The organism is Streptococcus sp. HMSC034E12 (genome assembly GCF_001835915.1).
In the GTDB taxonomy this organism is placed as follows: domain Bacteria; phylum Bacillota; class Bacilli; order Lactobacillales; family Streptococcaceae; genus Streptococcus; species Streptococcus vaginalis.
In genome coordinates, this window is sequence record NZ_KV826438.1 from 57,672 (window position 1) to 152,127 (window position 94,456).

Annotated in this window: 86 protein-coding genes, 2 tRNA genes, 1 other RNA gene and 1 pseudogene (1 of these 90 running past the window's edge); 15 read left to right on the forward strand and 75 right to left on the reverse strand. The window is 39.3% G+C overall.

Features of this window, described 5'->3' with window-relative positions:
* Window positions 1-816, reverse strand: the 5' portion of a protein-coding gene (locus HMPREF2574_RS04170) for a DUF438 domain-containing protein (RefSeq protein ID WP_070811428.1). Its footprint begins 549 nt before the window's first position; the window shows 816 of its 1,365 coding nt (coding positions 1-816); the start codon lies at window positions 814-816; the stop codon falls past the left edge of the window.
* On the reverse strand, window positions 816-1,049 hold the full coding sequence (locus HMPREF2574_RS04175; RefSeq protein ID WP_003025778.1) for a DUF1858 domain-containing protein: 234 nt from the start codon (window positions 1,047-1,049) through the stop codon (window positions 816-818). The genes HMPREF2574_RS04170 and HMPREF2574_RS04175 overlap by 1 nt, the downstream gene beginning before the upstream one ends.
* A gap of 312 nt (window positions 1,050-1,361) precedes the next feature.
* Between HMPREF2574_RS04175 and HMPREF2574_RS04180 the strand changes: the two genes are divergently transcribed.
* Window positions 1,362-2,294, forward strand: coding sequence for a nitronate monooxygenase (locus tag HMPREF2574_RS04180; protein ID WP_070241556.1), 933 nt, complete (start codon window positions 1,362-1,364; stop codon window positions 2,292-2,294).
* Window positions 2,295-2,584: 290 nt separating this feature from the next.
* Here HMPREF2574_RS04180 and HMPREF2574_RS04185 read toward each other — a convergent pair.
* Together HMPREF2574_RS04185 and rlmD are read right to left on the reverse strand one after the other, a co-directional pair.
* Window positions 2,585-3,015 (reverse strand): annotated as a pseudogene (locus HMPREF2574_RS04185) (cytidine deaminase).
* Window position 3,016: 1 nt separating this feature from the next.
* Window positions 3,017-4,375 (reverse strand): 23S rRNA (uracil(1939)-C(5))-methyltransferase RlmD, encoded by a 1,359-nt coding sequence (gene rlmD / locus HMPREF2574_RS04190; RefSeq protein ID WP_070811430.1) that lies wholly within the window; start codon window positions 4,373-4,375, stop codon window positions 3,017-3,019.
* 56 nt (window positions 4,376-4,431) lie between these two features.
* On the opposite strand from rlmD, the gene HMPREF2574_RS04195 reads away from it, so the two are divergent.
* The 4 genes from HMPREF2574_RS04195 to HMPREF2574_RS04210 all read left to right on the forward strand — a co-directional run bounded on the left by HMPREF2574_RS04195 (window position 4,432) and on the right by HMPREF2574_RS04210 (window position 7,105).
* Window positions 4,432-5,208, forward strand: a complete 777-nt coding sequence (locus HMPREF2574_RS04195; protein WP_070583976.1) for an aminoglycoside 3'-phosphotransferase — start codon at window positions 4,432-4,434, stop codon at window positions 5,206-5,208.
* Between the two features lie 63 nt (window positions 5,209-5,271).
* Window positions 5,272-6,057: a recombination regulator RecX gene (recX, locus tag HMPREF2574_RS04200; RefSeq protein ID WP_042754014.1), complete on the forward strand. Its 786-nt coding sequence runs from the start codon at window positions 5,272-5,274 to the stop codon at window positions 6,055-6,057.
* A gap of 77 nt (window positions 6,058-6,134) precedes the next feature.
* A complete protein-coding gene (locus tag HMPREF2574_RS04205) occupies window positions 6,135-6,668 on the forward strand; it encodes a nucleoside tri-diphosphate phosphatase (RefSeq protein ID WP_024052101.1) in 534 nt (177 codons plus the stop codon).
* Window positions 6,669-6,787: 119 nt separating this feature from the next.
* A complete protein-coding gene (locus HMPREF2574_RS04210) occupies window positions 6,788-7,105 on the forward strand; it encodes a DUF960 domain-containing protein (protein WP_070812215.1) in 318 nt (105 codons plus the stop codon).
* A gap of 132 nt (window positions 7,106-7,237) precedes the next feature.
* On the opposite strand, the gene HMPREF2574_RS04215 is transcribed toward HMPREF2574_RS04210, so the two are convergent.
* The 13 genes from HMPREF2574_RS04215 to HMPREF2574_RS04275 form a co-directional block, all read right to left on the reverse strand.
* The gene (locus HMPREF2574_RS04215; RefSeq protein ID WP_024052103.1) at window positions 7,238-7,609 is read right to left on the reverse strand and encodes a S1 RNA-binding domain-containing protein; all 372 of its coding nucleotides are present in this window, start codon (window positions 7,607-7,609) and stop codon (window positions 7,238-7,240) included.
* Window position 7,610: 1 nt separating this feature from the next.
* Window positions 7,611-9,011: a bifunctional Cof-type HAD-IIB family hydrolase/peptidylprolyl isomerase gene (locus HMPREF2574_RS04220; protein WP_070812216.1), complete on the reverse strand. Its 1,401-nt coding sequence runs from the start codon at window positions 9,009-9,011 to the stop codon at window positions 7,611-7,613.
* A 39-nt stretch (window positions 9,012-9,050) separates the two neighbouring features.
* Window positions 9,051-9,683 carry a response regulator transcription factor gene (locus HMPREF2574_RS04225; protein ID WP_024052105.1) on the reverse strand — a complete coding sequence of 211 codons (633 nt, stop codon included), beginning with the start codon at window positions 9,681-9,683 and terminating at the stop codon, window positions 9,051-9,053.
* A 1-nt stretch (window position 9,684) separates the two neighbouring features.
* Window positions 9,685-10,680 carry an envelope stress sensor histidine kinase LiaS gene (locus HMPREF2574_RS04230; protein ID WP_024052106.1) on the reverse strand — a complete coding sequence of 332 codons (996 nt, stop codon included), beginning with the start codon at window positions 10,678-10,680 and terminating at the stop codon, window positions 9,685-9,687.
* The gene (gene liaF / locus HMPREF2574_RS04235; RefSeq protein WP_024052107.1) at window positions 10,677-11,375 is read right to left on the reverse strand and encodes a cell wall-active antibiotics response protein LiaF; all 699 of its coding nucleotides are present in this window, start codon (window positions 11,373-11,375) and stop codon (window positions 10,677-10,679) included. Before liaF ends, HMPREF2574_RS04230 begins: the two co-directional genes overlap by 4 nt.
* A 260-nt stretch (window positions 11,376-11,635) precedes the next feature.
* Entirely contained in the window at window positions 11,636-13,510 is a 1,875-nt protein-coding gene (gene pknB / locus HMPREF2574_RS04240) for a Stk1 family PASTA domain-containing Ser/Thr kinase (RefSeq protein ID WP_070812217.1), read from the reverse strand.
* On the reverse strand, window positions 13,507-14,247 hold the full coding sequence (locus tag HMPREF2574_RS04245) for a Stp1/IreP family PP2C-type Ser/Thr phosphatase (RefSeq protein ID WP_022526377.1): 741 nt from the start codon (window positions 14,245-14,247) through the stop codon (window positions 13,507-13,509). The genes pknB and HMPREF2574_RS04245 overlap by 4 nt, the downstream gene beginning before the upstream one ends.
* An 18-nt stretch (window positions 14,248-14,265) precedes the next feature.
* The gene (gene rsmB, locus HMPREF2574_RS04250) at window positions 14,266-15,579 is read right to left on the reverse strand and encodes a 16S rRNA (cytosine(967)-C(5))-methyltransferase RsmB (protein WP_070583972.1); all 1,314 of its coding nucleotides are present in this window, start codon (window positions 15,577-15,579) and stop codon (window positions 14,266-14,268) included.
* Entirely contained in the window at window positions 15,569-16,504 is a 936-nt protein-coding gene (fmt, locus tag HMPREF2574_RS04255) for a methionyl-tRNA formyltransferase (RefSeq protein WP_024052110.1), read from the reverse strand. The genes rsmB and fmt overlap by 11 nt, the downstream gene beginning before the upstream one ends.
* 73 nt (window positions 16,505-16,577) lie before the next feature.
* Complete coding sequence (locus tag HMPREF2574_RS04260) at window positions 16,578-18,959, reverse strand: primosomal protein N' (RefSeq protein WP_042754016.1); 2,382 nt, start codon at window positions 18,957-18,959, stop codon at window positions 16,578-16,580.
* 58 nt (window positions 18,960-19,017) lie between these two features.
* Window positions 19,018-19,332, reverse strand: coding sequence for a DNA-directed RNA polymerase subunit omega (rpoZ, locus tag HMPREF2574_RS04265; RefSeq protein WP_003031464.1), 315 nt, complete (start codon window positions 19,330-19,332; stop codon window positions 19,018-19,020).
* A gap of 25 nt (window positions 19,333-19,357) precedes the next feature.
* Window positions 19,358-19,984, reverse strand: a complete 627-nt coding sequence (gmk, locus tag HMPREF2574_RS04270) for a guanylate kinase (RefSeq protein ID WP_003043430.1) — start codon at window positions 19,982-19,984, stop codon at window positions 19,358-19,360.
* 161 nt (window positions 19,985-20,145) lie between these two features.
* Window positions 20,146-21,753 carry a ribonuclease Y gene (locus HMPREF2574_RS04275; RefSeq protein ID WP_024052112.1) on the reverse strand — a complete coding sequence of 536 codons (1,608 nt, stop codon included), beginning with the start codon at window positions 21,751-21,753 and terminating at the stop codon, window positions 20,146-20,148.
* Between the two features lie 216 nt (window positions 21,754-21,969).
* On the opposite strand from HMPREF2574_RS04275, the gene HMPREF2574_RS04280 reads away from it, so the two are divergent.
* On the forward strand, window positions 21,970-22,452 hold the full coding sequence (locus tag HMPREF2574_RS04280) for an S-ribosylhomocysteine lyase (RefSeq protein ID WP_024052113.1): 483 nt from the start codon (window positions 21,970-21,972) through the stop codon (window positions 22,450-22,452).
* 46 nt (window positions 22,453-22,498) lie between these two features.
* Here the strand turns inward: HMPREF2574_RS04280 and ahpF are convergent, their stop codons facing one another.
* From ahpF to HMPREF2574_RS04315, 7 genes are all read right to left on the reverse strand, one after another.
* A complete protein-coding gene (gene ahpF, locus HMPREF2574_RS04285; protein WP_070241549.1) occupies window positions 22,499-24,031 on the reverse strand; it encodes an alkyl hydroperoxide reductase subunit F in 1,533 nt (510 codons plus the stop codon).
* A gap of 10 nt (window positions 24,032-24,041) precedes the next feature.
* Window positions 24,042-24,608: an alkyl hydroperoxide reductase subunit C gene (gene ahpC / locus HMPREF2574_RS04290; protein ID WP_024052115.1), complete on the reverse strand. Its 567-nt coding sequence runs from the start codon at window positions 24,606-24,608 to the stop codon at window positions 24,042-24,044.
* 102 nt (window positions 24,609-24,710) lie between these two features.
* Window positions 24,711-26,207: a cell division site-positioning protein MapZ family protein gene (locus HMPREF2574_RS04295; RefSeq protein WP_024052116.1), complete on the reverse strand. Its 1,497-nt coding sequence runs from the start codon at window positions 26,205-26,207 to the stop codon at window positions 24,711-24,713.
* 12 nt (window positions 26,208-26,219) lie between these two features.
* Window positions 26,220-27,374, reverse strand: coding sequence for a THUMP domain-containing class I SAM-dependent RNA methyltransferase (locus HMPREF2574_RS04300; RefSeq protein WP_042754017.1), 1,155 nt, complete (start codon window positions 27,372-27,374; stop codon window positions 26,220-26,222).
* A 55-nt stretch (window positions 27,375-27,429) separates the two neighbouring features.
* An RNA gene (gene rnpB / locus HMPREF2574_RS04305) (RNase P RNA component class B) lies at window positions 27,430-27,796 on the reverse strand.
* Window positions 27,797-27,809: 13 nt separating this feature from the next.
* Entirely contained in the window at window positions 27,810-28,151 is a 342-nt protein-coding gene (gene gpsB / locus HMPREF2574_RS04310; RefSeq protein WP_024052119.1) for a cell division regulator GpsB, read from the reverse strand.
* A gap of 69 nt (window positions 28,152-28,220) precedes the next feature.
* On the reverse strand, window positions 28,221-28,748 hold the full coding sequence (locus HMPREF2574_RS04315; RefSeq protein ID WP_070241548.1) for an SLOG family protein: 528 nt from the start codon (window positions 28,746-28,748) through the stop codon (window positions 28,221-28,223).
* Window positions 28,749-28,817: 69 nt separating this feature from the next.
* On the opposite strand from HMPREF2574_RS04315, the gene recU reads away from it, so the two are divergent.
* A complete protein-coding gene (recU, locus tag HMPREF2574_RS04320; protein WP_024052121.1) occupies window positions 28,818-29,420 on the forward strand; it encodes a Holliday junction resolvase RecU in 603 nt (200 codons plus the stop codon).
* Window positions 29,413-31,581, forward strand: a complete 2,169-nt coding sequence (gene pbp1a, locus HMPREF2574_RS04325; protein ID WP_070812218.1) for a penicillin-binding protein PBP1A — start codon at window positions 29,413-29,415, stop codon at window positions 31,579-31,581. The genes recU and pbp1a overlap by 8 nt, the downstream gene beginning before the upstream one ends.
* A 309-nt stretch (window positions 31,582-31,890) precedes the next feature.
* On the opposite strand, the gene pepC is transcribed toward pbp1a, so the two are convergent.
* The 9 genes from pepC to HMPREF2574_RS04370 form a co-directional block, all read right to left on the reverse strand.
* Window positions 31,891-33,228, reverse strand: a complete 1,338-nt coding sequence (gene pepC / locus HMPREF2574_RS04330; protein WP_024052123.1) for an aminopeptidase C — start codon at window positions 33,226-33,228, stop codon at window positions 31,891-31,893.
* Between the two features lie 147 nt (window positions 33,229-33,375).
* Window positions 33,376-34,200: an ammonia-dependent NAD(+) synthetase gene (gene nadE / locus HMPREF2574_RS04335; RefSeq protein WP_024052124.1), complete on the reverse strand. Its 825-nt coding sequence runs from the start codon at window positions 34,198-34,200 to the stop codon at window positions 33,376-33,378.
* Complete coding sequence (locus HMPREF2574_RS04340) at window positions 34,197-35,657, reverse strand: nicotinate phosphoribosyltransferase (RefSeq protein ID WP_024052125.1); 1,461 nt, start codon at window positions 35,655-35,657, stop codon at window positions 34,197-34,199. The genes nadE and HMPREF2574_RS04340 overlap by 4 nt, the downstream gene beginning before the upstream one ends.
* A gap of 215 nt (window positions 35,658-35,872) precedes the next feature.
* Window positions 35,873-37,249, reverse strand: a complete 1,377-nt coding sequence (locus tag HMPREF2574_RS04345) for an amino acid permease (RefSeq protein WP_024052126.1) — start codon at window positions 37,247-37,249, stop codon at window positions 35,873-35,875.
* 397 nt (window positions 37,250-37,646) lie between these two features.
* Complete coding sequence (gene trxB / locus HMPREF2574_RS04350) at window positions 37,647-38,558, reverse strand: thioredoxin-disulfide reductase (RefSeq protein WP_003025866.1); 912 nt, start codon at window positions 38,556-38,558, stop codon at window positions 37,647-37,649.
* Window positions 38,559-38,620: 62 nt separating this feature from the next.
* Entirely contained in the window at window positions 38,621-38,845 is a 225-nt protein-coding gene (locus tag HMPREF2574_RS04355; protein ID WP_024052128.1) for a DUF4059 family protein, read from the reverse strand.
* Between the two features lie 108 nt (window positions 38,846-38,953).
* Window positions 38,954-39,697, reverse strand: a complete 744-nt coding sequence (locus tag HMPREF2574_RS04360) for an amino acid ABC transporter ATP-binding protein (protein WP_024052129.1) — start codon at window positions 39,695-39,697, stop codon at window positions 38,954-38,956.
* Window positions 39,697-40,506, reverse strand: coding sequence for an amino acid ABC transporter permease (locus HMPREF2574_RS04365; RefSeq protein WP_070812219.1), 810 nt, complete (start codon window positions 40,504-40,506; stop codon window positions 39,697-39,699). The genes HMPREF2574_RS04360 and HMPREF2574_RS04365 overlap by 1 nt, the downstream gene beginning before the upstream one ends.
* Before the next feature lie 159 nt (window positions 40,507-40,665).
* Entirely contained in the window at window positions 40,666-42,009 is a 1,344-nt protein-coding gene (locus tag HMPREF2574_RS04370) for a DEAD/DEAH box helicase (protein ID WP_070241546.1), read from the reverse strand.
* 157 nt (window positions 42,010-42,166) lie between these two features.
* Here HMPREF2574_RS04370 and pbp3 point away from each other — a divergent pair, with 157 nt between their 5' ends.
* Window positions 42,167-43,408 (forward strand): D-alanyl-D-alanine carboxypeptidase PBP3, encoded by a 1,242-nt coding sequence (pbp3, locus tag HMPREF2574_RS04375; RefSeq protein WP_024052132.1) that lies wholly within the window; start codon window positions 42,167-42,169, stop codon window positions 43,406-43,408.
* A 456-nt stretch (window positions 43,409-43,864) separates the two neighbouring features.
* Here pbp3 and sufU read toward each other — a convergent pair whose 3' ends face one another.
* The 8 genes from sufU to HMPREF2574_RS04415 all read right to left on the reverse strand — a co-directional run bounded on the left by sufU (window position 43,865) and on the right by HMPREF2574_RS04415 (window position 52,552).
* The gene (gene sufU, locus HMPREF2574_RS04380; protein WP_024052133.1) at window positions 43,865-44,320 is read right to left on the reverse strand and encodes a Fe-S cluster assembly sulfur transfer protein SufU; all 456 of its coding nucleotides are present in this window, start codon (window positions 44,318-44,320) and stop codon (window positions 43,865-43,867) included.
* Window positions 44,307-45,539, reverse strand: coding sequence for a cysteine desulfurase (locus tag HMPREF2574_RS04385; protein WP_024052134.1), 1,233 nt, complete (start codon window positions 45,537-45,539; stop codon window positions 44,307-44,309). Before HMPREF2574_RS04385 ends, sufU begins: the two co-directional genes overlap by 14 nt.
* A gap of 15 nt (window positions 45,540-45,554) precedes the next feature.
* Window positions 45,555-46,817: a Fe-S cluster assembly protein SufD gene (sufD, locus tag HMPREF2574_RS04390; RefSeq protein WP_070812220.1), complete on the reverse strand. Its 1,263-nt coding sequence runs from the start codon at window positions 46,815-46,817 to the stop codon at window positions 45,555-45,557.
* Between the two features lie 39 nt (window positions 46,818-46,856).
* The gene (sufC, locus tag HMPREF2574_RS04395; protein WP_003025885.1) at window positions 46,857-47,627 is read right to left on the reverse strand and encodes a Fe-S cluster assembly ATPase SufC; all 771 of its coding nucleotides are present in this window, start codon (window positions 47,625-47,627) and stop codon (window positions 46,857-46,859) included.
* A 90-nt stretch (window positions 47,628-47,717) separates the two neighbouring features.
* Window positions 47,718-48,884 carry a glycosyltransferase family 4 protein gene (locus HMPREF2574_RS04400; RefSeq protein ID WP_070241544.1) on the reverse strand — a complete coding sequence of 389 codons (1,167 nt, stop codon included), beginning with the start codon at window positions 48,882-48,884 and terminating at the stop codon, window positions 47,718-47,720.
* Window positions 48,875-49,630 carry an adaptor protein MecA gene (gene mecA / locus HMPREF2574_RS04405; protein ID WP_024052137.1) on the reverse strand — a complete coding sequence of 252 codons (756 nt, stop codon included), beginning with the start codon at window positions 49,628-49,630 and terminating at the stop codon, window positions 48,875-48,877. The genes HMPREF2574_RS04400 and mecA overlap by 10 nt, the downstream gene beginning before the upstream one ends.
* A 123-nt stretch (window positions 49,631-49,753) precedes the next feature.
* A complete protein-coding gene (locus tag HMPREF2574_RS04410; protein ID WP_024052138.1) occupies window positions 49,754-50,596 on the reverse strand; it encodes an undecaprenyl-diphosphate phosphatase in 843 nt (280 codons plus the stop codon).
* Window positions 50,597-50,662: 66 nt separating this feature from the next.
* Window positions 50,663-52,552 (reverse strand): DUF2207 domain-containing protein, encoded by a 1,890-nt coding sequence (locus HMPREF2574_RS04415; protein WP_024052139.1) that lies wholly within the window; start codon window positions 52,550-52,552, stop codon window positions 50,663-50,665.
* A gap of 125 nt (window positions 52,553-52,677) precedes the next feature.
* Here HMPREF2574_RS04415 and HMPREF2574_RS04420 point away from each other — a divergent pair, with 125 nt between their 5' ends.
* A complete protein-coding gene (locus HMPREF2574_RS04420; RefSeq protein ID WP_024052140.1) occupies window positions 52,678-54,243 on the forward strand; it encodes an ABC transporter substrate-binding protein/permease in 1,566 nt (521 codons plus the stop codon).
* Window positions 54,240-54,980, forward strand: coding sequence for an amino acid ABC transporter ATP-binding protein (locus tag HMPREF2574_RS04425; protein WP_024052141.1), 741 nt, complete (start codon window positions 54,240-54,242; stop codon window positions 54,978-54,980). The genes HMPREF2574_RS04420 and HMPREF2574_RS04425 overlap by 4 nt, the downstream gene beginning before the upstream one ends.
* 466 nt (window positions 54,981-55,446) lie before the next feature.
* Here the strand turns inward: HMPREF2574_RS04425 and HMPREF2574_RS04430 are convergent, their stop codons facing one another.
* From HMPREF2574_RS04430 to rsmH, 19 genes are all read right to left on the reverse strand, one after another.
* Entirely contained in the window at window positions 55,447-55,662 is a 216-nt protein-coding gene (locus tag HMPREF2574_RS04430) for a capsule biosynthesis transcriptional regulator (protein WP_003025899.1), read from the reverse strand.
* 109 nt (window positions 55,663-55,771) lie between these two features.
* Entirely contained in the window at window positions 55,772-56,659 is an 888-nt protein-coding gene (locus tag HMPREF2574_RS04435; protein ID WP_024052142.1) for an SPFH domain-containing protein, read from the reverse strand.
* Between the two features lie 117 nt (window positions 56,660-56,776).
* Window positions 56,777-57,376, reverse strand: a complete 600-nt coding sequence (locus HMPREF2574_RS04440; protein WP_024052143.1) for a response regulator transcription factor — start codon at window positions 57,374-57,376, stop codon at window positions 56,777-56,779.
* A complete protein-coding gene (locus HMPREF2574_RS04445; protein ID WP_024052144.1) occupies window positions 57,373-58,470 on the reverse strand; it encodes a sensor histidine kinase in 1,098 nt (365 codons plus the stop codon). The genes HMPREF2574_RS04440 and HMPREF2574_RS04445 overlap by 4 nt, the downstream gene beginning before the upstream one ends.
* Before the next feature lie 4 nt (window positions 58,471-58,474).
* A complete protein-coding gene (locus HMPREF2574_RS04450) occupies window positions 58,475-59,206 on the reverse strand; it encodes an ABC transporter permease (protein ID WP_024052145.1) in 732 nt (243 codons plus the stop codon).
* A gap of 13 nt (window positions 59,207-59,219) precedes the next feature.
* Window positions 59,220-60,095: an ABC transporter ATP-binding protein gene (locus tag HMPREF2574_RS04455; protein ID WP_024052146.1), complete on the reverse strand. Its 876-nt coding sequence runs from the start codon at window positions 60,093-60,095 to the stop codon at window positions 59,220-59,222.
* Between the two features lie 284 nt (window positions 60,096-60,379).
* Window positions 60,380-62,047 (reverse strand): DAK2 domain-containing protein, encoded by a 1,668-nt coding sequence (locus HMPREF2574_RS04460; protein WP_024052147.1) that lies wholly within the window; start codon window positions 62,045-62,047, stop codon window positions 60,380-60,382.
* A gap of 2 nt (window positions 62,048-62,049) precedes the next feature.
* Window positions 62,050-62,415 (reverse strand): Asp23/Gls24 family envelope stress response protein, encoded by a 366-nt coding sequence (locus tag HMPREF2574_RS04465; RefSeq protein WP_003025907.1) that lies wholly within the window; start codon window positions 62,413-62,415, stop codon window positions 62,050-62,052.
* A gap of 175 nt (window positions 62,416-62,590) precedes the next feature.
* Complete coding sequence (rpmB, locus tag HMPREF2574_RS04470) at window positions 62,591-62,779, reverse strand: 50S ribosomal protein L28 (RefSeq protein WP_003025909.1); 189 nt, start codon at window positions 62,777-62,779, stop codon at window positions 62,591-62,593.
* Window positions 62,780-62,913: 134 nt separating this feature from the next.
* Window positions 62,914-63,576: a LiaF transmembrane domain-containing protein gene (locus tag HMPREF2574_RS04475; RefSeq protein ID WP_024052148.1), complete on the reverse strand. Its 663-nt coding sequence runs from the start codon at window positions 63,574-63,576 to the stop codon at window positions 62,914-62,916.
* 5 nt (window positions 63,577-63,581) lie between these two features.
* Window positions 63,582-64,028 carry a LytTR family DNA-binding domain-containing protein gene (locus HMPREF2574_RS04480; RefSeq protein WP_003031093.1) on the reverse strand — a complete coding sequence of 149 codons (447 nt, stop codon included), beginning with the start codon at window positions 64,026-64,028 and terminating at the stop codon, window positions 63,582-63,584.
* A gap of 216 nt (window positions 64,029-64,244) precedes the next feature.
* A tRNA-Thr gene (locus tag HMPREF2574_RS04485) sits at window positions 64,245-64,317 on the reverse strand.
* 153 nt (window positions 64,318-64,470) lie between these two features.
* On the reverse strand, window positions 64,471-65,352 hold the full coding sequence (locus tag HMPREF2574_RS04490; RefSeq protein WP_003025917.1) for a class II fructose-bisphosphate aldolase: 882 nt from the start codon (window positions 65,350-65,352) through the stop codon (window positions 64,471-64,473).
* A gap of 184 nt (window positions 65,353-65,536) precedes the next feature.
* Window positions 65,537-65,622: transfer RNA gene (locus tag HMPREF2574_RS04495), tRNA-Leu, on the reverse strand.
* A 200-nt stretch (window positions 65,623-65,822) separates the two neighbouring features.
* A complete protein-coding gene (locus tag HMPREF2574_RS04500; protein ID WP_070812221.1) occupies window positions 65,823-67,781 on the reverse strand; it encodes a peptide ABC transporter substrate-binding protein in 1,959 nt (652 codons plus the stop codon).
* A gap of 525 nt (window positions 67,782-68,306) precedes the next feature.
* Window positions 68,307-69,290 (reverse strand): phospho-N-acetylmuramoyl-pentapeptide-transferase, encoded by a 984-nt coding sequence (gene mraY, locus HMPREF2574_RS04505; RefSeq protein ID WP_024052152.1) that lies wholly within the window; start codon window positions 69,288-69,290, stop codon window positions 68,307-68,309.
* A gap of 1 nt (window position 69,291) precedes the next feature.
* Window positions 69,292-71,547, reverse strand: coding sequence for a penicillin-binding protein PBP2X (gene pbp2X, locus HMPREF2574_RS04510; protein WP_024052153.1), 2,256 nt, complete (start codon window positions 71,545-71,547; stop codon window positions 69,292-69,294).
* 3 nt (window positions 71,548-71,550) lie between these two features.
* On the reverse strand, window positions 71,551-71,871 hold the full coding sequence (gene ftsL, locus HMPREF2574_RS04515; protein WP_024052154.1) for a cell division protein FtsL: 321 nt from the start codon (window positions 71,869-71,871) through the stop codon (window positions 71,551-71,553).
* A gap of 8 nt (window positions 71,872-71,879) precedes the next feature.
* Entirely contained in the window at window positions 71,880-72,830 is a 951-nt protein-coding gene (gene rsmH / locus HMPREF2574_RS04520) for a 16S rRNA (cytosine(1402)-N(4))-methyltransferase RsmH (RefSeq protein ID WP_024052155.1), read from the reverse strand.
* Window positions 72,831-72,979: 149 nt separating this feature from the next.
* Between rsmH and HMPREF2574_RS04525 the strand changes: the two genes are divergently transcribed.
* The 3 genes from HMPREF2574_RS04525 (at window position 72,980) to HMPREF2574_RS04535 (ending at window position 75,469) form a co-directional block, all read left to right on the forward strand.
* Complete coding sequence (locus tag HMPREF2574_RS04525; protein ID WP_024051757.1) at window positions 72,980-73,168, forward strand: helix-turn-helix transcriptional regulator; 189 nt, start codon at window positions 72,980-72,982, stop codon at window positions 73,166-73,168.
* 268 nt (window positions 73,169-73,436) lie between these two features.
* Window positions 73,437-74,792 carry a TrkH family potassium uptake protein gene (locus HMPREF2574_RS04530; RefSeq protein ID WP_024052157.1) on the forward strand — a complete coding sequence of 452 codons (1,356 nt, stop codon included), beginning with the start codon at window positions 73,437-73,439 and terminating at the stop codon, window positions 74,790-74,792.
* A gap of 11 nt (window positions 74,793-74,803) precedes the next feature.
* Complete coding sequence (locus tag HMPREF2574_RS04535) at window positions 74,804-75,469, forward strand: potassium channel family protein (protein ID WP_003025935.1); 666 nt, start codon at window positions 74,804-74,806, stop codon at window positions 75,467-75,469.
* Between the two features lie 49 nt (window positions 75,470-75,518).
* Here the strand turns inward: HMPREF2574_RS04535 and HMPREF2574_RS04540 are convergent, their stop codons facing one another.
* From HMPREF2574_RS04540 to nagA, 7 genes are all read right to left on the reverse strand, one after another.
* Window positions 75,519-75,776: a DUF896 family protein gene (locus tag HMPREF2574_RS04540; protein ID WP_003025937.1), complete on the reverse strand. Its 258-nt coding sequence runs from the start codon at window positions 75,774-75,776 to the stop codon at window positions 75,519-75,521.
* A 14-nt stretch (window positions 75,777-75,790) separates the two neighbouring features.
* Window positions 75,791-77,830 carry a glycine--tRNA ligase subunit beta gene (glyS, locus tag HMPREF2574_RS04545; RefSeq protein WP_024052158.1) on the reverse strand — a complete coding sequence of 680 codons (2,040 nt, stop codon included), beginning with the start codon at window positions 77,828-77,830 and terminating at the stop codon, window positions 75,791-75,793.
* Window positions 77,831-77,832: 2 nt separating this feature from the next.
* A complete protein-coding gene (gene glyQ, locus HMPREF2574_RS04550; protein ID WP_024052159.1) occupies window positions 77,833-78,747 on the reverse strand; it encodes a glycine--tRNA ligase subunit alpha in 915 nt (304 codons plus the stop codon).
* A gap of 904 nt (window positions 78,748-79,651) precedes the next feature.
* Window positions 79,652-80,044 carry a hypothetical protein gene (locus HMPREF2574_RS04555; RefSeq protein WP_024052160.1) on the reverse strand — a complete coding sequence of 131 codons (393 nt, stop codon included), beginning with the start codon at window positions 80,042-80,044 and terminating at the stop codon, window positions 79,652-79,654.
* Window positions 80,045-80,223: 179 nt separating this feature from the next.
* A complete protein-coding gene (locus tag HMPREF2574_RS04560; protein ID WP_070812222.1) occupies window positions 80,224-80,976 on the reverse strand; it encodes a DUF6261 family protein in 753 nt (250 codons plus the stop codon).
* A 547-nt stretch (window positions 80,977-81,523) separates the two neighbouring features.
* A complete protein-coding gene (locus HMPREF2574_RS04565) occupies window positions 81,524-82,369 on the reverse strand; it encodes an aldo/keto reductase (RefSeq protein WP_070812223.1) in 846 nt (281 codons plus the stop codon).
* A gap of 314 nt (window positions 82,370-82,683) precedes the next feature.
* On the reverse strand, window positions 82,684-83,838 hold the full coding sequence (gene nagA / locus HMPREF2574_RS04570; RefSeq protein ID WP_024052163.1) for an N-acetylglucosamine-6-phosphate deacetylase: 1,155 nt from the start codon (window positions 83,836-83,838) through the stop codon (window positions 82,684-82,686).
* A gap of 582 nt (window positions 83,839-84,420) precedes the next feature.
* Here nagA and HMPREF2574_RS04575 point away from each other — a divergent pair.
* A complete protein-coding gene (locus HMPREF2574_RS04575) occupies window positions 84,421-85,050 on the forward strand; it encodes a hypothetical protein (protein ID WP_257374192.1) in 630 nt (209 codons plus the stop codon).
* 635 nt (window positions 85,051-85,685) lie between these two features.
* On the opposite strand, the gene HMPREF2574_RS04580 is transcribed toward HMPREF2574_RS04575, so the two are convergent.
* The 8 genes from HMPREF2574_RS04580 to HMPREF2574_RS04615 form a co-directional block, all read right to left on the reverse strand.
* A complete protein-coding gene (locus HMPREF2574_RS04580; protein ID WP_070241541.1) occupies window positions 85,686-87,317 on the reverse strand; it encodes a Na/Pi cotransporter family protein in 1,632 nt (543 codons plus the stop codon).
* A gap of 158 nt (window positions 87,318-87,475) precedes the next feature.
* On the reverse strand, window positions 87,476-87,826 hold the full coding sequence (rbfA, locus tag HMPREF2574_RS04585) for a 30S ribosome-binding factor RbfA (protein WP_024052166.1): 351 nt from the start codon (window positions 87,824-87,826) through the stop codon (window positions 87,476-87,478).
* Window positions 87,827-87,906: 80 nt separating this feature from the next.
* Window positions 87,907-90,744: a translation initiation factor IF-2 gene (gene infB, locus HMPREF2574_RS04590; protein ID WP_070241540.1), complete on the reverse strand. Its 2,838-nt coding sequence runs from the start codon at window positions 90,742-90,744 to the stop codon at window positions 87,907-87,909.
* A 16-nt stretch (window positions 90,745-90,760) separates the two neighbouring features.
* The gene (locus tag HMPREF2574_RS04595) at window positions 90,761-91,060 is read right to left on the reverse strand and encodes a YlxQ-related RNA-binding protein (RefSeq protein ID WP_024052168.1); all 300 of its coding nucleotides are present in this window, start codon (window positions 91,058-91,060) and stop codon (window positions 90,761-90,763) included.
* Window positions 91,053-91,349: an RNase P modulator RnpM gene (rnpM, locus tag HMPREF2574_RS04600; RefSeq protein WP_003025961.1), complete on the reverse strand. Its 297-nt coding sequence runs from the start codon at window positions 91,347-91,349 to the stop codon at window positions 91,053-91,055. Before rnpM ends, HMPREF2574_RS04595 begins: the two co-directional genes overlap by 8 nt.
* Before the next feature lie 12 nt (window positions 91,350-91,361).
* Window positions 91,362-92,555 (reverse strand): transcription termination factor NusA, encoded by a 1,194-nt coding sequence (gene nusA / locus HMPREF2574_RS04605; RefSeq protein WP_042754019.1) that lies wholly within the window; start codon window positions 92,553-92,555, stop codon window positions 91,362-91,364.
* Between the two features lie 48 nt (window positions 92,556-92,603).
* Window positions 92,604-93,092: a ribosome maturation factor RimP gene (rimP, locus tag HMPREF2574_RS04610; protein WP_024052170.1), complete on the reverse strand. Its 489-nt coding sequence runs from the start codon at window positions 93,090-93,092 to the stop codon at window positions 92,604-92,606.
* 250 nt (window positions 93,093-93,342) lie between these two features.
* Window positions 93,343-94,032 (reverse strand): VIT1/CCC1 transporter family protein, encoded by a 690-nt coding sequence (locus HMPREF2574_RS04615; protein ID WP_042754037.1) that lies wholly within the window; start codon window positions 94,030-94,032, stop codon window positions 93,343-93,345.
* Window positions 94,033-94,456 lie beyond the last annotated feature (424 nt).

Consider the following 94,456-nt stretch of genomic DNA (forward strand, 5'->3'; position numbering starts at 1 on the left):
GCTTCCAGTCTTCTCAGCAGTCTCTTTTTCTGCCTCCGTGAATGATTGACGATCTGGTACCCATTTCTCAGTCGGCTTGATAATGGCATAACCATAGGCACCACTTTCTTCTGCAATTTTCAACCAATCGTCCTGTGTGAAAGATTCCAGCAAAATCATAAGCAAGATGGACTCTTCCTTGAAAATCATCGCTTCAAACTCAGCTGCAAAATTTTCAAATGTTGCTCGAACTTGCTCGATACCTAGATTGGACAAATCTTCAGCAGCAGTCTTTGCTTCCTGAAAAAGCTCTCGAATCTGGTCGTCCACACCCCACATAACCTTGGGTGGTGAGTCATGACCGTATTTCTCCATAATCGGAAACATCAGCTCTTCCTTGCGCTGATAATGAATGTCAAATTGACCGACCAAGACCAGCTGGCGCATCAGTCCCCTTTCCAACTCTGTCTTCATTTCTGCATCATCTGTTTGAGCATAAGTATCAAGGAGACGCCGAACCCGCAAAAGAGCTGCTCTCAGAGCCAGATTTTCCTGCTTAAAAATTTGAACTGGATGTCCTGGATGATCTGTGTCAGCCACTTCTACATTTTTCACTGCTCCCTTAAAAAGATTCGCATGAACATTGCAAAGCGACATAACATCCTCAAAGGTTACACCCGTATCCGAGTTCATCAGTTCGTGCTCCATAAGACTGATCTCAATAGCCGAAACACCTGTAAAATGCTTGTTAAACTGCTCTTGAACCTCTTCTGCTGTTGCACCATGATGCAAATCCAGCAAAATGGATTTCAAAATCTCAATTCGTTCATCTGCCATCAGTCTAGCCCCACCACTTCATAGCCATTTGCTTCCAATGTCATGACAATTTTATCCATAGGGGTTCCTTCTAGCTTCGATCCTTGCTTTAACGACACCTTGCGACCAACCGTATTGCGCATGATTGGATTGGCAAGCGGTTTAAAACCAAGTTCCACCAAAATCTCCAACACTTCTGGGTGTTTGTCAACTACTTCTGCCACAGGAATGGATACATCAATGATATTGTCCATACTTCACCTCATGAACATTTTTCTATTATTATAACACAAAAAGTAGTTGCTTTCTAAGCAAAACCAAAACGCTCTTTATCTTTGCCTCATTCCATTTTTCTGAATCAATCATCATCTATAACTATTTTTAATATAGTATAAGTATTTGTTATAATAAAACGACTCTTTGTTTTTCACAAGTAAAACAATTGATAAATTCTCTTTTCAAAGCAAAATATTTCACAAACAAAAGAAAATTTATTAAATCACAATTTTGAAAACGTTTTTATAATCGTGATATACTAATTTCAAAAACAGGATGAAGGAGATAGTATGTCTATTACAACTTTACTAAACATCAAATATCCAATTTTTCAAGGTGCTATGGCGCAAATTTCTCACTATCAGTTGGCTGTTGCTGTTTCAGAAGCGGGTGGCTTGGGGATTATTGCTTCAGGTGGTATGACTGGCGACCAATTGCGCGAAGAAATTCGTGAATTGCGTAAACTCACAGACAAACCATTCGCTGTTAATGTGGTGCTGATGCTGAAAAATGTCGAAGAGCTTGTGAATGTTATCATCGAAGAAAAAGTTCCTATTGTGACAACTGGTGCTGGCACCCCTAAATTTATTCTGCCTGCTCTCAAAGAAGCAGGTATCAAGGTTATTCCGGTCATTGCCAGCGTGAAACATGCTAAAAAAATGCAAGAATTAGGTGTTGACGCTGTTATCGCTGAAGGATCTGAAGCGGGTGGTCATATCGGTAGCACCAATACCATGGCTTTGCTGCCACAAATTACTGATGCAGTTGATATTCCCGTGATTGGTGCAGGAGGTATTGCAGACGGTCGCGGGCTTGCTGCTGCTTTCGTTTTAGGCGCACAAGGAGTTCAACTCGGTACGGTATTTCTCGCATCAGAAGAATGCCCAATCGCTGAAAGTTATAAAGAAGCCGTTCTCAAGGCAAATGATACAGATACAGCTGTCACAGGCAGGAGGGCGGGTGCCCCCGTTCGTTGTATTCGAAACGAAATGACAGACCATTATATAGAACTTGAAAATAAAGGTACCAGCCGTGAGGAACTGGAAGAGATTACTATTGGAGCTCTCTCAAAAGCTGTATATGACGGAGACACAAAAAACGGCTCCATGATGTGCGGTCAAATTGCTGGTATGATAAAAGAAATCCGACCATGCAAAGAAATCATTGAAACAATCGTCTCAGATGCACAAAAAGCATTGAAAAACACAGAGATTTCCTTGTAAAATCGAAAAAACTTGTAGAAAATGATCTCTACAAGTTTTTCTATTGCTGAAGTAGTTGAAAATATTTGCGTTTCATTTTACTGCTCAACTTCTGTCGCCTATTTGTCATCTGCCTTAAACTAGGCTCACTCATGAACAAGTCATTCTATCCCATTTACCAAACGCTATAAAATATCAATAGCATTGCTACAGTATACCTTCTTTGCAATTTTTACATCCTGATTCTTTGAACTTTCGTTGTTAGAAAGTGCCTCGTATATTATTCTAACATACAGTAAAAGTGTTTCATATCATTTCCCGTCATTTTCAGTACGTTCTTGTCCCCACCAGTAAGGCATGAGTTCTCCCAAAGTAATCGTTTCTCGTTTTTCAAAATCTAGCATAAACTCTGGATGACGATTCTCAGGATTCAACTCCATTAAAAATTCTCTACACACCCCACAAGGCATACCAGAACCTCCTCCATAAGGTGGTTTATCACGAAAAGCCAATACTCGTTTCATTTTTGTCTGTCCAGAACACTGATACATATTAAAAGCTGCTGCCCTTTCAGCGCAGAGATGAAAAACACCACAGGTTCCTTCAAAGCAAAAGCCGGTATAAATCTTTCCATCCTCTGCTTCAATAGCTGCTACAACATGATTAGCGTACACAAAGGGCGATACCTCATGCGGATCATAGAGCTTCTTGGCTTCTTCATACATTTTTCCCAAATATCCATTCTAATCCTCTTTCTTTACCAATTTCACTACAGCCTCGGTCCTGGCTGTGTGTGGAAACATATCCACAGATTGAATATAATGAACATCGTAGACCTTGCTCAATTGTATCAAATCTCTAGCTAGAGTAGAGACATTACAGGAGACATAAACCATTTTCTTTGGTGCATAACGAACAATCGTTCCAAGCAGCTTTTCATCTAAGCCAGTCCGTGGCGGATCCACAATCAAGGCATCTGCTCGGTAACCTTCCTTGTACCAACGAGGAATAATGCTTTCAGCCGTCCCAGCCTCATAATAAGCATTGTCAAAGCCCATCTTCTTGGCATTTCGCTTAGCATCCTCAATAGCTTCTGGTATAACATCCATGCCACGAAGAGACTTCACTTTTTTAGCAAAAGCAAAGCCAATCGTTCCCACACCACAATAAGCATCAATCAGACAATCCTCTGAATCGACATCCAGAGCCTTAACAGCTTCACTGTAAAGCACCTCTGTTTGCTCTGGATTAAGCTGGTAAAAAGCCCTAGGCGATAAGGAAAACTCGTAATCCAAAACACCTTCCTGAATGGTTTCTTTCCCCCAGATAATCTCCGTCCTATCTCCATAGATTTCACTTGATTTTGTCGTATGGTAATTGACCGCCACTGTTTCCAACTCTGGAAATTCTGCTGACAAATCACGAATGACTGGAGAAAAGTCCAACTTCTTTCCCGTGACAAAAATCATCTGTACCTGACCTGTTTTCCGAGCCCTGCGAATCATAACCGTCCGAATGCCGGCATTTTTTCGCTCATCATAGATAGGAAGATTGTACTTTCCCAAAAGGAGAGCCACTTTATTGATGATTTTCTGCGTTACCTTATCCTGAACCAAACAGTTTTTCAAAGAAATCAGATAATGAGAATTCTGCGCATAAAGACCCGCTTTTACATCTCCCTTAAATTTCCGTGTTTGAAACTGCAACTTCGCTCGATAATATTGAGGTTCTTGCATACCAATCGTTGGACGAATCTCATAGTTTTCATAACCTTGAGGCGCAAATTTTTTCAAAGCCTGCCGCAACAGATCCGTCTTAAACTCCAGTTGCTTATCATAATGCAAGTGCATAATCTGGCAGCCCCCGCATTTTTCATAAATCTCACAAGGAGGCTCTACTCGATACTTGGAGCGTTTGTTAATCGTCAACAGTTTCGCTTCAACAAAATTACGCTTAACCGTCGTGATTTGACAAAAAATATCCTCACCTTTTAAAGCACCTGGTACAAAGACCAATGTCTTTTTATAAAATCCAATCCCTTCCCCGTTGATTCCCATTTTTTTGATTTTCAAGGGGATTTTTTGTTTTACTTTCAGATTCATAAGCCTATTATACCATGCCAACACGATAATGTTGAGAATATGGTACAATAATCAGTATGAAAAAAGAAAAAGTAACTCTCACAATTTCTCAATTCCCAGAAGAATTACGAATATATACAGAGAAAGCCACTTTGTATGACAGTTCTTCCCACTCAGGCGCAACCGTGCTTTATCTAGACACAAGCTACTATCTTAAAATAGACCAAAAAGGAAAGCTAGCACGAGAGGCACAATGTGCTAAATGGTTTGACAAACAAGGGCTCGGTGTTCCTGTATTGACATACATCAGCCAAGACAGGGACTACTTGCTCACTAAAGAAGCATCCGGCATATCAGGATTGGAAGTGCTAGACCAACCAGAAGTCCTCTGCCAAACCATGGCAACAGCGCTAAGACAGCTCCATAACCTCCAACCAGTCCACTTTCCCACAAACTCACTTCTAAAGAACTATATTCAGCTAGCGGAAGAGAATTATCAAAAAGGGCTTTTCTATGAAAAAGCTCTCCTGCCACAATTTCAGATTCGCAGTAGAAAAGGAGCCTATCAGCTTATCCAAGAACAGGGACATCTTCTTACAAGAGATGCATTTATTCACGGTGACGCTTGTTTGCCCAACTTTATCTTAAAAGACGCTAAGACGTTCTCCTGTTTCATTGATGTTGGGCTATCTGGCTTTAGCGATCGCCACATTGACCTTTACTGGGCTATCTGGTCACTGAATTATAATCTAGGCAATCCAAAATATGGCGACCTATTTTTGGACTACTATGGTCGAGAAAATATCAACTCCGAGAAATTACGACTTATCGCAGCTTTTGAAGCATTTGGCTAATAGTCACACTTACTATCCCATTCATTAGCTCCAAATTTCACACAAGTTATCGAAAGAATGATTATGAAAATCACTAAAATTGAAAAGAAAAAGCGTCTCTATCTTTTAGAATTGGACGAAACTGACAAAATTTACATCACTGAAGATACTATCGTTCACTTTATGTTATCAAAAGGCATGAACATTAGTGAGCAAGAATTAAAAGAAATTCAGAACTACGCACAGTTTTCTTACGGAAAAAATCTAGCTTTATATTATCTTTCTTTCAAGCAAAGAACTGTCAAAGAAGTGCGGGATTATTTGACAAAACACGAGATTTCCTTAGATACTATCGAGAAAGTCCTAACGATTCTCATAAAAGATAATTGGATAGATGACAGACAATATGCTTATTCCTTTATTCATTCCAATCTTCTATCTGGTGATAAAGGTGCTTTTGTCCTCAAGCAAAAATTGGCTCAAAAAGGTATCACAGCTCCTATTATTGATGAAGAATTATGCAAATTTGATTTTACAGAAGTAAGCCAAAAAGTCGCTGCAAAACTACTCCGCAACTATCAAAGCAAACTACCAAGTAAGGCCCTGCAGGATAAAATTCTTCAATCTATGTTGAGCAAAGGCTTTTCCTATACCGAAGCTAAGGCAGCTTATCAAACCTTAGACATCAAAGAAGATGAGGAAATTCAGCAGAAATTACTGTACAAAGAATTAGACAAGCAATACCGCAAATATTCTAAAAAATATGACGAATATGAGTTAAAACAACGCCTCACCCAAGCACTCGCACGCAAAGGCTATGATTTCTCCGACATTGCAAGCGCTCTCAAAGAATATCTACAAAAAATGTAAGGTTTATTTATGTTTTTTCATGAAAATATGTTACAATAAAAGCGATAACCTGATAAATTGTAGAAAGTTGGTAGATGATGAAGCTTCCAAAAGAAGGCGACTTTATTACAATTCAAAGTTATAAGCATAATGGAAGTCTGCACCGCACTTGGCGCGACACCATGGTACTAAAAACAACAGAAAACGCCATTATTGGTGTCAACGACCATACCTTGGTCACAGAAAGTGACGGGCGGCGTTGGGTGACACGCGAGCCAGCTATTGTCTATTTTCATAAAAAATATTGGTTTAACATTATCGCTATGATTCGCGAAAATGGGATTTCCTACTATTGCAATCTAGCCAGTCCCTATTATCTTGATGCAGAAGCATTAAAATACATAGATTATGATTTAGATGTCAAAGTCTTCACCAATGGTGAAAAGCGATTGCTGGATGTAGATGAATACGAGCGCCACAAGCGGCAAATGAACTACTCCACTGATTTAGATTACATTCTCAAGGAGAATGTGAAAATCTTAGTAGACTGGATTAATAATGAGCGTGGACCTTTTTCACAAGCCTATGTCAATATTTGGTACAAACGTTATGTAGAACTAAAGAATCGCTAAAGTTGCCAAGGGACCTCTGGTCCTTTTTGATTTTCAAAGAACAATTTCTTGCAATTCAAGCTTATTTTATGTATCATATAGAAAATACTTTGATGAATTAGCACAGAAAGGAAGAAACAATGGCTTTTACAAATACACGTGGACGTTATGCCAGCTTTGGCGTTGTAACAAGTTTGCCAGATGACATTATTGATTCTTTCTGGTACATCATTGATAATTTTTTAAAAGGTGTGTTTGCATTAGATGAGCTTCTTCGATTTGAACTCATCAACCGTCAAGGAAAATTAACATTTCGATTTTCCGAAACAAGTATGTCAACTACTGTCTCTTTTGATTTTAATGACGCTTTCGATCCATTTTTTCCGAGAGAAATCTTTGTAACGGACAACAAGGGAAAAGAAACCATTATGCTGCCAGATGAATATGCTTTAATGTGATAGTGACCTGAACAAAGAATACAGAATTGATATCCACCTGAAAATGTATGAGAATAAATACCCCCCTCAATAAGGTACTCACAACAATCTCTTATCGAGGGGGTCTTTTATGTGAAAATATCACAATTCTTGTCATTTGGTTTCTTCTTTTGATTGATTCAGAAAATCCATTGCTTCCTTTGTCCAAGTCGACAAACTTTTGGCGAGCGGTGCAAAACCAATCTTGTAACGGTCATTTGAAAAGCGATGGCGTTTAGGCAAATGATGCTTCTCTTCTTCCAGAGTTCTCATTGACAAACTAGCCTTACCCGAAAATTCATCATAGTCCATCACCTGCACCAATACTTGATCGTCGACATGCAGAATTTCATGGATATTTTCGATATATCCTGTCCGAATTTCTGAGATATGAATCAATCCCATGTCACCCGTTTCTAGTTCCACAAAAGCACCATAAGGCTGAATACCAGTAATTTGGCCTTTTAGTTTTTCACCAATTTTCATCTCAATCCTCAACTTTAATGGTTTCAATCACGACATCCTCAAGCGGTTTATCCATTGCACCAGTTTCAACTGCCGCAATCTTATCTAACACTTGATAAGAAGCTTCATCTAGCAATTGACCAAATACAGTATGCCTACGATCCAAATGCGGCGTTCCACCTTTGCTTGCATAAATTTCAGCAATCGGTGCTGGCCAACCACCCCGTTCCAATTCCTTTTGTGCATAAGGAATCTTGCTATTTTGCACGATGAAAAATTGACTGCCATTTGTATTTGGACCAGCATTAGCCATTGAAAGTGCTCCACGGATATTATACAATTCTGGTGAAAATTCATCTTCAAACTTTTCACCATAAATGGATTCGCCACCCATACCCGTACCAGTTGGATCTCCACCTTGAATCATGAAATCCTTGATAATGCGGTGGAAAATCACGCCATCATAGTAGCCATCCTTTGACAAAGCGATAAAATTCGCTACTGTCTTCGGCGCTTGCTCTGGAAATAGTTGAATTTTCAAATCTCCGTGGTTGGTTTTAATAGTCGCTTTCGGACCTTTCGCTAATTCAATCGTTGTTTGTGGAAAATGCAATTCTTTTTCTACCATTCCTAACTCCTCTAAGGCATAAAAAATGCCGTCTTCTTCTACTGTTTTTGTCACAAAGTCAGCCTTTGCTTTGATCTTTTCATGGGAAATGCCCATAGCAACGCTGATACCTGCATAATCAAATAATTCTAAATCATTAAGCTCGTCTCCGAAAACCATGACATTTTCAGGTTTCAATCCTAGATGCTCCACAACTGTCGCAACTCCAGATGCTTTTGAACCATTTGTTAGAACTACATCTGATGAATGTGGATGCCAGCGAACCAATCGTAGCTGTTCTTCTAACTCTTTAGGCAATTGCAAGCTATCTCCAATATCTTCAAATGTCCACATTTGATAAACGTTGTGATCTTGATAAAAATCTGGCTGAATAGGTAAATTAGGATAAACAATATCAATGGCTTCGTCAATAAGCGGTGTTCGCGTCGAAAGCGCTGCCTCATGACTACCAACGAGGCCAAAGTCAATCCCAACTTCCTTCGTCCAAGCGATATAAGTTTCTACTAAATTTCGATCAATCGGGGTTTGCGCAATAACCTTTCCTGCTTTATCTTCAATATAGGACCCATTCAAGGTGACAAAAAAATCAGGCTGCAACGCTTTCAACTCCGGCACCACACCAAAAATTCCTCTCCCTGAAGCAATTCCCGTCAAAATTCCTTTTTCTTTTAATTGTTTAAAAACCGTTTTGATCGATTCTGGAATGTAGCCAGTTGCTTTTACTCGCAAGGTATCATCAATATCAAAAAAGACGATTTTGATCTTCTTGGATTTGTATTTTAATTTTGCGTCCATAATCTCCCTCTAGCAATTATTCTGTTTTCTATTATACCACTAAATGTCATCTTGTGGGACAAGGTGATGTTGGAAAGCATAAACAACAGCTTGTGTACGATCGCTCACTTCTAGCTTTGATAAGATATTGGACACATGTGTTTTCACTGTCTTTAAAGAAATAAATAATTCATCTGCTATGCGTTGATTTTCATAACCTTTTGCCAGTAGTCCTAAAATATCTCGCTCACGCGCAGTCAAATCTTCGTGCAATTCAATATGATTTCGATGATATTCTACTTTTTGGCTGACTTCTGTTTCAATAGCAAGTTCACCCTTGGCTACTTTTCGGACCGCTCGTAAAATATCATCCGCGCTAGAAGTTTTGAGCATATATCCTTTAGCACCCGCATCTAAAACCGGATAAATTTTTTCATTATCCAAATAAGAAGTCAAAATGAGAATTTTAGCTTCAGGCCATTCTTTTAAAATAGCAAGTGTCGCTTCAATCCCACTCATTTCAGGCATGACAATGTCCATCATAATCACATCTGGACGCAACTCCAAAGCTCTTTCAACTCCTTCGCGACCATTTGAAGCTTCTGCCACTACATCCACATCGTCTTGTAAATCCAAATAACCTTTTAAGCCAAGTCTTACCATTTCATGGTCATCTACTAATAAAATCTGCATCCTAAGCTCCTTTCAATAACGGCACACGAATGTCAATTGCCACTCCCTGCTTCGGAGCGGTTAAAATTTGCATTGTTCCTGCCATATCATTTACTCTTTCTTCCATATTTTTCAAACCATAGCTCAATTCATCAGGCGAGGTATGCTCAAAGCCAATTCCATCATCTGTCATTTTCAACTGCAATTCATTCCGAGTTTGATACAAATAAACATCTAAATGATTCGCATTTGCATGACGGAGCGTGTTACTGATAATTTCCTGAGCAATTCTAAAAATATGCTCCTCAATCTGTTTCGGTAATTTTTGCACATCATGGTGAAAACTTACCTCAATATCGCTTTTATCTGATAGCTCTTTCAAAATGAGGTTCAGCCCTTCAACCAAGCTTTTCCCTTCCAACTCTGTCGGCCTCAAATGTAAAAGCAAGATACGCAAATCCCTCTGAGCAGTATTTAAAATTCCTGATACACCCGTCAATTGTTTTGATAATGCATCTGTATCTAAATTCTCCACTTGACCTGTCACACCTGACAAAATCATATTGGCAGCAAAAAGTTCTTGACTGACCGTATCATGTAAGTCACGCGCCATTCTCTTGCGTTCTTTCTCAATAATCGTCTCCTCATTTTGCAGGGCGCGGTTCTCTGACTTTTGCAGATTTTCTGTCAAATGAGTTAATTTCTCTGAAATCTGCCGAAAAGAGACATCAATTTCAGGCTGATGAATCTCTTGCAATTCTCGACCTTCTAAAACATTTTTTAGGTTTGTTTGAATGGTAGACAAAGTGACCATTTGAATCACTTTAACACCTAAAATCATCAACATCGTCAGAGATAAAGTCAGCACAATTACAAAGAAACTAAATTTTTCTAGCCACTCTACATTACTAAAAATCAGTTGCCAGTCAAAATTAAATAGACTAAAAATATAATGAATAATGAGTCCTAAAATGAGTAGGGAATAAAAGCTAATCAAAAGGTAGTAGACTTTTTTCATTTGCGAACCACCTCAACATTCCCTACAAACGTTGACAGGACAATTTTGACGCTTTTATGTGATCGCTTGAAGTCCGGTGTCGTTAGGCTGATACTTTCATTTCGCAATTCATAAACAGGTTGATCTAAAAACTGCAATTCACCATATAGATTATTCACTTTCAGGCTAACTGCCACATCAACTGGCACGATGATTTTTGTATTTCCAAAAAATTTTCGCAAAATAATCACATTATCATGGTTTGTGATAATGACTTGTTCCAAATGAATCGTATCTTTACCCATAAGACGGAAAAGATTGATGTCATCAAATCGACAGGTATCTGATGAGCCAAAATGATGAAGATTTCCCAACCATTGATTTTTTTCACGTTTTTGTTCTACTGCATCATCAAAGATGAGATTCGTCACTCCATTTTCTTTATAAATGTAAGGATAAGCCACAATCATGCCATAAATGACCGCAAAGAGCAAGGCAGCAATGACATAAGGATTGAGCATAATAATGAAAAAAAGCAATATAGTAGAAGTTACTAGCAGAAAATTTCCTCTTTGTTTACCAAAATAATAATAGAGTAGCAACAAGAAAAGCACCAAAAAAAGAATAACACGTGAAAAGTGACCAGACAAAATCGTCACTAATGCAAATGTTAATAGAATAGATTCAACAAAGATAAAAAATTGGATCTTTCTCATAGCCTCGATACCTTTCTGCTTCTATTGTATCAAAAACTTTTAAAAATTCCTCCGGCTAAGGTATGAAAAGAAGGGAGTGAACTGGAAGAAAATATTTTAAAGTTCTAGTTTGTAGTCCTAGAAGCTAACATTTTTAATTACAATATACTGGATAAACTTGATTGAGCAGAAGCAATGCTTATCAATGATGTAAAACGAGTGTAAAAAAAGAGGGAGGGGAAATCGGTTTAACAAAACTACGATTTTATCCTCTCTCTTTTTTAATTACTTGCACTAGCACTTGTGTCTGGTGTTTTTGAGCTGCTCCCATCATTACCACTAGCTGACGAACTGCTAGAGGATGGGCTAGTTTTATCTGAGCTGCTATCAGATTGTGAACTACTTTCAGATGTTGAAGAATCTTCGGTTTTTGGCTCATATACATATAAGACAATGCGATCACTCTTCAAATTCAAAGACTGACCAGCTTCTGGGGTTTGTCTGATAATCGTATTTGCCTGTGTACCCGTTGGAGCTGTTGTAATCGAACGTTTTTCAATATTCGCACCTTGAATACCAATCACTTTCGTCAAATTATTATAAGCAAATTCATAGGTTGAACTGATATAGCTTGGCATCGTGACACTTGAAACGGACTTCGCTACTTTTAACGTAATACGGGTCTTTGAAGTCAAATCATAAGTGCTGCCTGCTGCTGGTGTTTGATCAACAACTGTTCCTGCCGCATACTCACTACTCTCAACTTCTTCTGTTTTAATTAAACCTTTTGAAACCTTGTATTTTTGTACCAGATTGTTGATGGCATCTGCTCTTTTCTGACCTTTATAATCTTCCATAATAAAAGTTTTAGTCCCTTTTGAGACAATCAGATCCACCGTACTGCCCTCACGACGTTGCGTTCCCGCTTCTGGATTGGTGCGAATGACTGAATCTTTTTTAACAGAATCACTGTATTCGTCTTTTTCCTTGCCAACTTTCAAACCTGCAGTTTCGATTGCAGAACGTGCTTGGGCAATAGTTTTTCCAGTAACATCTGGAATTTTTACATTTGATGGACTCAAATAGACCAAAGCCACCAGAGCTGCGATAACTAAAACCACTGCTGATAACAAAACTTTATAGCGTGTTCTTAAACGGCGCTTCTTTTTTGCTTTTGGCTTAGGCGTAGGTTTACTACTGACTGCTTCTTTTGTGGGAGCAGGTGTTGGCTTCGTCGCAGAAGTCAAAGTATTTTGTGACACTTTCGGCAGTGTCTTTGTGTCTGCCTTAGCCGTGTCATCAAAAACTAGTTTTTTCTCATTTCGACGGTCAGCAGATAAACAGCTTGATAAATCCACATACATTTCTGCAACTGACTGATAACGATCCGTCAATTTTTTTGCCGTTGCCTTGATGACTACATTTTCCAATGCCTGTGGAACGTTTGGATTTTCAGCAATAATGGACGGTAGAGGCTTTTGGAAATGCTGTAGGGCAATCGTAACAGCACTATCTCCATCATAAGGGATATGTCCTGTCAGCATTTCATAGAAAATAATCCCCATGGCATAAATATCACTCTGAACGGTCGCTTTTGAACCACGCGCCTGTTCTGGTGACAAATAATGTACAGACCCCAACATAGAGTTGGTTTGCGTTAAACTCGTTTCTGCAAAAGCTACCGCAATTCCAAAGTCAGTGACTTTTGCATCGCCATCTGGAGTTAAAAGGACATTTTGAGGTTTCAAATCACGGTGAACAATCCCATGCGTGTGCGCCAAACGCATCGCTAAAAGGATTTGTCCCATGATTCGAACCGCTTCTTCATTAGACAAAGGAGCATGCTCTTTGATATAGCGTTTTAAGTCAAGTCCAGCCACATATTCCATTGCTAAATACTGCTGGCCTTCTTCTTCTCCAATGTCGGTAATCCGGACAATATGAGGATGATCCAAGTCTGCCATGGCGCGTGCTTCTCTTTGAAAACGTGCTACAGCAATCGGATCTGTCTGGTAATTGGTTCTTAGAACCTTAACTGCGACTTCTTCCCCGTCTAAAATCAAGTCTTTCGCCAAGTAGACATCTGCCATACCTCCTCGGCCAATTTGTTTGATGATTCTATATCGTCCGGCAAATATCTTGCCGACTTGAATCATTCTGCGTCCTCCTTATGATAATGAACCAGGGCAACTGTAATATTGTCCAGACCGCCTGCATTATTTGCAAAGCGAATCAAGGTTTCCGCTTTTTCTGAAAGAGCAATATCGCTTGTCATAATATCATAAATTTCACTTTCTGAAATCATATTGGACAAACCATCGCTATTCAAAATAATGTAATCATCATCTTCTAAGCTAATCATGCCAACATCAGGCTGCACTTCGCCTCTTTGACCGATTGATTGCGTGATGATGTTGCGTTGTGGGTGACGTTCTGCTTCCTCAGGTGTAATTTGTCCTGCTTTGAGCAATTCATTCACCAAAGAATGGTCGTTTGTCAACTGCTTATAACTATCACCACGCACCAAACCAATACGAGAATCTCCTACATGAGCATAAATTGCTTGATTGCCAATAATTGCTAAGGCTTCAAGCGTCGTTCCCATGCCTTTATATTCTTCATCTTGACCAAATTGATGAACTTTTTGATTTTCTGTTTCGAGATGTTCTGCGAACCACTCACGAACGCCGTTAATGGAATCAATTTGAGTATCCACCCAAGCGGCACCGAGGTCTGTTACTGCCATTTCACTAGCAATATTACCGGCACGGTGACCTCCCATACCATCTGCTAAAAGAACCATTGTCATACCGGCACGATTAACAAATTGATTGGCATAATCTTGATTATTTGTACGCTTCTGACCAACATCTGTTAATAATGAAATTTCCATACTGTCAGTTTCCTCCTATTAGGATATTCGTTTGAATTGACTGATGAAAAATCCGTCACTTCCATACAATTCTGGCGTAATTAAAATACAGCCATCTTTTAGAATATCCTGTCTATTATGTTCTAGTTTTACCTGTTTAAAATTTGGATGAGCTGCCAAAAACTGCTCAACAACTTGAAAATTTTCTTGCGAAACAATCGTACAGGTACTGTAAGTTATTATACCACCTTTTCGCAAGCTTTGACAAACACTATCCAGTATCTCAAGCTGAATTTTTTGCAACGAGGCAAAATCTGCATTTTCTTTATTGTATTTAATATCTGGTTTCCGTCGGATTAGACCAATTCCTGAACACGGCGCATCTACTAAAATTTTATCAAAGGCGTCTGCTCCAAAAGTTTCAAAAACCTTTCTCGCATCTAGCTTTTTCGTAATCACTTTATCTGCCACACCTAAGCGCTGTGCATTTTCTTTTATCAGAGCCAACTTATGCTCATAGAGATCTAATGCCGTGACCTGTCCTGTCGTTAAGTAAGAAGCAATGTGCATGGTTTTACCACCGGGTGCACTGCATGCGTCTAACACTTTTTCATCGCCGCGCAATTCAAGAGTTGGCGCAACCAATTGGCTAGATTCGTCTTGAATAGTAGTAGCACCTTCCTCAAACAAGGCATGCCCTGCAAAATGACCGTGGCTTTTCACCAACGCACTCGGAGCTAATAGCGAATCTTCTGCCTGCAACAGTTGTTTTAATTCTTCTTTACGGCTTAGGTCCACTACTCGAACGCTGGCTTTATTTCGAAGAAATAAACTCTCAAAAATGGCTAGAGCTCGTTTTTCACCGTACTCTTCAATCAGCACTTTAACCAGCCAAACTGGCAGAGAATACTGAATAGAATAGCGTTTGTTTTTACGTTTAATACTGCCTATATCTGCCACACCGTTCCGCAATAGTCTTCGCAGCACTGCATTGACGAACTTTTCGCTTCCCTTTTTTCGTGCCTTTGCCAGCTCCACCGCTTCATTGACGACCGCATGCGCTGGAATTTTATCAAGATACTGTATTTGATACAAACTCATCAACAAAAGAATATAAAGCCAGGAATCCAACTTATCTCGATTTTCAATAACATGAGACAAATACCATTCTAAAGTGATTTTACGTGCAACCGTTCCATAGACGATTTCTGTTACAAGCCCTTTATCAACAGAACTTAAAGGCGCCTCTAGCAAAGCCTGATTAAGAGCGATATTAGAATAAGCTCCCTCTGAGAAAACCTCTTCTAAAACAGCAAGAGCCGTTTGCCGCGCTGTTTTTATTTTATTGACCAAAGAAATCACCTACTGATAATTGCCGCCCCAGACCATTCAGAAAATCAATGATAGTCATTTTGGACTTTCCAGCTGGCTGTACTGTTTGAAGAGAAAGTGCACCTTCACCAGTTGCCACAATCAATTCTTTTTTTCCGATAACAAGGATTTCTCCAGCTTGTCCTAAGCCCTCTACTGGAGTAGCTTCGTAAATTTTAAAACGTTCTCCATTTAAAAGCGTATGTGCCACTGGCCAAGGATTCATTCCTCGAATTTGGTTAAAAATTTGGTGATTTGTCTTAGTCCAGTCAATTCTCTCCTTTTCTGGTAAAATATTTGGTGAAAAGGTAACTTGATTTTTGTCTTGCGGAACTGGTTTTAAATCTCCAGCTAGATAACTAGGCAAGCTCTCAAGTAGCAAATCGCGTCCGACCAACGCTAACTTTTCAAACATCGTCCCAACATTGTCTGTTTCCTCAATAGGAATCGCTCGACGCGCAATCATATCACCCGCATCCATCTCTTTGACCATTTCCATAATAGTCACACCGGCTTCTTTGTCACCATTGATAATGGCGTAGTGAATGGGAGCTCCTCCGCGATATTTTGGTAACAACGAAGCATGCACATTGACGGCAAAATTGACCGAATCTAGCAATTTGCTTGGTAAAAATTGACCGAAAGCTGCTGTGACGATACCATCAGCGTTTAAATTCAGCAAACTATCTAATTCAGCACTTTTAGACAATTTCTCTGGCTGATAGATTGGTAAGCCATAGTCTAAAGCCAGTTCTTTAACAGGCGTCATGCGGATTTCTTTTTTACGTCCTACTGCGCGATCTGGCTGTGTAACTACTGCCAAAATCTCGTACTGTTTGCTTTCCAGCAATCCTTTAAGCACCGTTGCAGAAAAATCTGGCGTTCCCATAAAAATAATGTTTGTCATGGTTTCCTCATATTCTTTTTTACTATTATATCAGAAGAAGTCGTGTATTTCTTTAAAAAAGGCTAAAATAAGGCTATATAAAACTTTGTGGTTCATGGTCTATGCTTAAACGTAAGTCCTTATTGACCTTTTCTTGAGTCCAATCCAAAATCTGATTCAACACATCTTGCAAATGCTCTTCAAAACGGTATTTAATAATCAATTGATAGTGATATAGGTTGTGAGTGCGGGCAATCGGCTTAGGAGTTGGTCCTAATATCTGAACTTTGTCTGACAAGCCAGAACGTATCATATTTAAAACTTCGTATGACTTTTTAACAACCTCTGCTTCCATTTTATGAGACAAGGTAAGTCCCACCGTAAAATAATAAGGTGGATAGGCCAACTGCTTTCTAATACTCATTTCATAAGCATAAAAGCCCTCATAATCCTGATTTTTCGCAAAAGTAATCGCATAATGCTTCGGATTGTAACTTTGAATAATCACATGACCTTCCTTTTCAGCTCGTCCTGCACGCCCAGCAACCTGAGTTAAGAGTTGAAAGGTGCGCTCAGATGAACGAAAATCTGGCAAATTCAAAGCCGTATCCGCATTGAGCACTCCCACGAGAGTAACATTTGGAAAATCCAGACCCTTTGCAATCATCTGGGTTCCCAGCAAAATATCTGCCTGTCCGTCTCCAAACTCTTTGAGAATTTGTTCATGACTGCCCTTTTTCCGAGTAGTATCAATATCCATTCTCAAAATACGAGCCTGCGGAAAGGCTTCTGCTAATTCATCATAGGCTTTTTGCGTCCCAGTCCCATAGTAACGAATGCTCCTGCTGGAGCAATTCGAGCAACTGTGGGGAATCCCTTTTGAGAAACCACAATAGTGACAATTCATACTTTTCGTATCCATATGCAAGGTCAAGGAAATATCGCAGTTTGGACAGGTGTCAACCGTTCCGCATTCACGACACATGACAAAACTAGAATAGCCACGTCGGTTTAACATCAAGACAACCTGTTCTTTCTTATCTAGTCGATCTTGGATTGCCTCTAACAGAACAGGCGTGAAATTACTAGCTTCATTCTGTCCAATATAATCACGAAAATCCACAATTTCCACTTCAGGAATCTGAGCCTGCGGATTTGCTCGCTTGGTCAATTGCAAAAAGTGATACACACCTTTGCCAGCCCGCGCTCTGCTTTCTAAACTCGGCGTCGCCGACCCCAACACCAGAACGGCTTGATTGTACTTTGCACGTAGTAAAGCGACATCTCGCGCATGATAGCGTGGGTTGGAGTCTTGCTTGTAACTCGCTTCATGTTCCTCATCAATGATAATTGCACCAATATTTTTTAACGGAGCAAAAATAGCAGAACGAGCACCAACAACCACTTGTGCTGCTCCTCGCTCAACTTTGCGCCATTCATCATACCTTTCTCCATTTGAAAGACCTGAGTGAAGAATGGCTACTTTCTTTCCAAAACGCGAAATGAAGCGGTTTGTAACTTGTGGTGTCAAGGAAATTTCAGGCACTAACATAATGGCTGTCTTGCCACGGCTGAGCGCCTCTTGAATGACCTGCAAATAAACCTCCGTCTTACCGCTACCTGTCACTCCTTCTAGTAGAAATGGCTTGCCGTCATGCCCGATCTGCTGCGTGATAGCTTGAACCGCAGCTTCCTGCTCTTCATTTAGCACCAAGGCAGAAGTCGCTGAAATATTTTCAAAATAAGCCTCAGAACGACTCACCTCTTTTTCAACGATTTGCAAAGCTGCTTGCTCTATAAAATAGTGAATAATTTCCCGTGAAAATGTTTCTTTCAAATCTGCTAAACGGTGCATTCCAGTCTGAACTTGCAAAATGTCTCGCAAGGCTTGCTTTTTTGTCGCCCGATTAGGAATGACCAATTGAGCTAAAATCTCGTGATTAACCTGATACCATTTTTCTGTTTTGATATGTTTTTGGTCTATCGCTTGGTATTCTACCTGAATCGCCCCTTGCCGTGTCAAACGCATCACCTTAGCCTGCAATTCTTTATCAAGCGATGAGAAATGTTGCTGATCTGCATTGCCAAAAATGAGCAGTCGATCTTCTTCATTCAAAGAGGGTTGAGCATGAAGAATTTTATCATAGCTGGAGTTCAGAAACCCCGGCAACATAGCTTTTAAAATTGAAATTTTGTAAGAAAAGACAGATTTTCTCAATTCTTCTGCCAGCCACAGCTGCTCCTCATTTAAAACTGGTGTAAAGTCTAACACTTCCACGATTTCCTTCAATTCTGTTGTCGTTTCTTCTGCTAGCTCTACGACAATCCCTTGAATCAAGCGATTGGCTTTCCCAAAAGGCACATGCACACGCATGCCAATTTCTAACATAGTCGAAAATTCTTTCGGCACCGCATAACTATAAGGTTTATCTGTCTGCATTAGAGGAACATCCACAATGACTTTTGCAATCTGCACTTTCTCACCACCTCTCATTTATCAGTAAAAGAAAAAATAAGATTGAGCTGACCCAACCTTAAATTTTTTCACCCTCTTCTTTTTCCTTCGCAATTTGTTCTTTGATTTTACGCTCTTCTTCTTCTCTGCGCAAGCGTTCTTCCTCAGCACGTCGACGAACTGCTTCTCGCTTGCCTTCAGGATCTGGGTGAATCCCGACATTGCCAGATTCGATTTCTTCTAAAGCACGAAGTGTTGATTTGACAGACTTAAACTCTTGAGTCGGAGCTGCTCCTTCTTCCAATTCATGAGCACGTTTTGCTTCAAGAATCACCAAGGAGTATTTTGAAGGCACCTTATCAAGCAAGGTGTCAATTGAAGGTTTTAACATCATAATTCTTTACCTAATTTCTAAATTCTTATCTTACTGAAAGTTGTTCTGACAGCATATCTTGATAGTGACCGATGACACGTTCCACTCGAAAATGCTCTGCTTCAATAACGCGCTTGACACGTTCCGCTGCTAACGGAACTTCATCATTGACAATGGCATAATCATATTCGCGCATGAGAGCAATTTCTTCTCTTGCTTTGGCAATGCGTTTGGCGATTACTTCGGCACTATCTGTTCCACGTCCCACTAAGCGATCTTGTAATTCTGCCAAATCAGGTGGCGTCAAAAAGATAAAGACAGCATCCGGCACTTTTTTCTTCACCTGAAGCGCCCCTTGAACTTCAATCTCAAGGAAAACATCAATCCCTTTATCCAAAGTTTCATTCACATAGGTCAAAGGAGTTCCATAGTAGTTGCCAACATACTCTGCATACTCTAACATCTGACCTTGCCGAATCAACTCCTCAAACTCTTCGCGCGTACGGAAAAAATAGTCAACTCCGTCCACTTCACCAGGACGTTGAGCACGAGTTGTCATGGACACAGAGTATTGAAACTGATTATCCGAGCTTTCAAAAATCTCACGTCGAACCGTTCCCTTCCCCACACCTGAGGGACCAGAAAAAACGATTAACAAGCCACGATCCGCCATCATCTCTCCTTCATTGTCTTTCTATCTAGTGTAACAAAAAAGCAGTATTTTTTCAACTGCTTTTTCGCATAGATATGTGCTTGTTTTTGAAAATCAATATAGGCATCATTTGCTTACAGGGAGCTGCACATCATAGATGAGTAGCTCATGTTAAGCAAGGTCTATTTTGCATAATCTACAGCACGCATTTCCCGAATGACCGTTACTTTGATATTTCCTGGATATTCGAGGTTGTTTTCAATCTTTTCACGCACATCATGAGCCAAGATAGTAATCTTATCGTCTTTGATTTGACCAGGATTGACCATAATCCGAATCTCACGACCTGCTTGTAAGGCAAAACTATTTTTCACACCTTCAAAACTATTGGCAATTTCTTCCAAATCTTGCAGGCGCTTGATATAGCTTTCAAGGGATTCGCTACGAGCACCTGGACGAGCCGCACTAAGTGCATCAGCTGCTGCAACAATAACTGCAATCACACTTTCAGGTTCTACATCACCGTGGTGACTAGCAATTGTATTGACCACAATTGGATGTTCCTTATACTTACGAGCCAATTCTGTTCCAATTTCCACATGGCTACCTTCCACTTCACGGTCAATAGCCTTTCCAATATCGTGAAGGAAGCCTGCACGGCGAGCTAAGTTAGCATTTTCACCGAGTTCACTTGCAATGACACCAGACAACTTAGCAACTTCAACAGAATGACGCAATACATTTTGCCCATATGACGTACGGAATTGCAAGCGTCCCATAATCTTCATCAAATCCGGATGTAAGTTTGGTGCACCGATTTCATAAGCCGCTGCTTCACCATATTCACGAATCTTATGGTCAATTTCCAGACGATTCTTCTCTACTAATTCTTCAATGCGAGCTGGGTGGATACGACCGTCTTTCAACAGGGCTTCCATTGTCATGCGTGCAATTTCACGTCGAATAGGATCAAAACCAGATAAAGTCACCACTTCTGGTGTGTCATCAATAATGACATCAATACCCGTTAAACTTTCAAAGGTTCGAATATTCCGACCTTCACGTCCAATAATGCGACCCTTCATCGTATCATCCGGCAGATGAACTGTTGAATTGGTTTGCTCCGCAACATAGTCACCTGCAATCCGTTGCATGGCTTGGACTAAAATATCCTTTGCCATTTTATCAGAACGTTCTTTGACTTCTTGCTCTGCTTCACGAATATGCATCGCAATTTCCTTTGATAACTTATCCTCAGTCTGAGTGAGAATGATGTCTCTGGCTTCAGTTTGTGAAAGTGAAGCAACACGCTCTAATTCTGCTTCTTTGTGCTGCTCCAACTCTGTCAGTTTGTTTTCACGCGCCTCAAGGTTTTTGTTTCTATCAGAAATACTTTGTTCTTTCTGCTCGAGTGTTTTTTCTTTGTTGGTTAAATTGTCATCTTTACGATCAAGACTTGTCGCACGTTCTGTCAAACGACTTTCCAATTGCTTCAATTCTTGACGATCAGATTTAAATTCTGCCTCAACTTCTTCTCGATATTTTCTGGCTTCTTCTTTTGCCTCTAACAGTGCTTCTTTTTTAAGGGATTTACTTTCGCGCTTCACTTCTTTTAATAACAAATCCGCTTCGCGCTCAGCTTGTCCACGTAAATTAGTTGCTTCTTGTTCAGCATTTAAAAGAGTAAGTTCCGCAGCTTCTTTCGCAGATTTCATGCGAACTGTGATACTTACATATCCAATGACTAAACCAATGATGACGGCAAAAACACCTGCAAAAATTATTTCCATGTTTTTACCTCAAATTATTGATATTGAATTGTAAAATTCTTAATTATTTTATCATAAAAATCAATTTTTCACAAACTAAATTCTTATAAATACGTGACTGTTTTCACATTCTTTTTTGTGATTCCTTTTTCCTGACAGGCTTTGTGAAGCAGAAAATTTTTTCTTTGCTAGAGCAAAATATGGTATAATTTATTAAAAGTAAAAGGAGTTCTATTTATGGTCAAAGAAGTCATTGTTGAAAGTTTTGAGTTAGATCATACGATTGTCAGAGCCCCCTACGTACGCTTGATTGGCGAAGAGGTGGGACCTAAAGGGGACATCATTTCCAACTTTGATGTTCGTCTGGTACAGCCTAATGAAGATGCCATTCCGACCGCTGGGCTTCATACGATTGAACATCTGCTAGCTAAGCTCATTCGTACTCACATTGATGGTATGATTGATTGTTCACCTTTTGGTTGTCGGACAGGATTTCACATGATTATGTGGGGGCAACATAGCTCAACTGAAATTGCTAAAGTCATTAAATCTTCTTTAGAAGAAATTGCAAAAACCACTACGTGGGAAGATGTCCCTGGTACAACTATCGAATCTTGTGGTAATTACAAAGATCACAGTCTCTTTTCTGCTAAAGAATGGTGCAAGCTGATCTTAGAAAAAGGCATTTCCGATGATGCCTTCGAGCGTCATCTTGTATGAAGTAAAAAAACGGGCAGGAACTTCAAGTTTCCTACTCGTTTTCTTTTTATTGACGAATCAAATAATCAAATGCTCCCAGAGCTGCTGTCGCTCCTGAACCCATTGAAATAATGATTTGTTTATAAGCGCTATCTGTGCAATCACCTGCCGCAAAAATTCCCGGAACATTTGTTGCACCATGTTTGTCAACAATAATTTCACCGCGTTCATTAAGAGCAACTGAGCTATCTTTGAGCCAGTCTGTATTTGGCAAAAGACCAATTTGAACAAAGACACCGCTGAGTTCAATTTTATGTTCTTCATTATTCGCACGATTGAGATAAGTAATGGCTTCAACTTGATCGGAACCATGAATTTCTTTTGTAGCCACATTGGTTAGAACCGTCACGTTTTCAAGTTGATGCACACGGTCTTGCAACACTTGATCAGCTTTCAAAGTTGGTAGAAATTCTAGTACATAAACATGATCTGCCAGACCAGCTAAGTCAATTGCTGCTTCAATTCCAGAATTGCCTCCACCGATAACAGCCACTTTTTTACCTGTGAAAATAGGACCGTCACAATGTGGACAATTGGTTACACCTTTCGTCCGAAATTCTTCTTCACCAGGAACATTAACATTTCGCCAGCGAGCACCAACAGAAAGAACTGCTGTTTTCGCTTTCAGAACAGCTCCATTTTCAAGCTCCACTTCAATCAAATCCTTTTTCTCGATGTTTTTCACACGTTGATTCTTCATGATATCAATTGGATATTTCTTGGCATGTTCTTCTACCTGCGCCATCAGCTTAGGTCCTTCTGTATAAGGCGTACCAATCATATTTTCGATACCGACAGTCTCCATAACTTGTCCACCGAAAGTTTCAACGACCATACCTGTACGAATTCCCTTACGAGCAGCATAAATAGCTGCGCTGCTTCCTGCAGGTCCGCCCCCAACAACCAACACATCAAATGGTTCTTTTTTGTCAAATTCTTCACTTGAAGCAGGTCCAGAAATCTTGTCGAGCAGTTGCTCAATGGTCATACGACCATTTGCAAATTCTTCACCATTTAGAAAAACCGTTGGGACAGCCATGATCTTTTTGTCTTCAACTTCTTGTCTAAACATGCCCCCTTCAACCATTGTGTGGCTGATAGTTGGATTCAGCACAGCCATTGTATTCAGTGCTTGAACAACGTCTGGACAATTATGACAGGTTAAGCTGACATAAGTTTCAAAATGAAGCAGCTGCTTAATAGCTTGAATTCGTTTTATAACAGCATCTTCTACTTTTGGTGCGCGACCAGAGACTTGCAGCAAAGCCAGCACAAAAGATGTAAATTCATGCCCTAAGGGAAGTCCTGCAAACTGCACACGCCCTGCTTGCCCCACTTGTGTAACGGTAAAACTTGGCTTGCGGTTAGTCTCTATATTTTCCAGTGATAAACGTGGAGACATTGCTACAATTTCCTCTAGAAAAGCCCGCACCTGCTCAGAACGCTCATCTTGACCTAAAGAAGCTTGAAATACAACATCAGATTCTAAAAGTTCCAAGTATTGCTTCAGTTGTGCTTTAATTGTTTCATCTAAAGCCATATAAGCCTCCTTAAATTTTACCAACTAAATCAAGACTTGGAGTAAGTGTTTCAATTCCTTCTTTCCATTTAGCTGGGCAAACTTCACCTGGATGGCTCCGTACATATTGTGCAGCATGGATTTTGTCAATCAAGACAGACGCATCGCGCCCAACACCGTCTGCATTGATTTCAAGTGCTTGTACAACTCCATCTGGGTCAATGATAAAAGTACCACGTTGAGACAATCCACTTTCATCTAACACATCAAAACCAAGTGAAATGGTATGAGATGGATCGCCAATCATGATATATTCAAGTTTTCCGATGGCATCTGAATGATCATGCCAAGCTTTATGTGTAAAATGCGTATCTGTTGAAACAGAATAAACTTCCACACCTAGTTCTTTAAGATCTGCATACTGCTCTTGCAAATCCTCCAATTCAGTCGGACAAACAAATGAAAAATCAGCAGGATAGAAGCAAACGACGCTCCAATGACCTTTTAAATTTTCACTAGAAACTGTGATAAATTTCCCGTTTCCAGCGTGATAAGCATCTGCTGTAAACTCGACAATTTCCTTACCAATAAGTGACATAAGATTACCTCCAAAATTAGTTTTATAATAAAATAAAAATCTTATAAGCCCATTATAGCCTATAAGATTTTTAGTGTCTAATATCTTGCTTGAAAACGTTTCCTAATAATCCAAAGCATCTGCGTAACCCGCGCCGTTTCCTACAAAATAACCCGTTTTACAGTTAATACTAAAGAGGTAGGTTCCATCTGTTCTAAATAAATTGTAATAACCATTTCCGTTGATAATATTCACACGTTCAAGAATATAATTATCTCCTGTGAAATAGCCACGTTCCCGTGAGGTTGCTAAAATTTTTTCTAACACACCAGGATTGAAATTCCAAGCTGGATTATTACTGTCGTTAATTTTAGTTTGGTCGTATGGTACTCGACTTAAATGACGCTGTAAATTCGTGCCTGACGCTGTTGCTGCTGGAGCAGTTGTTTGCGCTGGTACAGAAGCTGGTTGTTCTGCTACAGGTGCTTGAGCGGAGCTTTGTGACGGTGCAGCGGCAGCCTCAGATTGAGGAGCAGAGGTTTGTTGACTCTTTCCTAAGCTAATCGCAGATTTCAACACCTTATCCAAGTCCGTATTTCCAGTTGTGACATCTGTAAATTTGGCATCAGCCTTAACCTTTGCTTTAGTATCCAAAACACCATCTGTAATAGCTGCTGAAGTGAATTGCGCATTCACATTTTGAACAGCCTCAACTTGTTTGACCAAGCTATCGTATTTTGCTTTGGCAACATTGTACTCGTTGGTGTTTTTTAATTTTTCCAATGCTGCTTTTAGTTTGTTTAAGTTTCCGAAACTGCTGTTTTTCAAAGCCAATTTATTGGCATCTGTAAAGAATGAATCATAAAGGCTGTTGAAAGCTTTCAAATTCTTATTTTCAGAGCTAGAAGCGGTAGAAGATTTATTTGTTTGGCTCGTTGAAGTTGTGGTTGTTTTCGCTTGCTTTTTGTTCAAAGACAGATAAGCTGTTCCGCCGATTAAAGCCAGTAAAATAACACTCGCTGCAGAATAGAGGACTTTCTTATTTTTATAAAATGGAACTTTCTCCGTTTCCATTTCTTCATCTAACGCTGTAAAAGTCGGATAGCTTTCCGTTGACTCAGTTGAACTCACAGGAATATCATCCATTTCAGGCTGAATTGGTTCCATTATTTTTGTCTCAGCCTCTAACTCCTCTGGAGTTTGTGTACTGTTTTCTTCCGAATTTTCTTGCGGTTCTGCTTCTCTGGCTGCAAGTGCAGCTACTGTTTCATCAAAGGCAGACTCCTCAGACGCTACCTCTGCAGATTCTAGGGGGGCTTCCTCTTGAACCTCATCGTGCATCTCCTGGATAAATTCTGCCAAGTCTAACTGGCTCAGTTGTTCTTTATCTTCTGCTTCAGACATTTCTTCTGCAGATTGAGCCGAAAATTTTCCTGCTTCAATTTCTTGACGATGCTGTTTAATGTATTTATCCAGCACATTGTCCTCTTCCGTCACCCCTGCTTCAAGTTCTTCGCTTTTTCTAGCAGCTTGACCAACTGTCATTTCTTTAGCTGTTTCAAAATCAAGAATTGATTCTTTTTCTTCTTGTTCTGGCAAATGTTTTTCGTCTTTACTCACGGCAAATCCTTTCTAATCTATCTGACGTTTGACTCTCTGACCAAAATATTGATACAAATCAACTTTTAAAGTTCCATTATAGAGTTTGCGTTTTTTATCGGCTTGGCTGCCAAATTTTGTTTCAAATGCTTCATCACTCGTCAAGATAAACTTGCTCCACGTCTTTAGTGGTGCAAAAGTCTGTCCCATTTCTTGATAAAGCTTGGTCACAGCATCATCATTCAACAATCGCTCGCCATAAGGCGGATTGGAAACGATGACACCATTTATCTTGTCGGTGTGCAAATCTTGCAAACGCATTTGCTTAAAAACAATCTGCTCAGAAACACCTGCTTCTTCGGCATTTCGTTTGGCAATCTCCACCATACGTGCATCAATATCAGTCCCTAAAATATCAAGCTGAATGTCTTGCTTAATCTGTCCTAAAGCTCTAGCACGAACACGCCCAACCAAGTCTGAGTCAACCCAATTCCATTCTTCAAACGCAAAATGGCGATGAAGTCCCGGCGCCATATTCATGCCAATCATAGCTGCTTCAATACAGAAAGTTCCTGAACCACAGGTCGGATCAACCAAGGGTTTATCTGGATACCAATTGGATAAGAGCAGAATCGCAGCCGCCATATTTTCTTTAATTGGAGCGCCACCCTTATCGGCCCGATAACCACGTTTGAAGAGGCTGAATCCTGTTGTGTCAATCATCACCGTCACTATATCTTTCAGAATAGTAACCTCTATTCTAAACTCAGCTCCATTTTCCATTAGGGGAACACCCTCTGGTCGAGCATAGTGCTTTTGCAACTTTTTGACTACTGCTTTTTTAGAAATAGCTTGCACACTTGGTTCATTGTGGAGTTTTGATTTGACACATTTTGCCTTAGCAATTGGAAATTTTGCTCCAAGTGGCAAATAGTTTTCCCAATCCAAAGCAAAAATCCCCTGAAATAATTCCTCAAAGGTTTTAGCCGAAAAACTGCCAACAACAATCTTAATGCGGTCTGCTGCACGCAACCAGAGATTAGTTTCAATAATGGTTTCAACAGTTCCGTCAAAACGCACACGCCCATTTTCCACTTGACATTCTAAGCCAAGATTTCTGATTTCACGACCAACCACAGCCTCTAAACCAGCCGCAGCAGTCGCAATCAACTTAAATTTCGTTTTCATTCGTCCTCTCAAAATAAAAGCTAGCATAATACGCTAGCTAAACCTATATGCAACTTTCTATAAGCCATGTTTTGTTCCAGAAATAACTAGGTATCATTTCCTTCGATAATCATCTGTCTACTGTTTCCAGTCAGAATGCTGCGTTCGTTTCCACGCATTCCGTGCCCCGACCAAAGTTTGGGTTGCTAGCTTGAGGGGTTTACCGCGTTCCACTTCTTGTGTTTCCACAAAAACTACGTCACTGTGGCACTTTCAGACCTATTTTGACTTATCAAAGACTTAGCCATTTCAGTCGCCGTAACGGATACTTCCGTCCCTAGGCTTATTGTTTCACCTAGCACAAACACTACGGGCATCACAGCCCGTGCTAGCATGGACTTTCCTCATGAAAATAAAATATTCTCACGCGATTATCCAAAAATTGCACATTACTTATTAAATTTTGTTATTTAAGATTTGCTTGCCGAATACTTCTTTTTCCAAACGATTTAAGCGTTTTAAAATATCAAAATTTGTCAGCGTAGCAGATGCCACTTGAGGGGGTTCCATGATAGATTGCGTCAAAGGTGAAGTTGCCGCCTCATTTGACTTTTTAGCGAGTTCTGCTTTCAAACGAGCATTTTCTTCACGCAGTTCCTTTACCAAAGCAGCATACGTTTCGTAATCTTTAATGACATCATCTAAAAATTCGTCCACTTCAACCTTGCTATATCCACGGACGCCAACTTTAAAATCTTGATCAAAAATATCTTTCGGTGTGTAAATAATACTAGCCATTTCTCTCTCCATTCTCGTTCATTACTTTAATTATATAAAAAATGAACCGCAAAAATCAAGGTTAAACATCTAATTTTCGGAAAAATTTTCTGCGACCTCATTCAAGTCATCAAATGTTAATTGTTTGATAAAATATTGTTCTTGTTTCTTCATCATTTGGTAAAGATACTTTAAATTTGTTTCATTTTCTTCATCGTAAAAAATATAAGCCCCGTCTGTATTACTGAGTAGAAAGTGATTGTAATCACGAAATTGGCTGGGATTTTCATAATGAGAATAGGCGTATTTAACAAAATCCACCTGTTTAAAACAACTTAATTTTTCTTGATTGGCTTCATTCCAGATTTCACCTTGATTCTCAAAAGTAAAAATCGTCGCAATTTGAAAATCGTAATCTTTCTGCAATTCTTTTGCAACCTCTAGTGCCCAAACTTCAAAACCTAAGTTCCCAGTAAAAATCAGCCACTCCGCACCTTCTTCCAATAAACGCGTCAAATCTCGCTGAATGGCTTTTTTAATAATCTTGATTCGAGGGTCTTTGTCATTAAAAATTCCCAAATCAAAATTCCGATAACCTACTATTAATACGCTAACCACTTAAATTATCCCTTTATTTCCTTTTTTATGTTATAATAGAGTGATGTTATTGTACCAATAAGGAGATATATGGTCAACTATCCACATAAAGTTCCCTCTCGAAATTCATTAAGACTTCCCAAAAAGAAGTCCGTTGACTTTGCGAATCGGGGAATGTCGTTTGAAAAAATGATCAATGAAACGAATGATTATTATCTTAGTCACGATTTAGCGGTCATTCACAAGAAACCAACCCCTATTCAGATTGTAAAAGTGGATTATCCCAGACGTAGTCGGGCAAAAATTGTTGAAGCCTACTTTCGACAAGCCTCTACAACAGACTATTCTGGTGTCTATCAAGGACATTATATAGATTTTGAAGCAAAAGAAACACATCAAAAGGCTTCCATGCCGATGAAAAATTTTCATGCTCATCAAATCAAGCACATGGAACAAGTCGTCAAACAAGGAGGAATTTGTTTCGTTTTATTGCACTTTTCAGCCTTAAAATTGACATATCTGCTTCCTGCTCCTTATTTAATTAACTTCTTCAAGATTGACAAGGGGAAAAAGTCCATGCCACTTGACTACATTCAAAAGCATGGATATTCTATCTCACAGAATGGTCTTCCTAGCATTCCGTATCTTGAAATCATTCAACAAAATTTACTAGGTGGTAAAATAAATGAATAAGCAATCTTTACTGACAGCTGCAAAATATGTAACTATCGGTCTCATTACATTATTTATGCTTGGAGTTGTAGCTGGTGGAGGAATTTTTCTCTATCAAGTTCACAAGGCACCTGCCTTGTCAGAAAAGAAACTAGTCGCCACAACTTCCAGTAAAATCTATGATAGTGAAAACAATCTTATTGCCGACTTAGGTTCTGAAAAAAGGGTCAATGCGGCAACAAGTGATATTCCAACTGACTTAGTACGAGCTATCGTTGCAATTGAAGACCACCGTTTCTTCAATCATCGCGGCGTGGACTCTGTTCGTATTTTGGGTGCTTTCTTGAATAATCTGCGCAGAGGAAATCGACAAGGAGGGTCAACGTTGACGCAACAGTTGATTAAACTGACCTACTTCTCCACTTCAAGCGCCGACCAAACACTATCACGGAAAATTCAAGAAGCCTGGTTAGCTGTTCAATTAGAGCGCAAAGCCACTAAGCAAGAAATTATTACGTATTATGTAAACAAGGTCTATATGTCAAATGGTAACTACGGTATGCAAACAGCTGCTCAAAGTTATTACGGCAAAGGTTTGAAAGATTTGAGCTTAGCTCAAACTGCTTTATTGGCAGGGATGCCCCAGGCACCGAATCAATACGATCCTTATACAAAACCAGAAGCTGCTAAAAATCGTCGCAATCTTGTATTGTCAGAAATGTATAAACTCAAATACATCTCTGCTGAGCAATATGAAAAAGCAGTCAATACGCCCGTCACAGATGGTCTGCAAAGCTTGAAAAATTCGGCTTCTTATCCTGCTTACATGGATAACTACTTAAAGCAAGTTATTGAGCAAGTCCAAGAAGAAACAGGCTATAACTTGCTGACGACGGGAATGGAAGTGTATACAAACGTAAACAGAGCAGCTCAAGAACGCCTTTGGAACATTTATAATAGCAATGAATATGTTGCTTATCCAGATGATGAATTACAAGTAGCTTCTACCATTATAGATGCTACAACTGGTAAGGTAATTGCTCAACTAGGAGTCCGAAATCAAGTTTCAAATGTCTCTTTTGGTACTAACCAAGCGGTTGAAACCAATCGCGACTGGGGATCAACCATGAAACCGATCACGGATTACGCTCCAGCCATTGAAAATGGCATTTACACTTCTACGGCTGCTTATATTAGTGATGCTCCTTATCATTATCCTGGAACAACTACTCCGGTTTACAACTGGGATATGCGGTATTTCGGAAACATCACCATTCAGTATGCACTTCAGGAATCTCGGAACGTCCCAGCTGTCAAAACATTAGAAGCTGTTGGTCTCAGCAAATCAAAGAAATTCCTTAATGGACTTGGCATTGATTATCCAGATATGGTCTATGCAAATGCCATTTCAAGTAATACCACAAAATCAGATAAGAAATATGGTGCCAGCAGTGAAAAAATGGCTGCTGCCTATGCTGCTTTTGCAAATGGAGGAACTTATTATAAACCTCAATACGTCAGCCGTGTTGTCTTTAGCGATGGAACCTCAAAAGATTTCTCTAATCAAGGCACAACCGCAATGAAAGAAACAACTGCGTACATGATGACAAATATGCTGAAAACAGTTCTCACTTCAGGTACAGGAACCAACGCAGCTATATCAGGTGTCTACCAAGCCGGTAAGACAGGGACCTCCAACTATTCCGATGATGAACTAGCGAAACTAACGAAGCCTTATGGTGGCTCTAGTGTTGTGACTCCTGATGAACTCTTTGTTGGTTATACGCAGAAATATTCAATGGCGGTATGGACAGGTTACACTAATCGTCTTACTCCCGTTCTGGATGATGGTGTGAAAGTCGCAACAGATGTTTACCGTGCGATGATGTCTTACTTGTCTGAAAGCGGGACAGAAGACTGGGAAATGCCTAGCAGCCTTTATCGTAGAGGAAATTATGTCTTTTTAGCCAATTCCACTAATAGATACCAAGGAAATTATTATAATTCTACTTCCAGTTCGAGCCTTGAAGAATCATCATCTTCTTCAAGCAGCCAAGAAAGTTCTACCCAAGAGTCACCAAGCAGCTCTGCTTCATCAAGTATAGAACCGAGTGCTTCTACGTCTGCAAGTTCTCCTAATGGCGGTGGAAAGTCAGAAACTCCTCCTTCACGAAACCGATAATGAACAAGTTCCTGAAAGCCAAGCCGTTTAAAAGTTAACACCTTCAAATCAGAGTTTTGTAAAAATTAAAAAACACGAACAATCAAGACTAGTAAATAACTGACTATAAGATTGTTCGTGTTTTTAATATTTCAATTCCTGATGAAATCACCATGAAGCAGTCTTATACCTTATGAAAATCTCTTCAAACTTCGTCAGTTTCATCTGCGATCTCAAAAGCTCCTCTTTTGATCTACTTACGACTCATCTCTTAGTTTGCAATTTGATTTTCATTAAGTCTCAAAGCTTTATCCTGCTTCTTTTTTATTCTTATTTGCTAGCCAAAGCTCCCATTGGATCCCATGGGGCAAGTACTTTTGGTTCTGCTTCATAAGCAGCTAGTTCTTCTGCTGTTAAAAATTCTTTACGGACAACGATTTGATAAGTGTACTCGTCCATCCAGTCGTCGCTGGCAACAAAATAACCTTTGTCTCCAACCTTATCGCCCCAAGAATTTTCCACTTTCCATTTTGTTGATTTTCCATTTTCATCCAAATCAACACCTGTCAAGACCATAGCATGGGTCATGAGACTTTCGCTGTAATCCAAACGTCCTGCCTTATCTTGTGTCAATTCAATATCCATGCTGGATGTGAAATCGTACATGTCGTTAACCATAACGCCCGCTTTACGGTTGCTAGATTGACCGACATCAGAACCAAACCAAACAGTTTCTCCAGCCTGCATTTGAGCAATAGCCAGCTCTTTCAAACGCTCCATATTAACATTCAAATAACGGACATCACGTGCTCCTACGACATTTCCTAACATCTCAACTGTATAAGATTTACCGTATGGTTTGTCAGCTGTAGGAGCATTGATGATTGAAACGTAGTCATCTAATTGAAAATCCACGTATTTTTTGTAAAATGCTTGTGGTGTTAGTCCAGTTTCACTGTGGAAATTGTTATCTTTATCACGATAAGCAAAATCAAAAGTACGAGGTGGGAGTCCAAATGACATTGCTAAGAAATTAAAGATTTCTTGTAAGAACTCTTCTTTTTTAGCTTGAATAGCTGTCGCATCTGCTCCACTAGTAACCAAATCACGCAAGATTTGTGCATCTTGACGGAGTAATTTATTAAGATATTGGTTGAGCTCACGGCTATTGCTAGATGAAATGGATTCTGGGTAAACTGATTTTGGAACAACTCCATATTTTTCAAAAAGTGCCACAACCATATCCCATTGTCCGCCGTCTTGTTGAGGCGTATCTAAGAGGAATTTCACTTTGCGACTGGTTAAGTCTTGGTCAGCTGTTGCTAAGACTTGCTCTAAAAACCAGTTGGATTTTTCATATTTATCCCAAAAGAATGTGTGCGCTTGAGACAATTCAAATTCTTCCAATTGAAAGCCTGCAATCATTTTATGACGGAATGTATTGAGCGCTGCAAACATCCAGCAACGTCCAGACGCTTTTTGATTGCTGACTTTATCTTTAGTTAAATCAATGGAAAACACAGGATTGTTTTCAATTGCACTGCTGCGCTTTTCAAGCGATGTTAATAAACCATTGTGGCTAACTGCATTTTCAATTGCAGCATACTTAGCAGTTGCTTCATAATTTGCATATAATTTATCTGTAAATTGTTGATCTATAGAATTCATAGATACCTCCTTCTAATTCTAAACACTATTATATCTTATTTTCAAAATTCTTCAAACAAAAAGTTAGGCGCACCTAACTTTTTGTTATACAGCTGATTTTAGTAACCGACGTATTTTAAAAAACATAAGTCAGAACAATTCTCCTGCTTATTTCCAAAAATCATCGAAGATTGTAATCGGCAAATGACGCTTGTGCTCCCCTTTGTGCCACCAAGATTCAATCCTTGCTTTCGCTTGGTCAGAAATGGTTTTACCTTCCAAATAGTCATCAATTTCGTTGTAAGTGACACCGAGAGCGACTTCATCTGCAATGCCTGGCTTTTCTTCTTCCAGGTCTGCTGTTGGTACTTTTTCATAGAGGGCAGAATCAGCGCCCAAGGCAGCCAACAGTTGCTTACCTTGCCGTTTATTGAGACGATAAAGTGGCAGAATGTCTGCACCACCATCACCAAATTTCGTAAAGAATCCTGTAACGTTTTCTGCAGCATGATCCGTTCCAACCACTGCTCCTTTATAAGAGCCTGCTAAAGCATACTGCGCAATCATGCGACTGCGAGCCTTAATATTGCCTTTATTGAAGTCTGAGACCGTTGCTCCCGTAGCCTCAACCGCCTTTGTCATAGCATCTGCACTTTTTTTGATGTTGACCACAAGACTGACATCCGGCTGGATAAAAGCAAGAGCTCGCTGTGCATCCTCTTCATCAGCCTGCACCCCATATGGCAAACGCACTGCGATAAATTGATAGCTAGCATCGCCAGTTTCCGCACGCATTTCCTCTATTGCCAATTGCGCCAAACGTCCTGCTAAAGTAGAATCTTGTCCGCCCGAAATTCCCAAAACATAGGTTTTCAAAAAAGAATGTTTTTTAAGATAATCCTTTAAAAAATCAATGGATTTACAAATTTCTTCCTCTGGGTCAATGATAGGTTTCACGCCTAATTGCTGGATAATCGTTTCTTGTAAGGTCATTTTGTTTCTCCCATTTGGTTCGCTTTTTTACGCATTTGATCAATCAAATCAACCTTGTCTTGCCATACATCACGCGCTAAATCCACAGGGTAATCTTGCGGATTGAGGACACGTTTGTACTCGTCCCATAACTTATCAAACTCCTTGCGAGCATATTGTTGGATTTCTGTTAAGGTTGGCAATTCATAGACGAGTTGTCCTTGTTTAAAGATATCAATCAAAAGAGGCACTGCGTCAAAATTTGTCACTGTTTTATTGATGTAGGTGTAAGTTGGGTGAAACATTTCTAATTCGGCAATAGCATTCACATCTACGCCATCATAAGTGATATAGTCTCCTTCTGACTTACCTTTTGCACGGCTAGTAATCCGCCAAACTTGTTTTTTACCTGGTGTTGATACTTTTTCCACATTATTAGAGAGCTTAATCGTATTACGCAAATTGCCATGTTCATCTTCAATAGCCACAATCTTATAAACGGCTCCCAGTGCTGGTTGGTCATAAGCCGTGATGAGCTTAGTTCCAACGCCCCACACATCAATCTTTGCCTTTTGCATTTTTAAGTTGAGGATTGTATTTTCATCCAAGTCGTTAGAGGCGTAGATTTTAGCATTTGGAAAACCAGCTTCATCCAACTGCTGGCGAACTTTTTTAGAAATATAAGCCAAATCCCCTGAATCAATCCGCACTCCAAGGAAATTGATTTTATCCCCCATTTCACGCGCTACTTGAATCGCTGCAGGAACACCGAGGCGGAATGTATCACAGGTATCCACCAAGAAAACACAGTCATGGTGCGTTTCAGCATACGCCTTAAAAGCTTCATAGTCATTTCCATAGACTTGGACGAGAGCATGAGCATGCGTTCCTAATACTGGAATATCAAAGAGCTTTCCAGCACGAACATTACTGGTTCCATTTGCTCCACCAATCACTGCCGCACGAGTTCCCCAGATAGCCGCATCCATTTCCTGTGCTCGGCGTGTACCAAATTCCATTAAAGGCTCATCTTCGATGACTGAGCGAATCCGAGCTGCTTTTGTCGCTACCAGGGTTTGATAGTTGACAATGTTTAATAAGGCAGTTTCCACTAATTGACATTGAGCAAGAGGACCTTCTACTTGAACAATGGGTTCATTCGCAAAGACCAAGTCTCCCTCTTGTGCAGAACGTACTGTTAATTCCAATTTCAAATTTGCTAAATAGTCTAAAAATTTTTCATCATAGCCAAGAGAACGAAGATAGGCAATATCACTATCTGAAAATGTCAAATGATTTAAATAATGAACCATCCGCTCCAAACCAGCAAAAACCGCATAGCCACTATGAAAGGGCTCTTTCCGAAAATAAACTTCAAAAACAGCTCGTTTATTATGAATATTTCTTCTAAAATAGACTTGCATCATGTTGATTTGATACAAATCCGTATGCAAGGTTAAACTATCATCTGGATACATAACGACTCCTTGTAAGATATATTTTTACTTATTATACCACAAATCAAAAGAGCAAGAGGAAATCTTGTTCAACTTTAGGTGTTTAAATAACTATTCTCAAGTTTTCTGTTGTATTGCGCTGTTTAAATTTTCAGTTTTAAAACATCTTAAAAACCAAGGTGCATTTGGAACAACTTTAAAAAAGTCGCAAATTTATCCTTGGTTTTATTATATTATTATTTATCTTTAAATTTCAATTGGCTATAAATACCAAATACAAGTATCCAAATAGCTGAACCGATTGCTCCTACAACGGTTGATTTTTGTAAAAAGAGGGTTATAAATACAAAGGCAAAGAAGAGCAAAGTAAGAGGATTGAGAAACTTATAGGCTGGCATTAGATAGCCATCTGCCATAAATTCTTTTGATTTTCTGTATTTCAGGTGAGCAATCATAGTGAGTGCATAGATAGCAATATAAACTCCTGATGAAGAAGCAGTAATCAAAGCAAAGGAGTCTGATACTCCTGGTAACACCTGAATAAAAGCAGCTAATGCAATCACTACCGCTGAGGTCAAAATAGCGTTTTGCGGAACATTTTGTCTGGATAATTTCCCAGCACCGATTCCATTCAAAAAGCGATTAGGTGAATCATGTGCGATTTGATACAAATTACGCCCAGTCGAATACAAGGTAGAGTTCAAAGCTGAAGCAGCTGAAGTCAATACGACAAAGTTAATCAAAGCTGCAGCCCATTTAAGGCCTGCCAACTTGAAAACAATCACAAAGGGAGAATCTGTGGTTGCTAAATCCCGCCAAGGGATAATCGCCATAATTGCAAGCAAAGAGCCACCGTAGAAAAGAACGATCCGCAAGGGGATTTCTTTAATAGCCTTTGGCAATACCTGCCGAGGATTTGCCGTTTCAGACGTTGTGATTCCAATAAATTCAATAGCTTGATAAGCAAAGAAGACCATTTGAAAGCCCATGACAAAACTCATAAAACCATTAGGAAATAATTGGAAATTTTGACTGATATTGCTGATGCTGGCTACACCATTGGGCGTTTTAAAGCCTGTCAACACCATAAAAATCGCTGTCACAATCAAAGCAATAATCGCTACAATCTTGACCATGGCAAACCAAAATTCAACTTCACCAAAAACTCGGACTGCAATCAGATTGACCATACTCAAAACAGCAAGGAAGACGATTTGAATCAGCCATGCCGGCCAAGTCGGAAACCAAAATTGGACATATTGTGCAACTGCCGTGATTTCTGCCATACCGATAAAAATGAGAGAAATCCAATAGGACCAACCGGAAAAATAGCCCCAGCCATTCCCAAGATACTTGGTAATGAAGTTGATAAATGTGTGCTGGTCTGGATCATAATACAACATCTCTCCAATCGCCCGCATCATCAAATACATAAAGACGCCAGTCAACATGTAAATGAGAATAATTGACGGCCCTGTCAGACTAATCGAACGTCCTGCTCCCAAAAAGAGACCCGTTCCAATTGTCCCAGCAATAGCAATGATTTGGACATGACGATTTTTTAAGCCACGTTCCATTTTATTTTTATTATTTTCAGAATTCTTTTCACTCATACGAAGCCTCCTTTTCACATGAACTTTTCTATTGTACCACAATTCTGACAATTTCACTAGTCATTTATGAGGGCACGAGAATTGAACAAATCAAAAGAAACCCTTTCATTTCCAATCCTCCAATGCATTACTGGGTTTTTATTAAGCAAAAAGAAGCTGGGACAAGTGCTCAACTTCCTTTGTTTATATCGTGCGTTTGGAGAAACTCTATTACCCTTAGGCAATTTAGAGTACAATTGAGGCTGATACGAAAGTCTAAAGGCATTCGCTTTACAAGTTTGAAAGAATACCTTTGTCAAACACTTCGTTTTTTATCCACTACCTAAACAGTCTGAGAGACTGCTGAGAAGCCTTGCGTGGCTGAGACTACGAACCAAGATGATTTTGGTCTTTCGCTCTAAAAATTCTCTGTGATATACTTGTAGACTTCTTGCCCTGCAACCGCTCCGTCACCGACAGCTGTCGTTACTTGGCGAAGATCTTTTTCGCGAACATCTCCAATAGCATAGATGCCAGAAATAGCCGTTTTCATATGATTATCGGTTACAATCCAGCCTGCTTCATTGGTAATGCCCAAATCTTTGGCAAACTCACTAACTGGATCTAAACCAACATAGATAAAGACACCGCCAAATTCATGTTCAGATATTTCACCCGTTTTGACATTCTCTACCATAACGCTGCTAACGCGCTTGTCACCTTTGATTTCCTTCACAACTGAATCCCAGATAAAATGAATTTTTTCATTGGCAAATGCACGTTCTTGCAGTAACTTTTGGGCTCGCAATTCATCGCGCCGATGAATAATCGTCACCGTTTTTGCAAAACGAGTCAAAAATACAGCCTCTTCCACCGCAGAGTCGCCTCCACCGACCACAAGCAAATCTTCATCTCGAAAAAAGGCGCCGTCACAGACTGCACAGTAAGACACCCCGCGGCTGTTTAATTCTTCTTCACCCGGAACTCCTAGATGACGATGAACAGCTCCAGTCGCAATAATAAGCGTCTTGGTTTCAAAAATCTCATCTTCTGTAAAGACTTTTTTTATTGCTCCTTGGTGTTCGATTTTTTCAACAGAGCCAAACAAATGCTCCACTCCCAAATTTTCGAGCGGTTCAAACATTTTTTCGGCTAGTTCTGGACCACTGATATTAGCATATCCAGGATAATTTTCAATATCTGAGGTATTGTTCATTTGTCCGCCTGGAATGCCACGTTCCAAAAGAGCCACTTTAAGATTACTTCTAGCAGCATAAAGCGCAGCTGTCATGCCTGCTGGTCCAGCCCCAATAATAATTGTGTCGTACATAAATTTACTTCCTTTATTGTAATCACTGTTATTCTAACGTTATTAAGCTCTTTTTTCAAACATTATGCTCTGAAGATAAGCAGAATCCCCATCATTGCAAAGGATAAAATCGGAACCGTCATCACTGCAATCAATAGCATATCATACAGATGAGCTTGTCGATCTTTGATTGTTTTATCAACACGCCGAACAGCACGAAGCCCAATCCATAATCCTAGAAAACTCCCTACCAATAGTGCCGTAATCAACAAACTCTCTAAATAGAGTAAAAAAACTCGAGACAGCATAGTCACTCCTCTATTCCCTAATTTTTGTTAAAGGCATTCAAAACAAATGCCGCAAACTTGAAAATAAACCCAGCTAGCAAGGCCAACTGGGCTTCTTTTTCTATTATATCAAATGTATGTCCGTTTGTAACTGGCAAAAAATTCTTTTGTGCGTTCTTCTTTAGGATGGTTCATTATTTCATCTGGAGTACCCATTTCAATGATGTGTCCCTTATCTAAAAAGAGTACCTTGTCTGCCACTTGAGACACAAAAGACATGTCATGGCTGACTAAAATCATGGTCTGACCAGCCTTGGCTGCATCTGCAATGGATTTTTCAACTTCCCCTACTAGTTCAGGATCAAGCGCTGATGTTGGCTCGTCTAAAAGCAAAACATCTGGCTTCATCGCAAGCGCACGCGCCAAAGCGACACGTTGTTTTTGTCCACCTGACAGATGACGTGGATAGTGATTTTCACGGTCTGACAGACCAACTTTTGCCAGTTCTTCTTTGGCAAGATTCGTCGCTTCTTGGTCTGAGAATTTTTTTACAACCAATAAACCTTCTTTGACATTGTCCAAAGCCGTCCGACGCTCAAATAAATTAAACTGCTGAAACACCATAGCTAACTTTCGTCGCAAGGTTAGGATTTCTTCCTTGCTAATCGTAGAAAAATCAACAGTAAAATCATCAATGGCAATCGTGCCGCTGTCTGGCTGTTCCAGATAATTCAAACTGCGTAAGAAAGTGGATTTCCCCGCACCAGATGAACCAATTAAAGCAACCACTTCTCCTTTTTGAATCTCTAAACTAAGATTGTTTAAAACCATTTGTCCAGAAAAGGATTTGCTGAGATTTGAAATACGAATCATTATCGAACATCTCCTTTCGCCTGTATTTGTGGATTGAGATTATCAGGCGCTTCAATCGCCATTTTCTTTTCGATAAACCGCCCAAATGCTTCAATCACAATATTCACGCCCCAATAGACAAGAGCAACCGAGATAAAGCGCTCAAAGTAACGGTAATCCGCACCACCCAAAATCTGCGCTTGAGCAAAAATCTCAACAACTCCTGCACTAAAAGCCAGAGAAGTTCCCTTGGTCAAGCCAATCAAAGAGTTAATCAAGGTCGGTGTGGCAACCACAGCTGCATTGGGAATAATAACACGGCGGTAAACTTGTCTGTTTGTCATTCCCAAACTACGAGCCGCTTCAATTTCTCCAGCATCAACAGACAAAATCGCCGCTCGAATGGTTTCACTAGCGTAAGCCGCTTCATTAAAAGCAAAAGCTACAATGGCAAATAGATAGGCTGGAATAGCATTGATATTCAGACCCGTACCGAATCGCAAGTTGATGGCCTTCAGAAGCAAAGGAATCCCATAATAAGTCAGCATGAGCTGAACAAGCACTGGTGTCCCTCGCAAAAAACTAACAAAAAAGGCCTGCAGAGGATACAAAATTTTCACACGGTTGATTTTGACAACAGCAAAAATGAGAGCCAACATCAATCCAAAAAAAGCTCCTCCCAAGGTCAATAGTAGTGTTGTTGGTAATTTTTCGATAATTCTTGGTAGTCCGTCAAACACAGAGCGCCAGCTAAAAAGCTGTCCGTCTGGAATCTTCTGAACCAATTCTTGATACCAATTAGAGGTTAAAAACGCCGTTGTAACAATCATAGTAACTTCCCTTTCTCGATAATGTCTAATTCTATCACAATTTTTTTATTTCACCAATTATTTGCTACGATAAAAATAGACTAGCAAGACTAGTCTATCACATTCGTTCTATAAAGAATAATTGTTTTTATTTATGAGAGTGATAAAGAAATTTTAAGACTAAAAACTTTGACGTTTCGCTTTTCTTTCTGCACGACCGCGTGCGCGATTTTCAGCTCTTTTTGTCTTACGGCGTTTTTCATTGACAGCCCACTGGATTTTTTTCTTATAGCCCGGTTTGATTTTCTTCTTTTTCTTTTTAACCAGACCAATCATTTCCGTGTCCAATTTTTCCTGCGTTTTTTCACGATTGACACGACGATCGCGGTCATAGGTATCTTGAAATTCTCCGTTTTTGATCATCTTAGGAATGAAGTGAATGCCCAATTTTTCCAGCTCACGAATATCTGAATCATCGCTCGGTTGATAAAGTGTAATGGCTGTTCCCGATAGACCATTTCTGCCAGTTCGTCCCACTCGGTGAACGAAGAAGGACAAATCTTGCGGAATCGCATCATTAATGACATGACTAACGCCTTCAATATCAATTCCCCGCGCAGCTAAATCTGTCGCAACAATGTATTCAAAATCTAGGTTCTTCACCTGATTCATAATCCGTTTTCGCTCCCGCGGTGCAATATCCCCATGAATCTTTGCCACCTTGAGACCTTGCGCTGTCAAATAGCTATGCAATTCATCCGCTCGTGTCTTAGTATTGACAAAAATCATAGCTAGATAAGGCTGTAGGAGCTGTGTGATTTCATAAATCTGCGCATTCTTATCACGTCCTTTTGTTGAAATCAGCCAATTTTCAATAGTATCTGAAATAACCGTTTTGGTTTTGATTTGCTCAATGACCGGGTTGGATAGATATTTTTTTAAAAATGGCTGCAATTTTTGCGGAATGGTCGCAGAGAAGACCAGAAATTGCAAATCCTTCGGCAAACTGGACGCAATCTTATCCACTGTTTCTAAAAAGCCCATATCCAAGGTCATATCTGCTTCATCTACTACAAAGGTATTCGCCTTATGAATGGCTAAGTCACCTGATTCGACCAAATCATAAATGCGTCCTGGTGTGCCAATGACAATATGTGGTTGACTGGAACTCAATTTCCCAATCTGACGATTTTTATCAGTTCCACCGACATAGTTAGCAACTCGAATTTCCTTATCAGAAAAAGCAGCAATTTGGCGTGCAGCCTGATAAATCTGCCTAGCCAACTCACGACTAGGAGCTGTAATAACGACCTGAACACTATCTGTGCCTTCATCTAGTTTTTGAAAAATCGGCAGTAAGAAAGTGTGTGTTTTCCCTGAACCTGTCTTGGACTCTCCCACCAAGTCCCGACCAGCAAGGACAACTGGAATCAGTTTTTCCTGTACTTCTGTCGCCTCAACAAAGTTCAAATCCTTGAGTGCCTCTTGAATGTAATCTTTAAACTTAAATTCTGTAAATTTCATGTTTTCCTCTATTCGTCTCTTATCCTATCTATTATACCAGAACTTGCTTTAAAAATAAAAATGAATCATATTTTTCTCTTATTATTTCCTCCCTTTTCTATGAAGCTCTCTTTATTTTATGATACAATAATAATAAGTTTACAAAAAAGGGATGACCATGAAAAAATTTATTATTACTCTTGTAACGACTCTCTTGATCTTCCTAGCTCCTACAGTTTTAGCGGACAACTTTGAAGTAGGTGCTAAGCATGCTATTGCAGTTGATGCTGCAACTGGAAAAATCTTATATGAAAAAGATGCTAATCAGCCAGTTGAAATTGCTTCTATTACTAAACTACTAACAGCCTATTTAGTCTATGAAGCAATTCATCAAGGAAAATTCACTTTACAAACTTCCGTAGATATTTCTGACTACCCTTATCAACTAACCGTTAATCCGGACACCAGTAACGTTCCTTTGGAAGCTAGAAAATATACTGTCGAAGAATTGTTAGAAACTTCTTTAATAGTAAGTGCCAACAGCTCAGCAATTGCCTTGGCTGAAAAAGTCGCTGGCAGTGAGAAAAAATTTGTGGATTTGATGAAAGCTAAATTGCAACAATGGGGAATCAAAGATGCTACTATCGTCAATGCTTCTGGGCTGAATAATTCTGTTTTAGGAGAAGAACATATTTATCCTGGTTCGGAAAAAGAAGACGAAAATAAAATGAGTGCCCATGATGTTGCCATTATTGCTCGGCGTTTAATCCTTGATTACCCAGAAGTTCTAGAAATCACCCAAAAAGCTACGTCTAACTTTGCAGGCATGACGCTTACATCGTCCAACCACATGCTCGAAAACATGCCCACCTTTCGAGCCGGAGTAGATGGCCTCAAGACTGGAACTTCTGATAAAGGGGGCTCTTCCTTTGTCGGAACAATCCAGCAAAGAGGGATGCGTTTGATTACGGTTCTCCTCAATGTTGATCATGCAGATGAGGATGAGAATGCCCGCTTTACGGCTACCACTAGATTTATGACCTATATTTATCAACAATTCACAGTCCAAACTCTTGTGAAAAAAGGTGAAGCCTACAATAAAAGCTCTGCCCGCATCATTAACGGGCAAAAAGATGAAGTCACTGCTGTTGCTAGTGAAAAACTCACCATTGTGCGGAGATACAATCATAAAAAACCGACTGTTCATTTTACAACTGATAAAAACGGTTATCCCACTCCTTTAAAAAAGGGTGTCGTTGTTGGGAAATTGACCTATACTGATAATGATTTGATTGGAAAAGGCTATCTTGACAAGAAGCCACCAACTATTTCCATGCTTTCAGCGGAGAAAATTGGTCGTCCTTTCTTCCTCAAATCATGGTGGAATGAATTCGTACAATATGTCAATGAAAAATTATAAACGAGCGAAATAGAAATCAGTATTTCGTAGAAGCTTGATTTCATCGTTCATCTCCGCATAGCTCGAAAGACTTGAGGAACCTTTTGAGGTTGGAAATAAGCAAATGTAACTTGATGACAAATAGGCTGTAAAAGTTGATATAGAACATATTATAGCTCATTCAATAGTAATTGGGAATGTGACAAAACTCAAAATCAAAAATTTTTAGTTTGTAGTCTCATTCCCACAAGGTTGCTCAATAGCCTGAGAGACTGTTGAGGTGGCAGATAAAGAAAACAAAGTTTTCGTCAAAAGTACTCTTCCAAGCTTGAAAAGCAAATCGCCTTGAGACTTGCTTTTCAAGCTCTATCCGTAACCTCAACGCAGTGCTTTTAGCAATTAGCTACTGCGTCTGTAATGCTAACGATATAAACAAAGAAAGCTGAGCACTTTTGTCTCAGCTTATTTATTTTAGCTTCATTTACTCAACTTTTCAGAATTTCCAGCTTCCTCAATTGCCTTTTTAAGAGCATTCCAGCCTAAGGTTGAGCATTTAATACGCTGAGGAAATTTAGCAACACTAGCCAAAAAAGCTGCGTCTCCTAGTTCCTTTTGCTGCTCATCGTCCTTACCTTGCACCATTTGGGAGAAGATTTCTGCCAAAGCTAGCGCTTCTTCCTTTGTCTTCCCTAGGACTACATCCGTCATCATACTGGCTGAAGCTGTAGAAATACTGCAACCAGAATTCACAAACGCAATATCTTCAATCATGCCCTGCTCATCAAATTGAACCGACAGGCTGATGACATCACCGCACGTAGGATTGTTGAGATTCACTTGCTCCACTCCATCCAAACGACCTTGATGATGAGGGTGAGCTGAATGGTCCGTCACAACTGCTTTATAAAGACTATTTAATTTAGAAAGTGCCATCGAAAAACTCCTTTGTTTTCTGTAAAGCTTCAACGAGCTTATCGCAATCGGCTTTGGTATTATACAGATAAAAGCTAGCCCGAACAGTTGCTGCCACTCCTAGGTAACTCAACAAAGGTTGAGCACAGTGATGTCCAGCCCGTACAGCCACGCCTTCATAGTCCAGAGCTGTTGCTACATCATGAGGGTGAAGCCCAGCTAGATTAAAAGAAATAACACCCGACCGCTGAGTCAAGTCCTCCGAACCATAAATGGTAAGCCCCTCAACAGCCTGTAATTTTGGAAATACGTAAGCTATCAATTCCTGCTCATACTGATGAACTGTTTCCATTCCAATCTTGTCCAGATAGTCAATGGCGACAGCTAGACCTATAGCACCAGCTATATTGGGTGTGCCTGCTTCAAACTTCCAAGGTAGTTCTTTCCATGTCGCTTCTTGTTCATAGACAAAATCAATCATTTCCCCACCAAATTCGACAGGCGACATTTGCTCAAGTAGCTCTTCTTTGCCATAGAGAACACCGATACCAGTCGGACCTAGCATCTTATGACCTGAAAATGCAAAGAAATCAACGTCCAAGTCTTGTACATCAATCTTCATGTGAGGAACTGATTGAGCTCCGTCCACCACTAAAAGAGCATTTGCCTGGTGCACTAACTCTGCTATTTCTTTTATGGGATTCACCACACCTAGTACATTAGAAACATGCGCCAAAGCAACAAATCGCGTCTTTTCAGTCAATTTCGACCGAAAGTCAGCGAGATCTAACATACCGTCTTTCAGATAAGCATAAATCAATCTAGCACCTGTTTTCTTACAGGCTTCCTGCCAAGGAATGATATTGGAATGGTGCTCCATAACGGAAATCAGCACTTCGTCGCCTCGCTGCAAGACACTTTCGGCATAACGCGCCACCCAATTAAGCCCAGTCGTCGTTCCTCTCGTAAAGAGAACTTCTTTCGTTGAAGCGGCATGGATAAAGGAGCACACTCGTTCCCGCGCAGCTTCATAAGCTGCCGTTGCCCGTTCTGCTAGTGTGTGAACACCACGATGAACATTGGCATTGTCTTTCTCGTAATAAGCTGCAATCGCCTCTAATACCTGCGTAGGCTTTTGGGTTGTAGCCGCATTGTCCAAATAAACCAAGGGCTCATCATTGACGATTTGATCCAAAATTGGAAAATCCCTCTGAAGGATTTCTACATCAAGTTTAGACATTTCTTTTCCTATCTTTTATTTCTTAGCCAAAATTTCATCAATAGTTTCAATCATCTCAGCACGGACTTCTTTGACTGGAATTTCAACGATAACAGAACCTAAGAAACCACGCACGACTAACCGTTCTGCCGTTGCCTGATCTAGCCCTCGACTCATAAGATAGTACATATCTTCTGGATCTACCTGACCGATAGAAGCCGCATGCCCTGCTGTGACATCATTTTCATCAATCAAAAGAATAGGATTAGCATCTGAACGTGCTTTGTCAGACAACATGAGCACTCGACTTTCCTGTTGCGCATCTGCCCCCTTAGCTCCCTTGATAATGTGACCAATTCCGTTAAAAGTCAACATTCCCTTTTCCAAAATCACTCCATGTTGGAGGATATTGCCGATCGAATTGCAGCCGTAATTGGTGACGCGACTGTCAATCCCCTGAATCTGCTTACCACGAGAGAGAGCCACCACTTTCATATCTGCATGACTTCCGCGCCCAAATAAATCACTGTCAAAATCAGCAATCACATTGCCTTCATTCATGACTCCGATTGCCCAGTCAATCATTGAATCATCGTCCAACTTGCCCCGACGACTGATATAAGCTGTCACATTTTCCCCCAGACGGTCAATAGCTGAGAACTTAATCTGAGCACCAGCCTGTGCAATCACTTCCACCGTAATATTAGCAGTCACGGGAACAGTCCCAGAACCATAGGTCTCCAGGCGCTCTAAATAGGTAAACTTGGAGTGTTTCCCTGCAATAATTAGAATGTGCTTATTAAATGGTACATCACTTTCACTGTCTTGGTAAAAAATGCCTTCAATGGGCTGATTGATTTCAACATTATCTGGAATATAGAGCACCGCTCCACTATTGAAATAAGCTGTATGGTAGGCTGCCAGCTTATCTTCATCATATTTAACTGAAGACATAAAATACTTTTCCATGATTTCTGGAATTTCCTCAAGAGCAGTGTAAAAGTCTGTAAAGATAACTCCTTGCTCCGCTAGTTCAGTCGGCAATTGCTCTAAAACAGTCTGTGTTCCAACCTGAACCAATGTCAAATGGTCATTCAGCGCTGTGAAATCAGGTACATTTGTAAGAGTTTCACTTTCTGACAGCGTGCCGTCTCCCAAGTTCCAGCGGTGAAATTTCACCCGCTCAATAACTGGTAATTTCAACTCTTCTATTTTATCAAAGGCAGCTTGACGGAGATTTGCCAACCACTCAGGCTCCGCATGCATTTGTGAAAAATGTTTAATGGTTTCTTTTGTCATTTCATTCTCCTATCTTTTCTAAGTAAAAAGAAAGGTTGACTAGACTTCTTCTTGGTAATCAAAACCAAGTTCTTCAGCCAATTTGGCATAACCTTCCTGCTCCAAACGAACAGCTAATTCCGGACCACCAGAAGCAACTACACGCCCATCCATCATGATATGGACCACATCAGGCGTAATATAATTCAACAGACGTTGATAGTGCGTAATAATCATAGCACCAAAATGTTCACCACGCATAGCATTGACGCCCTTAGACACCACTTTCAGTGCATCAATATCTAGTCCAGAGTCAATTTCATCCAGTAGTGCAAAAGTCGGCTCTAGCATGAGCAACTGCAAGATTTCATTACGTTTCTTTTCACCGCCAGAAAAACCTTCGTTTAGATAACGTTCTGCCATTTCTTCTTTCATATTGAGTAGTTCCATTTTTTCGTCCAATTTCATGATGAAATCACGAACAGAAATTTTTTCGTCGTCTTCTTTACCTGCATTCATAGCTGCACGCAGAAATTCTGCATTGGTAATGCCTGGAATTTCACTTGGATACTGCATAGCCAGAAAAAGCCCCATGCGAGCTCGTTCGTCCACATCCAATTCTAAGATATTGACACCGTCAAAGAGAACTTCTCCCTCGGTTACCTCGTAATTTGGATTTCCCATAATCGCTGCTGATAAGGTGGATTTCCCCGTACCGTTTGGTCCCATAATGGCTGCAATTTCTCCTGTTTTAAGAGTCAGATTGACTCCTTTTAAGATTTTCTTTCCTTCAATTTCTACATGGAGGTCTTTGATTTCTAACACAGACATGGCAAACTTTCCTTTCTTCATATCCATAATCTACCTTACCAGTATAGCAAAAAAAAGCCAAAAAGGCTTTGATTTTGTTTAAGTGCGAGTCTACTTCTTTTTTCTATTTCTGAACTTTGTTTTGATTTCTACTCGATAAGCAGAATTTCCAATGAACCGAAGAACATTAAGGAGTGGTGTCCGATTTTGACCCAGAACACCAATTAGTTCTACCAAAAGTTCCACTCCAAAAAGTAGTCCAATAATTAACAGCGTCCCACCGATACGGCTCGAAACATTTAGCAAAAGAGAAATCATGGCAAAAATCATAGAAATGCCATAAATAACCAAGACTGTCCCACGATGTGTTAAGCCCAAGGATAACAGCCGATGATGAAGATGTCGCTTGTCTGGTGTGTAAAACTTTTGCCCAGATAAAGTTCGACGGACAATCGCTAAAAAGGTATCTGTAATCGGCACACCCAGAATAATCATCGGAGTAATCACAGCGACAGCTGTCGCATTCTTCAAACCTTGAAGTGATAAAACTGCAATCATAAAACCGATAAACAGCGCTCCTGTATCTCCTAGATAAATAATAGCTGGATGATAATTATAAGGGAAAAAGCCTGCAATAGACATGACCAAGACAAAAATAGTTAAGGTTAGAAAGACATTGTGATCTGGCAAGAAAAAGTAGGAAACAATCCCCATTGTCACCAGCGAAATAATGGATACACCACTCACTAATCCGTCCAACCCGTCAATCAAATTGACGGCATTAGTAATCGAAATAATCCAGATAACCGTCAAAATGAAAGATAGCCAAGGAGCAAAGTGTAGTAGCGGCCCGCCAAAAGGAATTTTAAAATGATTCAAACGGAAATCCGTCAATAGCCAAATCAAACTAGCAGCTAACACAATTCCTGACATCTTTGCTAAAGGCTTCAACTCTTTCACATCATCAATAAGCCCTGTTAAAGCAATGATGCCGCCTCCTAAGACAACCGGCCAAATATAATCAAAATACCCCTTTCCATGAAAGGTCGCTTGCACAATCATCGGCATAAAAACAAGTGTAGCAACCGAAAAAGCAATGACAATAGCTAAACCGCCGCTGCTTGGCATCGGCTTTTTGTTGATTCTTCGTGCATTTGGATAATCAACCGCACCTATCTTAAATGCCAATAGACGCACCAAAGGCGTGAGAATCACACCGATGAAAAAGGTTCCAAGCAACACCAAAATGAATTTTAAAGGGAAGGGAATCATAAGCATTTAACCTTTTGAAGACTGGCAACCGCCTCGTTGACAAGCAATAAGTAACCGTGTTCTTGCAAAACAGCTCTCGTCACATCTGTGTCTTCTGCATGTTCACGCATAGAGGCAAGGAGCCAAGCTGGATAACGCTTCGGGTGTCCCTCAATATCAACCAGAATTGTCAAATAATAGTGATCGTCCATTTTGTACAACTCCGAAGTATTGACAGCATAATCTACTGTCTTAGAAAAAACAATTGCTTCTTTCAGGCTGGAAAATTTCAAAATGTAATAGATATATTTTTGCGTAAGCTCATCACTATTTTCCTCTGACTCTTCCATATCAGAAGTGCTTGTGTTATCGTCTGCTTCCGCCGTTTCCAAAGAACGAACAGCCTCCATATCGTCTTTACTTTTCTCAAAAATATTTTTTTCTAATGTCTTTAAAAATTCATCTGGAGACATTTGAGACAGCTCTTCTACATCTGGTAAATCTGCCAAATCATCGAAGTTCAAATTCTTATCAATCTTAGACTTGGTGACAAAAACATCCAGTCGGTCTGGTTTAGGAGTTACACGAAAACTGAGCATACCGCTATCTAAAAAGCTCTCTGGCATTTCCAACTCATCTAAAATCGCATAGAAAAATTCCTCTGTTTTTTCTTGCGGAACGAGAAAATCTGCCATCTCCATTCCACGTTCTTCTAAATCTTCTAATTTTATTGTGATCTTAATCGTTGTATCACTAATTTGCTTCATTTCCATCGCATTACCTCATACTTCTAGTCTTTTCATTATACTAAAATTTCGGTTTTTTTACAAAAAATAGACAACCTCATTTTCTTTTACCAATAAAAAACTCAACAAAAACTGTTGAGTTTTGAATACTTAAAAAATAGCTTTAAAGATTCCGTACACGATAAGCAAAACACCGAGTCCGATACGATATTTCCCAAAGATCGTAAAGTCGTGCTTTTTCACATAGTCTGTCAAGAAGCGAATGACATAGAGACTAACCCCAAATGCAACACCCATTGCTACAAGCAGCAAGAAGAACTGCCCAAATCCAAGTGTGTTTCCTTTGATAATAAATTTCAAAATCTTCCAACCACTGGCACCAAACATGACAGGAATTCCCAAAAAGAAAGTGAACTCTGTCACCACAGAACGACTGGTCCCATTCAAAAGCCCACCTACAATGGTTGCTCCTGAACGACTTGTTCCTGGGAAAAGCGACAATACTTGAAATAACCCAATGTAGAGAGCAGTTTTATAAGGCAAGCGATCTAAGCTGGTAATTGTCGGTTCTACGTTGTTATTACGTTTTTCCAGTAAAATAAAAGCAACACCATAGATAATCAACATACAAGCAACAGAAATGAAGTTATAAAAATGAGCATCAAACCAACTATCTAAAGGCAAACCAATAATAGCAGCAGGTGCAGCCGCAACCACTACTTTTGCCCATAATTGCCATGTTTTCTGCACTTCATGCGCTGTCTTTCCCGGTTTAAACGGATTTAATTTATCAAAATAAATCACTACAACTGCTAAAATTGCTCCTAATTGGATAACGACATTGAACATTTCCATAAAGGCAGTATTCTGATTTTTATACTTGATAAACTCCTGTATCAAAATCAAGTGACCTGTGCTAGAAATAGGCAACCACTCTGTAATTCCTTCCACAATCCCAAAGATGATGGATTTTAAAATTTCAATGATAAACATGTTCTTCTCCTAAGGTTGATTTGTTTCATTATAGCATAATTTCAAGTGAGAGAATAGAGGCACTTTTTAAAAAGCACCGCCTCCACCTCCACCACCTCCACCAGTGAAGCCGCCTCCGCTGCTACCACCTGATGAAACAGTGAAGCTACTAGCTGAATTGGCTTCTGAGCCATAACTAACAAAAGCGTGGGAGCTAGTATGAAAGGTATACGACATATCCTGATAAACAAAAGCATTCATAGACGGATTGTCAATTGTGATTTTACGTAGCTTCATAGCCTTGGTCACCTTATCAGCACAATTAAACATAGTAGCATAAACCAATAATCGGTTCCATAAAATGACTCCGTCAACTTCTGTGTCCTTTAAATGAGCAATATCACGCAGCATATTGGCAAAACTCTTCCAATAATAATAGTTTTCAGCACCTTCTTCATTTAGGACTCCATCACGTTTCACCATTTTGCATTTTCTCAAAAGGTAATACAGCATTCTGCCAGAAATGAAGATGCTAACTACAAATTGATAAAATACGAGTCCATACTCCAAGAAAATCCAAGCCAAAACGCCAAGAGAAGCAACCATAATAAGTGCCATCAAGGAGATTGAAAGATATAAATACAAGATTTCCTTTTTAGCAACTGGGCGGTAATTATTTGGCAATTGCTCCCGCTCAATAATCTCATGCACATTTTCTGTAATATTCTTCAAATAACATTTTAAGAGATTTTTTACCCTGTTGCCCGCTTTACGGACAGCTTCCTCACCTCTGTTATACACTTTCTTATCAATTTTAAAGTCTGAAAATAGCTCTTTTACAAGAAGCTGCTGGTTGTTGCCCATAGCCATTTTTAAAAATTCTTTTTCAAAACCCGATAAACCTTTATCCGTCACTCTTTGCAGCCTTGGTTGCTTCGTATCGTCTGTAAAAACAAGATTGCCTCGATCAATCAAATCTAATAAAGTAGCTTGGACAAGATTTTCAAATTTCAGAGATGTAGCTTGTCGCTCAGTCGGATCCAATTCTGTCAAATCTACCGAATAAACATTGGAAGCAATGACCATTGGTGGCAAATCTTGCGGTATTTCATACAAACGAGCACGCTTAGGAAACGTTACACGGGATTTTGTTCTAAGATGAAAAATAATGTAAAAAACCAAACTAATTAGACCAACCAATACCAAAGCAAGTGGTAAGTCCCAGTCTACTAATCTCTGGTATTTTTTTGTACTGGTGGCAACTTCCTTTTCAACTTGACGAAACTCTTGCAACCGATTGCGTTTTGTAACAGCTAAACTATTTTCAGGAACAGTTACTAGCGATCGATCCCAATATGCATGAAATTCTAAATTTCTATTTTTAGCAATACTAGCGACACGGATCAGATAGCTATCTCCCTCTCGTGTCACTTGAGCTGGCTTCATAAAATAACCCGTGTGAGCATACAATTCGGTCTGTTGTGAAGTAGCTGGAGGAGTAATCCGAAATTCTACATTGTTTAACTTTTTATCCCAATCACTAATTGGAATCCAGTGCAATTCTACAATATCATTGTAGACAAACAACATATTCTTCAACTTCCAAGTAACCGTAATGGTTACACGGTCTCCTTTATTACCGGCATTATAAATTTTATATTTATAACCACCCGCAATGTATTCCTGAACAGCAGTAATATCCGTTTTTGGTTGTCCATTTCTTAAAGCTAGAATCGTCGGCTTTCCTTCCACGTCAAAGCCCAGAGGAACTTTACCAGACGTCCCCAAAGTAATGATTTGTCCTCTGTAGTCGCTTGAAAAATGGTAAGTGACTGTTTCAACAAATGTCGCTGTATTATCAGAATGAATCTGTAAATTGCCTTTATAGGATTCAATATCATAACTCACCGCCAAGACTCGTTGACTGAAGAACAAACATGAGAAAAAAATTATGATACTCCAAAAAAACTTTTTCATCTAGTAATCTCCTTATACTGATTGCCTTTATTATACCATTTTTTAAGCAAGGGTTTCCCCAATATTGAAAAGCATGTCATTTTTCGGTACAATAAAAAGAAGCTATTTTTAGATGAGGAGAAAATATGAAGAAATTATTCTTATCTCTATTTGCACTTCTGCTGCTTAGTTTCGGATTTGCAAATAGAGCTCAAGCCGATGAATACTTGCGAATCGGAATGGAAGCGGCTTATGCACCGTTCAACTGGACGCAAGATGACGATAAAAATGGTGCCGTCAAAATCGAAGGCACCAATCAATATGCTAACGGTTACGATGTCCAAATCGCCAAACAAGTCGCAAAAGCATTGGACAAAAAACCGTTAGTGGTCAAAACTTCTTGGAATGGATTGATTCCTGCATTGACATCAGGTAAATTAGATATGATTGTCGCTGGAATGAGTCCAACCGCTGAGCGGAAAAAGGAAATCGCATTTTCCAATAGTTATTATACCAGTGAGCCTGTGGTATTGGTCAACAAAGACGGAGCTTATGCTAATGCAAAAACGTTGAAGGACTTCAAAGGAGCAAAAATCACCTCTCAACAAGGTGTCTACCTCTACAATTTGATTTCCCAACTGACAGGTGCTAAGCAAGAAACTGCAATGGGCGACTTCGCTCAAATGCGCCAAGCACTTGAGTCAGGAGTGATAGACGGCTACATTTCTGAACGTCCCGAAGCCCTCACAGCAGAATCCGCTAATTCAAAATTTAAAATGATTCAGTTCAAAAAAGGTTTTGAAGTTAATGAAGAGGATGCTACGATTGCAATCGGAATGCGCAAAAACGACAATCGCCTAAAACAAGTCAATGCTGCTATCGCTAAAATCAGTGACAAAGACCAAGTCGCTTTAATGGACAAGATGATTCAAAACCAACCTGTTGAAACTGACACCAGCAAAGATAAAACTACTTTCTTTGGACAAGTGACAAAGATTCTGAAAGACAACTGGCCCCAATTTCTGCGCGGAGCTGGCTTAACCCTTCTCATTTCCATTACTGGTACAATTGCAGGGCTCATCATTGGTCTCTTAATCGGTGTTTACCGCACCGCTCCTACAGCCAAAAATAAAGCTCTCGCTCTTTTACAAACTTTATTCGGTTGGTTCCTGAATGTCTACATCGAAATTTTCCGTGGAACACCTATGATTGTTCAATCTATGGTTATTTACTACGGAACAGCACAGGCATTTGGAGTTTCCATTGATCGTACAATCGCAGCCATCTTTATCGTTTCCATTAACACGGGTGCTTATATGAGTGAAATTGTCCGCGGAGGAATCTTTGCTGTTGATAAGGGGCAATTTGAAGCCGCAACTGCTCTGGGAATGACACATAACCAAACCATGCGCAAAGTTGTCCTTCCTCAAGTCGTGCGCAATATTCTACCTGCTACAGGGAATGAATTTGTCATCAATATCAAAGATACTTCCGTACTGAATGTTATCTCCGTTGTTGAACTTTATTTCTCAGGAAATACGATTGCCACCCAAACTTACCAATATTTCCAAACCTTTACGATTATTGCCGTTATCTACTTTGTCCTAACATTTACGGTAACACGCATTCTCCGCTATGTAGAACGGCGTTTTGACACAGATGATTACACAACGGGCGCTAATCAAATGCAAACGAAAGGAGTAAAGGCATGAGTGATACCATTTTAGAAATCAAGCATCTTAAAAAATCCTACGGACAAAATGAAGTCTTAAAAGATATTTCCCTTACCGTCCACTCCGGAGAAGTCATCTCTATCATCGGAAGCTCTGGTAGTGGAAAATCTACTTTCTTACGCTCTATCAATCTCCTTGAAGAGCCAAGTGGCGGAGAAATCCTTTACCGTGGTGAAAATGTACTAGAAGAAAACTATAACCTCACTCATTACCGTGAAAAACTCGGTATGGTGTTCCAAAGCTTTAACCTTTTTGAAAACCTTAATGTTCTTGAAAATACCATTGTCGCACAAAAAACTGTTCTCAAGCGAGAACGAGCAGAGGCCGAAAAAATCGCCAAAGAAAATCTTGAAAAAGTTGGTATGGGGCAACCTTACTGGCAAGCCAAACCAAAACAACTCTCTGGCGGACAAAAGCAACGGGTTGCTATTGCACGCGCCTTATCCATGAACCCAGATGCTATTTTATTTGACGAGCCAACCTCAGCGCTTGACCCTGAAATGGTCGGTGAAGTACTTAAAATTATGAAAGGCCTTGCTCAAGAAGGCTTAACCATGATTGTTGTCACGCACGAAATGGAGTTTGCGCGTGATGTCTCCAATCGTGTCATTTTCATGGACCAAGGCATCATTGCTGAAGAAGGCAAACCTGAAGACATTTTCACTCACCCTAAGAAAGAACGCACAAAAGAATTTTTACAACGTTACTTACGATAATCCACAACCTTTACAGCCCCACACAGTTGAGTAGGGCTGTAAAGGTTGATTTATCAACCGCATAGAACCCACTCAACCACTGCGACTTGCAAGAAACTCATACAAATCTGACGAGGTTAAGGACTTTTGTCCCAGTCTCGTCTTTATTTTCTCTTCAAAATCTTTAAGAAGTCAATTGAAAAACTAATTTTTATTCAAACAAAACAGAATGTTTGAATACACATTCATTAGAACATTTTCTTGTTAAAAATAAAACTCTAATTTTTAAGAATATTTTTTAAAATAGATTGTATTGTAGAAAGCAGTTTATCATTTTTCTGTAAAAATATTCATTCTAAAGAATTAGATAGGAATCGAATAAATAAACTTTCTGCTTTATAATTATTTGTTATTTCCATATAAAATTATAATGTTTTACAATTGCAAACAAAAAAAGCAGGCTGATAGCCTGCTAAAAATACAACTATTAGTTTTCAAACTTTTCGTGGTTTTTATCGTAAAAATCAATCAATCCAAGAGCGGTTTCAAATGAAATATTTTTCACTTTAGCACGGCCTTGAGCAAGGGCAATGATAGACATTTCACGAGCGTTCGTTTCTTTACTGATACGATAACCCGTAATTTTTTTATCACGAACCCAGCTAACAACTGATTCTACTTTTTCAAAGTTAGATTTAGCCATTTCCTTCTCCTATTTTATTATTTCTAACTAAATATTGTAAAGGTTTTTGTTTGTTTTGTCAATGGAAAAGGCTGTCTATTTTGATGAATAAAACAATTCAGAATATTCTTTATTTTGCTTTAAGAGCTGATAAAATTTGCGTTCGGATACTTTCTACTCCGTCAGGATTGGCTGGTAAGAAAATTGTATTATTTCCCTTATTATCTGCAAAATTATTCAATGTATCAAGATATTGGTTGGTTAAAAGAATGGACATGATTTGTTCTTCCTTCATTTCAACATTCGCACCTTTTAATTCCTTAATTGAGTCTGCCAATCCATCTACAATTGCTTTCCGTTGTTCGGCGATACCAACCCCATGAAGGCGATCTTTTTCAGCTTCTGCTTCTGCGGCTGTCACAATTTTAATCTTGTCAGCTTCAGCTAATTCTTGCGCAGCAACACGTTTCCGTTGGGCAGCGTTGATTTCATTCATTGATTGCTTGACTTCTGCATCTGGCTCAACTTTTGTAATCAAGGTTTTTACGATGATATAACCGTAAGTAGACATTTCTTCTGCCACTTGCTTTTGGACTTCAAGCGCAATTTCATCTTTCTTTTCAAACAATTCATCCAAGGTCAATTTAGGAACAGATGAACGCAATGCATCTTCAATATAAGACTTGATTTGAGCTTCTGGGCGAATCAATTTATAGTAAGCATCTGTTACGTTATTTTCATTGACACGGTATTGTGTCGCAACGTTCATCATGACAAATACATTGTCTTGTGTCTTAGTTTCAACCACAATCTCACTTTGCAAGAGGCGCAATTGTACACGCGCTGCGATATGGTCAATACCAAACGGCAAACGCAAATGAATCCCGCTATTACTGAGTTTTTGATATTTCCCAAAACGTTCTATAATCGCGACAGACTGTTGACGAACAACATATAAGGAACTAAAAAGAATAACAATGAGTACGACAACAACAATTGGTACTACTAAAAATAACATGATATGAAACTCCTATCTTCTTTTTCCAAGATTATAGCATACTTATAAGTGTTTATCAAACAGAAACGATAGTTGCAACACTCCATAAGTTTGCTTAAGTTTTTTTAAATCTCTTTACTAAATCCAGCCATTTTCTTGCGCAATTCGAACTGCTTCTAATCGATTTTCCGCTGCTAATTTCGTTAGAATGCTTGACATGTAATTGCGGATAGTGCCATTTGATAGATAAAGCTTTTGAGCAATTTCTTTACTAGACAGACCTCTTGCTGCTGCTTGCAAAACCAAAATTTCCTGATTGGACAAGGGATTTTTACTCGTCATCATGGCTTCCATTAGTTCAGGAGAATATTCTTTTTGCCCTTTTAATACTGTATGAATTGTTTTCATGAGGTCAGCAATACTGCGTTCCTTTAAAACATAGGCATCTACATCTGCTTTGACCGCTCGCTCAAAGTAACCAGGACGTTTAAATGTGGTGACAATAACGACTTTGACGGTTGACTGCTGCACCTTGACCCATTCCAACACATCCAGCCCTGTTTGCTTAGGCATTTCCACATCTAAAATAGCTACATCTATCTTTTGAGATTGCAGCAAGGCCATTGCCTCCTGCCCATTAGAAGCCTGATGAACTGTTTCCACATCTGATTGCATTTCTAGCAATTGGCACAAAGCATCCCGTAGCATGCTTTGATCTTCAGCTACTAACAATTTCATTTGTATCCCTCCATTAGTAAGTTTACTCGAATCATAGTTGGCTGTTTATAACTTAAAACCTCTACTTGTCCAGACAATGCTTCCACACGCTCCCGAATGGAATGCAACTCTTTTCCTGTGACAATTTTGAAACCTTTCCCATTATCCTCAACATCTGTAATTAACCGATTTTTTTCAGAATACAAATGAATTTGGCAACTGCTTGCCTGAGCATGCTTGATGATATTCGTTGCTAATTCTAGTAAAACCATACTTAAACTTGATTGAATATTTGGTGCGATACTAGCAATATTGAGTTGACGCTGTACTTGTACCTGAATCCCACTCATTTCCAGCATAGCCTGAATAGTCACTAACTCCTCATCCAAGGTTCGTGTTTTTAGATTATCAATAATCCGTCGCACATCTGCCATAGACTGCTTGCTAATTTCATGCACTTCCTGCAATTCTTTACCAGCTTTCTCATAGGATTTCATTTGAAGAAACTGTTGTGCTAATTCTGTCTTGACACTGAGCATAGCAAATGTATGCCCTAGACTATCATGTAGGTCTCGTCCAATACGATTGCGCTCATTTTCAGCTAGGAACAGATTGAGTTGAGCATTCTGCTTTCTTTTTTCCTCCTGAAGCAATTCAGCCACCTGCATGCGATACAATCCGAAGGTCAATAAATCAGCAAATAAAAAGGTCGCAATCAAAAATATCAGATAGGATAAATCACTCGGATTTTTCAGAAAAATAGAAAACAGAATGATTGGCTGTAAGGTAAAAAAGGTCCAAAAGCGCCAAGATTTAAATGGAATTTCATTAAAGTGATAGATTAGTAGATTTGATAGATAAAAGATGTACCAAACAAAACTTGGATTTAGCCAAATAGAACTATAAAAAATGTAGGCAATCATTATCCACCAAGACAGCCACTGATGAAACGGATGATTATCGAGTAGAAGATTGTAATAAGCTCCGATAAAAAATACTGTCCACAACAAGAGCAAAAGCGAGTAGTCCCCACCGATGACACCCGCTATTGGAAAGACAATAAAAACTAAAGCAATATGAAACATATAGTGAATATTTTTTAGTTTTTTCCACATAAATTTATTTTACCTCAATCCGTTTTTTAAGTTGAAGAACCACCAGACTGACACCAACTGTGTAAACCAGAACAATCAGTGCTGCAATGGCATTAAACTCACGATGTTCCAAATAAGAAGATACAACCTGCATGAGTTGATAACTAGGCATCAATTTACCGATAGAGCGAAGCCAGGCTGGGAACATGCTCAAAGGAAACCAAAGACCACCTAGGACTGCCAAAGCCATATAGGCAATATTCCCCACAACAGACATAAGCTGAGCGCTGGGAAGCAAACTCACTAATACTCCCATGGCGATGAAAACCAAACTTCCGAACAGGATAATTAGGGCGATGATTAACCAATCCATTGTAGGAAGACTGACTCCACGAACAAAATACCCAACAGAAAAAACAACGACTATGGAAAGAAGGAAAGTCAGTAAGGCACTGAAAAGTTTGGATATATAATATTCTACCATAGAAACAGGTGAGTGCTGAATCATTTTTTGCCAATTATTGGTTTTATCAGATTGCAAGGAACTGGGAATACTAAAGAAAGCACTAGACATGATACTGAAAACCGTCATTGAAAAGAGATATAGTCGAAGTACACTGGTTGGTGTGTCGCTTGACATCACGCCTGAAAAAATCAGATAAAAGACACTAGGCAAACCAATAGACAAGAGGTAATAAGCAGCCTGCCGCTTCATTAAAATCAATTCAACCTTCATTAAACTGGTCATATTTTTCATGATACATCTCCTTTTACTCTTGCGTTGTCTCAAAAATACTATCTAATAGTGTCCGGTTGCATACTTCTACTTCCTCAATCGTACAGCCATTATCTACCAAGACTTGCCACACTTGACCAGCCTTTCTAGTTGCCAAGGACAGAGCATTTTGCTTGATTTCAACTTCGGTCACTTCAGATAACCCTTCCAAAATAGTTTGGTAAGAAAGCGGAATAGTAAAGTGTTTTTCTTGTTCTTCGCTGCGCATGGCATAAGGCGTCGTATCACGAATCAATTCGCCCTTATGCAAAACCAAAATACGATCTGCTGTATGCTCCACTTCCTCAATATAGTGAGAAGAATAAATAATAGTCACACCCTTTTTCTTCAATTCATCCACAATTTCCCAAAAATGCTGGCGAGTTGACGTATCCATAGCAGAAGTTGGTTCATCTAAAAAAAGTATCTTCGGACGACCAATAAGAGCTAAAATAAAGGAAAATAAGCGTTTTTGACCACCTGATAATTTAGAAGCCAACTGTTCTTTTTGCTTATCCGTAAATTTTAAAAGAGCATCAATTTCCTGATTGGTTAGACTGTTTGGGTAAATATTTTGAAAAAAGTTCAATAGTTCTTTCACTTTCAGATCTTCCACTACTGTATTTTCTTGTGGCAAAATAGCAACCATCTGCTGTAATTGCTCATCTGTTGGCTTTAATCCTCGAACACTAGCCTGTCCACTCGTAAGAAATTTATCCCCTAGCAAACAATCCATGAGAGTCGTTTTCCCAGCTCCATTCGGACCAATCAACGCCACACATTCTCCATCGTTAATCGTAAAAGAAATATCCTTCAAAATATCTTTTCCATGAATCTTTTTAGATAAATGGTTCACCTCAATCAGCTTCATCTTTTTCTCCTCATTATTTCTTTGGTGGAAATACAACCCATGCAGAACTCCTAGCAATTGGCTCAGGAAAGTTTCTGGTCAACGATTGAATTACCACAGAGTTACTTGCAGCAAGAAGAATAAAACAGGTTGTAGACTTGGTTTCTAACTCTACATTTCCTCTTGTTACTTTCATTATAGCTCAACTCTTTTATCGCCACTAGATGATTTTGTCATCGCTCAACATGACAAATGTCATAAAAAAGACGACTCTCTCAAGTCGTCCTTTTCATCAGTTATTCTATTTATTCAACACTAAAGAGATATGGATAAACTGGCTGTCCGCCATTGTGAATTTCTACTTCTACATCTTCAAATTTTTCAGTAATGTCTTGCGCTAATTCATTGGCCAAGTCTTCACTTCCATCTTCACCGATGTAAATCGTCACAATTTCACTATCCATATCTAACATTTTACTGAACGTTTCATTCAATGTCGTCAGCATATCTGGATTGGAAACAACAATTTTTCCGTCTACCATACCTAAATTATCATTTTCATGAATTTCAAGACCGTCAATCGTTGTATCACGGACAGCTGTCGTCACACTACCACTGACAACATCTGCAAGTGCAGCAGTCATCCGATCATGATTTTCCTCAATAGATTTGCTTGGGTCAAAAGCTAACAAGCTAGTCAAACCTTGCGGAATTGTTCTTGTTTCAATCACTGCAGCAGATTGTTCAATCACTTCAGCCGCTGATTGCGCCGCCATGAAGATATTCTTGTTGTTTGGCAGGATAATGATATGACGAGCATTCACATGTTCAACTGCCTTGATGAAATCTTCTGTTGAAGGATTCATCGTTTGCCCGCCAGAGATGATGTAGTCCACACCTTGCGCTTTAAAGATGTCTGACAATCCTTCTCCTGCAACGACAGCAATGATTGCATATTCTTTTTCTTCTGTTGGCTGGCTATTTTCACGCTCTTCTTTTTCAACCTGCGCTTCGTGTTGATTGCGCATATTATCTACTTTGACCTTGACAAGACTTCCGTATTTCAAGCCTTCTTGCATGACCAAACCTGGGTCTTCCGTGTGAACATGAACTTTTACGATTTCATCATCATTTACGACAAGAAGTGAGTCGCCCAGTTCATTCAAGTAGTTGCGAAATTCATCATAGTCAAATTCTTTAACATACGTTGGACCTTTTTTCAAGGCTACCATGATTTCCGTACAATAACCATATTTGATGTCTTCTGTTGCCACATGACTAGCTACTGACTTATGGTGTTCTGCATTGATCATTTCTGTCATAGTTGCAGGCGTTGCTTGAAATTCTTCAGACGCAATGTATTCGCCTGTCAATGCTGACAAAAAGCCTTCATAAATGAAAACAAGACCTTGACCACCAGAGTCCACAACACCGACTTCTTTTAAGACTGGCAACATGTCTGGTGTTTTAGCAAGAGCCACCTTAGCACTATCAAGAGCTGCTTTCATGACCTCAACAGCATCATCTGTCTCTTCTGCTTTTTTCTTGGCACCAATTGCAGCTCCGCGAGAAACGGTCAAAATCGTTCCCTCAACCGGCTTCATCACAGCTTTGTAGGCTACTTCCACTCCAGACTGAAAAGCAAGGGCTAAATCTTGTCCCGTTAATTCTTCCTTCTCTTTCACACTTTGAGAGAAGCCGCGGAAAAGCTGAGACGTGATAACACCCGAATTCCCACGCGCACCCATTAAGAGACCTTTTGCAAAAATTCCAGCCACTTCACCAACAGTAGAAGCAGATTTGTCCGCAACTTCCTTTGCACCATTTTCAATGGTCATTCCCATATTGGTACCTGTGTCACCGTCTGGCACAGGAAAAACATTTAAAGAATTGACATATTCAGCCTGTTTATTCAAACGAGTAGATGCAGACTGCACCATTTCTTGAAATAAACTAGTAGTAATATTTGACACGATTATTCTCCTACAACTTTAATATTTTGGATATAGACATTTACTGTTTCAGCAGTAATTCCAAGCTGATTTTCAAGACTGAATTTCACACGCTCTTGAATATTTTTAGACACTTCACTAATCTTGGTACCATAGCTCAAAACTGTATAAACATCAACAGCAATGCTACCTTCTTCCGTTGTTTTTACTACAACGCCTTTCGCATAATTTTCTTTGCCTAATAAAGCTTGGAAATTATCTTTAATGGCATTTTTACTGGCCATTCCAACAACACCAAAAATTTCAGTTGCTGCCCCACCAACAATTGTCGCAATGACATCATCTGTCAGTTCGATTTGACCATCTTTTGTATTGATTTTTACAGTCATAGTTTCTACCTCAAAAGTATTTTATAGTTTATTTTACCATATTTTACGCGGACTGTAAAAGAGAGAGTACATAATTAGAAAGTATTCAGTCAATGTTGGGGATTTTCCTTGTCCTAAAAAATCTATTTTCTTGTACAAAAAGAAAAGGGACCTCAGAGGTCCGATTCTTCATAAATTAAACGCGTTCAACTTTGCCTGATTTAAGGGCACGTGCTGAAGCCCAAACTTTCTTAGGTTTACCATCAACTAAGATTGTCACCTTTTGAAGATTTGGTTTCACAGTACGTTTTGTTTGGTTCATTGCGTGAGAGCGGTTGTTTCCTGATACAGTTTTACGACCTGTAAAGTAACATACTTTTGCCATTTATACTTGTCCTCCTGATTAGTTTCACGGGCTTTATACCACATACCGTAAAATTTTATCACAATTTTTAAGATTTTGCAAGACTATTTTCTCTATATTTCAAAATTTAGCCAAGGCAGCCCAATCCATCAGTCTTAAATATAGATAATTCCCAAACGACCGAAAGATACATCTCCCTTTACATAGAGGGTCTTGTCTTTCTCATTGATGTTACGGGGATTGGTAACTGTGCCGAAAGCATTGTCTACATCCAACTCCACACGCCAATTACTAGGCACATATAACGTTGCATTCCCAAAAGATACATCAACATCAAAGGTAGCGGAATCGCCTTTTATCGTGGCATTGTCAAAATAAACTGTGGCATTACCAAAGGTACAATCTAGCGTTTCATAGGTGAAATCTTCCGAATTGATGTAGCGCGTACCACTTCCAAAATTAATATCCCCATTTATAGTGCGATGAGCATTTGAACCACGATAAACACCCCAAATCCGTTTTGGTTTGAAAATTAAGCCAATACCAATAGAAGCCAGAATCCCTGCTAAAAAAATCGTTCCAGATGAGATTGGCAAAAAGTGATAGCTACTATTTGCAACGATTAAGGAAATAATGGCTAAAATAACCCCACCAGATAAATTTCCTCTCCAAAAATTTTCAATCGCAAAGTAAGCGAAGCCCAGCACAACGAGAATGGGCCAAAAATTGAAATCCATAACTGGAATACCAAAATTTCCTTGTAGTAGCACCCAACCTGCCAATACCAAAAGCCCCACTCCAAACAATGTTTTTCTCATAATATTTACCTCATTTCACTTAATTTTTCTTTTAAGAATTGAAAATAATGCCGAGACACATGCACTTGCTTATGGGTATCATAAAAGCGAATACTGCTGGTCCCTGAAAAAGACTTCTCTAATGAATAAATTGCTTTAATGTTCGTAATCGTTGACTTAGAAATACGGCAGAAATACCGCGGCAAGCATTCTTCCAGCTCATACAATTTCAGTTTGACTTCATAAGCATTATTTCGAGCATGCGCAAAAATCTTATTTCCCTCTGTCTCAAAAAAGAGAATATCTGCTAAATCAACATAATATTCGCTCGTATCTTTGTAAAAAAGAATAGACGGCTTAGCAACTTCTTCCAGAGAACGCTGAATGCGCTCTATCTGTTCATCAAAGCGAGGTGCCTTAATGACAATTTCTGCTTCTTCCAGATTAGAATCTAGCTCAACTCGAATTTTCATAAATGCTCCCCTCGTTTTTCTTTATTTTATTATAACAATTGGTTCGTGAAATTCAAGCGGTTTTCAGTAAGTGGTTCATTTCGATACGCAATTGGTCGTGAAATCTGAATAACTTCCTTGCTTTTTCATAAGTTGACCAGATTCTAGCACCTTTTTACGCAACAACACTTTATAAATAACAAAAAAAGCCTTCAATTCAATGAAGACCTTCAATAATGCCGATTATAGGGCTTGAACCTACGACCTACGCGTTACGAGTGCGTTGCTCTACCAACTGAGCTAAATCGGCGAAATAAACGTATAAATCTATTCTAGCATGCAAATTTGATTTGTCAAGAGGAAAAGAAAAAATAATAAATCCCACACTACATTCAATCAAATAACTCAAAGAAAAACAAAAATCCCGCACAAGGCGAGATTTTCTTGTTTATTTAGTAAGCGATTAAGCTTTACCTTCTGAACCAAATACGTCAATACGTTCTTCAACAGCTTCTGTAATTGCTTCGAAACCTGGTTTCAAGAATTTACGTGGGTCAAAGAGTTTCTTCTTATCGTATTCTGCTTCGTTTGCTTCGTATTCAGCAACGAATTTACGAGTAGCTTTTGCAAATGCAATTTGACATTCAGTGTTTACATTTACCTTAGCAACACCCAATTTGATAGCTGCTTGGATTTGGTCGTCAGGAATACCTGAACCACCGTGAAGTACGATTGGGAATCCAGGAACAGCTTCTGTCAATTTTTGCAAGTGGTCAAGGTGAAGACCTTTCCAGTTAGCTGGGTATGGTCCATGAATGTTACCAATACCTGCTGCAAGGAAGTCAATTCCAGTTTCAACCATTGCTTTTGCATCTTCGATTGGAGCCAATTCACCATCACCGATGATACCATCTTCTTCACCACCGATTGTACCAACTTCAGCTTCTACTGACACGCCATTTGCATGCGCAAATTCAACAACTTTGCGAGCTTTTTCAAGATTTTCTTCAACTGGAAGATGAGAACCATCAAACATAACTGAAGTGTAACCAACTTTGATACATTCAAGTGCATCTTCATAATGACCATGGTCAAGATGAATAGCAACTGGTACAGTAATTCCCATTGATTCTACAAGGTTTTCGATGAGAAGTTTACATACTTTGTAACCACCCATATATTTAGCAGCACCCATAGAAGTTTGGATAAGAACTGGAGCTTTTTTAGCTTCTGCTGCACGCAAGATAGCTTGAGTCCACTCAAGGTTGTTTGTATTAAATCCACCAACTGCATAACCATTGTCACGAGCTGCTTGGACAAATTTTTCTGCTGAAACGATTGCCATTAGTATTAGGCCTCCTATTTATTTTTATGGGTTTTCCCATTTACATTGTTTATTTTATCACTTTTTAGGAAAAAATACCAGCATTTCCTAATCTTTTAAGCGTTTTCTCTTATAAAACTGTTTTTCTTTCCTCACATTTCAAAAATAATGAAACAAAAAAACCGGCCGAAGCCAGCTTACCTGATGCGGAGAGAGGGACTTGAACCCTCACGACCTAAAGCGGTCACAGGATCCTTAGTCCTGCGCGTCTGCCAATTCCGCCATCCCCGCGATTGGGTACCTTATTAGTATAACAGAATAGAAACTTCTTGTCAAGAAATTTTTTTGAAAAAATGTATCTGTCAGCACTTAAAATCACTCCCTAAAGCCAACTCTTATTTGAGACTTCTTCAATATAGGTTCTTTAGATAGGAACAACAAAAAGAAACTCCTACGAAGCTTATCGTTCATAGAAGTTTCTTACATTTGTTTTATTTCACATGATTTTCGTAGTCATCTTGCGCTTTTTTATTAGAGGTTTCTTTTTCTTTTAGCCATTTCTTTTTAGCACTTTCGTATTCTTTTGTTGTTACAATTTTGTCTTGCAGTTTGACATATTTGAAATAACTGCTTGAAGCACCTTTGATTCCAACTAATGAATAAGAACGGCTAAATGGAACTGTTTTCGTCACAGATGGTGTCCCTCCAAGAGAGAGGTTTGGCATTGTCAAGCCACTATCAATTAACCATGCTTGCGCCTCGGCATATTTTTCATAGCGTGTAGCTTCGTTGGTTTCAACATTTGCTTCTGCTAGCATCTCTGTATATGTGTCCAGTCCAACTGCCTTGATCTTATCATTTTCTTGACCTGGTTCCAGACCAAAGTTTTGTAAACTACCACCATTTTTTATATTAAAAGTATCTAGATAAGTAGATGGGTCTTGATAGTCACCAGACCAACCACCATTATACAAATCATAGTCCTTTTGAGCAGCTGTATTAGCAAAATAACTGATATTATTTAATTCATCTGAACTCATTTGTTGAATATCAATGACAACATTTTCTGTGCCTAAGACAGACTCAACAGATTGTTTCATGGAACTTTCCCATTGAGCACCAATTTTACTTGTCTGATCAGCTGGTACATCTAAGTGGATAGGAAACTGAACACCCTTTGCTTGCAGTTCTGCTTTAGCTTGAGCAAACTTTGCTTTAGCTTTTTCTGGATTGTAATAAGCATCTTGTGCATCGGCCAAATTCATGTTTGACCATTCTGAGCCATAGTTTACCAGCTTAGAAGACACAACATCACCAAACGTTTTATCACCGATAGAAACAAATGTTGGTGGCACGAGTGTGTTCCGCAATACCTTTGTCGCTCCGTCTTTCCCATTACTTTGTGCACCATAAGAAGTACGATTATAGGCAAAATTGATAGCTTGACGGAAAGCTTTATTTAGCACCGCTTCTTGGGTCGCAGCCTTTTGAGCATCTGTTTTCTTCGATGTATGGTTATAGGACTGACGATTTAAATTAAAGTTATAATAGTAGCTGGTCGCATCTTGCAAACTATAGATGATATTGTTAGCATATTGTTTCTTAACAGAAGCAAAACTAGAGCTATTTGGATAAAGACGAGCTGCACTATAGGCACCATCTGTGAAGTTACGGATAAGGGCTTCTTGGTCAGAGCCATCATAATATGTCAATTTAATGTTATCCAAATGAACATTCTTTTTATCATAGTAATGAGGATTTTTAGCAAATTCCATAGAAGACTTGGCTGTCAGAGACTTCAATAGATAAGGACCATTGTATAGAATGCTGGTTGGTTTTACAGAACCAAAATTTTTTCCTTGTGATTTCAAGAAATCTGCATTAACTGGGAAGAGGATATTATTGGTCGTTTTTGAATTCCAATAAGTCTCTGCACGGCTGAGTGTATACTGTACTGTATAGTCATCTAGAGCTTTTACTCCAACCGTTGAAAAATCTTTCGCTTCACCCTTGATGTAAGCATCTAAACCTTTGACAGAATCTTGAACGAGGTAAAGGGCTTCTGATTTATTATCTGCGGCGTATTTCAAGCCAGTTACAAAGTCTTGCGCTTTTACACTTGCGTACTCTTCACTTTCTGATGTGTACCATTTAGCATCTTTACGTAATTTATACGTATATGTCAAGCCATCTTTGGAGACTGTCCATGACTTAGCAAGCGCCGGAACTAAATTTCCGTACTGGTCATTTTCCAATAATCCATCAACTAAGTTAGTCACAACATCTGAAGTTGTCGCACGGTTCGCCATCAGATAATTTAGCGTGTCTGGATCTTGTGTATACACGTATGAATAAGTTGATGTGCTAGAAGCTGACTTGCCACAACCTGATAATAGGATTCCAGCGCTTAGCACAACTCCTGTTGCAATAATCCATTTTGATGATTTCATAGATAAACCTCCTCTAATGTCACATCTTGTTACATTGAATATTATACCGAAATATTTTCAAAAAGTAAAGAGCTGTCTTTTGACAGAAAATATTATTTATTTAAAATAATAGTTATTTGCTGCATAATATGATTAAAACAAGCCGAAAAATACATAAAAAACAAAAATAACAAATTTTATCCTTTGGCTCAAATTGAATAAACATTCTTTTAAAACTAAAAAATAAGCCATTCTACTTTATGAAGATAGCAACTACTCCCCTCCTTCAACTAAATATTGAACCTATTTATACACTTTTTTCGTATAAGTACAAGAAAAATCATGATTTTTTAATATATTTTTCGGATTTTCTGCTATTTAAAACAAAAAAAGAGACATCCAGAGATAAAATTTGCATTTTTTAGTTTCTAACCTCCTCTCTCAGAGGGGGGGTTATTCAGCAATCTAGAAGACTAGTGAGGTAGGGACGAAGTTTTCGTCACAAAAAAGCGAGGCAGAAATAATATTGTCCCCACCTCGTTTCTCTTATAAATATAAAATTGCAAGTGTTAGTAAGCTAGCTACAAGACCAATTCCCCAGAAAAAGAAATCGACCTTCCATTCACTCCAAGCTTTACCATGCCCTGATAGACCTCCCAGTTCAAAATGGTGATGAACTGGTGTCATCCGAAAAATACGTTTGCCGCCGGTCAATTTGAAATAAGAAACCTGCATCATAACCGAAGTTGTTTCAAAGACATAGACAATTCCAATGATGAGCAGCGTCCATTCTTGATGAAGCGCCATCGAAATGGCTGCTAACATACCACCAAGTGCTAAGCTCCCTACATCACCCATAAAAATTTTAGCTGGTTTATGATTGAAAATGAAGAAGGCAAGCAGACCGCCAATCATACTCAAAATGACAATTAAAATATCAAAACGATGCTGAACCACCGCAATAACTGCATAAGCTGTCAAACTGATTGTAACAGAAATGCTGGCTAATCCATCAATGCCATCTGTCAAATTGACTGCATTGGAAAAACCAACCAACCAAAAGAGGGCAAAAGCGATATAAAGATAACCTAAATGAAGTGGGAAACCAAAAACATTAAGCAAATCGCCTCCACCGTGGGTGTCAAAGAAGAAGTAAAAAACAATACCACCGATAATTTGAAGAGCTAGTTTCTGCTTGGGATTTAAACCTTCATTTATTTTGCGAAAAACTTTTAAAAAGTCGTCTAAGAAACCAACAATGCCGTACAAAACAAGAATAAACAATATCATCAAGGCAGCGCTTGAGAGTTCTCTTGATATAAGCGCAATCACAAAACCGGACAAAACGGAAGCTAGCAAGAAAACAGTCCCACCCATGGTTGGAGTTCCCGCTTTTGCTTGGTGTTGCTTCACATCCTCGTGCATTTGTTGCCCAGAAATATGGGCTTTATGATAAAAACGAATAAAAGCAGGTATTCCAACCAGAGTTAGAATAAAGGTTACAACACCTGCAACGATAGCTTGTAACATGCTAATCTCCTAATGTAATTGTTATTTCTTTTATTTTCTTGAGTGATGCGTTGGTTTTAACACTTTGGGCAACGACTTTAGAGCCTTTGCCCTTAACATGCACTTTTATGCCTAACCATTCACCGAATGTTTCAACATTTTTCTTGGTCCAACCGTACATATCCGGCATTTCAGTAAAGTCATCTGTTAAGACAAGAATTTGCTGATTGGATTTCAATGCCTCACCTGTTTTTACAGACACTCTCTTAATATTTTTACTAGTACCTAGGATAATAGGTTGTACAAGATTGCGTCGTAACTCATCTGCTAAATCACCAGGGCTGGTATTTTTAGTAGAGGGCATTTTATAAGCCATTTCTTTTGAAACCGACTTTAGAATAGGGGTTTGCGTCGTCAAGTTCAAAGTATCCTTCATCGCTGCAGCTTCTTCTAGCACCGGATTGACAACTTCTTTCCAGAAGATTGGTTGGAAAGATTCTGAGGGCTGTTTCAGAGTTACATACATGATAAAATCAGGATTTTCTGCTGGTGTCATTGCCACAACAGAATAGATGTAATCATTTGCCCCTGTCAGATAACCACTACCATTTTCTCCGGCAATTTGTGCTGTACCGGATTTAACTGCCACATTTTGATTAGGCACTTTGATAATCGGACCTTCTGCCTTGCTATATAAGGTTCCGTAAATAGGATCTGTACCGACAGTCACCATATGGTCTCTCGTTGACTTAGCAGCATCTTTGGAAACAGGGTGCCCGACAATTTCTGTAGAAGCCTTACGCGCACTCCCACTTTTGGAATCATAAATTGCACTGATGAATTTTGGTTCAACCATTACACCGTCATTAGCGATGGAAGAAAAAGCACGTAACATTTGTATCTGAGTAACCGAAATTCCTTGACCAAAAGCACTCATTGCATAAGTAACGATATTATCTGCCGGAAGACCACCGTAATCTTCATAATTCATTCCAAAGCGTGTGGGTAGACCAAATTTAAACTTGCTAAGATAGTCTAGCCATTTTTCGTCACCCATTTTTTTCTCAAGAGAAGCCATTCCCACATTACTAGAAAGAGCAAAGCCTTGAGCATAGGTTAATGTCTGTCCTTCAGAAAGTCCCATGTTGACATTCCAGTCTCGAATCGTTACATCCGCAATTTGTAAACCACTATTATTATACGTTTCATTTTCTGGGAAAGTGTTATTGTCTATAGCTGCAGCTAGTGTCATAACCTTCATCGTTGAGCCAGGTTCATACTGATTTTGATAGAGAGCACTAGACCAAGCAAAGTCTTTTGTCAAATCTTGCTTTGTATCAGCATCAAAACTTGGACGCTGCGTCGTTGCAAGGATTTCTCCAGTTTTTGCACTGACTAATGTGGCACTGGCATAAGTTCCCTTAGCTTTTTCCACAAAAGCATTCATCCGCGTTTCAAGGAAAGACTGTAAATCCGAAGATAAGGTTGTATAAACATCTTTTCCATCTTGTGTTTGCCTTGAAACCTTGTCTGATCCCGGTACTATATTTCCGTTTTTATCTTTTTCATAGGTGATGACACCATTTGTTCCAGCTAACGTCTTGTTTAAAGCAGCTTCTAAACCTGTTGTTCCAACAAGTGTTTTACTACCATCTTTATTTTCTTGTAACTGAGCCAATCCAACAAAAACAGAAGCAAAATTCCCATTGTTATAGCTTCTATTTGGACTAGTTGTGAAATCAACTCCCTTTACTTTCGCTTTTTTCAATTCCTCACGAATGGTATTCATATTACTATAACTGATACCATTTCCTTGAGCACCAAACGAAACTTGTTGTAATTTTTTTCGAGATAGTTGTTTTTTGACGTAGTCCTTGTCCATACCAAGATACTTGTTAAATACATCAGCTACCTTATCGTATTGAGATTCTTCTACATAGAGAATTTCTCCTGTTGCTGACTTATAACTTTTATCAATAACTGCATAAACATTATAGGAAGTCGCGTCTTCAGCTATTGGCAAACCATTACGGTCATAAATGGTTCCACGTTTAGCTGGGACGATCTTTGTGATTTGATGCACTTGACTTGCCTGTTCAGCTAAATTCACGCCAAACTTCTTTCCCGTTCCAATGATAATTGCAAAATTGATTAGGAAAACAAAAAAGACAAAAACCGTCAAAACGCTTAGATTTTTCCCTACTCGTCTACGGTTGTAACCAGGATTCCTACGATTTTTCAAAGCATGGTTTAAAATTCGTCTTCTGAGTCCATTCATGCTCTACTCCGCCGTTCTGATATTTTCATTATTCTGAGTCATTTCCTGTGAACTTGCTAATTTTGACAAACGTTCACTACGAATCAATTCGTTTACTTCTTGTTTAGCATCATCTAGCTCTGTGCGCTTTGCCTCAATTTTTGAATTGACAGTCGTTAAATCACGTTGCACCTGCAATAATTTTGTTTGCATAAAGACAACGCTTGTCGCTAAGATAACTGCCGTCAACACTATAGCTCCATAAAATGCCTTTTCAACACGAGAAAATCTTTGAATACGCGCCTGAAGTAGCTGGCTAGTCGTTCTTGGTCTATTATTTGCCATCTCAATCCTCACTTATGTACTTTTTGCGCTACACGCAGCTTGGCTGAATGCGCGCGATTATTGTTATCTAGTTCTTCTTTACTTGGTAAAATAGGTTTTCGAGTAACCAATTTCATTTTAGGTTGTAAATCCTCTGGAATAAATGGTAAGCCTTTCGGCACATCCACTGTTGATGCCTCTTTAAAAAGTTGCTTGGTCAAGCGGTCTTCTAACGAATGAAAAGTAATCACAGAAATCCGCCCATCAACCGCTAACAAATCCATCGCCTGTTGAATGGACTCGTCTGCCGCTCCCAACTCATCATTGACCTCAATACGAATGGCTTGAAAAATCTGTTTAGCTGGGTGACCTTTTTTCTTTAATTCCTTGGCAGGCTTAGCAGATTTAATAATCTCTGCCAACTCCGTAGTAGTCTCAATCAGTTTCTTTTCACGCATTTGCTCAATTTTACGAGCAATTTGTTTTGAAAACTTATCTTCCCCATACTTAAAAAAAATCCGCACTAAATCATGATAGCTATATTGATTAACTACTTCATAAGCTGTTAGCTTTGCCTCACGATTCATTCGCATATCAAGCGGAGCATCTTGTTTATAGGAAAAGCCACGCTCACGCTCATCAAGTTGCGGACTCGAAACTCCTAAATCATAACAAATACCATCAATTTCTTCAACACCTAGCTCATTCAAACGAGCCTTTAAATGACGAAAATTGTCATTGATAAAAGTCACCATTCCTCGCGCCACATAGGGTGCTAAGCGTTTTTGAGCATGCTCAATAGCAGTCTGATCTTGATCAAAAGCATATAGATGACCGTTTTTTCCTAATTTACTCAATAAATATTCACTATGTCCTGCTCCACCTAATGTTGCATCAACATAGACTCCATTTGGTTTTATATCAAGTTGATCAATGGTTTCGTGAAGAAGAACTGTTACATGATGAAATTCATTTGTCATATCTTTACTATTATACCACAAAGATTTAAAAAAAGAATTTTAGAATCATGTAAAGTTTTTTGGCAATTATATTTGATATATTTCACAAGTATATTTATAATAAAAGGACAAAAGTCACTTATATTTGACACTAGGATAAGGAGAAATACATGAATCACGTGAAAGATTTCCGAAAAAATCTAGGACTCTCGCAACTAGGCCTTGTCAAACAAATTGGCGTTTCGCGGCAGACAATTAACATGATTGAAAACAACAAATATAATCCCACGCTAGAACTTTGCATTAATCTAGCACTAGCTTTAAAGACAGACCTAAACACACTTTTTTGGAATAAGTAAAAAATAGAAAGGCTACATTCAAATGAAACTTCAACAATACAAAAAAATTATCCTAGCTCTCTTAGTAATTCTCCTCGTTGTGTGTCTCTATTTTTTCTTCATCTTAACAGATCCAATCTTGTTCTGGATAGATGTGGCAGTGATTGCTGGTTGCATATTTTTCGGTCGAAAACTTTTAAAGAAGGGCTAGACTTCTTACGCCTTCCTTCTCGTCTTTTAAGCTGCTTTGTGGTAAAATAAAGTCATTATTCTATGAAGGAAGATACGAATGTCACGTTTTTTATCAAGATTATCTCCTGCTAGGCGCATTTTATTGAGCTTTGCCCTTGTAATTGTGGTGGGCTCTCTTCTTTTAAATCTGCCTTTTATGCAGACAGCAACTTCTAAAGCTAATTATTTTGACCACCTCTTTACATCAGTTTCAATGGTTTGTGTGACGGGGCTTTTTACGCAGTCTGTTGCAGATACTTACAATGTTTGGGGACAGATTATCTGTATGCTCCTCATTCAGATTGGCGGATTGGGGCTGATTAGCTTTATTGGGCTGATTTATGTCCGCTCCAATCAGAAACTCAGTTTTTCCAATCGTACTACTTTACAGGAAAGTCTTAGTCGAGATGAGACAAATTCTATTCGCGACTTTCTTCGCTCCATTTTTCTCATTACTTTCAGCATTGAAGCTCTTGGATCATTTATCCTCAGTTTTCGCTTTGTCCCCCTTTTAGGATGGGGAAAAGGACTTCTAACCTCCATTTTCCTTGCTATCTCTGCATTTTGTAATGCTGGATTTGACAACTTAGGAAGCACTAGCTTGCTAGCTTATAAAACAGATGCCTTGGTCAATTTGACCATTGCTGCCTTGATTATCATGGGAGGCTTGGGTTTTTCAGTTTGGTTTGACTTAAAAACAAATATCCAGACAAAAGGACACAAGCGGAAATTACGCTTTCACACAAAATTGGTTCTTGCTTTAACAGCTTTCATCTTAATCAGTGGAACCTGCTTGACATTTCTGACAGAATATCAAAATACAGCTACTATTGGTCGACTTCCCTTTGAAAAGAAACTTTTAGTCAGCTTCTTTCAAACCGTCACCATGCGGACGGCCGGCTTTGCAACAATTGACTATACACAAGCTCGCCCAGTGACACTTCTCCTTTACATCATTCAAATGTTTCTAGGGGGTGCTCCCGGAGGAACGGCAGGGGGACTGAAAATCACTACTTTTTTGGTCGTATTAGCCTTTGCCCGAACGGAAATCCTTGGCTTGCCTCATACTAATTTTGGACACCATACGTTTTCTCCCTCTACCATTCAAAAAGCCTTTAGTGTCTTGATTGTCTTTACAACAACCTTTATCATTGGCTTGACTTTTTTGACTATGATCGCTGATAACGGACATCGTTTTATTTACTTAATGTTTGAAGCCATGTCCGCTCTTGGAACGGTAGGCGTAACGGCAAATCTAACGCCTACTTTAAATCATGCCGCCTTAACGGTGATTATGTTTTTGATGTTTATCGGACGTATCGGACCATTGACCTTAATTGTCAGTCTTTCCAATCGAAAACCGAAGAAAAAAGACACAATTAAATTTGCCAATGCAAATATTATTATTGGATAGGAAGGAATCTTATGGATAAACGAACAATCGGTATACTGGGGCTAGGAGTTTTTGGTCGCAGTATCATTAACACGCTCCGTAAATACAACTGCGATATTATCGCTGTTGACGATCATGAAGATGTCATCAACCATTTTGAACCCATTTTAGCACGAGGCGTGGTCGGCGATATTACAGACCACGATTTGCTGCAAGCTGCAGGAATTGATACCTGTGATACGGTCGTGGTCGCTACTGGAGACAATCTAGAATCGAGTGTCCTTGCTGTTATGCACTGCAAATCGTTAGGCGTTGAAAAAGTAATTGCCAAGGTGAAAAGTAAAACAACCAGAGAAGTGCTGCTAAAGGTCGGAGCAGATCGCTGTATCTCCCCTGAGCGTGAAACAGGAATTTCACTTGCAAAAAATATCCTGCATCAAGCTACGACTGACGTCATTGAACTAGATAAAAATGTATCTATTATCGAATTTTATCCACCTCAGTCTTGGATTGGTAAGAATTTAGCCCAATTAAAACTTCGTCAAAACTACAACCTCAATATCATTGGTTTTCGAGAAATGCCCGACGGCGTTCTCAACATTGATACATCACCTGACTATACCTTTAAAAAGGACGAATTGTTGATGGCAGTTATTGACAGTCAAACATTTGACCATTTTGAAGATATTACAAAATAGCCTAGCAAAAATCGCCGAGAATGTTTCTCGGCGATTTTTGCTGCCTTTATTACGAATTTGGATCATCTAAACTTCGACCGTGTAAGCCTTTTTCACGTTGGACTTGGCGAAGTTTTTCTGGCGTGATGTCATTGCCCTCTTCATCCACAATTTTAATCCCTTCAATGTGGTGGCGAACGCTACGACGATAGCCTTCAATGTATTCTTCACGCAATTTAGCTTGCTCTACTTTTTCTTCTGGCGTTAGACCAACTGTTTTTTTCTTTTTGGCAAGTTCGTTGATGCGTTCGATTTTCTTTGGTTCCATTTTCCCTCCTTGGATTATTTTGTATTGATTTGGTTAAATTGTGCCACTTTTTTGGCTTTCGTCATTAAGGCAGATATGAGTGCCAAACGATTGGCTCGGATTGCTTCATCTTCAACCATAACCATAGTATTGTCAAAGAAAGCGTCAATCACTGGACTTAAAGCGAAGAGTTGCTCAATATTATCTGCTAAGTCATCAGATAACGTTAAGTTTTCTATTGCTGCATGAAGGGCTTTTTCTTCGGCATTTTCAAAGAGGCTCTCGTCCACAACACTAGCCGTTTCTGCTTTTTCTGCCAAGTTAAAGACACGTGCTAAACTTTCGACCGACGATTTGAAAGAATCTTCTTGTGCTTTTTCTGCCAAAAGAGCCGCCACCTCGACCAAATCACGTACAACAAACGTCGAGCTGTTGAGCACAGCTGTTACGATATCTTTTGGAATATCATTATCCATCATTTTTTCAATACGCGAACGGAAGAAATCAAGTACCTGCTCTTTGTTACTATATGTGAGACTATCAAACTGCAGCGCATAGAGCTGTTCTATCAATTCATCTAAGGCAATATGCCAACCAAATTTATCCAAAATGCGCACAACACCTTGTGTTGCCCTACGAAGAGCATAAGGGTCATTTGAACCGCTTGGAATGAGTCCAACAGAGAAGAACGAAAGAATTGTGTCTATCTTGTCTGCAATGGCTAAAATAGCACCAACTTTCGTATCTGGCAATTCACCGTCACTGGCAGTTGGTAAATAATGCTCTCGAATAGCTCTAGCTACTGCTGTGTTTTCTCCTGCAAGTAGAGCATATTTTTCTCCCATGATACCTTGCAATTCATCAAATTCTCCAACCATACCGGTCAATAAATCAAATTTGTAAATAGATGCGGCACGGGTTACATCTTTCACTTCCCGAGTAGATAAGTGTGCTTTTTCTGCTAAAAGAGCTGCGATCTTTGCTGTTCGCTCCATGTGCTCTGCTAGAGAGCCGATTTTTTCATGAAAGGTCACATTTTTCAACTTTTCAACCAAATCAGAAATAACCAATCGTTGGTCTTCGCGCCAGAAAAATTCTGCATCTTCCAAACGAGCTACCAACACTTTCTGATTCCCTTTGACCACATTTTCGAGATGTTCTGCATTTCCGTTACGTACCGATACAAAATATGGAAGCAGCTTACCATTTTCGTTACGAACAACAAAGTAGCGTTGATTGACTTTCATGGAAGTCACAAGGACTTCCTCAGGTACATCTAGGTAACGCTCGTCAAAACGTCCGATAAAAGCGGTTGGGTATTCAATCAAATTCAGCACTTCGTCCAGCAAATCTTCGTCAATCTCCACATGAACGTTGTGCATTTTCTCGATTTCTTTGATTTGATCCAAAATCATGTTTTCTCGTTCCATTGGACTAGCAATGACAAAAACTTCGCGCAGATCTTCTTCATAAGAATCTGCAGACTGAATCTTCACTTCATGACCGAGAAAACGATGACCCCGACTTGTCCGTCCGCTTTCAATATCGAACAAATTCATCAAAAAGGACTCATCGTCCAACAACACAGTTAGGGTATGAACGGGACGGATATATTCAAATGTATTGCTCCCCCAGTGCATATTGACCGGAAAGCTTAGTGAAGTCAGCACATCAACAACTCCGTCAATCAATTCTTCAACAGGTTTTCCGATTTCTTGCTTGGTCACATAGACATATTCTTCGCCTTTGACTTCACGGAATGTGATATCTTCAACAGTCAAGCCTTTTCCACGAACAAAACCTTGCGCGGCTTTGGTGAAATTTCCCTCTGCATCCAAAGCAATCTTCTTGCTTGGTCCTTTAAAATCTTCTGTTAAATCTGTTTGCTTTTCACTTAGATTGGACACGCGCACAGCCAAGCGACGAGGAGTTGAAAACATTTCAATCTTATCAAAAGTTAAACGATTGTCTGTTAAAAAGGCTGCCATTTTATCACGTAATTGCTTCATGCTTGGTGTTACGACATAGGCCGGCATTTCTTCCAGCCCTAACTCAACCAATAAATTCTTTGTCATTTTTATTCCTCCTCAGCCAATAATTTCTCACGTGTTGCTTCATCTAATAATGGATAGCCTAGTCGTCTGCGCTCTGCCACAAAAGTTTTAGCAACAATACGTGCCAAATTGCGAATCCGAGCAATGTAACCTGCCCGCTCCGTCACCGAAACAGCTCCGCGAGCATCCAATAAATTAAAAGTATGAGAGCATTTCAATACATAATCATAAGCAGGGTGCACAAGATTATATTCCAAGCAGCGTTTTGCTTCTGCTTCAAAATGATCAAAATTTTCTAAAAGCAAGGCTTGGTCGCTCACTTCAAAACTGTATTTTGAATGTTCAAATTCTGGCTGACGGAAAATTTCGCCGTACTTAACTCCATCTGCCCATTCAATATCATAAACAGAATCCACTTCTTGAATATAAGATGCCAAACGTTCTAAACCATAGGTAACTTCAGATGTAACTGGACTGGTAGATAAACCACCGACCTGTTGGAAATACGTAAACTGTGTAATCTCCATCCCGTCAAGCCATACTTCCCAACCCAAACCTGCAGAACCAGTTGAAGGATTTTCCCAGTTGTCTTCGACAAAGCGAACATCGTGCTCTAGCGGGTTAATTCCTAACAATTCCAATGATTGTAAATACAACTCTTGAATGTTGCTAGGACTTGGTTTCATTACAACCTGAAACTGATGATGTTGGTAAAGGCGATTCGGATTTTCACCATATCGTCCATCTGCTGGACGACGTGAAGGCTCTACATAAGCCGCATTCCATGGCTCAGGTCCAATAGCCCGTAAGAAAGTGTAGGGGCTCATCGTACCAGCACCTTTTTCATTATCGTAAGCCTGCATGAGCATACAACCCTGATCATTCCAAAACTGTTGCAACGTTAAAATAATTTCTTGGAAGGTTAACTTCTTCGGCATAATGTTTACTCCATTCTTTTTATTATAATATTCTTGTAACTTGAGCTTATAGTAGGAATATACTAGTCTCAACAAGTGAATCAATTTGACTAACAAAACAAAAAGCAGAACTGCACTCGATACGACACCCTATACAGCTTTGCATAGGGGCGTCAAAACGCGGTTCCACCCTAGTTTATTACTTCATTGTTAATATAGCCTTAAGATAACATCAACGACTAAAATTTACCGAAAGCTCCATCTTCATTCAGCTCTTATCTGGCTTCCACCATCCCAGACTCGCTAGCAAGTAATTGCATGAGACTTCTTTCATACAAAACATTATAGCAAGAAATAGGAAATTTGTAAAAGGAAAATATTTTATTTTACATTGGGTATCAAAAAAAGTCAACAAAAGTGTCTAATTTTTCTTTCTTGCACTCTTCACTAAAGTTTTCAAATCTATTTTTTACCTTGTCCTTTGTATTTTTTCTGCTAAACCAGAATTAATACTTTTGGAATATTTACTTAGAATTTTTGCTAAAGAATTGACGCTAACTAGATAAGATTGGATTTTTGAACGATAGAATATATTACCTTTATTTTAGAATACTTTCGGGAATAAGCTATTTAGAAAATTGTTCTGACATAGAATATTGAATAACTGTAATTGAACTTCAAGTGGCAGATTCCCTAGTAAAATATCTTGCCTTCTGTTATCCATTAAAAACTTATCAATATGTCTTAATTTACAACTTGAAATATCTAGTTTCATTGCTGGATCTAAATTAAAATCTTTTTCAAAATTTGAAGTGACCGAATTGATAAAAGCAGACAGATCACGAGAATAATCAATAAAAATTGGTTCTATTTCTTGTTCTCACTTTTCTATAGTTGTAAATTTATTTAACCTCAAAATATATACTCATTTGACTAATGTTTCCATAAGGAATATCATCAATAGTAAAACTCCCAAATCGTGCTGCACAAAGCAATAAACAAAAAATTCTTGATAAAAATTATAGTTCGACTCTAATAGGCGCTTTCTTTCAACCGCACTATTACTTAACTTATTACAAGCTTTTGCAAATTTATTATCAGAATAGAGCTTCACGCCAATTCTAATTTTTTTCATCATGGTTACAAGGTTTACATCTCTGATGTTTGGTAATTCTAAAATGATTCCTTGTTCTTGAAACTTCTCAATCCAGCCTAAACAAATTGATGATAAAAACGGGAAAAGTGGTATGAATATCTCAGAATTATCAAAATCGTCGGTAAAATTAGTTATTATATATAAAATTTGCTTTGCTTCCATCGTTTCTTGTAATAGAAAGTATAAATGATATATTTCCCAATAATTTTTCTTCGTTCATAATAATTCGCTTCCCATTTTTCACTCACCTGCAGTTTCATCAAGTTTGTGTAGGTTTCTTTTGATAGAAAAAACCACGAAACCACCAAAAATCCCCTAGAAATCATTCTAAGGGATTAACTTTACCCTGCCATCTCTGCCACTTGTTCCGTTTTTGCTTTCTTGCTTGGACTGGATAGGCGGCGCTTGCTGTCGCGGAGGGTGTTGAGGTCTTTGAGGAGTTTAGCAAAGTGGAGTTTTTCGGGATAGGCTTCTGCGGAGGCTGCGGTATAGCGCATAAAGAGGTCATAGATACGGGAGAGCTCGGTACGCAACTGCTTGGTTTTGCCGACTTCTTTGCTGGACTTGGCTGCACGCGCCAGAGTTTCTGCCCGGTCATAGTCTTCCTGAGCTGTTGCCACGGCGGTAAGCATCGGCAGAAGACCCAAGGTAGTCACTGCTGCATCATAAGGTTCCTCCTTGAGGGTTTTGAGGAGACTCTTGATTTCAGCAGTTGCGACATCGTTGGTATGCTTGGTGATGTCCTTATACTTCGCAAGGACTGACGTTAGGGTTTCGTGGGCAGCTTTGAGATTGGGCTCCTTGATTTTGGCAAAGCCCCTATGCAAGGTAAACAGTCCGACTAGGGCACTGTCCCGCTCCTTATCCACTTCTGCTAGACTCAAGGTTTGTTTATTTTCTACGCTGGCCAACTGGGCTTGGAATTGCTCCAGCTTACTGTCAAAGACTTCAAGATGCTCATCATACATAGCCTCATCCTTGTAGGACTTGGCAAAGCTAGTAAGAACCTGATGAGAGTCCGTCATCAAGCTCTCAAACTCACGGTTAGTAAAGTTGCTGTAAGGCAGGGGGCGAATGGTGTAGGTTTTTGTCATAATAATCCTTTCCTCAAATATGATAAAACAAGTATAGCATGTGGTGATAAATCTTTGGCAAGGCTACTCTGAAATGTTGTTTTTAAGCTCCGAAAAGGCATTTTTCTCTTTTTCAAAGAAAAAAGGCAGCAAAAATCCCCATCTGATTGCTAGTAAACCTTCCGACGGGGACTATTTGTCTATAAAAAACGAATCATCCGATCATTCAAGACTTAGAATACCTAGAAACTTTAGTGATTAGTGTCATCCTAGACATAGAATGCCAATCAATTTTAGTAAATCCTGTCATTCGAGGGATAGATTATTTGGAAATTTTCATAAATAGGACTATCTGAAAGCTAGATTCCCTCCAAATTTTAGTAAGGAAGACGATTCGACTCCTAGATTGGAGTAGGACGTTGATAAATGATATTGACTGAAGCCTTGACTGCTTCTTTTCTTCCTTATCTTCCCACTCCCAGTAGCTCAATAACCTCCTCAATCAGCCCTTTGATTTCTTTATCGCACAGAAGAGAAAGTTTTGATTACAGTTTCAGTCAATCATCATCTAAAAATCCATCTTATCTGGATCTGGAGCGCCGCCTTCAAGACCTTGAATGTTTTTCAACACTTCTAGGTCTGCTGGACTGAGGGTAATGTCAAAGCAGTCCAGATTGCTCTTGATTCGCTCAGGCGTAACCGACTTGGGCAGGGTCAGGAAGCCCTCTTGCAGGCTCCAAGCCAGAGCGATTTGGGCGACAGATTTGCCGTATTTATCGGCCACAGCCTTGACTTCTTCATTGCGGAAAAGTTCCCCTTGACCGAAGGGACCCCAAGCCTCTAGGAGAATATCATGCTTACGACAATAGTCCACTGTTTCAGCCTGATAGACACCAGGCGCCAGACGAATTTGATTGACCGCGGGCAAAATACGCGCTGTCTCAAGCAGAGGCTCTAGGTGGTGAGGCAGGAAATTGCTGACACCGATAGCTCGGATTTTCCCCTCCCGATAGAGGTCTTCCATAGCCCGCCAAACCTCCCGATTGCGCTCCTTCCAAGCTTCCTGCTCCCGCAGAGGTTTTGGATTGGGCCAGTGGATAAGATAGAGGTCCAGATAGTCCAGCCCCAAACGCTCTAAGGAGCGGGCAAAAGCTTCTTGAGTCTCCTCATAAGTATGATTACCATTCCAGAGCTTGGTCGTAATAAAGAGCTTTTCCCGCGGTATACCATTGTCTTTGATTGCACGACCCACACTTCCCTCATTCTTATAAACAGCTGCAGTATCAATGTGCCGGTAGCCTGCTTCAAGTGCTGTCAGCACTGCCTGATAGGCCTCTTCACCATCCTGAGCCTTCCAAGTTCCAAAGCCCAAAACCGGAATCTCTACACCATTGTTTAATTGATAACGTTCCATCTCCGTCTCCTTTATTAAGCAAGCAGGCAGCCCAGTCAACTACCCCTTCCAACAAAAAATCTATTTCTTAGCTTTCTTTTTCAAGGATTTGGGTTTAAAGACATTCTCCTTGGTTGGTGCCATTCCCCTGCCGAGAAAACTATAAGTAATAAAAGTTATGCCAACTACAATCATGAGCATACGACTCAGATAACCTCATTATATCACGCCTCTTATTGCAATTCAAATCCTTAAAAACCTTTTCTTAACTACATGTATTTTAAAAAGTAAAATGAAAAGAGTCGGTTTTCCAACTCTTTCAAGATAAAAAGATTCTATTTAGCTTCGTATCGTTTTTCACCATCAAGATAAGTTGCAACGAGTTCTAAATCATTGTCCAAAACGATAAAGTCCGCATCGTGACCTTCTTTGATTTGACCACAAACATCATCAATATGAACGGATTTTGCTGGATTGAGCGTCGCCATCATAACAGCTTGGTGCGCATTAGCAATCCCCCATTTTACAACATTTTTTAGACCATCTTTTAATTTCAAGATAGAACCGGCTAGGTTGCCTGTTGATTTGAGTCGAGCAGTGCCATTTTCCACTACAACCGGAAATTCACCCAGCATATAATCGCCAGCTTCTAATCCACCAGCTGTCATACAGTCGGTAATGAGGGCAATATGTTCATGACCTTTTTGCTTCATCAAAATGTCACAAGCCTTTGGATCCACATGGTGTCCATCACAGATCAGCTCAGCATAAGTGTGTGGCAGCTCGTACATAGCGCCGACCATGCCCAGCTCACGGTGAGTCAGACCACGCATACCATTATAGGCATGAACCCAGACACTAGCGCCAGCATCTACCGCAACTTTAGCTTCATCAAAAGTTGCATTTGAGTGCCCAAGTGCAACTGTTACGCCTTCATCAGTAATGGTTCGAACAAAATCTTCAACACCTTCTCGTTCTGGAGCTAAAGCGATTTTATTGAGCAAACCATTCGATGCTTTTTTCCAAGCACGAAATTCATCCATTCGAGGATTTTTCATGTAAATTGGATTTTGGGCTCCTTTATATTTTTCTGTGAAATACGGACCTTCAAAATATAAGCCACGAATCTTAGCACCTGTCGCTTCCTGATAATGAGCACCGATATTTTCTGTCACAGCTAAGAGTTGTTCATAGCTTGAAGTCAAAGTCGTTGGCAGAAAACTAGTCACCCCCGTCGTCAAGAGACCTTCACTCATCGTATGAAGGGTGCCCTCGATATTGTTATCCATGACATCGACACCGCCAAAACCATGAATATGGGTATCCACCAGTCCCGGTGCGATAGAATAACCTGTATAATCTATCACATCCGCACCTGCCGGAATAGCTTTCGTCCATTTGCCAAATTTACCATCTGTGATTTCCAAGTAGCCACCTTGACGGATACCATGGGGATAGAAAAATCGATCTGCTTGAATATATTTAGGCATAATAAAACCTCCTTCTTTCAGTGAGAGTTTATATAAGCTGTCACTTTAGACAACTGTAAATGGTATTTTAAATCACTCTCGCATTGTTCATTATGTCTCTTTCATTATATCGCTTTCTTTTCTTTTTGTAAATGGTATAGACCTATCTTGCTAGATTTTAAGTGATTGTATAAACACTACTGTTTATACTATTTTCTATACTGTCCATTTAACAAACTTGTAGTACACTTCGTTTAAAAGAGTGATCTAAATTCCATATTGGCAAGAGCTTACTTTGATGCTGCTTATTTTAGGATATATACTAGTACTCATTCCATTTGCAAGTCTTGTTTGCTAGATATTTTTCGATATTAAATTCAGACCAACCTTATAGTCGTCTTGTTTTTTCTTGTTGTTTTCATATTTTTAGTACTAAATAGATAATTTCTGTCAAATGAATCAATTAAGGCACTCAACCTAAACCATCAAGTTTATATTCGACTTTCCGGTTACTACCTTATTTAAGTATTTATGTTCTATCTTTTATTGAATAATTATTTGTATAATGATATAATAAAAGTGGGGAAAAGTATTTTGTGTTGATTGTTGTCACAAGGAGCTGATTCCAAATTCAAATTTAGAAGAGACAAATCAGCTTTAAATGACTTTAGTCTTCACCTAGCACACTTATCTTTGGAGGTGTACCATGAAAAAGAAAGTCTTTACAGTTGTTTTTCCTTACTTGCTATTCTGTTTTTAACTGCTTGTGGTAATAATAAGAAATCAACAAACACATCATCTTCTGAAGTACCCAAGACTAGTTCTAGTCAAAAAGCAGAACAAAAATCAAAAGTTGTTGAATTTTCTACCACAGCTACTGATACAGTTATTTATGAAATCAAAGGTCTTACGGCCACCTATAAAGGGCTGGAAAAAGATGATTATGAATATACTCTTAAACTAGCTTATAAAAATACTTCCAATAAGGAATATGAAGTGCAAACTCGTAATGGTAAAGTCAATAATATTTCTAATAGTGATGACCATAAAATTATCATTTGTTCTGATACCTTAAAAGCTTCTGCTGCTTCTGAAGGTAGTATTAAATTACCAATAAATGCTTTAGAAGCAGCTAGTATTACTAAGTCAAAAGTTTTAGAATGCAATTTAGAAGTCATTTATGATATCACAGAAACCATAGCCAAAGTACCAATTAAGGTTACTTTTGAATAATTCAGTAGGAGCTAATGTTTAGCTTCTCTCACATCATGTATGTATACAGTACATAGCAGCTAAATTAACTTTCAATACATATTGTTCTAATAATAAATTAAACAACCAGCCATTCCTCGCTTTATGAGGATTGGCTTTTTATATGACTAGTTTCCGAACATCCTTAATAAACTAGTTATGACAATCTCCCCATCACAATAATATTCTCATCAAAAAACATGAGTCCGGCTTATAGAACATACTAAAACTTTTTTTAATTCAATACCCACAATCTACTGATAGCCAGCAATAAGAGGTTCGAATAGTTTAACAAATGCAATTTTACAAGAAAGATTTAATCAAAAATAAAAAGTATATTTCGAAATTTGTATTTTTCTTCTTGATGAACTGGTTTAGAGTGTGTAAGTTTTGATAAAGATAAACTGTGACATCTTTCAAGTTCTATTCAACCTCTATTTGCTCTATCACATTGGATTGATAGCAAAGTCAAGCTAGTATTACAGCACAGATGTTCCACTTTTTCTTGTGTACCAAACTTGATCTCACAGAGCCATTATTAATAAACTTTCTACTTGATCATGCAAGATAAGTAGGGTACAAAAAAACAAACTGCACCAGCAGTTTGTTTCTCATGATTATATTTGTTCCGCTTGGACCTTTTCCGCCAAGTTCATGGCGTGATCCGCTACTCTCGTATAGTGAGAGATGATATCAATAAAGTTTACGCCTGCTTGTGTCGAGCATTCTCCTCTATTCAGACGATGAATGTGCGTTTTCCGTAGTTTTCGTTCCATTTTATCAATCGCTTCATGCTTAGTTACTAAGCTATCCGCCAACTCAATGTCATTATTTTCTACAGAAGCCAGGGATTCTTTAATGAAAGTCAAAGTCATGTTATAAATCAATTCCAACTCTTGCAAAGCTGCTGGAGAAAATTCCACCTTTTTCCGACGGATATAATCAGTCAAATTAATCAGCGCTTCACCATGGTCCCCGATTCTTTCTAAATCTCGAGATGAATCCAAAATATTTGTCAGCACTTCACTTTCTTTTTGGCTAAGAGGCTCACTAGATAAATCAATGAGGTAACGTGTGAGATCTTCATCAATTTTATTGATTGCTTCTTCTACCTTGTGTCCCTTGTCTGCTGACTTTTCAGTATTGTTCACAATATAATCATAAGCCAACTCAAATGAACGCATCGCATAACGTCCTAAATGAAGCAATTCTTTTTTGGCATTTCCAAGCGCCAAAGACGGAGCTTGTTTGATTAAAATCGGATCTAAATAAAGCGGTTCATATTTCACAACTTCATCTTCACCTGGAATCAGTTTTGTTACCAAGGTAGCTAACAAGCCAATAAATGGAAATTGAATAATGGTATTAGTAACATTAAAAGTTCCGTGAGCAAAGGCGATGGTCATTTCTGGGCTTAAATGGAATGCTGCTTGAAACCACTGAATTAAGCTCGTAAATGGACCTAAAACGATCAAGCATAAAACGGTACCGACCACATTGAAAGTGACATGGGCACCTGCCACACGTTTCGCAGCAATATTGGCTCCTAATGATGCAATAATCGCTGTAATCGTTGTCCCGATATTATCCCCAAAAAGGACTGGCAAAGCTCCCTTTAACTCAATCAAGCCGCTCGCATATAAATTTTGTAGAATACCAATAGTTGCTGATGAGGCTTGAATCAACAAGGTAATACCTGTCCCTACAAATACACCTAGGACTGGATTTCCACTCAACTTTATCATATACTCACGAAAAGCATCTAAATTTTTCAATGGCTCCATAGCACCACTCATCAAATTCAAAGCAAAGAAGATCCCCCCGACCCCAAATAAGACACGACCAATATTATTGATAGAGCGCTTTTTGGTAAAGAAGAGACAGACTGCTCCTAAAAAGAGAATGGGTAAGGCATAATCACCTAGCTTAAAACCAATAATAAAGGAGGTCACTGTCGTTCCGATATTGGCTCCCATGACAATACCAATCGCTTGCTTCAAAGTCAATAGTCCAGCGCTTACCAGTCCAACCGTAATAACTGTCACACCCGAACTTGATTGAATCAGAGCTGTTAGACCAATCCCAACTAGAACGCCAAAAAATGGATTGCTTGTATATTTATCAATAAAATAACGAAGCCGATCACCTGCAGCCTGCTGCAAGCCATCTCCCATCATTCGAATACTATATAGAAAAAGTCCTAAACCGCCTAAGAAGCTAAATATAATTTGCTGCCAATTGATGGACATCTTTTCTCCTCCGAAAAATCTGTAGCGGATTATCTCCTTTTCTATTTTAAAGGATAAGTGTAAAAGTAACAAGCCTTTTTTAGCATTTTTATCAAAAAAAGAAAGAAAAATAGAATTTCCTTTCTTTTTAAATATATTGATATAGCTAAAATCACGTTTTATTTTTGTTCTAAATCGCGGATCATTTGGTCAATTTTGTTCCCATATTCAATCGATTCATCCTTGATAAATGTCAAATCAGGAATTTTATACATCTTCAAGTTGTGACCCAATTCACGTTTGATGGTTCCCTTCGCCTTTTCTAAACCGGTCTGAGCTTTTTCTTGTTCAGAAGCAAGGTTGCTCATCAGCGTGTAGTATACTTTTGCCATTGACAAGTCGCCCAACATTTGCACATCTGTAATGGTAATTCCTTGAACACGCGGATCACGAACTTTTTTTTGCAAAATTTCATTGACTTCACGTTTGATTTCCATGCCCACACGATCCACACGAAATTGATTTGCCATGATATCTCCTTTCACTTACTTTAGAAAAAGGTTGAGGCAGACTTCAATAAATCATAGTCTGTCTCTCTTCCATTCATATCTTATCTTGTGATTTCTTCCATGATGTAGGCTTCAATCATGTCGTCTACCTTGATGTCATTGTAGTTCTCAACCATAAGACCACCTTCTTGCCCATTTCCGACTTCTTTCACATCATCCTTATAATGTTTGAGGCTAGCAAGCGCACCATCAAAGATGACAACACCATCACGAATGACACGAACCTTAGAATCACGAGTTACTTTACCGCTAACCACCATAAATCCGCCGATGGTACCGACTTTAGAAACCTTGAAGGTTTCACGAATGACAGCTTCGCCAATAATTTTTTCTTCAAATTCTGGATCAAGCATCCCTTTCATGGCATCTTCTACTTCTTCAATCACTTTATAAATGATACTGTGAAGACGCATTTCGACGTCATCCGCTTCAGCTTGTTGACGAGCTTGTGGAGTAGGACGAACATTGAAACCAATGATAAAGGCATTGGAAGCTTCCGCAAGAGTAACATCTGATTCGTTAATCGCACCAACTGCTGAGTGAACAATTGTTACTTTAACACCTTCCACTTCAATCTTCTGAAGGGAAGCTGTCAAGGCTTCGGCAGAACCTTGCACGTCTGCTTTGATAATGACATTGACAGACTTGACTTCACCAGCTTTAAGGGTATCAAAGAGATTTTCCAAACTAACACGATGCGTTGCTTGACGTTGTTTCATGAGAGCACGTTTTGCACGTTCTTCACCAGCTGCACGCGCTGCTTTTTCATCTTCATATACGGCAAAATGGTCACCAGCCATTGGTGTTTCATTTAAACCTGTGATAGATACTGGTGTCGATGGCCCCGCAACTTTCACTCGGCGTCCACGGTCATTGGTCATGGCACGTACACGTCCAAAGGTATTTCCGACAACGATTGGATCCTGCACATTCAAAGTACCTTGTTGAACGAGCAAGGTTGCAACTGCACCTTTTCCTTTATCCAAGCGCGCTTCGATTACTGTACCAATTGCGCGAACCTTTGGATCAGCTTTTAGCTCTTGAATTTCAGCTACAAGGAGAACGGTTTCGAGCAGTTCATCAATATTTTGGTTGAACTTCGCTGAGATTTCAACAAATTCAGAATCACCGCCCCAAGCAGTTGACATAACGCCATATTCAGCCAATTCACCGATAACCCGCTCAGGATTAGCACCTGGCTTATCAATCTTGTTAATCGCTACAATAATTGGCACATTAGCTGCTTTTGAATGGTTAATCGCTTCAATTGTTTGAGGCATGACTCCATCATCTGCTGCTACGACAAGAATCGTAATATCTGTGACAGAAGCACCGCGCGCCCGCATAGAAGTAAAGGCCGCATGCCCTGGTGTATCAAGGAAGGTAATTTTCTTACCATTTTCTTCAATCTGGTAAGCACCAATATGTTGTGTTATCCCACCTGCTTCACCTGTAGCAACACGAGAATTACGCAAGGTATCCAAAAGTGTTGTTTTCCCATGGTCAACGTGTCCCATGATGGTCACAACTGGCGGACGCTCTACCAAGGCATCTGGATCAAGATAATCATCATCCACAAAGAAACGTTCGATATCTGCATTATCGACTTCAACTTTAGCATGTGCTTCAATGCCATAATCTACCATCAGAAGTTCAATAGTATCGCCGTCCAACGATTGATTCTGCGTTGCCATAACCCCCATCATAAAGAGTTTCTTGACAATTTCGGCTGGTTCACGTTTAATCCGTTTTGCAATTTCTGCAACGGTCATGCCTTCTGTATATTCAAATTCTTTTGGCAATTCATGGAACTTGCGTTCTGTAACCGGTTTTGGAGTTTGGTTATTGTTCCGATTATTCTTGCCTTTTTTATTTTTCTTGTTATGATTCCAATTACTATTTTTTTGATTTCTCACTTGATTTTGACTGCTTCGATTCTTTTGTTGTTTTCTTGGACCATCTTCTTCACGATCAAAGTCATCGCGCTTCTTGTCTGGCCGGGCTTGTTTTTTACGACGAGTGTCAACTGCGGGAGTTTGACTCGCTTCAGGAGCAACTTGGGGCTGTGGAGCTGGCTTTGTTGCTTCCACGATAGTAGCTGCTGCTTGAAATAATTCTTCTACAGGTTCTTTCCGTTTATTCTGCTCGCGTTGAGCTGCTTTCGCAGCCTGAGCTTGTTTGAAACGTTCTTCACTACCACGAGCGTATTCAGCATTTTGTTCAGCTTTCAGAGCTGCTGCACGTGCTTTAAAATCAATGCGTGGCCCTTGATCCGTTTGAGGGCGATTTTGATTTGCAACATGTGAACGATTTTGCCCTTGGCGATGATTGTCTTGGTTTCGATGATTGCGGTTGTCGCGTTGTTCGTTGCGATTTCCTCGGTCATTGCGATTTTGATTGCTTCGATCATTACGCTGATTACGTTCATCTCGATTTCGTTTATCGCCATTTTGTTGTTTTTGCGGACGATTGTCTCGCTGTTTATTTCGTCGTTCTGCCTGTTCTTTCGCTCTTGCCTCTCGTTCAGCCTTAAAATTACGACTTTTTGGTTTTGCAGACGCCGACTTCGCTTCCACTTCCGACTTTTGCGTTGGAGCTACTGCCTTCGGCTCTGCTTTCTTCTCAGCCTCGGTCGTTTCTTTCACTGCCGTTGGAGCTGACGCTTGCTCTTTAGGCAACGATTGAGTCGGCTTTTGAGTCGTTTCTTTTTTAGGAGCTGCTGCTTGAGAAAAGCTAGCTGTTATACGTGTTGCTATTTCACTTTCCACGCTGCTGGCATGACTTTTTACCTCAATACCAAGCTCTTTTGCACGCGCCACAATTTCCTTGCTTTCTTTTCCCAGTTCTTTCGCGATTTCGTACAATCTTACTTTAGACAAATCTTGTCCTCCTCTTCTATTCCATAAGAGACCTCATTTTCTTTGTAAATCCAGCATCAGTGATGGCAAGCACTTTTCTTGCCTTGCCTACTGCGGTGCTTAATTCCAGTGTTGAAAACACGGTTGATACTTCTACTTTGTAATAATGACTTTTATCAGTAATTTTCTTAGTCAAATTTGGAGCAGCATCGTTGGCTAAAAAGACCAACTTTGCTTTCCTATCTTGTATAGCCTTAACAACCAATTCTTCACCCGATATGATGCGACCTGCTCGTTGTGCTAAGCCAAGTAAATTTGCTAGTTTTTGCTTATTCAAGACCTAACTCTCTTCTTTTGACCTTGTGATCCACATAAGCAATCAGTTCATCGTAAAAATCGTCTTCCACTTCCATATTGAAACTGCGATTAAAGACTCGTTTTTGCTTAGCTTGAAGCGCTTCTTCATTATCAAGTTTGATATAAGCTCCACGTCCGTTCGCCTTACCTGTCGGATCAATGAAAATTTGACCTTCTTTGTTTTTGACAATGCGGAGTAAATCACGCTTGTCAATGATTTCGTTAGAAACTACTGATTTTCGTAAAGGGATTTTTCTTGTTTTTGCCATTCTTTCCCTCCTTTAGTCTGCTGCTTCAACTTCACTTTCCACAAATTCTGTTTCTACAGGACTTTCAACTGCTGTAAATTCTTCTACTTCTTCAGCAAATCCGCCGAGTTCACCAGCTTCTTCCATAGCTTCAAATTCACTTGCAGATTTGATGTCAATTCTGTAACCTGTCAAATGAGCTGCCAAGCGTACGTTTTGTCCGCGACGACCGATTGCAAGAGACAATTTGTTATCTGGCACAACGACAAGAGCATGCTTGCTATCTTGACTGTCAAAGATGACTTGATCCACTTCTGCCGGAGCAATCGCATTGTAGATGAATTCAGCAGGATCTGCTACCCATTCAATCACATCGATGTTTTCTTCAATAGGAATCATACGGTATGATTTTGCATCATACTTAGCAGGATGAAACTTGCTAGTGATTTTCTTGATGTTTGCGCCACCACGTCCAACGATTGTACCAATTGCATCTACATTTGGGTTGTGACTGCGTACCGCAACCTTGGTTCGATCACCTGCTTCACGAGAAACGCTCATGATTTCAACCGTTCCGTCATAAACTTCAGGAATTTCTTGCTCCATCAAGCGTTTGATCATCTCTGGATGACTACGGCTAACAAAAACATTCACACCGCGAGGATTGTCCTCAACCTTATAAACAAAAACTTCAATGCGGTCGTGTGAAGCAAAGACTTCTCCAGGAATTTGGTCTTGTTTAGACAACTGCGCTTCAATGCTGCCAAGATTGACATAGATGAAACGATTGTCAAAACGTTCGACTGTTCCTGACATGATTTCATTTTCATGCTCTTTGTACTTATTGTAAGTAATCGCCCGCGTTTGCTTGCGCATCTTTTCCATAATTGTTTGCTTAGCAGATTGAGCTGCTACCCGACCAAATTCAGCCGGCGCTTCTTCAAATTTGATTTTATCACCAAGCTCATAAGCTGAGCTAATGGCAAGAGCATCTTTTAAGCTGATTTCCAAACGGCTATCAAAAACTTCGTCCACCACTTCACGAACTGTATAGACACGAAAATCTCCTGTTTTTTCGTTAAATTCAATGGCTGCGCTATCTGCTTGACCATAACGGCGACGATAAGCGGAGCGCAAGGATTCTGTCACTGCTTCGATAATGTCTTCTTTTTTAATCCCTTTATCTTCTTCCAAAATGCGGAAGGCCTCTAGCATTTCTTTACTCATGTCTTTTTCGCTTTTGTAAAAACAAAAGCAATCCTTTCTTTTTTCTTACTAAAATTTTACTGCTAATCTTGCTTTGGATACTAGCTTGTAAGGAATTTGAACAACTTTCTTACGCGTCTTATCCATATATTCCATTGTTAAATGATCTTCCTCAAAAGAAAGCAATGTTCCTTCAAAGGTTTTACTTTTATCAACTGCCTGATACAGACTAACATGGATATATTGCCCAACTGCATCTGCTAATTGTTCTTTCGTTTTCAGCGGACGTTCCAACCCTGGGCTAGTTACTTCAAGAAAATACTGCTCAGGAAAGGGATCCGGCTTAATCATATCTAAAAGTGGACTGATGATGTCCGTCAATTCTGCCGTATCATTTACAGTAATTCCTCCCGGCTTATCTACAAAAATACTAAGAACATGGTCGCTCCCCATCTTACCGTACTCAATATCCACTAATTCATACGGTTCTTGAACGACTGGTTCAACAACTTCTTTTACTAATTTGACAATCGTTGTGATAAGACTACACCTCCTCACAGATAAGAGGCGAAGATATTTCCTCGCCTCTCTTTCATATTCATTATCTACATTATAGCATAAGAAAAAGGAAAATACAAGAAAATTTATTCTTGTATTTTATTTGATGCTATTATACTTATCAATCGTAAGAAAATTGATTGATTTCAGCATTGTGGTTGACAGATAATTCTAAAAAGAATTGACTATAAAGTCAAATAGAATAATCTACAATCAAAATCACTCCTCATAAAGGTTTTTTATTTCGAAATTAAATAGCAAATAATTGACCTACAAGATAAGTTACTGTCATAGTCAAAAGTCCAATGACTAAGTTTCGAATCATGGCATTTTTTATCGGTGCTTTTCCTAACTTGGCACTAGTGTATCCCGTTCCCAATAGCGATAAAGCAACGATGACTACTGTCGCCGGAATTCTATAACTAGCAGAAAAGAAGACAATGCTCAGCATGGGAAAGATAGCTCCTGCTACAAAAGCGATAAAGCTGGAGATTGCTGCATGCCAAGGATTAGTAAATTCTTCCACTTCAATACCATACTTTTCCGCTACCAAAGCTTTGAGAGGATCCTTTAAAAAAGCTCGATTGGTTAAAAGCTGGGCAGAAGTCTCACACTCGCCATTCTGGATATAAGCTGCATAGAGCGACTGCCTAGCAATATCTGGATTTTTCATTAAAAGATCTCGCTCTTTGACAACTGCGGCCTCCTCCGTATCCTTTTGAGTGGAGACAGATACATATTCACCACCTGCCATGGAAAAAGCTCCCGCAAAGACTGCTGCTAACCCAGAAAGAAAGATAATCCAAATACTTTCTGTTGCACTTGCTACCCCTATTACCACACCCGCGATAGAAATAATACCATCATTGGCCCCCAATACTCCAGCTCGCAAAATATTAAGCCGACCGCTAAAATTCTTATCAATTTCTTGTTCTCTCATCATCGTCAACCTTCTCTTTTTACTTTATTTAGAATTATTATAAATAAAAACTTAATCAAGCACAAGAGAAAAGAACAAAATGAGAAAAGTTCTACTATTTAATAAAATTTCTTGAACAGCTACTTGGACAGCAACGTTTTACTTTTTAGCAAGCTCAAAACAAGACCATTCTACCAAATCACACACACACATATATATATATGATAAAAGGTCATCCGATTGATACCACAATCTTCTACAATGTCCTGAATCGTAAATTTTGTTAATAGTTTTTATAACAAAATGTTTAAATGAAGCTTCTAACGTTCATTTTGTCGCTTGAGACATTCTTTTGTTCCTTTTGTCTTTTAGCAATCTTTTCTCCTGAAAATCAGAAAAGGGAGTGGGACAGAACTAAAAATTGAAAATTTTTAGTTCGTAGTCC

Coding starts and splice junctions, on each gene's coding strand:
- HMPREF2574_RS04175 (WP_003025778.1), bottom strand. CDS start 1,049: ATGGACAATATCATTGATGTATCCATTCCTGTGGCAGAAGTAGTTGAC.
- HMPREF2574_RS04180 (WP_070241556.1), top strand. CDS start 1,362: ATGTCTATTACAACTTTACTAAACATCAAATATCCAATTTTTCAAGGT.
- rlmD (WP_070811430.1), bottom strand. CDS start 4,375: ATGAATCTGAAAGTAAAACAAAAAATCCCCTTGAAAATCAAAAAAATG.
- HMPREF2574_RS04195 (WP_070583976.1), top strand. CDS start 4,432: ATGAAAAAAGAAAAAGTAACTCTCACAATTTCTCAATTCCCAGAAGAA.
- recX (WP_042754014.1), top strand. CDS start 5,272: ATGAAAATCACTAAAATTGAAAAGAAAAAGCGTCTCTATCTTTTAGAA.
- HMPREF2574_RS04205 (WP_024052101.1), top strand. CDS start 6,135: ATGAAGCTTCCAAAAGAAGGCGACTTTATTACAATTCAAAGTTATAAG.
- HMPREF2574_RS04210 (WP_070812215.1), top strand. CDS start 6,788: ATGGCTTTTACAAATACACGTGGACGTTATGCCAGCTTTGGCGTTGTA.
- HMPREF2574_RS04215 (WP_024052103.1), bottom strand. CDS start 7,609: ATGAAAATTGGTGAAAAACTAAAAGGCCAAATTACTGGTATTCAGCCT.
- HMPREF2574_RS04220 (WP_070812216.1), bottom strand. CDS start 9,011: ATGGACGCAAAATTAAAATACAAATCCAAGAAGATCAAAATCGTCTTT.
- HMPREF2574_RS04225 (WP_024052105.1), bottom strand. CDS start 9,683: ATGCAGATTTTATTAGTAGATGACCATGAAATGGTAAGACTTGGCTTA.
- HMPREF2574_RS04230 (WP_024052106.1), bottom strand. CDS start 10,680: ATGAAAAAAGTCTACTACCTTTTGATTAGCTTTTATTCCCTACTCATT.
- liaF (WP_024052107.1), bottom strand. CDS start 11,375: ATGAGAAAGATCCAATTTTTTATCTTTGTTGAATCTATTCTATTAACA.
- pknB (WP_070812217.1), bottom strand. CDS start 13,510: ATGATTCAAGTCGGCAAGATATTTGCCGGACGATATAGAATCATCAAA.
- HMPREF2574_RS04245 (WP_022526377.1), bottom strand. CDS start 14,247: ATGGAAATTTCATTATTAACAGATGTTGGTCAGAAGCGTACAAATAAT.
- fmt (WP_024052110.1), bottom strand. CDS start 16,504: ATGACAAACATTATTTTTATGGGAACGCCAGATTTTTCTGCAACGGTG.
- rpoZ (WP_003031464.1), bottom strand. CDS start 19,332: ATGATGTTAAAACCTTCAATTGACACCTTGCTTGATAAGGTGCCTTCA.
- gmk (WP_003043430.1), bottom strand. CDS start 19,984: ATGGCGGATCGTGGCTTGTTAATCGTTTTTTCTGGTCCCTCAGGTGTG.
- HMPREF2574_RS04275 (WP_024052112.1), bottom strand. CDS start 21,753: ATGGAAATAATTTTTGCAGGTGTTTTTGCCGTCATCATTGGTTTAGTC.
- HMPREF2574_RS04280 (WP_024052113.1), top strand. CDS start 21,970: ATGGTCAAAGAAGTCATTGTTGAAAGTTTTGAGTTAGATCATACGATT.
- ahpF (WP_070241549.1), bottom strand. CDS start 24,031: ATGGCTTTAGATGAAACAATTAAAGCACAACTGAAGCAATACTTGGAA.
- ahpC (WP_024052115.1), bottom strand. CDS start 24,608: ATGTCACTTATTGGTAAGGAAATTGTCGAGTTTACAGCAGATGCTTAT.
- HMPREF2574_RS04300 (WP_042754017.1), bottom strand. CDS start 27,374: ATGAAAACGAAATTTAAGTTGATTGCGACTGCTGCGGCTGGTTTAGAG.
- gpsB (WP_024052119.1), bottom strand. CDS start 28,151: ATGGCTAGTATTATTTACACACCGAAAGATATTTTTGATCAAGATTTT.
- recU (WP_024052121.1), top strand. CDS start 28,818: ATGGTCAACTATCCACATAAAGTTCCCTCTCGAAATTCATTAAGACTT.
- pbp1a (WP_070812218.1), top strand. CDS start 29,413: ATGAATAAGCAATCTTTACTGACAGCTGCAAAATATGTAACTATCGGT.
- pepC (WP_024052123.1), bottom strand. CDS start 33,228: ATGAATTCTATAGATCAACAATTTACAGATAAATTATATGCAAATTAT.
- nadE (WP_024052124.1), bottom strand. CDS start 34,200: ATGACCTTACAAGAAACGATTATCCAGCAATTAGGCGTGAAACCTATC.
- HMPREF2574_RS04340 (WP_024052125.1), bottom strand. CDS start 35,657: ATGTATCCAGATGATAGTTTAACCTTGCATACGGATTTGTATCAAATC.
- HMPREF2574_RS04345 (WP_024052126.1), bottom strand. CDS start 37,249: ATGAGTGAAAAGAATTCTGAAAATAATAAAAATAAAATGGAACGTGGC.
- trxB (WP_003025866.1), bottom strand. CDS start 38,558: ATGTACGACACAATTATTATTGGGGCTGGACCAGCAGGCATGACAGCT.
- HMPREF2574_RS04355 (WP_024052128.1), bottom strand. CDS start 38,845: ATGCTGTCTCGAGTTTTTTTACTCTATTTAGAGAGTTTGTTGATTACG.
- HMPREF2574_RS04360 (WP_024052129.1), bottom strand. CDS start 39,697: ATGATTCGTATTTCAAATCTCAGCAAATCCTTTTCTGGACAAATGGTT.
- HMPREF2574_RS04365 (WP_070812219.1), bottom strand. CDS start 40,506: ATGATTGTTACAACGGCGTTTTTAACCTCTAATTGGTATCAAGAATTG.
- HMPREF2574_RS04370 (WP_070241546.1), bottom strand. CDS start 42,009: ATGAAATTTACAGAATTTAAGTTTAAAGATTACATTCAAGAGGCACTC.
- pbp3 (WP_024052132.1), top strand. CDS start 42,167: ATGAAAAAATTTATTATTACTCTTGTAACGACTCTCTTGATCTTCCTA.
- sufU (WP_024052133.1), bottom strand. CDS start 44,320: ATGGCACTTTCTAAATTAAATAGTCTTTATAAAGCAGTTGTGACGGAC.
- HMPREF2574_RS04385 (WP_024052134.1), bottom strand. CDS start 45,539: ATGTCTAAACTTGATGTAGAAATCCTTCAGAGGGATTTTCCAATTTTG.
- sufD (WP_070812220.1), bottom strand. CDS start 46,817: ATGACAAAAGAAACCATTAAACATTTTTCACAAATGCATGCGGAGCCT.
- sufC (WP_003025885.1), bottom strand. CDS start 47,627: ATGTCTGTGTTAGAAATCAAAGACCTCCATGTAGAAATTGAAGGAAAG.
- HMPREF2574_RS04400 (WP_070241544.1), bottom strand. CDS start 48,884: ATGCTTATGATTCCCTTCCCTTTAAAATTCATTTTGGTGTTGCTTGGA.
- mecA (WP_024052137.1), bottom strand. CDS start 49,630: ATGGAAATGAAGCAAATTAGTGATACAACGATTAAGATCACAATAAAA.
- HMPREF2574_RS04410 (WP_024052138.1), bottom strand. CDS start 50,596: ATGTTTATCATTGAAATTTTAAAATCCATCATCTTTGGGATTGTGGAA.
- HMPREF2574_RS04415 (WP_024052139.1), bottom strand. CDS start 52,552: ATGAAAAAGTTTTTTTGGAGTATCATAATTTTTTTCTCATGTTTGTTC.
- HMPREF2574_RS04420 (WP_024052140.1), top strand. CDS start 52,678: ATGAAGAAATTATTCTTATCTCTATTTGCACTTCTGCTGCTTAGTTTC.
- HMPREF2574_RS04425 (WP_024052141.1), top strand. CDS start 54,240: ATGAGTGATACCATTTTAGAAATCAAGCATCTTAAAAAATCCTACGGA.
- HMPREF2574_RS04430 (WP_003025899.1), bottom strand. CDS start 55,662: ATGGCTAAATCTAACTTTGAAAAAGTAGAATCAGTTGTTAGCTGGGTT.
- HMPREF2574_RS04435 (WP_024052142.1), bottom strand. CDS start 56,659: ATGTTATTTTTAGTAGTACCAATTGTTGTTGTCGTACTCATTGTTATT.
- HMPREF2574_RS04440 (WP_024052143.1), bottom strand. CDS start 57,376: ATGAAATTGTTAGTAGCTGAAGATCAAAGCATGCTACGGGATGCTTTG.
- HMPREF2574_RS04445 (WP_024052144.1), bottom strand. CDS start 58,470: ATGTGGAAAAAACTAAAAAATATTCACTATATGTTTCATATTGCTTTA.
- HMPREF2574_RS04450 (WP_024052145.1), bottom strand. CDS start 59,206: ATGAAAAATATGACCAGTTTAATGAAGGTTGAATTGATTTTAATGAAG.
- HMPREF2574_RS04455 (WP_024052146.1), bottom strand. CDS start 60,095: ATGAAGCTGATTGAGGTGAACCATTTATCTAAAAAGATTCATGGAAAA.
- HMPREF2574_RS04465 (WP_003025907.1), bottom strand. CDS start 62,415: ATGACTGTAAAAATCAATACAAAAGATGGTCAAATCGAACTGACAGAT.
- rpmB (WP_003025909.1), bottom strand. CDS start 62,779: ATGGCAAAAGTATGTTACTTTACAGGTCGTAAAACTGTATCAGGAAAC.
- HMPREF2574_RS04475 (WP_024052148.1), bottom strand. CDS start 63,576: ATGAGAAAAACATTGTTTGGAGTGGGGCTTTTGGTATTGGCAGGTTGG.
- HMPREF2574_RS04480 (WP_003031093.1), bottom strand. CDS start 64,028: ATGAAAATTCGAGTTGAGCTAGATTCTAATCTGGAAGAAGCAGAAATT.
- HMPREF2574_RS04490 (WP_003025917.1), bottom strand. CDS start 65,352: ATGGCAATCGTTTCAGCAGAAAAATTTGTCCAAGCAGCTCGTGACAAT.
- HMPREF2574_RS04500 (WP_070812221.1), bottom strand. CDS start 67,781: ATGAAATCATCAAAATGGATTATTGCAACAGGAGTTGTGCTAAGCGCT.
- mraY (WP_024052152.1), bottom strand. CDS start 69,290: ATGTTACAAGCTATCGTTGCAGGTGTTGTAACCTTTATTCTAACTCTG.
- pbp2X (WP_024052153.1), bottom strand. CDS start 71,547: ATGAATGGACTCAGAAGACGAATTTTAAACCATGCTTTGAAAAATCGT.
- ftsL (WP_024052154.1), bottom strand. CDS start 71,871: ATGGCAAATAATAGACCAAGAACGACTAGCCAGCTACTTCAGGCGCGT.
- rsmH (WP_024052155.1), bottom strand. CDS start 72,830: ATGACAAATGAATTTCATCATGTAACAGTTCTTCTTCACGAAACCATT.
- HMPREF2574_RS04525 (WP_024051757.1), top strand. CDS start 72,980: ATGAATCACGTGAAAGATTTCCGAAAAAATCTAGGACTCTCGCAACTA.
- HMPREF2574_RS04530 (WP_024052157.1), top strand. CDS start 73,437: ATGTCACGTTTTTTATCAAGATTATCTCCTGCTAGGCGCATTTTATTG.
- HMPREF2574_RS04535 (WP_003025935.1), top strand. CDS start 74,804: ATGGATAAACGAACAATCGGTATACTGGGGCTAGGAGTTTTTGGTCGC.
- HMPREF2574_RS04540 (WP_003025937.1), bottom strand. CDS start 75,776: ATGGAACCAAAGAAAATCGAACGCATCAACGAACTTGCCAAAAAGAAA.
- glyS (WP_024052158.1), bottom strand. CDS start 77,830: ATGACAAAGAATTTATTGGTTGAGTTAGGGCTGGAAGAAATGCCGGCC.
- glyQ (WP_024052159.1), bottom strand. CDS start 78,747: ATGCCGAAGAAGTTAACCTTCCAAGAAATTATTTTAACGTTGCAACAG.
- HMPREF2574_RS04555 (WP_024052160.1), bottom strand. CDS start 80,044: ATGGAAGCAAAGCAAATTTTATATATAATAACTAATTTTACCGACGAT.
- HMPREF2574_RS04560 (WP_070812222.1), bottom strand. CDS start 80,976: ATGACAAAAACCTACACCATTCGCCCCCTGCCTTACAGCAACTTTACT.
- HMPREF2574_RS04565 (WP_070812223.1), bottom strand. CDS start 82,369: ATGGAACGTTATCAATTAAACAATGGTGTAGAGATTCCGGTTTTGGGC.
- nagA (WP_024052163.1), bottom strand. CDS start 83,838: ATGCCTAAATATATTCAAGCAGATCGATTTTTCTATCCCCATGGTATC.
- HMPREF2574_RS04580 (WP_070241541.1), bottom strand. CDS start 87,317: ATGTCCATCAATTGGCAGCAAATTATATTTAGCTTCTTAGGCGGTTTA.
- rbfA (WP_024052166.1), bottom strand. CDS start 87,826: ATGGCAAATCAATTTCGTGTGGATCGTGTGGGCATGGAAATCAAACGT.
- rnpM (WP_003025961.1), bottom strand. CDS start 91,349: ATGGCAAAAACAAGAAAAATCCCTTTACGAAAATCAGTAGTTTCTAAC.
- nusA (WP_042754019.1), bottom strand. CDS start 92,555: ATGAGTAAAGAAATGCTAGAGGCCTTCCGCATTTTGGAAGAAGATAAA.
- HMPREF2574_RS04615 (WP_042754037.1), bottom strand. CDS start 94,032: ATGAGAGAACAAGAAATTGATAAGAATTTTAGCGGTCGGCTTAATATT.